The 89,407-nt window shown below is 57.5% G+C and carries 93 protein-coding genes, 6 tRNA genes and 1 pseudogene (1 of these 100 running past the window's edge); 66 read left to right on the plus strand and 34 right to left on the minus strand.

Annotated elements, in window-relative coordinates:
- Together G392_RS0104130 and eda are read left to right on the plus strand one after the other, a co-directional pair.
- On the plus strand, positions 1-440 hold the 3' portion of the coding sequence (locus tag G392_RS0104130; RefSeq protein ID WP_051255570.1) for a substrate-binding periplasmic protein. 364 nt of this gene lie to the left of the window's left edge; 440 of the gene's 804 nt are visible here — the last part of the coding sequence; its start codon lies beyond the left edge, outside the window; it ends in the stop codon at positions 438-440.
- Positions 441-453: 13 nt separating this feature from the next.
- The gene (gene eda / locus G392_RS0104135; RefSeq protein WP_027009211.1) at positions 454-1,089 is read left to right on the plus strand and encodes a bifunctional 4-hydroxy-2-oxoglutarate aldolase/2-dehydro-3-deoxy-phosphogluconate aldolase; all 636 of its coding nucleotides are present in this window, start codon (positions 454-456) and stop codon (positions 1,087-1,089) included.
- A gap of 290 nt (positions 1,090-1,379) precedes the next feature.
- Here the strand turns inward: eda and G392_RS0104140 are convergent, their stop codons facing one another.
- The 10 genes from G392_RS0104140 to prmC form a co-directional block, all read right to left on the minus strand.
- Complete coding sequence (locus G392_RS0104140) at positions 1,380-2,171, minus strand: 1-acylglycerol-3-phosphate O-acyltransferase (RefSeq protein ID WP_027009212.1); 792 nt, start codon at positions 2,169-2,171, stop codon at positions 1,380-1,382.
- Positions 2,172-2,472: 301 nt separating this feature from the next.
- Positions 2,473-2,946 carry a ribonuclease E activity regulator RraA gene (gene rraA, locus G392_RS0104150; protein ID WP_027009213.1) on the minus strand — a complete coding sequence of 158 codons (474 nt, stop codon included), beginning with the start codon at positions 2,944-2,946 and terminating at the stop codon, positions 2,473-2,475.
- 48 nt (positions 2,947-2,994) lie between these two features.
- Positions 2,995-3,825 (minus strand): NAD-dependent epimerase/dehydratase family protein, encoded by an 831-nt coding sequence (locus tag G392_RS0104155; RefSeq protein ID WP_027009214.1) that lies wholly within the window; start codon positions 3,823-3,825, stop codon positions 2,995-2,997.
- A 10-nt stretch (positions 3,826-3,835) separates the two neighbouring features.
- Positions 3,836-4,246 (minus strand): thiol-disulfide oxidoreductase DCC family protein, encoded by a 411-nt coding sequence (locus G392_RS0104160; RefSeq protein WP_027009215.1) that lies wholly within the window; start codon positions 4,244-4,246, stop codon positions 3,836-3,838.
- Positions 4,247-4,266: 20 nt separating this feature from the next.
- The gene (locus tag G392_RS0104165; RefSeq protein ID WP_034334431.1) at positions 4,267-4,740 is read right to left on the minus strand and encodes a DUF2269 family protein; all 474 of its coding nucleotides are present in this window, start codon (positions 4,738-4,740) and stop codon (positions 4,267-4,269) included.
- Positions 4,740-5,117 (minus strand): DoxX-like family protein, encoded by a 378-nt coding sequence (locus tag G392_RS0104170; protein ID WP_027009217.1) that lies wholly within the window; start codon positions 5,115-5,117, stop codon positions 4,740-4,742. Before G392_RS0104170 ends, G392_RS0104165 begins: the two co-directional genes overlap by 1 nt.
- Positions 5,118-5,313: 196 nt before the next feature.
- On the minus strand, positions 5,314-5,832 hold the full coding sequence (locus G392_RS0104175) for a GbsR/MarR family transcriptional regulator (protein ID WP_027009218.1): 519 nt from the start codon (positions 5,830-5,832) through the stop codon (positions 5,314-5,316).
- A 96-nt stretch (positions 5,833-5,928) separates the two neighbouring features.
- The gene (locus G392_RS0104180) at positions 5,929-6,873 is read right to left on the minus strand and encodes an SPFH domain-containing protein (RefSeq protein WP_027009219.1); all 945 of its coding nucleotides are present in this window, start codon (positions 6,871-6,873) and stop codon (positions 5,929-5,931) included.
- A 36-nt stretch (positions 6,874-6,909) separates the two neighbouring features.
- Complete coding sequence (locus G392_RS0104185) at positions 6,910-7,323, minus strand: NfeD family protein (protein WP_027009220.1); 414 nt, start codon at positions 7,321-7,323, stop codon at positions 6,910-6,912.
- A gap of 204 nt (positions 7,324-7,527) precedes the next feature.
- Entirely contained in the window at positions 7,528-8,352 is an 825-nt protein-coding gene (gene prmC / locus G392_RS0104190) for a peptide chain release factor N(5)-glutamine methyltransferase (protein ID WP_034334402.1), read from the minus strand.
- A 133-nt stretch (positions 8,353-8,485) separates the two neighbouring features.
- On the opposite strand from prmC, the gene G392_RS0104195 reads away from it, so the two are divergent.
- Positions 8,486-8,815: a hypothetical protein gene (locus G392_RS0104195; RefSeq protein WP_027009222.1), complete on the plus strand. Its 330-nt coding sequence runs from the start codon at positions 8,486-8,488 to the stop codon at positions 8,813-8,815.
- Here G392_RS0104195 and ampD read toward each other — a convergent pair.
- Complete coding sequence (ampD, locus tag G392_RS0104200; protein WP_027009223.1) at positions 8,777-9,334, minus strand: 1,6-anhydro-N-acetylmuramyl-L-alanine amidase AmpD; 558 nt, start codon at positions 9,332-9,334, stop codon at positions 8,777-8,779. The genes G392_RS0104195 and ampD overlap by 39 nt on opposite strands.
- A gap of 145 nt (positions 9,335-9,479) precedes the next feature.
- On the opposite strand from ampD, the gene G392_RS0104210 reads away from it, so the two are divergent.
- Positions 9,480-9,572 (plus strand) — tRNA-Ser (locus G392_RS0104210).
- 272 nt (positions 9,573-9,844) lie between these two features.
- On the opposite strand, the gene G392_RS0104220 is transcribed toward G392_RS0104210, so the two are convergent.
- Positions 9,845-10,795 carry a tetratricopeptide repeat protein gene (locus G392_RS0104220; RefSeq protein ID WP_027009224.1) on the minus strand — a complete coding sequence of 317 codons (951 nt, stop codon included), beginning with the start codon at positions 10,793-10,795 and terminating at the stop codon, positions 9,845-9,847.
- 300 nt (positions 10,796-11,095) lie between these two features.
- On the opposite strand from G392_RS0104220, the gene G392_RS0104225 reads away from it, so the two are divergent.
- The 4 genes from G392_RS0104225 (at position 11,096) to infB (ending at position 16,365) form a co-directional block, all read left to right on the plus strand.
- A tRNA-Glu gene (locus G392_RS0104225) sits at positions 11,096-11,171 on the plus strand.
- Between the two features lie 226 nt (positions 11,172-11,397).
- On the plus strand, positions 11,398-11,829 hold the full coding sequence (gene rimP / locus G392_RS0104230) for a ribosome maturation factor RimP (RefSeq protein WP_027009225.1): 432 nt from the start codon (positions 11,398-11,400) through the stop codon (positions 11,827-11,829).
- Between the two features lie 18 nt (positions 11,830-11,847).
- Positions 11,848-13,371, plus strand: coding sequence for a transcription termination factor NusA (nusA, locus tag G392_RS0104235; RefSeq protein WP_027009226.1), 1,524 nt, complete (start codon positions 11,848-11,850; stop codon positions 13,369-13,371).
- A gap of 12 nt (positions 13,372-13,383) precedes the next feature.
- On the plus strand, positions 13,384-16,365 hold the full coding sequence (infB, locus tag G392_RS0104240) for a translation initiation factor IF-2 (RefSeq protein ID WP_027009227.1): 2,982 nt from the start codon (positions 13,384-13,386) through the stop codon (positions 16,363-16,365).
- Positions 16,366-16,429: 64 nt separating this feature from the next.
- Here the strand turns inward: infB and G392_RS0104245 are convergent, their stop codons facing one another.
- On the minus strand, positions 16,430-16,705 hold the full coding sequence (locus G392_RS0104245) for a type II toxin-antitoxin system RelE/ParE family toxin (RefSeq protein ID WP_027009228.1): 276 nt from the start codon (positions 16,703-16,705) through the stop codon (positions 16,430-16,432).
- Positions 16,692-16,895 carry a type II toxin-antitoxin system RelB family antitoxin gene (gene relB / locus G392_RS0104250; RefSeq protein ID WP_027009229.1) on the minus strand — a complete coding sequence of 68 codons (204 nt, stop codon included), beginning with the start codon at positions 16,893-16,895 and terminating at the stop codon, positions 16,692-16,694. Before relB ends, G392_RS0104245 begins: the two co-directional genes overlap by 14 nt.
- A 338-nt stretch (positions 16,896-17,233) precedes the next feature.
- Between relB and G392_RS12075 the strand changes: the two are divergent.
- Positions 17,234-18,364, plus strand: a pseudogene (locus G392_RS12075) (ABC transporter substrate-binding protein); the annotation flags it as partial.
- 590 nt (positions 18,365-18,954) lie between these two features.
- Here the strand turns inward: G392_RS12075 and G392_RS0104260 are convergent.
- The 4 genes from G392_RS0104260 to bioH all read right to left on the minus strand — a co-directional run bounded on the left by G392_RS0104260 (position 18,955) and on the right by bioH (position 20,524).
- Positions 18,955-19,030: transfer RNA gene (locus G392_RS0104260), tRNA-Thr, on the minus strand.
- Positions 19,031-19,166: 136 nt separating this feature from the next.
- Positions 19,167-19,322 (minus strand): 50S ribosomal protein L33, encoded by a 156-nt coding sequence (gene rpmG / locus G392_RS0104265; RefSeq protein WP_027009230.1) that lies wholly within the window; start codon positions 19,320-19,322, stop codon positions 19,167-19,169.
- Positions 19,323-19,351: 29 nt separating this feature from the next.
- Entirely contained in the window at positions 19,352-19,588 is a 237-nt protein-coding gene (rpmB, locus tag G392_RS0104270) for a 50S ribosomal protein L28 (protein ID WP_027009231.1), read from the minus strand.
- 156 nt (positions 19,589-19,744) lie between these two features.
- Entirely contained in the window at positions 19,745-20,524 is a 780-nt protein-coding gene (bioH, locus tag G392_RS0104275) for a pimeloyl-ACP methyl ester esterase BioH (RefSeq protein ID WP_027009232.1), read from the minus strand.
- Between bioH and G392_RS0104280 the strand changes: the two genes are divergently transcribed.
- From G392_RS0104280 to G392_RS0104300, 4 genes are all read left to right on the plus strand, one after another.
- A complete protein-coding gene (locus tag G392_RS0104280; RefSeq protein WP_027009233.1) occupies positions 20,523-21,206 on the plus strand; it encodes a ComF family protein in 684 nt (227 codons plus the stop codon). The genes bioH and G392_RS0104280 overlap by 2 nt on opposite strands.
- Positions 21,207-21,671: 465 nt before the next feature.
- On the plus strand, positions 21,672-22,136 hold the full coding sequence (trmL, locus tag G392_RS0104290) for a tRNA (uridine(34)/cytosine(34)/5-carboxymethylaminomethyluridine(34)-2'-O)-methyltransferase TrmL (protein WP_027009234.1): 465 nt from the start codon (positions 21,672-21,674) through the stop codon (positions 22,134-22,136).
- Positions 22,137-22,187: 51 nt separating this feature from the next.
- Positions 22,188-22,928: a septal ring lytic transglycosylase RlpA family protein gene (locus tag G392_RS12080; protein ID WP_245571922.1), complete on the plus strand. Its 741-nt coding sequence runs from the start codon at positions 22,188-22,190 to the stop codon at positions 22,926-22,928.
- A 193-nt stretch (positions 22,929-23,121) separates the two neighbouring features.
- Positions 23,122-23,466 (plus strand): hypothetical protein, encoded by a 345-nt coding sequence (locus G392_RS0104300; protein WP_027009235.1) that lies wholly within the window; start codon positions 23,122-23,124, stop codon positions 23,464-23,466.
- Positions 23,467-23,796: 330 nt separating this feature from the next.
- Here G392_RS0104300 and tmk read toward each other — a convergent pair whose 3' ends face one another.
- Complete coding sequence (tmk, locus tag G392_RS0104305; RefSeq protein WP_034334407.1) at positions 23,797-24,429, minus strand: dTMP kinase; 633 nt, start codon at positions 24,427-24,429, stop codon at positions 23,797-23,799.
- Positions 24,430-24,524: 95 nt separating this feature from the next.
- On the opposite strand from tmk, the gene G392_RS0104315 reads away from it, so the two are divergent.
- The 12 genes from G392_RS0104315 to pcnB all read left to right on the plus strand — a co-directional run bounded on the left by G392_RS0104315 (position 24,525) and on the right by pcnB (position 34,335).
- A complete protein-coding gene (locus G392_RS0104315) occupies positions 24,525-25,145 on the plus strand; it encodes an L-threonylcarbamoyladenylate synthase (RefSeq protein WP_027009238.1) in 621 nt (206 codons plus the stop codon).
- Between the two features lie 62 nt (positions 25,146-25,207).
- Complete coding sequence (locus G392_RS0104320) at positions 25,208-25,696, plus strand: copper chaperone PCu(A)C (RefSeq protein WP_034334409.1); 489 nt, start codon at positions 25,208-25,210, stop codon at positions 25,694-25,696.
- A 366-nt stretch (positions 25,697-26,062) separates the two neighbouring features.
- The gene (locus tag G392_RS0104325; RefSeq protein ID WP_027009240.1) at positions 26,063-27,730 is read left to right on the plus strand and encodes an ABC transporter substrate-binding protein; all 1,668 of its coding nucleotides are present in this window, start codon (positions 26,063-26,065) and stop codon (positions 27,728-27,730) included.
- 208 nt (positions 27,731-27,938) lie between these two features.
- Positions 27,939-28,859, plus strand: a complete 921-nt coding sequence (oppB, locus tag G392_RS0104330) for an oligopeptide ABC transporter permease OppB (protein ID WP_027009241.1) — start codon at positions 27,939-27,941, stop codon at positions 28,857-28,859.
- Between the two features lie 11 nt (positions 28,860-28,870).
- Complete coding sequence (locus G392_RS0104335; RefSeq protein WP_245571923.1) at positions 28,871-30,274, plus strand: M16 family metallopeptidase; 1,404 nt, start codon at positions 28,871-28,873, stop codon at positions 30,272-30,274.
- A 134-nt stretch (positions 30,275-30,408) separates the two neighbouring features.
- Positions 30,409-30,963 (plus strand): CreA family protein, encoded by a 555-nt coding sequence (locus G392_RS0104340; RefSeq protein ID WP_027009243.1) that lies wholly within the window; start codon positions 30,409-30,411, stop codon positions 30,961-30,963.
- The gene (gene hisI / locus G392_RS0104345; protein WP_027009244.1) at positions 30,960-31,343 is read left to right on the plus strand and encodes a phosphoribosyl-AMP cyclohydrolase; all 384 of its coding nucleotides are present in this window, start codon (positions 30,960-30,962) and stop codon (positions 31,341-31,343) included. The genes G392_RS0104340 and hisI overlap by 4 nt, the downstream gene beginning before the upstream one ends.
- Positions 31,340-31,660: a phosphoribosyl-ATP diphosphatase gene (locus G392_RS0104350; protein ID WP_027009245.1), complete on the plus strand. Its 321-nt coding sequence runs from the start codon at positions 31,340-31,342 to the stop codon at positions 31,658-31,660. Before hisI ends, G392_RS0104350 begins: the two co-directional genes overlap by 4 nt.
- Positions 31,660-31,842 (plus strand): hypothetical protein, encoded by a 183-nt coding sequence (locus tag G392_RS0104355; RefSeq protein WP_027009246.1) that lies wholly within the window; start codon positions 31,660-31,662, stop codon positions 31,840-31,842. The genes G392_RS0104350 and G392_RS0104355 overlap by 1 nt, the downstream gene beginning before the upstream one ends.
- Positions 31,839-32,603: a glycosyltransferase family 2 protein gene (locus tag G392_RS12085; RefSeq protein WP_034334412.1), complete on the plus strand. Its 765-nt coding sequence runs from the start codon at positions 31,839-31,841 to the stop codon at positions 32,601-32,603. Before G392_RS0104355 ends, G392_RS12085 begins: the two co-directional genes overlap by 4 nt.
- Positions 32,604-32,691: 88 nt before the next feature.
- Entirely contained in the window at positions 32,692-32,925 is a 234-nt protein-coding gene (locus G392_RS0104365; protein ID WP_027009247.1) for an HP1242/YdcH family protein, read from the plus strand.
- A gap of 93 nt (positions 32,926-33,018) precedes the next feature.
- Complete coding sequence (pcnB, locus tag G392_RS0104370; RefSeq protein WP_027009248.1) at positions 33,019-34,335, plus strand: polynucleotide adenylyltransferase PcnB; 1,317 nt, start codon at positions 33,019-33,021, stop codon at positions 34,333-34,335.
- 52 nt (positions 34,336-34,387) lie between these two features.
- Here the strand turns inward: pcnB and ppk2 are convergent, their stop codons facing one another.
- Positions 34,388-35,302: a polyphosphate kinase 2 gene (gene ppk2 / locus G392_RS0104375; RefSeq protein ID WP_027009249.1), complete on the minus strand. Its 915-nt coding sequence runs from the start codon at positions 35,300-35,302 to the stop codon at positions 34,388-34,390.
- A 266-nt stretch (positions 35,303-35,568) separates the two neighbouring features.
- Between ppk2 and G392_RS0104380 the strand changes: the two genes are divergently transcribed.
- Positions 35,569-37,353, plus strand: coding sequence for a bifunctional chorismate-binding protein/class IV aminotransferase (locus tag G392_RS0104380; protein WP_027009250.1), 1,785 nt, complete (start codon positions 35,569-35,571; stop codon positions 37,351-37,353).
- 170 nt (positions 37,354-37,523) lie between these two features.
- Entirely contained in the window at positions 37,524-38,261 is a 738-nt protein-coding gene (locus tag G392_RS0104385; protein WP_051255572.1) for a hypothetical protein, read from the plus strand.
- 68 nt (positions 38,262-38,329) lie between these two features.
- On the opposite strand, the gene G392_RS12090 is transcribed toward G392_RS0104385, so the two are convergent.
- Together G392_RS12090 and G392_RS0104395 are read right to left on the minus strand one after the other, a co-directional pair.
- Positions 38,330-39,697 (minus strand): mechanosensitive ion channel family protein, encoded by a 1,368-nt coding sequence (locus G392_RS12090; protein ID WP_051255573.1) that lies wholly within the window; start codon positions 39,695-39,697, stop codon positions 38,330-38,332.
- A gap of 237 nt (positions 39,698-39,934) precedes the next feature.
- Positions 39,935-40,010 (minus strand) — tRNA-Phe (locus G392_RS0104395).
- A 246-nt stretch (positions 40,011-40,256) separates the two neighbouring features.
- On the opposite strand from G392_RS0104395, the gene G392_RS13530 reads away from it, so the two are divergent.
- From G392_RS13530 to G392_RS0104425, 5 genes are all read left to right on the plus strand, one after another.
- Positions 40,257-40,631, plus strand: coding sequence for a VanZ family protein (locus G392_RS13530; RefSeq protein ID WP_027009252.1), 375 nt, complete (start codon positions 40,257-40,259; stop codon positions 40,629-40,631).
- A 195-nt stretch (positions 40,632-40,826) separates the two neighbouring features.
- A complete protein-coding gene (locus G392_RS0104405; RefSeq protein WP_245571924.1) occupies positions 40,827-41,030 on the plus strand; it encodes a hypothetical protein in 204 nt (67 codons plus the stop codon).
- A gap of 248 nt (positions 41,031-41,278) precedes the next feature.
- Positions 41,279-41,914, plus strand: a complete 636-nt coding sequence (locus tag G392_RS0104415) for a riboflavin synthase (protein ID WP_027009254.1) — start codon at positions 41,279-41,281, stop codon at positions 41,912-41,914.
- A gap of 133 nt (positions 41,915-42,047) precedes the next feature.
- Positions 42,048-42,124 (plus strand) — tRNA-Arg (locus tag G392_RS0104420).
- A 13-nt stretch (positions 42,125-42,137) separates the two neighbouring features.
- A tRNA-Glu gene (locus tag G392_RS0104425) sits at positions 42,138-42,212 on the plus strand.
- A 312-nt stretch (positions 42,213-42,524) separates the two neighbouring features.
- On the opposite strand, the gene G392_RS0104430 is transcribed toward G392_RS0104425, so the two are convergent.
- From G392_RS0104430 to G392_RS12095, 5 genes are all read right to left on the minus strand, one after another.
- A complete protein-coding gene (locus tag G392_RS0104430) occupies positions 42,525-43,214 on the minus strand; it encodes a YggS family pyridoxal phosphate-dependent enzyme (protein WP_027009255.1) in 690 nt (229 codons plus the stop codon).
- Positions 43,215-43,523: 309 nt separating this feature from the next.
- On the minus strand, positions 43,524-44,696 hold the full coding sequence (locus G392_RS0104435; RefSeq protein WP_027009256.1) for a porin: 1,173 nt from the start codon (positions 44,694-44,696) through the stop codon (positions 43,524-43,526).
- 662 nt (positions 44,697-45,358) lie between these two features.
- Positions 45,359-47,185, minus strand: coding sequence for a DNA mismatch repair endonuclease MutL (gene mutL / locus G392_RS0104445; protein ID WP_027009258.1), 1,827 nt, complete (start codon positions 47,183-47,185; stop codon positions 45,359-45,361).
- Positions 47,186-47,600: 415 nt separating this feature from the next.
- Positions 47,601-48,545: a TraB/GumN family protein gene (locus G392_RS0104455; RefSeq protein ID WP_169718740.1), complete on the minus strand. Its 945-nt coding sequence runs from the start codon at positions 48,543-48,545 to the stop codon at positions 47,601-47,603.
- A gap of 277 nt (positions 48,546-48,822) precedes the next feature.
- Complete coding sequence (locus G392_RS12095; protein WP_084165919.1) at positions 48,823-49,977, minus strand: elongation factor P maturation arginine rhamnosyltransferase EarP; 1,155 nt, start codon at positions 49,975-49,977, stop codon at positions 48,823-48,825.
- Between G392_RS12095 and G392_RS13535 the strand changes: the two genes are divergently transcribed.
- The 4 genes from G392_RS13535 (at position 49,943) to G392_RS0104480 (ending at position 53,013) form a co-directional block, all read left to right on the plus strand.
- Positions 49,943-50,239 carry a hypothetical protein gene (locus G392_RS13535; RefSeq protein ID WP_156900797.1) on the plus strand — a complete coding sequence of 99 codons (297 nt, stop codon included), beginning with the start codon at positions 49,943-49,945 and terminating at the stop codon, positions 50,237-50,239. The two genes, G392_RS12095 and G392_RS13535, sit on opposite strands and share 35 nt — an antisense overlap.
- Positions 50,240-50,577: 338 nt before the next feature.
- The gene (locus G392_RS0104470; protein ID WP_027009260.1) at positions 50,578-51,972 is read left to right on the plus strand and encodes a dihydrolipoyl dehydrogenase; all 1,395 of its coding nucleotides are present in this window, start codon (positions 50,578-50,580) and stop codon (positions 51,970-51,972) included.
- 198 nt (positions 51,973-52,170) lie between these two features.
- Positions 52,171-52,548: an ACP-like domain-containing protein gene (locus G392_RS0104475; RefSeq protein WP_034334414.1), complete on the plus strand. Its 378-nt coding sequence runs from the start codon at positions 52,171-52,173 to the stop codon at positions 52,546-52,548.
- Between the two features lie 84 nt (positions 52,549-52,632).
- Positions 52,633-53,013, plus strand: coding sequence for an ACP-like domain-containing protein (locus G392_RS0104480; RefSeq protein WP_027009262.1), 381 nt, complete (start codon positions 52,633-52,635; stop codon positions 53,011-53,013).
- A 60-nt stretch (positions 53,014-53,073) separates the two neighbouring features.
- On the opposite strand, the gene hutG is transcribed toward G392_RS0104480, so the two are convergent.
- Both hutG and G392_RS0104490 read right to left on the minus strand, forming a co-directional pair.
- Positions 53,074-54,027, minus strand: a complete 954-nt coding sequence (hutG, locus tag G392_RS0104485; RefSeq protein WP_245571925.1) for a formimidoylglutamase — start codon at positions 54,025-54,027, stop codon at positions 53,074-53,076.
- Between the two features lie 123 nt (positions 54,028-54,150).
- Positions 54,151-54,474, minus strand: coding sequence for a DUF4258 domain-containing protein (locus G392_RS0104490; protein WP_084165920.1), 324 nt, complete (start codon positions 54,472-54,474; stop codon positions 54,151-54,153).
- Between G392_RS0104490 and G392_RS13540 the strand changes: the two genes are divergently transcribed.
- On the plus strand, positions 54,473-54,640 hold the full coding sequence (locus G392_RS13540; protein WP_156900798.1) for a hypothetical protein: 168 nt from the start codon (positions 54,473-54,475) through the stop codon (positions 54,638-54,640). The genes G392_RS0104490 and G392_RS13540 overlap by 2 nt on opposite strands.
- Positions 54,641-54,659: 19 nt before the next feature.
- Here G392_RS13540 and G392_RS12100 read toward each other — a convergent pair whose 3' ends face one another.
- Together G392_RS12100 and hutI are read right to left on the minus strand one after the other, a co-directional pair.
- A complete protein-coding gene (locus tag G392_RS12100) occupies positions 54,660-54,998 on the minus strand; it encodes a hypothetical protein (RefSeq protein ID WP_051255575.1) in 339 nt (112 codons plus the stop codon).
- Position 54,999: 1 nt separating this feature from the next.
- Positions 55,000-56,208, minus strand: coding sequence for an imidazolonepropionase (gene hutI, locus G392_RS0104500; RefSeq protein WP_027009265.1), 1,209 nt, complete (start codon positions 56,206-56,208; stop codon positions 55,000-55,002).
- Between hutI and G392_RS13545 the strand changes: the two genes are divergently transcribed.
- On the plus strand, positions 56,207-56,443 hold the full coding sequence (locus G392_RS13545) for a hypothetical protein (protein ID WP_156900799.1): 237 nt from the start codon (positions 56,207-56,209) through the stop codon (positions 56,441-56,443). The two genes, hutI and G392_RS13545, sit on opposite strands and share 2 nt — an antisense overlap.
- Before the next feature lie 33 nt (positions 56,444-56,476).
- Here the strand turns inward: G392_RS13545 and G392_RS0104510 are convergent, their stop codons facing one another.
- Positions 56,477-57,490, minus strand: coding sequence for a PTS sugar transporter subunit IIC (locus G392_RS0104510; protein WP_027009266.1), 1,014 nt, complete (start codon positions 57,488-57,490; stop codon positions 56,477-56,479).
- Positions 57,491-57,653: 163 nt separating this feature from the next.
- Between G392_RS0104510 and hutU the strand changes: the two genes are divergently transcribed.
- From hutU to hutC, 14 genes are all read left to right on the plus strand, one after another.
- Positions 57,654-59,318, plus strand: a complete 1,665-nt coding sequence (hutU, locus tag G392_RS0104515) for a urocanate hydratase (protein ID WP_027009267.1) — start codon at positions 57,654-57,656, stop codon at positions 59,316-59,318.
- Positions 59,319-59,402: 84 nt separating this feature from the next.
- Complete coding sequence (locus G392_RS0104520; RefSeq protein ID WP_027009268.1) at positions 59,403-60,263, plus strand: ABC transporter six-transmembrane domain-containing protein; 861 nt, start codon at positions 59,403-59,405, stop codon at positions 60,261-60,263.
- 114 nt (positions 60,264-60,377) lie between these two features.
- Positions 60,378-61,691, plus strand: a complete 1,314-nt coding sequence (locus G392_RS0104530) for a YjiH family protein (protein WP_027009269.1) — start codon at positions 60,378-60,380, stop codon at positions 61,689-61,691.
- A gap of 238 nt (positions 61,692-61,929) precedes the next feature.
- Positions 61,930-62,682 (plus strand): SDR family oxidoreductase, encoded by a 753-nt coding sequence (locus G392_RS0104535; protein ID WP_027009270.1) that lies wholly within the window; start codon positions 61,930-61,932, stop codon positions 62,680-62,682.
- A 17-nt stretch (positions 62,683-62,699) separates the two neighbouring features.
- Positions 62,700-63,542 (plus strand): fumarylacetoacetate hydrolase family protein, encoded by an 843-nt coding sequence (locus G392_RS0104540; protein ID WP_027009271.1) that lies wholly within the window; start codon positions 62,700-62,702, stop codon positions 63,540-63,542.
- A 19-nt stretch (positions 63,543-63,561) separates the two neighbouring features.
- Positions 63,562-64,842 (plus strand): L-fuconate dehydratase, encoded by a 1,281-nt coding sequence (locus G392_RS0104545; protein WP_034334417.1) that lies wholly within the window; start codon positions 63,562-63,564, stop codon positions 64,840-64,842.
- Positions 64,843-64,858: 16 nt separating this feature from the next.
- Positions 64,859-65,689, plus strand: a complete 831-nt coding sequence (locus tag G392_RS0104550; protein ID WP_027009273.1) for an amidohydrolase family protein — start codon at positions 64,859-64,861, stop codon at positions 65,687-65,689.
- A 3-nt stretch (positions 65,690-65,692) separates the two neighbouring features.
- Positions 65,693-66,469: an SDR family oxidoreductase gene (locus tag G392_RS0104555; RefSeq protein WP_027009274.1), complete on the plus strand. Its 777-nt coding sequence runs from the start codon at positions 65,693-65,695 to the stop codon at positions 66,467-66,469.
- Between the two features lie 34 nt (positions 66,470-66,503).
- Positions 66,504-67,595 (plus strand): sugar ABC transporter substrate-binding protein, encoded by a 1,092-nt coding sequence (locus G392_RS12105; protein ID WP_084165921.1) that lies wholly within the window; start codon positions 66,504-66,506, stop codon positions 67,593-67,595.
- A 66-nt stretch (positions 67,596-67,661) separates the two neighbouring features.
- Positions 67,662-69,212, plus strand: a complete 1,551-nt coding sequence (locus tag G392_RS12110) for a sugar ABC transporter ATP-binding protein (protein ID WP_051255576.1) — start codon at positions 67,662-67,664, stop codon at positions 69,210-69,212.
- On the plus strand, positions 69,209-70,207 hold the full coding sequence (locus tag G392_RS0104570) for an ABC transporter permease (protein ID WP_051255577.1): 999 nt from the start codon (positions 69,209-69,211) through the stop codon (positions 70,205-70,207). The genes G392_RS12110 and G392_RS0104570 overlap by 4 nt, the downstream gene beginning before the upstream one ends.
- Before the next feature lie 44 nt (positions 70,208-70,251).
- A complete protein-coding gene (locus G392_RS0104575) occupies positions 70,252-70,590 on the plus strand; it encodes an L-rhamnose mutarotase (RefSeq protein ID WP_027009276.1) in 339 nt (112 codons plus the stop codon).
- A 30-nt stretch (positions 70,591-70,620) separates the two neighbouring features.
- Positions 70,621-72,168 carry a histidine ammonia-lyase gene (gene hutH, locus G392_RS0104580; protein ID WP_027009277.1) on the plus strand — a complete coding sequence of 516 codons (1,548 nt, stop codon included), beginning with the start codon at positions 70,621-70,623 and terminating at the stop codon, positions 72,166-72,168.
- On the plus strand, positions 72,165-73,016 hold the full coding sequence (hutC, locus tag G392_RS0104585) for a histidine utilization transcriptional repressor HutC (protein ID WP_245571926.1): 852 nt from the start codon (positions 72,165-72,167) through the stop codon (positions 73,014-73,016). The genes hutH and hutC overlap by 4 nt, the downstream gene beginning before the upstream one ends.
- An 82-nt stretch (positions 73,017-73,098) precedes the next feature.
- Here the strand turns inward: hutC and G392_RS0104590 are convergent, their stop codons facing one another.
- Positions 73,099-74,628, minus strand: coding sequence for an alanine/glycine:cation symporter family protein (locus tag G392_RS0104590; RefSeq protein WP_027009279.1), 1,530 nt, complete (start codon positions 74,626-74,628; stop codon positions 73,099-73,101).
- A 360-nt stretch (positions 74,629-74,988) separates the two neighbouring features.
- On the minus strand, positions 74,989-75,633 hold the full coding sequence (locus G392_RS12115; RefSeq protein ID WP_027009281.1) for a hypothetical protein: 645 nt from the start codon (positions 75,631-75,633) through the stop codon (positions 74,989-74,991).
- Positions 75,634-75,998: 365 nt separating this feature from the next.
- Here G392_RS12115 and G392_RS0104605 point away from each other — a divergent pair, with 365 nt between their 5' ends.
- The 14 genes from G392_RS0104605 (at position 75,999) to G392_RS0104670 (ending at position 89,362) form a co-directional block, all read left to right on the plus strand.
- Positions 75,999-77,624 (plus strand): electron transfer flavoprotein-ubiquinone oxidoreductase, encoded by a 1,626-nt coding sequence (locus G392_RS0104605; RefSeq protein ID WP_027009282.1) that lies wholly within the window; start codon positions 75,999-76,001, stop codon positions 77,622-77,624.
- A gap of 179 nt (positions 77,625-77,803) precedes the next feature.
- The gene (locus G392_RS0104610) at positions 77,804-79,600 is read left to right on the plus strand and encodes a hypothetical protein (RefSeq protein WP_027009283.1); all 1,797 of its coding nucleotides are present in this window, start codon (positions 77,804-77,806) and stop codon (positions 79,598-79,600) included.
- A gap of 46 nt (positions 79,601-79,646) precedes the next feature.
- Positions 79,647-80,750 carry a DNA polymerase III subunit beta gene (dnaN, locus tag G392_RS0104615; protein WP_027009284.1) on the plus strand — a complete coding sequence of 368 codons (1,104 nt, stop codon included), beginning with the start codon at positions 79,647-79,649 and terminating at the stop codon, positions 80,748-80,750.
- 111 nt (positions 80,751-80,861) lie between these two features.
- On the plus strand, positions 80,862-81,671 hold the full coding sequence (locus G392_RS0104620) for an ABC transporter ATP-binding protein (protein ID WP_034334420.1): 810 nt from the start codon (positions 80,862-80,864) through the stop codon (positions 81,669-81,671).
- Between the two features lie 25 nt (positions 81,672-81,696).
- Entirely contained in the window at positions 81,697-82,473 is a 777-nt protein-coding gene (gene mlaE, locus G392_RS0104625; protein WP_027009286.1) for a lipid asymmetry maintenance ABC transporter permease subunit MlaE, read from the plus strand.
- Positions 82,474-82,492: 19 nt separating this feature from the next.
- A complete protein-coding gene (mlaD, locus tag G392_RS0104630; protein WP_027009287.1) occupies positions 82,493-82,987 on the plus strand; it encodes an outer membrane lipid asymmetry maintenance protein MlaD in 495 nt (164 codons plus the stop codon).
- Positions 82,988-83,024: 37 nt separating this feature from the next.
- Positions 83,025-83,657 carry an MlaC/ttg2D family ABC transporter substrate-binding protein gene (locus G392_RS12120; protein WP_034334422.1) on the plus strand — a complete coding sequence of 211 codons (633 nt, stop codon included), beginning with the start codon at positions 83,025-83,027 and terminating at the stop codon, positions 83,655-83,657.
- Positions 83,657-83,962 carry an STAS domain-containing protein gene (locus G392_RS0104640; protein ID WP_027009288.1) on the plus strand — a complete coding sequence of 102 codons (306 nt, stop codon included), beginning with the start codon at positions 83,657-83,659 and terminating at the stop codon, positions 83,960-83,962. The genes G392_RS12120 and G392_RS0104640 overlap by 1 nt, the downstream gene beginning before the upstream one ends.
- A complete protein-coding gene (locus tag G392_RS12125) occupies positions 83,962-84,909 on the plus strand; it encodes an MlaA family lipoprotein (protein WP_084165922.1) in 948 nt (315 codons plus the stop codon). The genes G392_RS0104640 and G392_RS12125 overlap by 1 nt, the downstream gene beginning before the upstream one ends.
- Positions 84,902-85,264 carry a hypothetical protein gene (locus tag G392_RS0104650; RefSeq protein ID WP_027009289.1) on the plus strand — a complete coding sequence of 121 codons (363 nt, stop codon included), beginning with the start codon at positions 84,902-84,904 and terminating at the stop codon, positions 85,262-85,264. The genes G392_RS12125 and G392_RS0104650 overlap by 8 nt, the downstream gene beginning before the upstream one ends.
- A complete protein-coding gene (locus tag G392_RS0104655; RefSeq protein WP_245571927.1) occupies positions 85,221-85,664 on the plus strand; it encodes an acyl-CoA thioesterase in 444 nt (147 codons plus the stop codon). Before G392_RS0104650 ends, G392_RS0104655 begins: the two co-directional genes overlap by 44 nt.
- A gap of 5 nt (positions 85,665-85,669) precedes the next feature.
- A complete protein-coding gene (locus G392_RS0104660; protein WP_027009291.1) occupies positions 85,670-86,164 on the plus strand; it encodes a TlpA family protein disulfide reductase in 495 nt (164 codons plus the stop codon).
- A 245-nt stretch (positions 86,165-86,409) separates the two neighbouring features.
- Positions 86,410-88,752 (plus strand): hypothetical protein, encoded by a 2,343-nt coding sequence (locus G392_RS0104665; RefSeq protein WP_027009292.1) that lies wholly within the window; start codon positions 86,410-86,412, stop codon positions 88,750-88,752.
- Positions 88,753-88,957: 205 nt separating this feature from the next.
- A complete protein-coding gene (locus G392_RS0104670; RefSeq protein WP_027009293.1) occupies positions 88,958-89,362 on the plus strand; it encodes a hypothetical protein in 405 nt (134 codons plus the stop codon).
- Positions 89,363-89,407: the final 45 nt, after the last annotated feature.

The following is an 89,407-nucleotide window of genomic DNA, read 5'->3' on the forward strand; positions in this document are numbered from 1 at the left end:
AGCACGACAGCAAAGTCATCTATTTGCTCGACAACGAAAAAAACCGCAGCATCAAAACGCCCCAAGATTTTCACGGCAAAACGCTGGCGGTGGGCAAATTCAGCGAAAACCCCGCCGAGCTGGCGGCGCGGCTGACCGGTTCGCACGATAAAGTATTGGTTACCGACTCCTACCACGTGTCGATGAAAGCAGTGTACTCGGGGCGGGCAGACGGCGCCTTGGACAACGGCTATGTACTTGCCTACGCCGCCAAGCAACAGCCTGATTTCAAAATGCGCCGCATCGTGGTGGAAAACGAGCAAAAAGATTTCGCCTTTGCGGTGAAAAAGGGCAATACCGCCGTGTTGGACAAGCTGAACAAAGGCTTGGAGGCGATACGGGCAGACGGCACCTACGACCGTTTGTTTGAAAAATGGTTCGGCAAAGAAGCGGAAAAATAAGAAAGGCATGCTGATGGACGCGCAGCAAATTTTGTCCCTGTCGCCGGTGATGCCGGTGGTTGCCCTGCATGATGCGGAAGCGGCGGTGGATTTGGCACATGCTTTGCACGCGGGCGGCATCGGCGTGTTGGAAATCACCCTGCGCACCCCGTCCGCGCTGACCGCCATCGCCAACATCCGCCGCGCCCTGCCCGATGTGCTGGTGGGCGCGGGAACGGTGTTGGACGCGGCACAACTGGCGGCGGCGGCGGACGCGGGGGCGCAGTTCGCCATCAGTCCGGGCATCAATCCCGCGTTTGCCGAAGCGTGCGCCCGTGCGCCCGTGCCCGTCATTCCCGGCGTGGCAACGGCGGGCGAAGTGATGTTGGCATCGGCGCACGGCTTTGGCGTGTGCAAGCTGTTTCCCGCCGAAGCGGCGGGCGGACGCGCCCTGCTCAAGGCGTGGCACGCGCCGTTTGCCCACATGCGTTTTTGCCCGACGGGGGGGATTTCGCCCGACAATGCGGCGGATTATCTGCGTTTGCCCAATGTGTTGTGCGTGGGCGGCTCGTGGCTGACCCCGCCCGATGTGTTGGCGCGGCGCGATTGGCATACCGTTACCGCTTTGGCGCGGCAGGCGGCGGCGTGGCGGTCGGAGCAGGGGGGTTAGGGCGTGCCATCAATTAAAATTTTTGCTATAAATCAGCATAATATAAAAACGCCGTCATGCCCGCGAATGCGGGAAGCCACCGTCCGATGCTTGGCAAGCCATGTTTTATCAAGGTTTCTCGTGCTTCGACTTGGATTCCTGTCTGCGCGGGCATGACGGAATTTTTATATTGCAATGATTTAATTGTAAAAAAATAATTTGATGATACGCTGTAGGGCGTGTCGCCCATTGAATGAAACACCACTGCGCCGTCATTTTCATCTGTGTGGGAATGACGGCGTGGTGCGTATTCAGCGTTCGCCCTGCCCGGGCAACACGCGTTCGGGTGCGGGGCTGTCCGACAACACCTGCCGCCGCAAAAAATCTTCCACCTGCGTTTTTACGGCAAAACGGTCGGCGGCAAAGGCAATGGCTTCGGCAAAATCCGCCCGCACCACAATGCGCGGCATTCGCAAAATCCGCCACAGCGACACGGGCAAAGACGCATCGGCAAAAGACACGGCTTCGCTGCGCCGTCCGTGTGCATCGTAGTAGCGCAAGGCGATTGCCTGCACGGGGGCGCGTGCCAGCAGGGCGGATTCAAACAAAGCGGCTTTCAAGGGCAAAACGCCGTTGCCCAACGATGTCCGCGCTTCGGGAAAAAAACAGATGTTGCCGCCCTGTTGCAAGGTTTGGGCGATGGCGGTATTGATGGGGTCGATGTCTTTGCGGCTGCTGCGGTTGATGAACACCGCGCCCGCATTGCCAATCATCTTGCCGATAAACGGCCAACTTTGCAGCTCGCGCATGGCAATGAAGCTGCACGGCTGTAGCGACACCAATACGAAAATATCCAGCCAAGACACATGGTTTGCCGCCAACAGCGTGCCGTTGGCGGGGGGCGGGGCGTTGTGCGTGCGTACTTCTGCCGCCAATATCCGCAAACATTCCGCCCCCATTTGTTGCAAAATGTGTTGGCGGGTTTCAAGGTCGGCGTGTTCCAAACGGCGCAGCCGCACGGCGGTGCGCGCCAGCCAAGCCAGCAAACGCACGAAACGGCAGATAACGGTGAATAAAGGGGTTTTGGGCGGAGGTGCGTGCATGGTCGTTCCGGCAAAAAGGGCGATTTAAGCACAAGAAATGCGCTTAACGCACCGTTTTTGCAGAAGTTTGCACAAACCTGCGCTGTTTTGGCAGAGCGGTGGCGGTTTGGAGCGTGTCATCAATTGACCGAAAAATCTTTGCATCGTCATTCCCGCGCAGGCGGGAATCCAAATCGAAGCACGACAAACCTTGATAAAACATGGCTTGCCAAATCTCGTGCAGTGGATTCCCGCCTGCGCGGGAATGACGGTGTTTTTGTATTATGCTGATTTTCAGTAAAAACTTAATTGATGACACGCGCTAGGGCAGGGGTTCGGGCGAGACGACAATGCCGTCTTCGTCGCTATACAAATAATGCCCCGCGACAAATTCCACATTGCCGAACGACACGGGCACATCGGTTTCGCCCGCGCCGTCTTTCGCGCTTTTGCGCGGGTTGGTGCCCAAAGCCTTGATGCCGAAATCCATGTCGTTGATGGCGGCGCTGTCGCGAATCACGCCGAAAATCACCGCGCCCGCCCAGCCGTTGCGGGCGGCGGCGGCGGCAATCATGTCGCCCATCAGCGCGGAAGCGCGGCTGCCGCCGCCGTCCACCACCAGCACTTCGCCGCTTGACGGCGTGTTGGCAAGGGCTTTGACGATGCCGTTATCGCGGTGGCAGCGCACGGTGCGGATACGCCCTTGAAAACGCAGGCGTTGTCCGTAGCTTTTGAAATCGGTTTCGCAGGAGGGCAAATCGGGGGCGAGGTCAATCAAATCGGCGGTGGCGGTCATGGCGCGTTCTCCACAAAGTTGCAAAACGGCGATTGTAGCAGAAGGTAATCAGTTTTGCGCGGCAAATTGCGCGGGCGCAAGCGGGGTTCGTGCCAGCAGTTCGGCGAAACCTTCGGAATCGGCGCACGAACCGGCTTCCAGCAGGGCGATGCTGTCGGGCGACAAAAAGCCGTTGCTGACGATTTTGGCAAGCGGCAGCACGGGGCGCAGCAAGGGCAGGGGCAACGGCCACACGGCGGCGGCGGGTTTGCCGTGCAGGGTGTGGCGCAAGGTGTTGAGATAGTGCGCCAAAGTCATGGCTTGTGCGCCGACCGCATTGACCGTGTCGGCGGATTGTTGCTCGCACAGGTTTGCCAAACCGTCTGCCACGTCCGCCACATGCACGGGCTGCAGCATAAAATTGCCGCCATTTGGCAGCACCAGCACAGGCAGCCGCGCCAGTTTGATAAACAGTTCGCAACTCGCGCCGCCGCGTCCGTACACCACAGACGGGCGCAGAACGGCGGTGTTCAGGCAGCCTGCAACGGCGGCATCGCCGCGCCCTTTGCTGCCTACAAAATCAACGGCATGGCTTGCGTCCGCGCCCAGCGCGGAAAGCTGTACCCAGTGTTTGACCCCCGCATCACGCGCCGCTTGCGCCAAGCGTTTGGGCGTGTGGTGATGCACGGTTTCCAGCACGGCGGCGTGGCGGCTCATCACGCCGACCGTGTTCACCACCGCATCGCAGCCCGCAAAACAGCTCATTGCCGCCGCCGTGTCAGGGCGCAGAAAATCCACTTCGCGGCGGGACGGCGTGCGCACTTTGTGTCCGCGTTCGCGCAACACCCGCACCAGCCGCGCACCGATAAAGCCCGTTCCGCCCAAAACCGTAATCTTCATGATGTTTCTCCTATTTATTTGAATGTTTTGACATTTGGCACGCGCCGTTTTCGCAACGCGGGCGCGGCAGCAGCCATGCGGGAAAACGGTTGCGGTGTCGCGCAAAATGCGGATACAGCCAATCGCACAAGGGGCGCAGCACGGGCAAGCCCGTCAAACGGAGCAGCCAAAAACCGTCCGTCAAACGGTGCATCAGCCGCAACGCCGCCATGCCGCGCACGGTTTCTCCGGCGGGCGTACGCAGATGCAGTTCGCGCATCGCATCGGCGCGGTTGATGCCGTATTGCGCCAACAGCATTTCGTTGCCCTGAATCGGTACGGCGGCGATATGCGCGGCTTTCGGCCGTGCCAGCAGCAGCGCGATTTCGCGGGCGCAGACGGGGCAGTCGGCATCGTAGAAAATTTGATGTTTGTCGTTCATAGCTTTTCCTTTTTAAACAATCAACTCGGTTTCATCACCATCAGAAAATACACCGCCACCATCGCGCAAAACGCGGGATAACCCAAATATTCCCAATAACGCGCATAGCGGTAATACACGGGCGGTAAAGCGGTTTTGCCTGCTTGGTGCGCCTGTGCCGCCAGTTTTGCCATGCGGATTTGCAACCACACCACCGGCAGCCAGTACGCCCCCGCCAGCGCGTACAGCAGCAGTGTCAGCCAAATCCACGTTGCCGACCACGCCACGCCCAAATAGTTTGCCAACCATAATCCCGAAAGCGGCTGGAAAACCACCGCCGGTGTGGTAAACCACCAATCCGCCTTGATGACCCAGCGCGACACCACCGCTTGCGCCGCCACCGAGCCGCTACGGTTGGCGCAAAACAGATAAAACGCCGTGCCGAAGCCCGTCCCCACCATCAGCACGGACGACAGAATATGCAGGGTTTTGACCAACAAGAATGTGTTTGCCATCATGATTCCTTTCCGGTTTCGCGAAACAAAAACAGCATCAGCGCCGCAATCGGCAGATTTTTCAACAAAGGCGCAAACGGGTGCAGCGCGTATTCGGGTAAACGCAGCGCCATCACCGCGCTGTATGCTGCCACCGTTGCCGCTTGCGCCAGCCAAAACATCGGACAACGGCGCAGCTTGCCCAAACACAAGATGCCCAACAACATATCCAAGCCCGCCGCCGCGTACAGCAAGGGTTCGCGCCATGCCGCCGCCACGCCCGTTTCCGCCAACAATGCCAGCGAGATGTGCGGCGACACCCACAGCGACACCGCGCCGCTCCACAGCCACAACAGCCCCACACTGGCGGGAAGATAGAACGGAATATCGCGTTTCATGTTTTTATTCTAATAATGTTATTTCTGTAAAAACAGAAATAAAGAGTCAAAAAAATAGGCATTTTTTCAAGCTGCCTGAAATTCGGGCAGTAAGGCAAGCAAATACCGTTATTCCTGAATCCACCGCCCGATGCTTTATCAAGCTTTGTTCCTGTTTTCATTTGGATTCCCGCATTCGCGGGAATGACGGCTGAAACTAACGCAATAATTTCTGAATCCCCGCACCCAGCTTCAACACCTTCGCCATTACCGGCACGGGCAGGCGCAGCATTTCATTTGTCCACGCCGTCAGCGTACCGATAAAATCGCGGGTTTGGCTGATGCGCTGCTTGGCGGTGTCGTTTTCCTGCGCGAATTCGGGGCTGTTCATCAGCTCTTGCAAAAAATGCAGGGTCGGCTCGATTTCGCGGCGTTGGCGCACTTCCACAATGGTGCGGAACAGCGTCCAAATATCGGCGCAGGTGCTGAAATGGTCGCGGCGGTCGCCGAGAAGATGCACGGTCTGCACCAGTTGCAGATTATGCAACTCTTTGATGCTGTTGGAAACGTGAGAACGCGCCACGCCCAGCGTTTCCACGATTTCATCGGCAGGCATCGGACGACCGATAATGTAGAGCAACGCGTGGATTTGCGCCACGGTGCGGTTGACGCCCCATTTCGCGCCCATTTCGCCCCAATGCAGGATAAATTTTTCGGTAACGGGATTGAGTTTCATGGCGGTATGGTAGTTTTGATTTTTATTTCTGTCAAGAGTGAAACTTTATTGTGGGGGAAAAGCTGCCCGAAACGTTTTCAGGCAGCTCGTCGGGTTTTACTGATTTTTCTGCGCCTTGACAATGCTCATGCCCGCCGACACCAGCCCGCCCAAGTCCGCCACATTCGCGGGCATAATCAAGGTATTGTTTTCTTTGGCGAGTTTGGCAAAGGCTTCCACATATTGTTCCGCCACTTTCAAATTCACCGCTTCGCTGCCGCCCGGTTCCTGAATGGCGGCGGCGATGGTGCGAATCGCGTCCGCGCTCGCCTGCGCCACCAAACGCAAGGCTTGCGCTTCGCCTTCGGCGCGGTTGATTTGCGCCACTTTTTCGCCTTGCGAGGCATTGACGGCGGCTTGCGCCTCGCCTTCGGATTTTTTGATTTCGGCTTCGCGCTCGCCCGTTGCCAAGTTGATTTGTTCAATCTTCAAACCTTCGGATTGGGCGATGCGGGCGCGTTTGTCGCGCTCGGCGGTGATTTGCGCTTGCATCGCGCGCAAAATTTCCTGCGGCGGTACAAGGTCTTTGATTTCGTAACGCAACACTTTCACGCCCCACGACACCGCCGCTTCGTCCAGCGCGGCCACCACGGTGCGGTTGATGTCGTCCCGTTCTTCAAAGGTTTTGTCCAGCTCCATGCGCCCGATAACGGAACGCAGGGTGGTTTGCGCCAGTTGGGTGATGGCGAGAATGTAGTTGCTGGAGCCGTAGGAGGCGCGTTTGGGGTCGGTTACTTGGAAATAGAGAATGCCGTCCACCGTCAGTTGGGTGTTGTCGCGGGTGATGCACACTTGACTGGGAACATCAAGCGGGATTTCTTTCAGGGAATGGCGGTAGGCAACGCGGTCAAGAAAGGGAACGAGAATGTTCAAGCCGGGCTTCAGAACGGAATGAAAACGTCCCAAGCGTTCCACGATGTAGGCTTCCTGCTGCGGCACGACTTTGAACGCCTGAAAGCCGAAAAACACGACAACGGCAAAAATCACCAATGACAAATACATAGATGTTCTCCTTAAAAAACAAGGGTTGGAAAGATTTCAGGCAGCTTTCAACAGCAACACAATGCCGTCTTTGCCGCAAATCACGGCGTGGCGCGTGTCGGGCGCGGCTTCGGCGGGGTCGGCGAAACGGGCTTCCCATTGCGTGCCGCGATACGACACGCGCCACAAGCCGCCGCCCAATTCGGTTTCTAGTACAACGGTTTGCCCGATGTCCAAATCGTTGTCGGCGGCGGGCGGCGGTGCGGCGCGGCGGCGCATGCCGTACACTTTCGCCACGCCGGCCAGCGACAGCAGCGATGCCGCCAGCCAAGGCGCGGCGGTGTCCGCGCCGAAGAAAAATGCCGCCACGCTCGCGCCCGCCAACGCCGCCGACAGCACCAGCAGGTACACCGTTCCCAAAAACATTTCCACGGCGAAGACGATTGCCGCCGCAGCCAGCCAGTAGCTCATCAAAATTCCTTTTCGGTTTGAAACCCCGCCATTTGCGGCGGTAAAATTAAGCTTCGTTCGGGCGGGGCATAAGCCTGTCCGAATCAGGGCAACGTGCAGCCCTGCGAGTTGAAACGAATGTACTGGAAACGCGCTCTTTTGACAAGGAAAAGCGGGTGTTTGGCGGGCTGCCTGAAAACAGTGTTGCCTTTCTCTCTCCCCCGCTTACGGGGGAGGGAATAGTTGCCCCAAAGTCAAACGCTCATGCCCCGCCCAATCGCGCTCGGTGGCAATGTTGTCAAAACCGTGCTGCCTGAAAATCCCGCGCACCGCTTCGCCTTGATTGTAGCCGTGTTCCACCAGCAGCCAGCCGCCCGTTTTCAGGCAGCGCGGCGCATCGGCGGCAAGGCGGCGGTAGGCGGTCAAACCGTCCGCAAAATCCGTCAGCGCGTGCGGCGGTTCAAAACGCAAATCGCCTTCGCGCAAATGCGGGTCGTCCGCTTCAATATAGGGCGGATTGGACACCAACACATCACACGGCGGCGGCACGGGCTGCACGTCCGACCACGCGCCTTGCGCCCACGCGATGTCCGCGCCGAGACGGGCAGCGTTTTGCTTGGCAACCGCCAGCGCGTGCGGACAAATATCGCTGGCAAACACGCGGGCATCGGCGCGTTCCAATTTGGCAGACACCGCAATAATGCCGCTCCCCGTACCGATGTCCCACAACACACCGTTTGCGGGCAAACGGCTTAACGCCGCTTCCAACAAATGTTCCGTTTCCGGACGCGGAATCAGCACGGCGGGCGACACGGCAAAATCGCGCCCGTAAAACGCACGCGTCCCCAGAATATACGCCATCGGCTCGCCCGCCAAACGCCGTTGCAAGGCATCTGCCAGCCACGCCTGTTGCGGCGGCGACAAGCCTTCGCCGTCGCGCACCACCAATTGCGCGTGTGTCCGCCCCGTGATGTGCGACAGCAACATCCGCGTTTCCAAACGCCCGAGCGGGCAGGCATTTGCCCATTCTGCCACAGTAAGGGCTTGCATCCATATTCCTTTCCCAAGGGGTGTCACGGTTTCAATTTTGTGGTCGGATGACGACACGCCCCATGCGTTGAAACATTAAGAAAAAACGGTATAATCAAACGGATATTGTAACGCATTGCCAACGGAATACCGCATGATTTTTCAAGGTGCTTTGTCTGAAACCCCGCCCGCCGGTGCGCTGACGGCGCATTTTCCGTGCCACGAAGGCGCCGTTGCCCCCTATCAGGGCGCATGTTCCGGTTGGCACGCCGCACCGGACGGGCAGCACCATACCGGCACGGAACCCGTCCGTACCGATAAAAACCCGCCCGAACACACACCGCCGCACCGCCCCGGCAAGAACGAAACCGCAGCACAACCGCATTGCCGCAACGTGTGTTGGGGCATCGCCTACTACTATTGCCGCAGCCGCAACGGCTACCGCCTACACGTCCCGTTTGACGGGCATACCCCAATCTTCTAAACGCTGCCAGTCAAAAAAATGACCGGGGTCGGTTTTGCGCTGCGGCGCGATGTCCTGATGACCGCACACCGCCGTAATCGGATATGCCGCGCATAAAGCCTGCAACAAAGCCCGCAAAGCCGCATACTGCGCCGGTGCAAACGGCTCGAAATCACAGCCTTCCAACTCAATGCCCACCGAAAACGCATTGCACCGCTCACGCCCGCAAAAACGCGACACCCCCGCATGGTAAGCCATGTCATCACACGAAACAAACTGCAACGTCCGTCCGCACCGCGTAATCACAAAATGCGCCGACACCCGCACATCTGCCAACTGCGCGAAAAACGGGTCGGCAGCCGTGTCCAAAGTATTGGCAAACAAACGCGCCGCCGCACCGCTGCCGTAAACAAACGGCGGCAGCGAAATATTGTGCAGCACCACCAAAAACACCCTTTCCCCATCGGGGCGGGGGCAAAAATTGGGCGAAACCCACTGTTCGGCGGCAGACCACCTGCCCCGATGCCATTGTGCCGTCATGAAAACCGTCCGAAAAAACGCGATTATAGCCCGCCGCCTTGCCCGTGCAAAAAAATGTTTTGGAAAAACAAAAACAGAACATCTTGATGCTTGACACATCTGCAACAAACCATTAAAGTTCGCGTTTTACCGATTGCCCGAAAACGGAGTAATGGCTGAGAGGCTGAAGGCACTTCCCTGCTAAGGAAGCATGTGGGGTCAACCTGCATCGAGGGTTCGAATCCCTCTTACTCCGCCAATTGAAAAACACTTGTGTAAGTGTTTGACCATGAAAAAACAGGCTGACCCGATGCCCAGGTCAGCCTGTTTTGGTTTTGTCGGACATCAACAAGGCTTGTCATCAATTAAATCTTGTTTCCGAAAAGTCAGTCGTCATTTCCGCAAATGTGGGAATCCAAGTCGAAGCACAATAAACTGTGATAAAACATCGTTTGCCAAGCATCGTGCAAAGGATTTCCGCCTGCGCGGGCATGACGGCGCGGTATTTTTTCGGTCAATTGGTGGCATGCCCTAATCCAAATTTTTCAGCTTTTCTTCGGCGGGGCGGTAGCCGCCCGCCAGTGCGCGTGCATACCATGCCCGTGCAAGGCTTTTGGCAGCAGGGTCCTTGGGCGGCAGGACGCTTTTGCCGGTTTCATGCATTTCACCCAATGCGTATGCCGCAGCAGGCGTAATGGGGTGTTGGGAACAGGTTGTTGCCTGTGCGAGCCAGTAATGTGCTTTGGCATAAGCATAATTTTGCCCGCCGTTTGGCGGCAAAAGCTCGCCGGCATACGCATAGTGAATCCCAAGCGCAAATTGGGCGGCTGCCGAACCCTGTGCCGCCGCCAACAAACGCCACTGCTGTTCCTTTTGTGGACGGCACCCCAAAGGGCAGTCACCGGCATCGGATAAATCTTTGCCGTATAGTTTGCTGATTTCAAAAGAAACATCGCCGTCTTGGTGTTGGAGTGCCCGATTCAGCCAATACACGGCTTTTTCGCCGTCTCGCGGTGCGCCCGTTCCGTGCAGATACATTCGTGCCAGATAAACCTGTGCCACGCCGTGATTTTGCGCTGCCGCTTTGGCAAACCACCGGTAGGCTTGATGCCGGTCGGATTCGGGTGTGGAACCGTCCGTTCTGTTCCGCCAATAACGTTTGCCCATCCATGTTTGCAATTCCCTGTCGCCTTGTTCCGCCATTTTTTCTGCTTCGGCCTGTATCAGGCGGGCGGCTTTGCCGGAATATCGGGTGTTGTGGCGTAGCGCCCTGTGCAGGTCTGCGTGGTTTTTGTCGGCGTATCGGGAAACATCGCACCACTCATCTGAGCCCTTATCCGAATTTGGCATGGCAAGCACATAGGGCTTGCTGTAAGACGGGTCGGACAGGGTAACGCAGTTCGGTTTGCCGTAAGCAAAATCGGGCAGCACGGCAGCGCACAAGCACGCCCCGACAAACAACGGGTAAAACGTTTGTTTCATCAAAATTCCTTTTCGGCTTGAAACCCCGCCGTTTACGGCGGCAAAATGGTTTTTTATTCGGGCGGGGCGCAAGCCCGTCCGAATCAGGTCAAGGCATGGGGCGGTGCTTTGTGTGCAGCCCTGTGGGTGGAAACATTGATTTTGGTATTTTTAATTGTAATGCGATGTTTGCCGGTGTCAAGAATCGGCAAGCATTCTGTTTCGGGATTTGAGGGCAGACGGCTTTGTACCGCCATTCGGGCGCGCGCCGTGCATCGGGCTTGACGGTACACGCTGCCGCCGTATAATACGCCCCTGCACGCGCCCATCGTCTAGAGGCCTAGGACACTGCCCTTTCACGGCGGCAACCGGGGTTCGAATCCCCGTGGGCGTGCCAGTTTTCCGCCTTCTTTAAACTGCTGTTGCATCAGCAGAAAAGAAGGCATTTTGTTTGCGCGGCGGCGGAAAATTTAACCTGTTTTTACCCGCGCTGTTTGTTTTGTGCAAAAATCCCCTTGCTTTTTTGGCAAAAGTCTTTATAATAATTGAAATTTTTCACGCAAATGAGAAATGGCCTCCGGCCATTTTTTTGTTTTCAGAAACCGTAAATGCCAAGAAAAACAATGGATATTCAAACAATTTTGGAAAAAACCCTGCCGGGGCTGGGCTACGAACCGGTGGATTTCGAACTGACCGCGCAGGGCACGCTGCGGGTGTTCATCGATAAAGAAGGCGGCATCACCGTGGAAGACTGCGCCACCGCCAGCAACCATTTGAGCCGCGTGTTTGCGGTGGAAGACGTGGATTACAAAAACTTGGAAGTTTCCAGCCCCGGTTTGGACCGCGCCTTGAAAAAGCCCGCCGATTTCGTGCGCTTTTGCGGCAGCTTGGCGAAAGTCAAAACCCGCCTGCCGGTGGACGGGCAGAAAAACTTTGTCGGACGCATCACGGCGTTTGAAAACGGCGTGTTGTCGCTCGATTGCGAAGGCAAAGCGGCGCAGATTGATTTCGACAACATCGACAAAGCGCGTATCAAGCCCGAATTTCAGTTTTAATCGAGAGGAAAATCAAAAGTGAGCCGCGAAATTTTGCTGCTTGCCGAAGCGTTGGCAAGCGAGAAAAACGTAGAACCCGATGTGGTGTTTGCCGCGATTGAAACCGCCTTGGGCATCGCCGCCAAGAAAAAAGCCGACCGCGAACACATGGATTTGGAAGTGCGCATCAACCGCGAAACGGGCGAATCGCGCACCGTGCGCCGTTGGCTGATTGTGCAGGACGAAGATTATACTTATCCCGAGTTGGAAAAAACCATCGAGCAGATTCAGGAAGAAATTCCGGGCATCGACATCGAAGTGGGTGATTATTACGAAGAAGACCTGCCCAACGAAATTTTCGGACGGCAGGCGGCGCAAACGGCAAAGCAGATTATTTTGCAGCGCATCCGCGATGCCGAGCGCGAGCAGATTCTCAACTCGTTTTTGGCAACGCGGGACGACATCGTTACCGGCACGGTCAAGCGGGTGGAGCGCAACGGCGTGATTGTGGAGCTTGCGCCCAAGCTGGACGCGCTGCTGCCGCGCAGCGAAATGCTGCCGCGCGAAAACTATCGCGGCGGCGACCGCATCCGCGCCCTGTTTGTGAAAGTGGACGAGCTGAAAAACGAGCGCAAACAAATCATCTTGAGCCGCGCCGCGCCCGAGTTTCTCTACAAGCTGTTTGAGCAGGAAGTGCCGGAAATCGCAGACGGGCTTCTCGAAATCAAAGAAGTGGCGCGCGACCCCGGACACCGTGCCAAAATCGCCGTCAAATCCAACGACCAGCGCATCGACCCGCAAGGCACGTGCATCGGCGTGCGCGGTTCGCGGGTGAATGCCGTGTCGAACGAACTGGGCGGCGAGCGCATCGACGTGGTGCTGTGGTCGTCCGAAACGGCGCAGTTCGTCATCAACGCGCTCTCGCCCGCCAACGTCAGCCGCATCGTGATTAACGAATTGGACGGCGGCGGCGCTTCGGTGGACGTGATTGTGGCGGAAGACCAGCTTGCTTTGGCAATTGGCAGAAGCGGGCAGAACGTGCGTTTGGCGGCGGAGCTGACGGGCAAAGAATTGAACATCATGACGGTGGGCGAAGCCGAAGCGCGGCACGCCGCCGAAGACGAGCAAATCCGCCAGTTGTTCGTTGCCCATTTGCAAACCGATGAAGAAACGGCAAACATTCTGGTGCAGGAAGGTTTTGCGTCTTTGGAAGAAGTGGCATACGTGCCGGTGGCGGAGCTGTTGGAAATCGAGGGCTTCGACCAAGAAACGGTGGACACGCTGCGCAACCGCGCCCGCGATGCGATTTTGACGCTGGCGATTGCGGCGGAAGAAAAGCTGGACGATTTGGACGAAAACCTGAAAAATCTGGAAGGCATCGACCAAGACATGTTGCGCGATTTGGCAGACGCGGGCATCAGCAGCCGCGACGGTTTGGCGGAGTTGGCGATTGACGAGCTGATTGAAATCACGGGTGTCAGCACCGAAGAAGCCGAGCAAATCATCATGGCGGCGCGGGCGCATTGGTTTGCCGAAGACGAAACCGCCGCCGCGAATGAGTGAGGGGAATGAACGATGAGTAATACGACTGTGGAACAATTGGCGGCCGAAGTCGGCCGCACGGTGGAGGTGCTGCTCAAGCAGCTCAACGAAGCGGGCATCCGCAAAACATCGGGCAGCGACAGCGTGTCGATTGACGAAAAAAGCCTGTATTTGGCGCACCGTCAGGAAAGCCACGACACCCAGAGCCGCACGGTAACGGTGTCGCGCATCAAAACGGAAGTGAAGCGGGTGGGCAATGTGGAGGTGGCAACGCGCAAAAGCCGCAAGGTAACCGTGCCGCCGAATGAAGACGTGTTGGCAGAAGCCAAAGCCAAGCTGGAAGCGGAGCGTGCTGCCAAAGCCGCGCAAGCCGCCGCCGTGTCTGCCGCGCCGTCTGCCGACAACACGGCGGACGGGCGCGCCGAAGCCGAACGCGCCGCCAAAAAAGCGGCAGCCGAAGCGGAGTTGGCAAAAATCAAAGCGGCACGGGCGAAAAAAGCCGCGCCCAAAGCCGCCGCAAGCAGCGCACCCGAAGCAGGGCAGAGCAGCGAAACCGCGCCCCTTGCCGATGCCGCGCCGTCCGAACCCGCCGAAGCCAAAGTGCTTGCCGAAGCCGCCAACGCCGCTTCAGGCAAGGCTGCGGAAGCCAAACCCGCCGACAGCCCCGAAAGCAAAGACGGCGAAGCCAAAGAAGGTGCGTCCAAACGCCGCCGCAGCCGCCGCAAAAAAGACAAAGCCCCCGAACCGCCGCCGCAGCCCGTTGAAGTGGTGAGCGCGGAAGAGCAGCAACGCCGCGATGAAGAAGAACGCCGCGCCGCCGCTTTCCGCGAGCATCAGGAAAAACTCCAGCGCGAAAAACAAGAGCGTTTGGAACGCCAAGCCCGCCGCGAAGCCGCGAAAAAACAGGCGCAGGAAGAAGCCAAAGCCGCCGCCGCCAAAAAAGACGGTCAAGGCCAGCGCAGCGCCAAGCCCGGCGAAAGCAAATCCGTCAAAACCGAAGACAAAAAACCCGCCAAAGCCGCGCCCGCCAAGCCCGCCGACAGCAAACCCGCTTCCGGCGGCGGCGACAATCCCAGTAGCGGCAGCCGCAAAAAAGGCGACCGCCGCCGCGATGACGATGCGCCCAAAGGCAAAAAAGGCGGCAAAGGCAAAGATGCACGCGGCGGACGCGATGACGAGCGCGTGCGCGGCGGCAAAAAAGGCAAGAAACTCAAGCTCGAGCCGAACCAACACGCCTTCCAAGCGCCGACCGAACCTGTGGTTCACGAAGTTTTGGTGCCCGAAACCATTACCGTTGCCGAGTTGGCGCACAAAATGGCGGTGAAAGGCGTGGAAGTCGTCAAAACCCTGATGAAAATGGGCATGATGGTAACCATCAACCAATCGCTCGACCAAGAAACCGCCCTGATTGTGGTGGAAGAAATGGGACACATCGGCAAACCCGCCGCCGCAGACGACCCCGAAGCCTTTTTGGACGACGGTGCGGAACACGTTGCCGCCGAGCGTCTGCCGCGCCCGCCGGTGGTAACCGTGATGGGACACGTCGACCACGGTAAAACCTCGCTGCTGGACTACATCCGCCGCACCAAAGTGGTGGCGGGCGAGGCGGGCGGCATTACCCAACACATCGGCGCGTATCACGTGGAAACGCCCAAAGGCGTGATTACCTTCTTGGACACGCCCGGCCACGAAGCGTTTACCGCCATGCGCGCACGCGGTGCGAAGTCCACCGACATCGTGATTTTGGTGGTCGCCGCCGATGACGGCGTGATGCCGCAAACGGTGGAAGCGATTGCCCATGCCAAAGCGGCGGGCGTGCCGATTGTGGTGGCGGTGAACAAAATTGACAAAGACGCCGCCAATCCCGAGCGTATCCGCCAAGAGCTGACCCAACACGAGGTGATTTCCGAAGAATGGGGCGGTGCGCACCAATTTGTTGATGTGTCGGCAAAAAAAGGTTTGAACATTGACAAACTGCTGGAAGCGGTGTTGCTGGAAGCGGAAGTGTTGGAACTGACCGCGCCGGTGGACGCGCCCGCCAAAGGCATCATCGTGGAATCGCGTTTGGACAAAGGTCGCGGCGCGGTGGCGACTTTGCTGGTGCAAAGCGGCACGCTGAAAGTCGGCGATATGGTGTTGGCGGGTACGGCGTTCGGTAAAGTCCGCGCCATGATGGACGAAAACGGCAAGGCGATTCAGGCAGCCGGCCCGTCCATTCCCGTGGAAATTTTGGGCTTGTCGGACGTGCCGGCGGCGGGCGAGGACGTGCTGGTGTTGGCGGACGAGCGCAAAGCCCGCGAAGTGGCCTTGTTCCGTCAGGGCAAGTACCGCGACGTGCGCCTTGCCAAGCAACAGGCCGCCAAGCTGGAAAACATGTTCAACAATATGAGCGAAGGTCAGGCGCAGAATTTGTCGGTCATCATCAAGGCGGACGTTCAAGGTTCTTACGAGGCTTTGGCAGGCAGCCTGCAAAAGCTGTCCAATGCCGAAGTGAAGGTGAACGTGCTGCACAGCGGCGTGGGCGGCATCAGCGAAAGCGATGTGAACTTGGCGATTGCTTCGGGCGCGTTGATTATCGCGTTCAACGTCCGTGCCGACAATTCCGCCCGCAAACTGGCGGAAAACGAGGGCGTGGACATCCGTTACTACAGCATTATTTACGATGCGATTGACGAAGTGAAAGCGGCGATGAGCGGCATGCTTGCCCCCGAAGAGAAAGAGCAAATCACCGGCACGGTGGAAATCCGCCAAGTGATTACCGTTTCCAAAGTGGGCAACATCGCCGGCTGTATGGTAACGGACGGCGTGGTAAAACGCGACAGCCATATCCGCCTGATTCGCAACAACGTTGTCGTGCATACCGGCACGCTGGAATCGCTCAAACGCTTCAAAGACGATGTGAAAGAAGTGCGCATGGGCTTTGAGTGCGGCTTGATGCTCAAAGGTTTCAACGAAATTGCCGAAGGCGATGTGTTGGAATGCTTTGATGTGGTGGAAGTGGCGCGGACGCTGTAAAACCGCGTTTCAGGCTGCCTGAAAACCCAAACACCGTTTGTTTCGGCAAACGGTGTTTTGTACGTTACGGATAAGATTGGCGGGTGTGTAACACGGCAATGATTTCAATTTTGCGCGGCTTGATGCGGTACACCAACAGATAATTCGGGTGGATAATCAGTTCGCGCGTTCCCGCCACGCGACCAATCCGCCCAATCATCGGCAAAGTCATCAGATTTTCGGCGGATTTGAACGCCAATTCCTGAAGATTGATGGCGGCAACGGGATTGCGTTCAAATACATAGTCCACAATATCCGCCAAATTTTTTTCCGCACGCGGCAACCATTTAATCTGCTTCATCTTGTATTTTCCATGCGGTCATTTTCCGTTCCAAACGCGCCCGCGCCCGTGCCACCACTTCATCATGCGGCAGAGCGGGTCGCGGGTCGTTCAAGGCTGCCTGAACTTTCGCTCGAAACCAAACATCATAAGCATCGGCTTCTTCACGGGTGGCGAATTCGGAAATACGCGGGTCAAGCGCGGCGTGCATCGGTTTCCCCCTTGTCATTGAAAACCATGATTGTACCACCTTTTTTCCGCGCTCCGTCTTGACAAATCGCCGCGTTTTCCCAAAGATGCCCGTTTTCCCGTCTTGAAAGGCACACACCATGAACACCACCGTACGCACCCTTTCCCTCGCCTTGCTGTTGGCAGGTTTAAGTGCTTGTAGTGAAAAACAAAATACCCCCCCCCGCAGCCGAAACTGCCGCCGCCCCGAGTGCCGCGCCCGCCGCAAAAAACAACGTCATCATTGACATCGGTGCCGAGCCGTCTTCTTTAGACCCGCACAAAGCCTCCGATTCGGGCGCGTTTGACGTGATGCGGCAAATGCTGCTGGGCTTGGTGGCGGCAGACGGCGAAGGTAAAACCGTTCCCGCGTTGGCGGAAAAATGGGAAAGCGCCGACAACAAAGTGTGGACGTTCCATCTGCGCGATGCCAAATGGAACAACGGCGACCCCGTTACCGCCGATGATTTCGTGTTCAGCCTGCGCCGCTTGACAGACCCCGCCACCGGTTCGCCCTACGGAGGATATCTTGTTGATGCCAAAGTGGAAAACGCCGCCGCCGTCAATCAGGGCAAAGCCAAACCGGAAACGCTGGGCGTGAAAGCCCTTGACGCGAAAACCCTGCAAATCACCTTGAGCGAAGCCGTGCCGTATTTCCCCGACATGATGCTGCTGCCCGTTACCTACGCCGTCCACGCCAAAACCGTGCAGCAGCACGGCGACAAATGGACGCAGCCCGAACACTACGTTGCCAACGCCGCCTACAAGCTCAAAGAATGGACGGTAAACAGCCAAATCGTTTTGGAGCGCAATCCCGATTTTTACGACAACGCCCAAACCGACATCAACGAAATCGTGTTCCTGCCGATTACCGATGCGTCCGCCTCGCTGAACCGCTACCGTGCGGGCGAACTGGATTTCGCCGCCGTGCCGCCCGCCCAGTTCCAGCAGGTGAAGGACGATGCCGTACTCGGCAAGGAAATGCGCGTGCGCCCGCGTCTTTGCACCTTCTACTACGAGCCGAACATCAAACAGCCCAAATTCGCCGATGCCAAAGTGCGCCGCGCCCTGATGCTGTCGCTTGACCGCGAAACCATTGCCGGAAAAGTATTGGGTCGCGGCGAAACGCCCGCTTACCAGTTCACGCCGCCGTCCATCAACGACATGGGCGATGCCGCAATGGATTGGCGCGGTTGGGACAAAGCCAAACGCATTGAAGAAGCGAAAAAATTGCTCGCCGAAGCAGGCTACGGCGCGGGCAAACCTTTGCGTTTTGAAATTCTCTACAACACCAGCGATGTCAGCAAGCAACTGGTTTCAGCCAGCATGGCGTTGTGGAAAGAGGCTTTGGGCGCGGATTGGGTGGATATTCAGGCGGTCAATCAGGAATGGAAAACCTTTTTGGACACCAAACGCGCGGGCAAATTTGACGTGGGCTTTTCGGGCTGGTGCGCCGATTACAACGAGCCGTCCAGCTTCCTGAACATGATGCGTACCGGCAACGGCAACAACAGCAATGCCTACGCCAACCCCGAATTTGACGCGCTGTTGGACAAAACGCTGTCTGCGCCCGATGCGGCGGCGCGGCAGAAACTGTATCACGATGCCGAGCGCGTGCTGATTGACCAAGACGCGGGCATGGTGCCGGTGTTCCACCGCGTGAGCGTGAGCGTGTTGAAACCGTATGTGCTTGGTTTTTCGGGCAACGACCCGATGGGCAATTACCAAATTAAAGATTGGGAGTTGAGCCGTTGAGCGGGCTGCCCCGCTTGCGGGGCGGTTTGGGCAAACCGCACGGGGCAGGGCATGCCATTGTTAAAATTTTTATGATGAAAAACAATGAAATAAAAAAATCGTCATGCCCGCGAATGCGGGAATCCGCCGCACGATGAACTTGAGCAATATTTTATCAAGGTTTGTTGTGTTTCGATTTGGATTCCCGCCTGTGCGGGAATGACGGTGCGGCATTTTTTCAGACAATTGATGACACGCCGCCATGCAGATATGAAAAAACAGCCCTTTTGGGGCTGTTTTTTTGAGTGTGGTGCCGGCGGCAGGAATCGAACTCGCGACCCCCTGATTACAAGTCAGGTGCTCTACCAACTGAGCTACACCGGCAAGAAAGAGCGTATTGTGGCACAGTCTGCGCCGTTTGGCAAGCAGTCGGGCGGAAATTTTTTTATCATTATGATTAAAAATAAAAAATCCCCGTGTGAAAGCGGGGATTGCGATAAGCGGGCGAAACCGGAACGGATTATTTCAGCTTGGTTTCTTTGTACAAAACGTGTTTGCGGGCAACGGGGTCGAATTTTTTGATTTCCAGTTTGCCGGGCATGGTGCGTTTGTTTTTGGTGGTGGTGTAGAAATGGCCGGTGCCTGCGGTGGATTCCAATTTGATTTTATCGCGCATGATGTTGATTCCTTAAAATAATTTTCTGATTAAACCGCTTCGCCGCGTGCGCGCAGCTCTGCCAGTACGGCGTCGATGCCGTTTTTGTCGATGGTGCGCAGGGCGGCGTTGGACACGCGCAGACGCACCCAACGGTTTTCGCTTTCCACCCAGAAGCGGCGGGATTGCAGGTTGGGCAGGAAGCGGCGTTTGGTTTTGTTGTTGGCGTGGGAAACGTTGTTGCCCGACATCGGGCGTTTGCCCGTGATTTTGCAAACTCGTGCCATAGTTGTTGCTCCAAATTTAAAAAACAGAAACGGCGGTTTATACCACAAAACTGCTTGTGCGGGCAAATTTTGTTGCGGCGGCGGTTCAGGGTGCGGGGGACTGCTCCGTGTGCTGCGCCGTTTGGGGCGGAAGGTGCGCCAAAACTTGGTAAAAACTTATTTCCCCGCAGGTAAGGGTGTGGTTTGGGGCTGAAAAGAAGTCTTGATGAAACCGCATACGGTTTGGGCGGTTTCGGCGGGGTGGCTCAAGAACGGGGCATGGGCGGCGCGGGCAAGGGTGTGCAGACGGGCATCGGGCAGGTGGCGCAGCAGGTAGTCGCCCATGCGCGGCGGGGTAACGGTATCGCGTCCGCCCCACAGCAGCAGGGCGGGGGCGCGAATGTGTGCCAGCAGGGGGCGGGCATCGGCTTGACGTACGGCGTGCAGGGCATCGTCTAGGGCTTGCGGGGTGCCGTGCCGCAGCATGTCGGGCAGGACGGCGTTGAGTACGGCTTCGCTGTCGGGGCTGTGCAGCAGTTGCAATTGCAGAAATTGGCGCATGTGTTTGGGGTAGTCGTGTTGGAACAGGGCGAGCATTTTGTCCAATACGCTTTGCCGTACGCCTTCGGGGTAGTCGGTGTCGGCATCGAAGCGGGCAAAGGTGTTGCACAGTATCAGTCCTTTGACTTTATGCGGGTGCCGTGCTGCCAGATACAGTGAAACCAGTCCGCCCAGCGACCAGCCGAACAGGTAGGCACCTTCATCGGGCAGGCTACGGGCGATTTGGTCGGCTGCGGCGCTTACGCTAAAATGCGGGTGCATCGGCGCGGTACCGCCGTGTCCGGGCAGATGCGGCGCAACGGTGCGCCAATTTGCGGGAAAGTGGTGCAGAAGCGGTTTGAAAATCAAGCCGTTTGCGGCCCAGCCGTGTATCAGGCAAATGTAAGGGGATTGCATGTCGTTGTTTCGTTTGTTTCAATCGCGAATTTGTGCATTATGCCACGACCCTGCCGAATCGGGCAGTTTGTGTGCGGTGTGCGAACGTCATTTGCTGGGGCTGCACGGGCGTACCGATTGTTTGTGTCCGCGCTGTTTTGCCTACAGTGCGGGCGGCAGCGTCTGCCCCGACTGCGAAAGCGAGCCGCCACCGCTTGAAGCCGTATGGGCGGGCATGCGCTACGAAGCGCCTGTTCCTGCCATGTTGCACCGGTGGAAGCATTTGGGCAACGGTGCGATGGCGCGCGCGTTTTGGCAAATCATGCGGCAAACGCCGCCGCCGTGGTTGGCGGAATGCGATGCGGTGCTGGCGATGCCCGTCAGCCGCGTGCGCCGTTTGGAACGCGGTTTCAACCAGTGCGATGAGCTTGCCGCGCTGATTGCCGCCGAATACGGGCTGGAGCGTTTGCCACACGATGCGGTTTTGCGCCAACACCGTCCGCCGCAAAGCACCTTGAACCGCGCCGAACGCGCCCGCAACATCCGCCGCGTGTTCCGTCTGAACGCGCACCTTGCCGGCAAGCGCATTGTGCTGGTGGACGATGTGATGACCACCGGCAGCACGCTGTACGCGTTGGCGCACACCCTCAATCGCGGCGGGGCGCACACGCGGGTGTGGGTGTTGGCGAAAAATCAAAATTAGCCGTAGGGCGTGAAATCAATTGAACTTTTCTGATTTAAATCAGCATAATGAAAAAATCCGTCATGCCTGCGAATGCGGGAATCCACTACACGATGCTTGGCAAACGATGTTTTATCACAGTTTATTGTGCTTCAACTTGGATTCCCGCTTGCGCGGGAATGACGGCACAGAGATTTTTCGGTTAATTGATGACACGACTTAAAGAAAAGGGCAGGGGCGGAAATTTGCCGAATGTGTCAAAACGGGCAAAGAATCCTTGACAAAACGCCAAATCTTTACATTTGCAAAGATTTGGTTTTATTTTTATGTAAAACAGTGTGTTGAAAATAATGCCTTGCCCATTTGCCGAAAAAATCCCCGAAAAAAATTGACTGCTCAAGAAAAATGCGTTTATAGTCGCCGCTTCGCTGTTTCATTGTTGCTTCAAAACAACAAGGTAAACGGCGTTATTTTTGGATTAATCCCATGTTCAGCATTGTGCTTCACCGGCCGGAAATTCCCCCCAACACCGGCAACATTATCCGCTTGTGCGCCAATACCGGCTGCGATTTGCATTTGGTCAAGCCCTTGGGCTTTCCGCTCGACAGCGCGAAAATGCGCCGTGCCGGTTTGGACTACCGCGAGTTTGCCGATGTGGCGGTGCACGAGAGCTTTGCCGATTGTTTGCGCCACTTGGCGGGCAGACGGCTGTTCGCGCTCACCACCAAAGGCACGGCGCGTCCCGACCAAGCCGCTTTTCAGGCGGGTGATGTGTTTGTGTTCGGCTCGGAGTCGTGCGGCTTGCCTGCCGAGATTCTCGACAGCCTGCCGCCGGAGCGCAAAATCCGTTTGCCGATGCGGGCAAACAGCCGCAGCATGAATTTGTCCAACACCGTTGCCGTCGTCGTGTTTGAAGCGTGGCGGCAATCGGGCTATCGCGGCGGTGTTTGAGTCCGCGCAGCCTGTTCCGTTTCACCGACAACTCAAGAATTGGATGACCCCTTGTCTAAAAAACAGGATATTTTCTTTATCGCCATTATTGTGTTGATGCTGATTGGCACGGCCGCCATCAACAAAGCCCAAGCCGCACCCCGCACCGGAGCGCCCGCCGGCATCAAAGCAAAAGCGAAACCCGCGCCCAAAGCCAAAAAAGCCAAGCGCGCGCCCAAAGCCACCCAACGCAGCTATGTAATTAAAGGCGTGCGTTACCACCCGCTTGCCAGCGCCAAAAATTTTGTGCAAACGGGCAAAGCCTCATGGTACGGGCCCGGATTTCACGGCAAAAAAACCAGCAACGGCGAACGCTACAACATGCACGCACTCACCGCCGCCCACAAAACCCTGCCTTTGGGCACTGTGGTGCGCGTACGCAACCTCGACAACGGCAAAAGCGTGATTGTGCGGGTAAACGACCGGGGGCCGTTTCACGGCAAGCGCGTGATTGACCTTTCCAAAGCCGCCGCCGCCCGCTTGGGCTTCGTGCGACAGGGCATGGCAAAAGTCCGCGTGGAAACCCTCGACCGCGCCCCCCTGCTGAAAACGGCAGCCGAAGACACCCCCGCCTCCGCTTTGCAGAAAACATCGGCACTGCCCGTGCCGGAAAGCCCGTTTGTACGCCTCAGGCGGGACGGCTTGCCAGAAACACCGCCGCCCCCCGCACAACAAGGTGCGGCGCATACGGCAAGCGAACCGCCCGCAAGCGCACCGCCGCCCGCCGCCGCACAAGCACACAACATCATTTGATAATGCCTTCCCCGCCCGTCTGCCGTTTCCCTGCGGCAGACGGTTTTTTTTGCAGACACCGTGCCAACGTTATAGCCTAATCCATTATGCTATATCAAAACAAAAATTAAATTAAATCAAAAAGTTATTGACAAGATGACGGCGCATTGGCACAATGGGTGCTTTCTCAAACACACTTGATTCGGAGCGCATCATGAGCCAATGTCAAACCCATGTCGACCACCAACACACTCACGGCGAAGGCTGCGGACACACCGCCATCCGCCACAACGGCCACATCGATTACCTGCACGACGGACATCTGCACCACCCGCACGCAGGGCATTACGATGAACACCGTTTGGACGTGAACGATACCAATCCGGACGGCTGCCGTCCCGTACACGATTGCGCGGGACACGTACACGGCGAAGGCTGCGGACACGAAGCCGTACCGCACGGCGACCACATCGATTACATCGTAAACGGACGCCTGCACCATCAGCACGGCGACCATTGCGATGACCACGGTCCTGTTGAAATTGTCGCGACCAAATAATATTAAAAAGCCCGAAGCAGTTTGATGCTTCGGGCTGTGTTTTATTTGAATTTTTACAATGAGAATCATCGTGATATAGAAATTCCGTCATTCCCGCGAATGCGGGAATCCAACAATAAACTCAAGCAAATCTTGATAAAGCATCGCTTGCCAAGCATTGCATGGTGGATTCCCGCATTCGCGGGAATGACGGCATATTTTTATATTACACTGATTTTAAGTGGAAAAATACAAACGATGACACGCCCTAATGTATCGTAAAAGTGTTGGTCTGTTATAATCCAACATCTTTGTAGTTATGGGTTGGCGTTGTGCTGCCCAAAACCTTTTTCAGGCAGCACGCATTGCCACCCGTTCCGCCAAAATGCTTTCAATCTGTGCTTTAACGGTTTCTTTGCTTTGGCTGCTGTCAATCACCACGCAACGTTGCGGCTCGGCGGCGGCGCGTTGGCGGTAAACCTCGCGCACGCGGGCGAAAAAATCCGCTTCTTCCCGCTCAAAACGGTCTTTGTCGCGCCCCGCATCCAGCCTCGCCAGCGCGGTGTTCAAAGGCACGTCCAACACCAGCGTCAAATCGGGCTGCAAGCCCTGCTGAACCCATTGTTCCAACATGGCAATTTTTTCTGTCGCCACGCCACGCCCGCCGCCCTGATAGGCGTAAGTGGCATCGGTAAAACGGTCGCACACCACGTTCACGCCCGCCGCCAATGCGGGGCGCACCACGTCTTCCAAATGCTGTTGCCGCGCGGCGAACATCAGCAGCGTTTCGGTGTGCAGCGAGATTTGTCCTTTTAATTCAGGGTTGAGCAGCAGTTGGCGCAGGTTTTCGCCAAGCGGCGTGCCGCCCGGCTCGCGGCTAAACAATACGGGCAGATTGCGTTCGGCAAACCATTGGCGGATAACATCAAGCTGTGTGGTTTTGCCCGCGCCGTCCATGCCGTCCAAAGTGATGAAAAGTGCCATGTTTTTCGCTCCCAAAATCGGGGATTTTAACGTTTTCAGGCTGCCTGAAAACGTTTTCTTTGCTAGGATAGCGGTTTTTTTGCAAGGAACTGACGATGGCACAGCTTTTCGCCGTCCACCCCGACAATCCGCAGGAACGTTTAATCAAGCAGGCGGCGCAAATGATCCGTCAAGGCGGGGTGGCGGTTTACCCCACCGATTCGTGTTACGCGCTGGGCTGCCATTTGGGGGACAAAGCCGCGATGGAACGGATTTTGCAAATCCGCCGCATTGATTTGAAACACCATCTCACGCTGATGTGCGCCAATCTCGCCGAACTGGGCACTTACGCCAAAGTGGACAACAGCCAATTCCGCCTGCTCAAAGCCGCCACGCCGGGCAGCTACACCTTTATCCTGCCCGCCACCAAAGAAGTCCCCAACCGCACCCTGCACCCGAAACGCAAAACCATCGGCTTGCGCGTTCCCGACAATGCGGTGGCGTTGGCACTGCTGCGCGAATTGGGCGAACCGATGCTCTCCTGCACGCTGATGCTGCCCGAAGACGATGAACCGCTTACCGACCCCTACGAAATCCGCGACCGCCTGCAACACGCGGTGGACGTGGTAATAGACGGCGGCTGGTGCGGCAGCGAACCCACCACCGTGATTGACATGACGGACGGTGTGGCATTAATACGCGCAGGCAAAGGCGATACGGGCGTATTCGGACTGTGATTTGTGCGCTACAATAAGCCCCGCCGATTTTGGCGGTTTGTATCAAGAAAGGACGAATAAACATGCTCAAACAAGCATTGTTGGCATTGGCACTGTGCGCATCGGTGGGCGCGTGGGCGTGCGAAGCGCACGGCGGCAAAGACGGCGGCGCCTACGCCCGCCCCACCGTTGCCGGACAAAAACAAGGCGGCGCGTTTCTCACCCTGCGTAATCCCGATGCCCAACCGAAAACACTGGTGTCGGCGCACACCGACATCGCCGCCCGCACCGAGCTGCACACCCACGTTCACGAAAACGGCGTAATGAAAATGCGCGAAGTCAAAGGCGGCATCACCATTCCCGCCAAAGGCAGCGTGGAGTTGAAACCGGGCGGATTGCACATCATGTTTTTTGATTTGAAACAGCCGCTTGAAGCGGGCAAAACCTTTCCGCTCACGCTCAAATACGACAACGGCAGCAGCGAAACCGTTACCGTAAACGTGAAAACAATGCGCGGCACCCGCAAACACGGGCATCACCGGCACGGACACAAACACGAGCATAACCACTAGGGCGTGTCATCATTTAAATTTTCCTACTGAAAATCAGTGGAATATTATAAAAACTGACGTCATTCCCGCGAATGCGGAAAGCCAAATTGCTCTTAAACAAGTGCTGGTAAAACAACAAATTGCGAAGTCAAGCAATGGATTCCCGCCTGCGCGGGCATGACGGCGCAGTATTTTTGCAGTTAATTGATGACGCAAAGTATTTTTGCAGTTAATTGATGACGCAAACGAAACACCGCACCGCGCTCTGCCAACGGGGTTGCCAAAAATGATTGGCGACCCCGCTTTTTGTAAACCCGCTTGACACAAGCGTTAAATTTTTTAAAGATACGGACTGTTTTCAGCACACATTTCACGAAGGACACCACCATGCAACACTTCCCGCAAACCGCCAAACCCCTGTTGTTCGCCCTTGCGCTCGCATTCGGACTGGGCGCGTGCGGCGGCGGCGAGCAAAACGCCAAAGCCCCCGCCCCCGCTTCCGGCAACGCCGCCGATGCCAAACCCGCCGACAAACAGGAAATCACCATCAACAACAGCGCCGAACCCGAATCGCTTGACCCGCACAAAGTGTCCGGCGTACCCGAATCCAACCTGCTGCGGCAAATCTTGGTCGGCTTGACCAGCACCGACAACGACGGCAACACCGTTGCCGGCATCGCCGAAAAATGGGAAAGCAGCGACAACAAAGTTTGGACATTCCATCTGCGCGATGCCAAATGGAGCAACGGCGACCCCGTTACCGCCGAAGATTTCGTTTACTCCATGCGCCGCCTGACCGACCCCGCCACCGCCTCGCCCTATGCCAGCTATCTGGCGGACGTGGGCGTGGTGAACGCGCAGGAAGTCATGGACGGCAAAGCCAAACCCGACACGCTCGGCGTGAAAGCCATTGATGCCAAAACCTTGGAAATCACCCTGAAAGAACCCGCGCCTTTCTTCCCCGACACCCTGATTCACTCGTCCGTGAAACCCGTCCACAAAGCCACCGTGGAAAAACACGGCGAAAAATGGACGCAGCCTGAAAACTTTGTCGGCAACGGCGCGTATCTGCCCAAAGAATGGACGGTAAACGACAAAATCGTCTTGGAACGCAATCCGCAGTATTTTGATGATGCGAATACCAAAATCAACCGCGTAACCTTCTTGGTTATCGGGCAGGCGACCACCGACATGGACCGTTTCCGTGCGGGCGAAGTGGACGTTACCTACAACGATATTCCCAACCAGCAATTCAAACAAATCAAGCAGGAAATGGGCGAGCAAATGAAAATCGCGCCGTCCCTTTGCACCTATTATTACGAATTTAACCACACCAAAGCACCGTTTGACGATGCGCGTGTACGCAAAGCCCTGTCGCTGGCGTTTGACCGCGAATTGTTTGCCGAAAAAGTGGTCGGTCGCGGCGAAACGCCCGCTTACCAGTACACGCCCACCGCCACGCAGGGCATGAAAAACTACGAACCCGAATGGAAATCGTGGGACAAAGCCAAGCGCATTGAAGAAGCGAAAAAACTGTTGGCGGAAGCGGGTTACAGCGAAAGCAAGCCTTTGAAATTCGAGCTGTTGTACAACACCAGCGAAAACCACAAAACCAATGCGGTTGCCGCCGCGCAAATGTGGAAAGAGGCTTTGGGCTTTGTGGACGTAACCCTGAACAATCAGGAATGGAAAACCTATTTGGACACCCGCCGCAACCAAAAACACCAAATGTCGCGCGGCGGCTGGTGCGCCGACTACAACGAAGCGTCCACGTTCCTGAATACGTTTAAATCCAACAGTTCCAGCAATTACGGCAAATACCAAAGCGCGGAATTTGACGGTTTGCTGGCGAAAACGCTGGGCGGCGACGTTTCCCCCGAACAGCGCGGCGAGCTGTACCGTCAGGCGGAAGCGGTGTTGGACAAAGATGCGGCGACGATTTTTGCTTACCACTATATTTCGCCGCGTTTGGTGAAACCGTATGTGGTCGGCTATTCGGGCAAAGACCCGATGGACAATTACCAAGTGAAAAACTGGTCGATTGCCGCGCACTAATCCGTTTCAGGCAGCTTGAGATGGTGTAAACACCATCTCGCGCCGTCATTCCCGCGCAGGCGGGAATCCATGTGTCGGCTTGGCAAGTCTTGGCTTAAACAATGATTGCTGGCAGTCCGATTTGGATTCCCGCCTGCGCGGGAATGACGGTTGTTTGGGTTTTCAGGCTGCCTGAAACGTAAAACCATGATATCTCAAAGGGATTTTTATGCTGAAACTGATTTTGCGGCGGCTGTTGGAAGCCGTGCCGACTTTGCTGGTGCTGATTACCGTATCGTTTTTCATGATGCGGCTGGCGCCGGGCAGCCCGTTTACCGGCGAGCGCAACCTGCCGCCGGCGGTGTTGGCGAACATTGAAGCCAAATACCATCTGAACGACCCGATGTGGTTGCAATATCTGAATTATCTCAAGCAATTAGCAATGGGCGATTTCGGGCCTTCGTTCAAATACAAAGACCACAGCGTAAACGAACTGTTGGCGCAAGCCCTGCCCGTGTCGGTGGAAATCGGGCTGTATGCCTTTGTGATTGCGCTGGTGTTGGGGGTAACGCTGGGCGTGATTGCCGCCTTGAAGCAAAACTCCGCCACCGATTACACGCTGATGACGCTGGCGATGACGGGCGTGGTCGTGCCCAGTTTTGTGAAAGCGCCTTTGATGGTGCTGCTGTTTGCGGTTACGCTGAAATGGTTTCCCGCCGGCGGCTGGAACAACGGCGCATTGATGAATTTGGTTTTGCCGGTGAGTGCTTTATCCATGGCGTATGTGGCGAGCATTTCGCGGATTATGCGCGGCTCGATGATTGAAGTGATGAACAGTCCTTTTGTGCGCACCGCCCGCGCCAAAGGTTTGTCCACGCGCTATATCGTGTTGAAACACGCGCTGCGTCCCGCTCTGCTGCCGGTGATTTCGTATTTGGGGCCGGCGTTTGTCGGCATCATTACCGGTTCCATCGTGATTGAAACCATTTTCGGCCTGCCCGGTATCGGACAATTATTTGTCAATGGTGCGTTGAACCGCGATTACGGCATGGTGTTGAGCCTGACCATTTTGGTGGGCGTGCTGACGATTGTGTTTAATGCGGTGGTGGATATTTTGTATGCCGTGATTGACCCGAAAATCCGTTATTAAGCTGTCTTTATTTGGCTGACAATCCCGCTTCGGCGGGATTTTTGTTATACTCGCTCGCTTGTCTGACCGTGTTGCGGAGAAATGCCGTGCGCCCGATTGCGTTGAAAAAATGGTTTGTTTTGGTTTGGCTGTGCGCGGTGTCTGCTGCCCATGCCCTTGACGTGCAGCGTTGGCGCACCGCAGACGGGGCGCAGGTGCTGCTGGTGGAGCGGCGCGAATTGCCGATGGTGGATGTGGCGGTGCTGTTTCAGGGCGCGGGTTCGGCTGCCGACCCCGAAGGCAAAGACAACACCGCGTCTGCCGCCGCATCGATGCTGCTGCTGGGCAACCGCGAGTGGGACGAGGAGCAGATTTCAGAGAAAATCAATGATTTGGGTGCGAATATGTCGGGGGGCGCAACCACCGAATACGCACTGTTCGGCTTCCGCAGCCTGAGCAAACCCGAAGTTTTGACCGCCGCCGGCGAAGTGTTCAAACGCTCGCTTGCCGCGCCGCGCTACGATGCGAAAGTGCTGCAACGCGTGAAAGACCGCGCCGCCCTGTCTTTGCAGCAAAGCGAAAGCTATCCGGGCTTTCTTGCCGACCGCGCTTTGACACGCCTGAACTATCCCGACCACCCCTACGGCAAAGCCGCACGGCAAACGGTGGCGAAAATCCAAGCGGTACAAACCGATGACCTGCACCGTTTCCACCGCAGCCATTACGCCCGCAACAACGCGGTGGTGGCGGTGGTGGGCGACATCGGGCGTGAAGACGCGGCGCGGTTGGCAGACGGCATTTTGGCGGTGCTGCCCGCCCGCGCCGCCCAAGACGGCAGCATCGCCCCCGTGCGCGTAAAAGGCGGACAATTCAAGCACATTCCCTTTCCGCACAACCAACAAGCCCTGATTCACATCGGCTTGCCCGTGCTGAAAGCAGACGACCCCGATTATTTCGCCATGCTGGTGGGCAACTACATTCTCGGCGGCGGCGGCTTCGACAGCCGCCTGATGAAAGTGCTGCGCGACCGGCACGGCTACACCTACGGCGCGGGCAGCACCTTGTCGGCAAAACGGCAGGCAGGGCCGTTTGAAATCGCCTTTGCCACCGAGCGCAAAAACGGACGTGCCGCATTGGCGGCGGCGCAGCAAGTATTGCGCGACTTTGTTGCCAACGGCCCCGATGTGGACGAACTGACCCAAGCCAAAGCCTACATCACCGGCAGCTTTCCCCTGCGTTTCGACACCAACGGCAAACTGATTGCCAACCTGATTGCCGCCGCCTACTACAACCGTCCCGATGACTGGTTCGACACCTACAACCAAAAAATCAACGCCCTCACCGCCGCCGACATCAAACGCGCTTGGCAAAAACACATCCGCCCCGAACAAATGAACGTGGTGGTGGTGGGCGGTGAAAAAGCGGGCGAATTTTAAATTTCAACGCACAGGGCTGCACATCAAGCACAGCCCCATGCCTTGCCCCGATTCGGACGGGCTTGCGCCCCACCCGAAGCAACAACGATTTTACCGCCGTAAACGGCGGGGCTTCAAACCGAAAAGAAATTTTGATGACAAATACCATGAAAAACAGCATGATTTGTGCGGGCTTTGCCCTGCTGCTCGCCGCTTGCGGCAAAAACACCGACACCATCGGCAAAGCCGACACCGTATTCAACCTGCTGGGCAAAAACGATCGCATCGAAATCGAAGCCTTTGACGACCCCGATGTCAAAGGCGTGGCGTGCTACCTTTCCTATGCCAAAAAAGGCGGCTTGAAAGAAACCGTAAACTTGGAAGAAGACGTCAGCGACTTTTCCGTGTCCTGCACCCAAACCACCCCCCACATCGAATACAACGAAAAAACCGTTGCCAAACCCGCCAAAGTATTCAAGCGCAGCGCCAGCTTTGCCTTCAAAACCATGCAGATTATCCGCTACTACGATGACAAGCGCAAAGTATTCAGCTACTTGGTGTACAGCGACCGCATCATTCAAGGCTCGCCGAAAAACTCCGTCAGCGCCGTTTCCTGCCACGAAGGCGTACCCGCCGACGCACGCGCCGCCGAAGGGCGCACCGGCGTCAAAATCATCGGCAGTTGCGTGATTGAAGGAGCGGCACCATGACGGCACTCACCGACGCGGTCAAATGGAATGCGGACGGCTTGGTGTGTGCCGTTGCCCAAGACCACATCAGCAAACAGGTTTTGATGGTGGCGTGGATGAATGCCGAAGCCCTGCGCCGCACCGTGGAAACGGGTTTTGCCCACTACTACAGCCGTTCCCGTCAAACGCAGTGGAAAAAAGGCGAACAATCCGGACACCTGCAAAAAGTCCGCGCCCTGCATTTGGACTGCGACGGCGATGCGCTGGTGCTGCTGATTGAACAAAGCGGCGGCATCGCCTGCCACACCGGACGCGCCACCTGCTTTTACCGCGAATGGGACGGCACGGCATGGCAAACCCGTTTGCCCGTGTTGAAAACCGAACAGGAAATCTACCGATGAACGACATTCTGCCCGCCTTGGCGGACATGCTGGAACAGCGCCGCAGCGCCGATGCCGCCACTTCCTACACCGCCAAGCTGCTGCAAGGCGACACCGAAAAAATCCTGAAAAAAATCATCGAAGAAGCGGGCGAAGTGCTGATGGCGGCGAAAGACGGCGACCGCGAACATTTGGTGTACGAAACCGCCGATTTGTGGTTTCACAGCATGATATTGCTGGCACAACAAGGCATTCGCGTGGAAAACGTGCTGGCGGAGCTGGCGCGGCGGCAGGGCGTATCGGGTTTGGCGGAAAAAGCGGCGCGGCAACCAAGCTGATGCTGCTGAAAATCCTGTTTTTTTCCGCATTGGCGGCGGGCGTGTGCGCCATTGTCCGCCAAGCGCGTTGGCGCGGCGGTTTGCAGCGACTGCACCAAAACGTGCGTACCCTTGCCCGAACCTTGCTGCTGCTGGCGTTGTGCCTGCTGGTTTACCGCCTGTTTTTTGGAGAATCGCCATGAGCCGAGCCGCTTTGCCCGTCAGTGCCACCGTTTTGACCAAAAACGCCGAACGCCATTTGGCGCGTTGCTTGGACGCGCTGCGCGGCATCGACCAAGTCGTCGTGTTGGACAACGGCTCGCACGATGCCACCCTCGCCATTGCCCGACAATATGCCAACGTCGTGATTGTCGAGCATGAATTTGTCGGCTTTGGCGCACTGAAAAACTTGGCGGCACAACACGCCCGCCACGATTGGATTCTCAACATCGACAGCGACGAAGTCATTTCTGATGCGCTGGCACAATCGTTGGCACGGGCGGATTTTGCCGACCCTGCCGCCGTGTACGGCGTGTGCCGTTTGAATCATTATCGCGGTCGCGCCATTCGCGGCTGCGGCTGGTATCCCGACATCGTGCCGCGCCTGTACCACCGCCGCCACACCGCATTCAGCGATGCCGCCGTCCACGAACGCATCATCATGCGCCCCGACAGCCGCAGCGTGGTGCTGGCGGGCGATTTGCTGCATTATTCCTACGAAGGCGGCGCGGCGGAGCTGATTGCCAAAATGCAGTTTTACACCGATTTGTACGCCCGCGAACACGCCGGCAAAAAATCCGCCACCACCGCCCAAGCCGCAGCACACGGGCTGTTTGCCTTTATCAAGAGCTATGTTTTCAAAAAAGGTTTTCTGTATGGCGGCGACGGCTGGGTGATTGCCACTTCCATTGCCGCCAATTCCTATTACAAATACATCAAGCTCAAAGAAGCCAACAAACCATAATCGCGGAAAAAGCTGGCACTTTGCACGGGGTTTCGATACAATAACGGTATGGATTTTTCCCTGTTCAGCTTAATGAAAGGCTTTTGATATGTTTCCCGAATACCGTCATTTGATTACCGAATTGAAAAACAAAGACGCGCATTTCACCCGCTTGTTCAACGAGCATAACGAATTGGACGACCAAATCACCCGTTTGGAAAAAGACCCCGTTACCGGCTCTTCTGCCGAATCGGAAATTCATGAATTGAAAGTAAAAAAACTGGCGTTAAAAGACGAATTGTATGTGATTTTGAAACGCGCTGCCGATGAGGCAGAACAATAAGCCGTTGTTTAAACGCAAATGCGAACACCCGCCCATGTCGAACGGCGGGTGTTTCGCTTGATTAACGGCATATGAAAGCATGTGAAAGGAATTATGTTAGGAAAATGGTTGAAAAAACGGGTGCGCGGCGGGGACGTGCCGCGCCGTCATGCGGTGGTGTTGGACGTGTCGGCAACGGCGGCGGACGGGATTATCCGCAAGCTGGTCAAAGCAGGCTATGAGGCGTATTTGGTCGGCGGGGCGGTGCGCGATTTGCTGCTGGGCGTGCGCCCGAAGGATTTTGACGTGGCCACCAATGCCACGCCCGAGCAGGTGCGCGCCGTGTTCCGCCGCAGCCGCATTGTCGGACGGCGCTTCCCGATTGTGCATGTGCCTGTGGGCGGCGAAACGGTGGAAGTCAGCACTTTCCGCAGTGGCGACGTGCGCCACAATGCTTCGGGGCGGATTGTGCGCGACAATGCCTACGGCACTTTGGCGCAAGATGCTTCGCGCCGCGATTTTACCTGCAATGCGCTGTATTATGATGTGATTGGCGGGGAGGTGATTGATTTTCACGGGGGCATGCGCGACATCGCCGCCAAGCGTTTGGTGATGATTGGCGATGCGGCAGAGCGTTATTGCGAAGACCCCGTGCGGATTTTGCGGGCGGTGCGTTTGTCGGGCAAGCTGGGCTTTGCGGTGGACAAGCACACTGCCGCGCCGATTGCGCGTCATGTTCACCGCTTGGCGGGCGAGCCGGTGTCGCGCCTGTTTGACGAGCTGATGAAGATTCTGTTTTGCGGACAGGCGGAAGCGTGTTTGCGGCAATTGCGCCTGTTGGGGGCGGACGGGGGCGTGCATCCGTTTTTGTCGGCATTGCAGCAGGGCTTGGATGCCGGTGCGGGCGTGGTGGTGGCGGCACTGCGTTCGACCGATGCGCGGGTGCGCGAACACCGCCCCGTGTCGGCGGGATTTGTGTTGGCGGCGCTGTTGTGGCCGCAGGTGCGCGTGTTGTGGCAGCAGGGCATGGACGGCGGACAGTCGGCGGCGGCGGCGATGAACGATGCGGTGATGCAGATACGCGGCACGTTTGAGCGCGATTGGGGCTTGCCGCAACGCTATTCGGCGGTGATGCGCGAGATTTGGCTGATGCAGCCGCAGCTTGCCAACCGGCGCGGCGCACGTGCGTTCAGGCTGTTGGCACAGGCGCGGTTTCGCGCCGCCTATGATTTTCTGCTGATTCGTGCCGAATGCGGCGAAGCGGCGGGCGATTTGGCACAATGGTGGACGGCGTTCCAGTCGGCGGACGATGCGGGCAAACGCCGTTTGACGGATGCGCTTGCCGCCGCACCGTCTGCCGGTGCCCAGCCCAAGAAAAAACGCCGCCGCAGACGCAAAAAAACCGCCGCCGCGCCGGTTGCGGAAGCGTAAAAACACCGTCATGCCGGCGCGGGCATGACGGCGGTTCGGTTGGCACGCCCAATCAGCCGCGTTCTTGGGCAACCTTGTTCATATCGGGGTGGCTCACCAGCAGCGAATCCACTTCGCCGATTGCCTCATGGTCTTTGTCGGGATAATCCAGCTTGCTCAAGAAATAACGGATGCAGTTCAAACGGGCGCGTTTTTTGTCATCGGATTTGATGATGACCCAAGGCGCGTCTTGCGTGTGGGTGTGGAAAAACATGGCGTTTTTCGCTTCGGTGTAGTCGTTCCAACGGTTGAGCGACTGCACGTCCACGGGCGAGAGTTTCCAATGTTTGAGCGGGTCGTGGGCGCGTGAAGAAAAGCGGCGGAACTGCTCTTCCCGCGACACCGAAAACCAGAATTTGAACAGATGAATGCCGCTTGCCACCAGCATGCGTTCAAATTCGGGGGTTTGGCGCATGAACAGCAGGTATTCGTGCGGCTCGCAAAAGCCCATCACGCGTTCCACACCGGCGCGGTTGTACCACGAACGGTCGAAAAACACGATTTCGCCGGCTGTGGGCAGGTTTTGGATATAGCGTTGGAAATACCATTGTCCTTTTTCGGTTTCGGTGGGTTTTTCCAATGCCACCACGCGCGCGCCGCGCGGGTTCAGGTGTTCCATATAGCGTTTGATGGTACCGCCTTTGCCTGCCGCATCGCGCCCTTCAAATAAACCGACGATTTTCTGACCTTCCCCTTTCACCCAGCTTTGCACTTTGAGCAATTCGATTTGCAGCCGTTTTTTTTCTTTTTCGTAGGTGCGGCGGTTCATGCGCTTGGTATAGGGATAATCGGCGGGCAGGGGCGCGTTGGGGCTGTCTTCCTGTGCGGCTTGGTGTTCCTGCACCGCCTGTTTGAACGCGGTCATGATTTCGTCCTGACTGTTACCGAAATCGATTTTTTCAAAAGGGTGGAGTTGCTTTTCGGTCATGGTCGCATACCTTTCTGCGGCAAAACGTTGGAAAATATTTTCACCCCGATATTTTAACATGTTTCAACGCACAGGGCTGCACATAAAGCACGGCCCCATGCCTTGCCCCGATTCGGACGGGCTTGCGCCCCGCCCGAATAAACGAGGTTTTTACCGCCGCAAACGGCGGGGTTTCAAACCGAAAAGGCATTTTGATAAATGAACCCTGTTCGGCGGGATTTTCGCGGGGTCGGGTATAATCGCCCTTTTTTGCGGAAGGGGCGGCGATGCGTCCGTTTATGCTGTTTGACGATGCCTTGAGCGGGCAGGCGTTGTTGTTGCACGATTTTGAATACGAAGACGTTTTGCCCGACACGGCAGATGTTGATGCCTGTTTGCGGCGCGGTTGGGCGCGGGGGCTGCACGCGGGCGTGGTGGCGGAATACGGATTCGGTGCGGGACTGATGCGCACGCGCACGGCAGAAACGGGCGTGTTGCGCCTGTTGTGGTTTGCCCGCAAAAGTGCGCCCGCCGATGTGCGGGCGTGGCTGGCGGCGCAGGGCGCGGCAGAGGGTGTGGCGGGCATTTCGCGCCCGCAGCCCGACACGGACGGCTCAAGCTATGCCCGCACGGTGGCGGACATTCACGCCGCCATTGCGCGGGGCGACACCTACCAAATCAATTACACCCACCGTTTGCACTTGTCTGCCTACGGCCCGCCCGTGCGCCTGTACGCCCGTTTGCGCCAAGCCGTGCCGTATGGTGCGCTGCTGCGTTTGCCCGAACGCGCCGGCGGCGATGATTGGGTATTGTGCTTTTCGCCCGAGCTGTTTTTGCGGGTAGGCGCGGACGGCACGGTTTGCACCGAGCCGATGAAGGGCACGGCACCGCGTTTGGGCGACGACGGGGACGCAGCCCGCGCCGCCGCTTTGCGTGCCGACCCGAAAAACCGTGCCGAAAACACCATGATTGTCGATTTGCTGCGCAACGACTTGGGCAAAATCGCCCAAACGGGCAGCGTGTGCGTGCCCGAGCCGTTTAAGGTATCGCCTTTCGGCGCGGTGTGGCAGATGACCAGCACCGTGTGCGCCCGTATGCGCGAAGGCACATCGTTTGCCGCGCTGCTGGAAGCGGCGTTTCCCTGCGGCAGCATCACCGGTGCGCCCAAACGCAAAAGCATGGACATCATCGCCGAACGGGAAACGTCGCCGCGCGGGCTGTACACGGGCAGCATCGGTTTTTTGACGCACGACCCGCAGGCCGCTTTGGGCTTTACCGCCTGTTTGAACGTGGTCATCCGCACCCTGTGTCTGCGCCGCAGCGCGGATTCGCCCGCACCGTGGCGGGGCGTGTACGGCGTGGGGAGCGGGATTGTCGCCGATGCCTGCGCCGCAGACGAATACCAAGAATGCGCGTGGAAAGCGCGTTTGCTCACCGGTTTGCGCCCCGAATGCGGCATTTTTGAAACCATGCGCGTGGAAAACGGCACGGTGGCGGCGTGGGCGGCGCATCGGGCGCGCTTGGCGGAAAGTGCCGGTGCCCTGAACATTCCGCTTGACCTTCAGGCGGCGGAACACGCCGTGCAACAGGCATCGGCGGTCTTGCCCGCAGGCGTGTGGCGTTTGCGCTTGGACGTGTCCCCCGAAGGCGCGGCGGCGTGCCGTACCGCCCCGCTTGTTTCGCCCGCCGCCGCACGGGCATACGTCAGCGACACCGTTTTGCCCGACCGCGACCCCGTGCGCCGCCACAAAACCACACGGCGCGAAGTGTTTGATGCCGTTTGGCGCGAAGCGGAAGCGCAGGGCGCATTCGATGCCCTGCTGTTTAATCGGAGCGGTTGGCTGCTCGAGGGCGGGCGCAGCAGCGTGATGATTGAATATCGGGGCGAAAAACTGATTCCTGCCGCCGATCTGGACGTATTGCACGGCATCGCCCGCCGCAGCCTGCCCGACCATGTCCGTCAAGCCCGCATCAGCCGCAGCATGCTGGCACAGGCAGATGCCGTGTATCTGGGCAATGCCCTGCACGGCTGGTTTCCCGTCAAATTGATGTGGAAACGCGACAAGCCATAGCTTTTTTTTGCGTTGGCTTAAAAAAAGGCGACTTTTTCGCACACGCCGCGCCGATTCCGACTACAATTAAACCACCTGCCGAACACAGGCAGGGGGATTTTCCGGACAGGGCAGGGCGAGCGGCTCTGCACGAACGGCACGTTTTTGTTTTTCCTTAAGGAGTTTGCAGTATGAAAAAAATTGTTTTGGGTTTGTTGGCATGGGCGGGCATCGCCGGCAGCGCGCTGGCAGACGACAACCACCGTTTTGAAGCCTACGGCAAAGCGGGCTTGCCCAACATCGCCGGCGGCGTTGCCTACGGCATCAACGACAAAGTAACCGTGCGCGGCGACATCGGTTTGTTCGGCATTTCGCGTGATTTTGACGAAGGCGATGTGAAATACACCGCCAAAGTCCGCAACCACAAAGCCAATGTGTATGCCGACTACTTCCCGATGAGCAACGGCTTCCGCCTGACCGGCGGCGCGGCATTGGGACGCACCACCATCGAAGCCAACGGCACGGCACAAGTGACCCAAGAGCAAACCTTCAAATTGGGCGGCGAAAAATACACCGTGCAAATTGACGGCAACGACAAAGTCAAAGCTTCGGTTAAATACCCCGCGTTTTCACCCTATCTGGGCATCGGCTGGGGTCATAACGTCAAAACCGGCAAAGGCGCGTGGGGCTTCAACGCCGATTTGGGCGTGTTCATCGGCTCGCCCAAAACCACCGTCAGCTTGAGCAACGAATTGAACGACAAGCTGGTTGCCGCAGCAGCCAAAGGCGGTGCGACACCTGCAGAAATTGCCAAAGGTCAAGCCGAAATCAACAGCCGTCTGGACGAAGAGAAAAAGAAAATCCAAGACAATGTCGGCAAAGTCAAAGCCCTGCCGATGGTTTCCGTTGGCGTGAGCTACCGTTTCTAAGCGTGCATTTGCGTGAACCGCGCCCCGACAATCAATGATGATTGTCGGGGCGTTTGGTTTTCACATCATCAGGCAGATGGTGGCACGTCTGCGGACGGCGCATTGTCCGCAGCACCTTCAATCGCTGGCAAAGACTCATTCAAAATCCGCACTTCGCGCTGCGGGAAGGGAAACTCAATGCCTTCCTCATTAAAACGCCGCCACACCGTCAGCATAATATCGGAAAACAGCCCCATAAAACCGTTTTCGGGGTCGTCCACCCAAAAGCCCACCCGCAAATCGATGCCGTTGTCGCCAAAGCCGGTCAAAAACGCATTGGGCGCGGGGTTTTTGGCAACACGCGCCTGCGCCGCCGCCGACTCAATCAAAATCGCCAGTGCCTTCGGCACATCGGTTTCGTATGCCACTTGCACGTCCAAGCTCTGCCACAACGCTTTGCCCGTGTATGACTCGTTAATCACCGTTGAGGTAACAAAGGTTTCGTTCGGAATCAGGGCTTCTTGCCCGTCAATGCTGCGCAACACCACAAAACGCGAGGTGATTTTGCTGACATAGCCCGTAAAGCCGTTGACATTCAAACGGTCGCCGGGGCGCACCGAACGGTCGGCAAGAATGATGAAGCCCGACACATAATTGCTGGCGATTTTCTGCAAGCCGAAACCCAAGCCCACACCCAAAGCACCGCCAAACACCGACAGCACGGTCAGGTCGATGCCCACCAAGGGCAGCGCAATCAGCACCGACAGCACCATAAACAGGGTTTTGACCACTTTCGACAGCACAATGCGCAGATTCATGTCGAGCCTGCGGGTGTTCATCAACTGCTCGTCAATCCAGCGTGCCAGCCACATCATCAGCATCATGACGATGCCGACCCACAGCAAGCCCGTCAATACCGTGTACAGGCTCAATTTGTTGCTGCCCACCGCAAAGCTGAGCGATTTCATCCAATCGGTAATGATTTTGTCGATGCCCGACACCCACAGCAAAAAGCAGCCCCACAGCAGCCCCGACAAACGGCGTTCCCATTGCACGGTAAAGCGTCCTGCGGGCAATGCCAAGTGCAAAACCGCCAACACCAAACGAATGCCCAACATCCAGTTTGCCGCCATCGCCAGCAATTGCGGCCAAACCACAGGATAAGCCGCCATTTTTGCTGCCAACTGTATCAAGGAAGCGGCGGCGAACATCAGCAGGGGCCAGAAAATCCGTTCGGCGATGTGGCGCACGGGGTGCCAACGCCAAGATTGAATGCGTTTGCGAACCAAATCGTGTTCGGCAATGTACAGACACAGCCAGCCCACCGCCAGCGTCAGCAGCAGCTCGACCCAACCGGCGGGCGTTTTCAGGCTTTGTGCCAGCATGGGTGCGGTAAAGCCGTGCCCTGCGGTTAAGTCTTGTGAAAAATCGTTGAAAAATTGGGAAAAATCGTTCATTTGATGCCTTGTTGTCGTGTGAATGTGTGTGCGTGCCGTTGTTCGCAACGGCAAGATTGGACGGTGCTATGGTTGATGCGGTTTATTTTTCAGACAAGGCGGGACAACGCCGTATGAAAATTAAAGAACATGAACCCACACCTTGTTGGGCTTGCCGGCAACGCCAATGTGCGTACCGACAGCATGGGTTGATTATACAGAAAACAACAGCCCGAATAAAATTCGGGCTGGGAAAGATGGTGGCCAGAGGCAGGATCGAACTGCCGACACACGGATTTTCAGTCCGTTGCTCTACCGACTGAGCTATCTGGCCTTGCAAAGACGGCTATTAAACCACAAACCGCATTGTCAGGCAAGTTTTTTGCGGAAATTTTTTGGCAAATGTGGTATGTTTGCTGCCGAAGCGTGTCGTGATTGGGCTTTTTCCGGAAAAATAAACGGCATATCAAAATGCCGTTATGCCTGCACGGCGGCCTGGCAAGCAATTGATGACGGGCTTGGTTTTGCGGAATGTTTTGTGGTGATTGGCACAATGGGTGTGAGAGACAAATATCCTTTTTTGAATAAGTGGTTGATTTTATCCATGCTGTGGTGGTGCGGCGGGGTGTACGCGCTGGTGTGGCGCGAGGGCGGGGGCGTGCCTGTGCCGCCGTTTCCGCATTTTGACAAGGTGGCGCATTTTGCCCTGTTTTTCGCACAAACATGGCTGCTTGCCAAAGCGTGGTTGTGTGTGCGCCGCCCCGTGCCGGTGTGGGGATTGGCGGTGTTTGCGCTGTGTAATGCGGTGGCAAGCGAGTGGGCGCAAGCGGCGTTTACCGTGTCGCGTCAGGCAGACGTGTGGGACGGGCTGGCAGACATGGCGGGTGCGGGCGCGGCGCTGTATGCGGCACGGGTGTTGGAAAACATTCGGGCGCGGCGCGGCGGGCGCGGTTGAGCCGGCGCGCGGGCGGGAAAACGCGCCGGTGTGGCAGAATTCGGCTGGACAGATTGGCAATACACAGGCAAAATCATATTTTCCAAGCGAAACGCGCTGCCGTTGGGGCGGTTGGTGTCGTAAAATCCGTTGTATCGTACCGCTTGGTTTGAAAATGGCTGGTTTTTTGTTAATTTTTTATCAAATAGGAGTTTGATGATGGCTCAATCCAAAATTACGGTGGGCGGCTTGAAAGACAAGGGCGATGCGGACAAACTGGTATCGCAAACGGAGCAGGTGGCGGGCGTGCGCTGGGTAAACGCCAATTGGGAGCAGGGCTATGTGGTGGTAACGCATAGCGATGCCTTTGACGAAACCGCATTCAAAGCCGCCGTGCAAGCTGCCGGCTTTTCGGCATAAAGCCTACACCTGTTTTTTGCCATGCCCCTGCGCTTGCGGGGGTATTGTTTTGACGGACGGCAAGGCAGTGCCGCATGCCAAACAAAGTGCATTGAAAAATGAAATCATGACCCACCCTGCGGGCGTGTCGTCATTTCAACCATATTTGCCCCAAAGGGCGTAAAAATGCCACCCAAACGCCACAACACGAAGATTGCGCCCGATGACATTCTGCGTGTTGCCACAAACAGACATACATGGGAGTTTTGATGTTTACCGGAATTGTTCAAGGCTTGGGCGAAATCACCGCCATCGACCGCCCCGCCGCCGATTTTTGCACCCTGACCGTCCGTTTGCCCGCAGGCATGGGCGCGGATTTGGCGGTCGGCGCATCGGTGGCGCACAACGGCTGCTGCCTGACCGCAACTGCCGTTGCAGGCGACACCGCCCGTTTCGACCTGATGGCGGAAACACTGGCAAAAACCAATTTGGGCGCATTGCACATCGGCAGCCGCGTCAATATCGAACGTGCCGCCCGCATCGGCGACGAAATCGGCGGACACCTGATGAGCGGACACATTTGGGGGCAAACCGTCATCACAGCCATCACACAAAGCCAACACAACCGCACCCTGTGGCTGTCACTGCCCGCCGCCGTGCGCCCCTATGTGCTGCCCAAAGGCTTTATCGGGCTGGACGGCTGCAGCCTGACGGTGGGCGACGTGCGCGAAGAAACATTTTGCGTACACCTGATTCCCGAAACCCTGCGGCGCACCCTGTTTGGCACGCGCCAAGTCGGCGAACGGATTAACATGGAAATCGACCCGCACACCCAAGCCGTTGCCGACACCGTTGCCCGCATCTTGGCGGCGCGTGGCGAAAGCACGACACCTTGCCCGATGTGAAAAAATATTTTTCATTAAAAATAAAACTCTTGAGCAATATTGCGGAAAAATCCGCATAAACATTTTGACAAAATGCCGGCAGCTTGGCATAATACGTTCTTTCTTGATTGCGGCTGTATTCGCAGCGAGACACGCACCCGTAGCTCAGTTGGATAGAGTATCTGGCTACGAACCAGAGGGTCGGGCGTTCGAATCGCTCCGGGTGCGCCATCAAGAATCATACGCGCCCATCGTCTAGCGGTTAGGACATCGCCCTTTCACGGCGGTAACCGGGGTTCGATTCCCCGTGGGCGTGCCAATTTCCTACCCCTGTTTCCCAAGCGGAAACAGGGGTATTTCAATGGCATGGAAAATCCACATTAGGGCGTGTCATCAATTGACCAAGTAAACCCCGCACCTCCATTTCCGCGCAGGTGTAGCTTGGGTTGGAGCGAAGCGCAAACCCAACAAAATCCATAAATTTTCGGAAAAATGTTGGGTTTTCACTTCGTCTTAACCCAAGCTATGCTTGTTTCACAAACATCAGGCAGTGGATTCCTGCATTCGCGGGAATGACGGCGTTTTGGTATTGTAATGATTTATAGTAGAAAATTTTAATTGATGACACGCCCTAGCGTTTGCCGAAAATCGCGCTGCCTATCCGCACCATGGTTGACCCATGCGCCACCGCTTCCACCAAATCGCCGCTCATGCCCATCGACAAAGTGTCTGCTTGCGGGAAATCCTGCTGCAAACGGGCGAACAGCCTTGCCATTTCTTGAAACTGCGCCCGCACAAACTTGGGCGGATGCGCGGAAGGCACGCACATCAATCCGCGCAAATGCAGATTCGGCAGTGTTGCCACTTCGTGTGCCAAGGGCAACATATCATCGGGTGCAATGCCGTGTTTGGCGGGGTTGCCACTGATGTTGATTTCCAAGCACACTTGCAGGGGCAGCAAATCGGGTGGGCGTTGTTCGTTCAGGCGGCGGGCGGTTTTGGCGCGGTCGAGCGTGTGCAGCCATGCCGCACCTTCGGCGACGGCGCGGGTTTTGTTGGATTGCACATGCCCGATGATGTGCCACACCAAATCGGGGCAGGGGCTGTGTAATGCCTGTGCTTTGTCTTGCCACTCGCGCACATAATTTTCGCCGAAATCGCGCTGACCGGCGCGGTAGAGTGTTTCAATATCCTGAGCGGGAAAAGTTTTTCCAACTGCCAACAGTGCCACGCTGCCGGTTTTGCGCTCGGCTTCGTGTTCTGCGGAACGGATTTGTGCCAATATATTGCGCCAGTTTTGTGCCAAAGGGTTTTGATTCATCGGTTTATTTTTTGGTGTTGGGCTTTTGCATCGGGGGTATCAATTGGCGATAAAGCCACTGTGCCGTCATTCCCGCGCAAGCGGGAATCCAAAACAGATTCCAACAAACGTTGATAAAATATCGCTTGCCAAGCATCAGGTAGTGGATTCCCGCATTCCCGGGAATGACGGCTTTTATATTACACTGATTTTCAGTATAAAAATTTAATTGATGATACGCCCAAACAAAAAGGTCTGCAACCGTGATGATTGCAGACCTTTGTTTTCTAATGCAGACGGCGCAGGATTGCGCGGTCAGGCATCAGGTGTTTAGAAGCGGTGTTTCAGACCCACGCCGACAGTACCCACACCAGTACGGCTTTCTTTTTCCTTACCAAACTGAACGTAGCCGATTTGGCTGTTCAGCTCGGTACGTTTGGAGAGATGGTAATCTGCACCGATAACACCTTGAATGTATTTGGCATTGTCGTCTTTTACAATTTTCAGCTCATCGTTATAGCCTTTGGCATTGAAACCGTAGGCTGCGCTGCCTTTCAGGGTTACCGCATCGTTGATGGTGTACGCGGCGGAAGCGGCAACTTCTTGGAAGCGTACCAAGCCTGCATCAACATTTTGTGCGTGTTGGTATGCCAAGCCTGCGGTTACGGTGTCGTTGCTGAAGCCTGCTTGTGCCACAGCTTGATAGCCGTATTTGTGTTTGGCACTAACTTTTTCGCCCTTTGCTGTGCGTACTGCATATTCGGCATTATTGGCACCGCGTTTTACCGCAGTGGCTGCCACATCGGCGAAGAAGCCGCCTCCCGGTTGTTGGAAGCTTGCGCCAACACCGTAAACAGGACGGTCAATGCGTTTGTTGCCTTTGTCGCCATCGGCATCGTTGGCATCGCTGCCGCCCATGCGGTTGTTGTCGCTGGGGGATACATAGGCTTTGGCAGTGAAACCGCCCATATCAGGCGTGGTGTAACCAACGGCTACGCGGCGTTTGGTAACGTCATTAGAACGAGTGAACATGCCCAAGCCCGCAGCGCCGCTGTCGTATTCCCATTGGTCGAGTTTGCCGTTTACTTCGGTAACGGGGTTGTGAAAATAACCTGCTTTCACTTGACCGAAAGCGCCTTCCAAGCCGATGAAAGAATCGCGAGTGCCGAAACCTTTGGATTCATTCACTTTGCCCATGATAGGCTCAAATTCGCCAGTGGCGGGGTTTTTCTTCATACCGACCACAACATCTTTAGCTGTGCGACCACCGGCAATATCAACACCTTGTTCCAATTTCCAAATGGCTTTCAAGCCTTCGCTCAATTGCTCTTGACCTTTGAAACCAATGCGCGAACCGTAGTCCACGATGTTGGTTACGGTGCCTTTGGTGTTTTTCTCTTTGCTCACTTCCACACCGCCTTTGATTTGGCCGTACAGAACCACTTCGGCCATAGAAGCGACAGGCAGGGCTGCCAAAGTGAGGGCAATCAGGGTTTTTTTCATTTCTGTCATTCCTTAAATTTAGAAACAAAACAACGAATGTGCATGGAATGCAATCCGCATCGGTTTTTAAAACGCCCCAACCCGCCGGTTGAAACGCCTCAATTCAGGTAACAATATAAAGGTTTCGCCCGAAAAAAACAAATCAATTTTTGCGTTTTGGCGGATTTTTTCGCGGTTTCTGCCTTGCCCGAGTGCGGGAAAGGTGGCGGAAACTTTTGGAAAATCAGGAAAATTCGCAAAAAATCAATCGTCAAAACCCCATGTTGCGCCAACGGGGGTGTTGTGTGTTTCATACAACTTGTGCCGTTGGTGCTGATGCCACCCAAACTGTATCACGGGGTATTCTAGCATATTTTTTGGGCGGCGGCAGGTTTTTTGCTGTTTTTCGGTGTACGGGGCGTGGCTTGTCTGCTTGTGCCGTAAGGCTTTGTCCTTCAGGTTGGGGATATAAGGGGCGTACTGCGAAACAGTCCTTCCTAGAGTGTGTCATAATTTAAATTCTTGAATTAAAAATAAATATATTAAAAAATTGCCGTCATTCCCGCGAATGCGGGAATCCACTGCCCGATGTTTGGCAAGTGATGTTTTATCACGGTTTGTTGTGCTTTGACTTGGATTCCCGCCTGTGTGGGCATGACGGTGTGGTGGTTTTTCGGTTGATGTCATTGTCCGCGCAGAAACAGTTTGTCCAAGTCGTCCAAGCTGAGTTTGACCCATGTGGGGCGTCCGTGGTTGCATTGGTTGCTGCGGGGGGTGTGTTCCATGTCGCGCAGCAGGGCGTTCATTTCGGGCAGGGTGAGTTGCCGCCCCGCACGGACGGAGTGGTGGCACGCCATGGTGCCGAGCAGTCGGTTTTCGTGTGCTTCCATCAGGGTGCTGCTGCCGATTTCGTCCAGTTCGCGCAGCATTTGCCGCAGCAGGTCGGGGGCGTGGCGGTGGGCGAGCATGGGGGGCAGGGCGTATAGGGCGATGTGGTCATCGGGGGTGTGGCGGGCGTCCAAGCCGAAGCTTGCCAAGGTGTCGCGGTGTTCGGTCAGGGTGGCGCATTCGGTGCGGGTGGCGGGAAATTCGATGGGAATGAGCAGTTTTTGGGTGTCGATGCGCCCGTTGTCGCGGCGTTGGCGTTTCATTTGTTCGTAGCGGACGCGTTCGGCGGCGGCGTGCATGTCGACCAAGATTAATCCGTCTGCGGCTTGGGCGAGAATGTAGGTGCCGGAAAGTTGGGCAAGGGCGAAGCCGAGCGGGGGGGTGTCGGCTGCGGTGGCGGGGGGCGGGGTGGCGGCAGACGGTGCGGGGTCGGGGCGGTACAGTTCGGTGTAGTGTTGCAGGGCGTTGCGGTTTTCGTTCAGGCGCGGGGCTGGGTGTCGGGTGGCGGGGGCGTAGGGGGCGGGCGTGTGTTTGGCGCGGTGTTCGGTGTTCGGCATGGCGGGCGTGCCGGCTTGGGGGGCGGTGGGCGCAGGCAGCCGTTCGGCAGGCGCGGCAACGCTTTCGGTGAGTGCGGCGCGGGTTTGGGCAAGGGCTTTGTTCAGGCTGTGGAAGATGAGTTGGTGGACGGCTTGGCTGTCGCGGAAGCGCACTTCGGTTTTGGTGGGGTGGACGTTGACATCGACCATTTCCGGCGGCAGGGTGAGAAACAGCACGTAGGCGGGGGAAAATTGTTGGTGCAGCACGTCGCGGTAGGCTTGTTTGACGGCGTGGCTCATGACTTTGTCGCGCACAAAACGGCGATTGACGAACAAAAATTGGTTGTCGCTTTTACCTTTGGCGAAGGTGGGTTTGGCAATCATGCCGTGCAGGTGCATGTCGCCCGCCGTTTCGTCCACCGCCAGCGCGGCGGCGGCGAAATCTTCGCCTGCAACGGCAGCAATGCGTTGGGCGTGGCTTTGCGGCGGGTGGCGGAAGATGTTTTTGCCATTGTGGCGCAGTGCAAACGCCACTTCGGGATACGCCAGCGACAGGCGTTCGGCGGCGGCGGCGCAATGGGCGTATTCGGTGGCTTCCGATTTGAGAAATTTGCGGCGGGCGGGGGTGTTGAAAAACAGTTCGGCGATTTCTACTGTGGTGCCGACGGGGTGGGCGGCGGCGGTAACTTTGCTGATGCAGCCGTCTTCGGCGCGGATTTGTGCGGCGTGTGCGTCTGATGCGCGGCGGCTGGTCAGCGTCAGCCGCGACACGGCGGCGATGCTTGCCAAGCCTTCGCCGCGAAAACCCAAGCTGCCCACCCGTTCCAAATCGTCCAGCGAGCGGATTTTGCTGGTGGCGTGGCGCGACAGCGCGAGCGGCAATTCGGCGGCGGCGATGCCCGCGCCGTTGTCGCACACGCGCATCAGCCTGATGCCCCCGCCGCCCAGCTCCACCGCGATTTCGCCCGCGCCCGCGTCCAAGCTGTTTTCCAATAATTCTTTCAGGGCATTGGCGGGGCGTTCGACCACTTCGCCGGCGGCAATTTGGTTAATCAGATGGTCGGGCAGGGGCGCGATGGCGGGCATGGCGGGAATACTCGGAAGGGCAAAGGCGTACTTGTACCACGTCCGCACGCCGGTGGCAACCTGCCTTACGGCGTGTTGTTGGATAAATTTTCTGTAGAAAATCAGATTGATATAAAAATGATGTTATTTCTGCGTAGGTGGGAAGCCACTGCACGATGCTTGACAAGTGATGTTTCATCAACGCTTTTTTAAATTTTTTTGGATTCCCGCCTGCGCGGGAATGACGGTATTTTTATACTGAAAATCAGTGGTAGTTTGGGTTGGAACGAAGTGAAAACCCAACGATTTCATGATAAAACAATGTATTGTTTGGTTTGCACTACGCTTCAACCCAAGCTACACCTGCTTCGATTTGGATTCCCGCATTCGCGGGAATGACGGTGCAGAGATTTTTCGGTCAACTGATGACACGCCCTTAGTGCTTGGCGGGCAGCACGGGTTCGACCCGATAACCTTTTTCGCGCAACAGCTTAATCAAGCCTTGCTCGCCGAACAGGTGCGCCGCACCCACTGCCACCGTGTTGGCTTGTTTGTCCAGCATGGCGGTGAGCTTGGGCAGCCATTGGCGGTTGCGCCGCACCAGCAGCACATCGTTGCCGAATGTGCGCCACAAGGCGCGGTCGGCGGGCGGATAGGGCAGATACTGTTTTTCGTCTTCCATCTGGCGCCACAGTGCGGAAACCTGTCCGGTTTCGTACAGCTTCAGCAGGTTTTGTGCTTCCGCCACCTGATTTTGCGGACGTTTCAGCACCACATCGATGGCGCGAAGTACCGCATCTTCGGGCAAATCCTGAAAGATTTTCATTGCTTCCACACCTTCCAATTCCGTTACTTCCTTGTTTTGCACCCGTGCTGCTTTTATCAGCAATGCATCGATGCCGTATTTTTCGTTATAACCTTTCGGCAATATCGCAAAATCCAAGCTCATCTTCACAAACCAAGGCTGCCAGCGTTGTTCGGGTTGAAACATGGCACGGATTCCGGCGTCTGCCACATGGCGGCGCAACACTTGCTGGAAACGTGCGTTGCGTTTTTCACCCAGTGATTCGCGCAGGGTGTGCGGTGATTGTGCCATGTTCATCATCAGCATGGCACGTTCCATGCCTGCTTTGCTTTGGAAAAACGCTTCGTCAATTTGTGTTTCCACCACCAAGCGCGGGGTTTGCGCCAATGCCTGACGGTAGGCTGTGGGCAGGGTGTTGCCCTGTTTGCCGACATGCACCGTGCCAATCAGGTAGCTGGTGGGGGTGTGGTCTTTGCTGATGCGCCAAATAAAGGTTTCGGCTTCGGGCGCAAGGGCGGCGCACCACGCCGACAGGGTCATCAGCAGGGCGCAAAATACGTTTTTCATCATTTTCATCAAAATTCCTTTTTGATTGGAAACCCCGCCGTTTACGGCGGTAAAATTGTTTTTTATTCGGGGGAGCGGGCGTGTCATTATTTAAATTTTTATACTGAAAATTCAGTGAAGTATAAAAAATCCGTCATTCCCGCGAATGCGGGAATCCACTGCCCGATGTTTGGCAAGCGGTGTTTTATCAAAGTTTGTCGTGCTTCGATTTGGATTCCCGCCTGCGCGGGAATGACGATGCCGTGTTTTTTCAGTCAATTGATGACACGCCCTAAACCTGTCCGCATCAGGGCAGGGCATAGGGCGGTGCTTTATGTGCAGCTCTGTGCGTTGAAGCATACCATTGCGCCAAGCGCGATACGGCATCGCTTTGCCCGAACAGGAAGTGCTGCCATTGCCGTGCCGACTGCTGCCATGCGCTTTGGTGGTCGAGCAGGGTGTGCCACGCTTGGGTGCGGACGGTGTCGTTCAGGCGTCGTCCGCCGTTCAGTTCGGCGGAAAGGACGTGGTGTGCGGATTGGAGTTTGGCGGGCAGGGCGGCGGTGGGGTAGTAGTGTTGCCAGAAGGCGTTGAGTTTGGCGGTGTGGGCGGATTCGGCTTGCGGGTAGATGTGCCACAGCATGGGTTTGCCCGCCAGTTGCGCCCGCACGAAGCTGTCTTCGCCGCGTATCAGCAAGATGTCTGCCGACCACAGGATTTTGTCGAAATCGGCTTGGGCGACAAAGGGCAGCAGGTGGCAGTTGTCGGGCAGAACGCCGTTGTGGCGCAGGCTTTCGGCGCTGGGTTCGCCCGCCAGCCACAAGCGTGTGTGCCGTCCGCTTTTGGCGAGGGTGCGCCACCATGTTTGTAAAACGGGGGTTTTGTAGCCGAAGATGAAGATGTCGGTGCAGTCGCGGCTGCGGTCGGGCAGGCCCAGTTGGCGGCGCAGGTTGAATTCGTCGGCGTGGTCGAAGCTTTTTTGCCGCACGGCGTAGTCGGCTTCGCGCAGCAAACCGCCGCTTTCGGGCAAAAAGCCCATTTGCCAGAAGTATTTTTGCAGGTGGTTGGCTTGGAGCGATTTCATCAGGTGGGTGCGCAATGCCCAGTCTTCGGCGCTCAAGTATTCCCAGTTCAGGCAAACGGCGTTGTTGTCGATGATGATGTTTTGCACCTGCTCGGGCAGCCGGCAGGCGAAGGCTTCGATGGCGATGTCGGGCGGGGGGACGTGGCTCAAATCGGCGTATTGACCTTCCTGCCAGTGGCGCAGGTAGATGCCGTCGTGGTGGAGCGGCAAGACTTCGGGCAGGGACGGGACGATGGCGCGAAGTGCCGCCGCGTCGTCCACCCACAGGTACACGCTCCAGCCCAAACGCTGTGTCAGCTCCCGCGCCAAGCGCCATGAAACGCCGATGTCGCCGAAGTTGTCGATGACGGTGCAAAAAAGCCAGCATTTGGTTTTCACAAAAAGTCCTTTTTATGGTGGTTGTGGTCGGGTGGGGCAGACGCCCCTGCCGATTGTGGCACGTTGGCACGGTGGCGGGCAAGCTGAGGCGCGTGCCGCCGTGTGTTTGCGGCGGGTGCGGCGGCGGTGCGTGGTTTGCTTAAGTATTTTCAAACAAAAGATTTTTTGTATTTTGAAAATTTATGGTTCGGATTTTGATAATAAATTGCGCGATGGGGGAATTTTGGTCAAAATAAAAACGCCATTTGCTACAAGGTGCTGACCCGTATCGGGCAGGAAGCTTGCGGCGGGTGCCAAAGTGTTGCCATTTTGCATCTGTGCGGGCAATGGATTTCTCGGGTGCGGCGGTTTTCTCCTCCTTTTCCGCCGTACCCCCTGATTAACCTGAGGGTTATTCAGGCAAAACGGTTGTGTTTCAGCCTTTTTGCCTGAGTAACCCTTTTTTACCGGTAACGGAATGGGTATGTTTCAACGCATGGGGCTGCACATAAAGCGCAGCCCCGTGCCTTGCCCCGATTCGGACGGGTTTGCGCCTCGACCGAATAATCAAGCGATTTTACCGCCGTGAACGGCGGGGTTTCCAACCGAAAAGGAATTTTGATGAAGATTTTGCATGCGGATGTGGCGGTTTTGGGCGGCGGCAGTGCGGGAATGAATGCGTTCCGCAATGCCCGACAGTTTACCGACAATGTGTATCTGATTGAGGGCGCACAGTTCGGCACCACCTGCGCCCGTGTGGGCTGTATGCCGTCCAAGCTGCTGATTGCGGCTGCCGATGCCCGCCACCATGCTTTGCACACCGCGCCCTTTGGCGTGCGGGTGGACGAAGGCGCGGTGCGGGTGGACGGCAGGGCGGTGATGGCGCGGGTGAAAAGCGAGCGCGACCGTTTTGTCGGCTTTGTGCTGGAAGATGTGGAAGCGTGGCCGCAGGAGCGGCGCATCATGGGTCATGCCCGTTTTGTGGACGAACACACGGTGCAGGTGGGCGACCACACCCGCATTCACGCCGAACGCATTGTGATTGCCACCGGTTCGCGCCCGACCGTGCTGCCGCAGTGGCAGGCGTTGGGCGACAAATTGATTGTCAATGACGATGTGTTTGCGTGGGACACGCTGCCGCAGCGCGTGGCGGTGTTCGGCACGGGCGTGATTGGCTTGGAGCTGGGACAGGCGTTGAGCCGCTTGGGGGTGGAAGTGGCGGTGTTCGGGCGCAGCGCGTCCGTTGGCGGCATCAGCGACCCGCAAGTGCGCGCCGAAGCGGAACAGATTTTTGCGCAGGAATTCCCCCTGTATCTGAACACGCAAACCGAAGCATCGTTGCAAGACGGCGGCGTGCGCGTGGATTGGCGGCGCGAGGACGGCGAAAGCGGCACGTTTGCCGCCGATTATGTGCTGGCGGCGGCGGGGCGCACCCCCAATACCGACAACATCGGCTTGGAAAACCTCAACATCGCCACCGATGCGCGCGGCGTACCGCTTGCCGACCCGCACACCATGCAAACCTCCCTGCCGCACATCTTCATTGCCGGCGACGCGTCCGACCAAATCCCCCTGCTGCACGAAGCCTCCGACCAAGGCAAAATCGCCGGCACCAACGCGGGCGCGTATCCCGACATTCGTGCGGGCTTGCGGCGCAGCCTGATTGGCGTGGTGTTCAGCGACCCGCAAATCATGGTGGCGGGGGCGCGTTTTGCCCGATTGCAGGCGCAGTTTGGCGACAACATGGTGAGCGGCACGGTGTCGTTTGCCAATCAGGGGCGCAGCCGCGTGATGCGCGTCAATCGCGGACGTTTGCACGTTTATGCCGAACGCGGGACGGGGCGTTTTCTGGGTGCGGAAATGGTCGGGCCTGCCGCCGAACACATCGCCCACCTGCTCGCATGGGCGCACCAGCAGCACATGACCGTGCCGCAAATGCTCGACATGCCGTTTTACCACCCCGTGATTGAAGAAGGCTTGCGTACCGCCCTGCGCGATGCGGCGGCGAAATTGTGAAATTAGCCCGTCCGATTGTTGGCATCGGGCGGGGCGCGGATAACATAATCCCGTCTTGCGTCAAGCCTTGTAAAGTTCCGAAAGGCTGCTGGACGCGGGCAGGGCGGGCGCGTAATATCCGCATCAGCCGAACGGGACGGCAAGCACTTTCCCGCACAACAAACCCAACCCTTTTTACTTTTTGATAAGGAATATGTGATGAAAGCCCTGAAAATTTTTTCCGCCGTTGCCCTGTCTGCCGGTTTGATTGCCTCTGCCAACGCTGCCGTTGACGCCAACAAAATCACCAAGCGTGCCACCGTAAGCTACACCTGCCAAGGCGGCAAACACCTGAACGTAAACTACGGCTTCAACGCCGCCGGCGTACCCGTTACCGCCACCGCCCGCATCGACGGTCAAAACCGCGTGATGCGCTACGACCTGAACCGCTCCGACCGTGTGGAAACTTCCTTCAAAGACGCGCGCGGTTACACCTTGAGCGGCAACGAAATCAACAGCCGCAACTACCGCAAAGCCGGCGTGATGGTTACTTCGCCGCGCAACCAAGTCGTATTCAAATCCTGCGCCGCCAACTGATGACGCGGCACGGACGCGCCCGTGAAAGCGGGCGCAAGCCCCGCCAATCTTTTAAAAAACCAAAACCCTTGAATTAAGGAAAAGATGATGAAAGCCCTGAAAATTTTCTCTGCCGTTGCCCTGTCTGCCGGTCTGATTGCTTCTGCCAACGCCGCCATCGATGCCAACAAAATCACCAAGCGCGGCACGGTGAACTACAGTTGCCAAGGCGGCAAACGCGTTACCGTAAACTACGGCTTCAACGCTGCGGGCGTTCCCGTTACCGCTACGGCGCGTGTGGACGGCAAAAACCGTGTGATGCGTTACGACTTGGGACGTTCCGACCGTGTGAGCGCGTTCTTTAAAGACGCACGCGGTTACCGCTTGGGTGCGGGCGAGCTGACCAGCCGCAATTTCCGCAAATCCAGCGTGATGATTACTTCGCCGCGCAATCAAATTTTGTTCAAAAGCTGCATGCCGCGTTAATTGATGAACGCGTAACCGCGCCCGCCGTTGTTGTTTGACGGCGGGCGTTTTTGTTTGGTTTCAGCGCCAATCCTGCCAAAGCTGCCACAACAGCCGCGCCGCCGTCCGCGCCGCGTTTCCTGCATCATCGTATTGCGGATTGAATTCCACCACATCGGCGGCGCAGGTTTTGCCGCTCTGCACAATCGGGCGCAACAGGTGCAGCAGCAGCTCGAGCGGTATCCCCAGCGCGGCGGGCGCGGACACGGCGGGCATTTGCGCGGCAGGCAGCACGTCCAAATCAATCGTCAAATAAATCAAATCGCTGTCGGCACAAAGTTGCGCCAAGCGTGCCGTTAAAGCGGCGGCGTTGCCCCAATGCACGTCCGTGTCCCAAATCATCTCCACGCCCAAAGCGGCGGCATCGTCCAGCAACGCGGCGGTGTTGGCGGCGCGGCTGACGCCGATGCAGGTGTAGGCAAATTCGCGCCCTTGCGCCCGCGCCAATGCCGCCAGTTGCGCGAACGGCGTGCCGGAAGTGGCGCGGTCGGCGCGGCGCAAATCCAAATGCGGGTCAAAATTGATGATGCGGATGCGGCGGTGCGGGAATGCGTCAAACAGCCCCTTGCCGTGCGCGAACGCCGTTTCGTGTCCGCCGCCGAGTACCAAAGTGCGCCCGCCGTGGCGGTGGATTTCGGTAACGGCGGCGGCGAAACCGTTTTGACCTTGTTCCAAATCATTGCCCGAATAGGAAAAATCGCCGCCGTCCAATAAGGGTCGCGGCGCGGCATGGGCGGCGGTGTTTGCCAAGGCGCGGCGCAACACGGGCGGCGCGGCGGCCGCACCGGTGCGCCCCTGATTGCGGCGTACGCCTTCATCGCTGCAAAAACCGAGCAGCACGGTTTTCCCGTCCGCGTGTTCGGGCTGCCACGCGTTCAGGCATTCAATCGTTTGAAACAGGCGCAGCGCGGACGGGCTTTCGCAGCGGTCATCGCGCCCTTGCCACACATCACCGGCAACAGCATGCCACATCATCATTCCTTTTTGAAATAAAAAAATCATCGCCGGCAATGCCTGTGGTGCTGCCGGCAGCGCATCGATTCGCGCCCGTTCGGGCAACGGCAACTGAAAATGCCGTTTTTATGTTTGATGACGCCATCAGTGGAAATTTTTGCGGGTTTTATGGCTGTCGTACTGGTAGCAGGTGATGATGGTATTTTCGCACTCGACCACCACTAAGCCGCCTTTATCCAAAATCTGCTTCAATATTTTCAAGTCTTGTTGCAAAACGTGTATTTCGGCATGGGCGGCGGTTTTGGCAAGGGCTTTGTGGCAATCGTCAATGATTCTGTTCAGCATGCGCTTGTTGAGAAAGTAATAATCGTGGCGGACATCGCCGTATTTCAACACCATTTCAATTTGACGCTGGGTGATGCCGCGCTGGTTCATTCTTTGATTGGCATGGAAAGATAGGGTTTGCATGATTGGCTCTGATGTTCTTCCAAAGCCGGAAATTGTATTGATGATGCCCGATGGTGTCAAATTTAATCGTTATTGTTTTCAATGGATTGATGTGTTGCTTGGTGCGGGTAAGCACTTATGTGCGGGCGCATTGCCAATTGCCTGCAAAACCACTGTGCGGGCATGACGGTGCAAAGGTTTTTCGGTTAATTGATGACGCACCCTATAAGATGGGCTTGAAACTCGGCGCAATCGATGATTTGGTGGGGGAAATGTTTTTGGAAATCCTGATAAGTCAGGTGGTTGTCCGTCCAATAGCCGTAGTTTCGCGCATCGGGGGTTTTGATGATGACCCGTCCCGCCGCGTCCAAGCCGATTTCGCGCACGGGGGCTTGGTCGGCGGCTTCAAAGGCGAGCAGCCATGTGCAAACCAAGTGGATTTGCGGTTCAAAATCGGGATTGGCGCATGGCAGCAGGCGCAGCAACAGGCGTTGCCACCACGCATCGGGCGGGGCGGGTTCGGTGCGGATTTTTAAGTAGAGCATTTCAGGCAGCCTGAATGTTGCCGTGCAGCACCCGTTCGCGCAGCAGGGGGCGGAACGGTTCGTAAACAATATCCACAGGCGTGTCGGTGTCCCAAATATTGAAATGCGCGGGTTTGCCCGCCGCCAGTGTGCCGAAGTCATGTTCGCGGCGCAGGGCGCGGGCGGCGTGGACGGTTACGCCCTGCCATGCTTCCAATGGGGTCAGCCCGAATTGCACGCACGCCATGTTCATCGCCAAACGCAGCGAAGCAAACGGGCCGGTACCCGGATTGAAGTCGGTGGCGACCGCCATCGGTACGCGGTATTCGCGCAGCAGCGACACGGGCGGCTTTTGCGTTTCGCGCAGAAAATAATACGCGCCGGGCAGCAACACCGCCACCGTTCCTGCCCGCGCCATCGCCGCCACGCCCGCTTCGTCCAAATATTCAATGTGGTCGGCCGACCAGCCGCCGTAACGCGCCACCAATGCGCTGCCGCCCTGCAAACTCAATTGTTCGGTATGCCCTTTGACGGGAATGTTCAAAGCGCGGGCTGCCTGAAACAGTTTTTCGGTTTGCGCGGCGGTGAAGCCCACCGTTTCGCAAAACACGTCCACGCACTCAAACAAGCCTTGTGCCCACAGTTCCGGCATGATTTTATCAATCACCACATCAAGATAATCATCACCGCGCCCCGCATATTCGGGCGGAACGGCGTGGGCGGCGAGCAGGGTGGCGCTGACTTCCGCCGCGCCGCTTGCCTTGATGCGTTGCGCCACGCGCAGCATTTTCGCTTCGCTGTCCAAATCCAAGCCGTAGCCGGATTTGATTTCCACCAAGCCTACGCCGTCCGCCAGCAGGGTGGTGAGGCGTTGCGCCGCCAAGCGGTAGAGTTCGTCTTCGCCGGTGGCGCGGGTGGCGCGGACGGTGTGGTTGATGCCGCCGCCTTCGGCGCTGATTTGCTGGTAGGACACGCCGTTTTGACGGCGTTCCCATTCGGCGGCGCGGCTGCCGCCGAATACGAGATGGGTGTGGCAGTCAATCAGGCTGGGGGTGAGCAGTGCGCCGTGCAGTTCGCGCACGCGTTTGGCGTGCAGCGTGCCGGTGGGGGCGATGGCGGTGATGCGGCCGTTTTCGGTGAGTACGTCGTGGGCGGGCAGCAGGCCGTAGGGATTGTCGGGGGCGGATTGCAGGGTGGCAACGGCGGCGTTGCGCCAAAGGGTTTGCGGCATGGCGGGACTTTCTGCGGCGGTTGGAAAACAGTGGCGTATTATAGGGGAAAAACGGCGCGGGTGTGGGCTTGCCGGGGCGCGCCGTCAATTAGCCGAAAAACCTTTGCACCGTCATTTCCGTGCAGACGGGAAGCCAAAACAAGTTCAAATAAACCTTGAAAAAATATTGCGTGCAGGTTGTCGGACGGTGGATTCCCGCCTGCGCGGGCATAACGGTATTTTTGTATTATGCTGATTTTCAGCGTAAAAGTTTAAATGATGACGCACCCTAGCTTCGCAGTGTCAAGTCGCCTTCGCGTATCCAGCCGATGCGGCGCAGGGGCGCGGCAATCAGCAAGGTCAGCGCGGCGGGCAGGACGAAGTGCAGCAGTATGACGGCAAACCACACGGCAGGGGCGTTGCCCATGGCGGCGAAGGTGCCGATTTGTCCGACCAGTCCGCTTGTGCCCATGCCGGCGCCGGCGGGAATGTTGCTCATGTTGAAGCCGAGTACCGCCACCGGTCCGAGTATCGCGCCCGTCAGGGTCGGCGGCAGCCAGATGCGCGGGTTGTTGATGATGTTGGGCATTTGCAGCATGCTGGTGCCCAAGCCCTGACCGAGCAGCCCGCCCCAGCCGTTTTCGCGAAAACCCATCACGGCAAAACCGACCATTTGGGCGCAACAGCCGACCGTTGCCGCACCCGCCGCCGCGCCGTCCAGCGACAGGGCAATCGCCAATGCCGCACTGGAAACGGGCAGGGTGAGCAGCATGCCCATCAGCACCGCCACCGCCATGCCCATCAGCAGGGGCTGCCACGCTACGGCCGCAGTAATCAGTGTGCCCAGTTGGGTCATCAGCGCGGCGGTGAGCGGCCCGACAAATTGGGCGGCTGCCGTTCCCGCCACCAGCGTGACGGCGGGGGTAACGATGATGTCGGCGGGCGTGGTTTTGCTCACGAGTTTGCCCGCTTCCGCGCCCGCCGCCGCCGCCACAAACGCCCCCACCGGCCCGCCCAATGCCGCGCCCGCCGTTCCCGTAACCGCGCCGGCAAGCCACACCGCAGGCGGTGCTTTCAAGGCAAACGCCACCCCCGTGCCAATCGCCGCACCCATTGCCGATTGCGCCTGCCTGCCCGTTTCCGCCAGCCAAGGCAAATGCAGCCATTCGCCCGCCCCTTTCAAAATCAGCCCGCAAATCAGCGAGCCGAACAAACCCAATGCCATAAAATTCACAGCATCGATGCCGTAACGGCGCACACTGAACACAATATCGCGTTCGGCAAGAAAACGGCGCAACGTCATAAAACCTCCAGTTCGGGTCAAGCGTCAGAGCCTGCCAGTTTAATCGAATTTTTGCACTATTGGGAAGCGGTTTGCCCGAAAAAGCACAAGCCAAGCCTTGTCGGCAGGCAAAATTTGCATTATATTGTCTAGACAAGTTCAACCCCGTTTCAGGAAAATCCAAATGAACCAGCGTTACCGCGACACCGAAATCCGCGCCCCGCGCGGCAACACCCTCAACGCCAAATCATGGCTTACAGAAGCCCCCTTGCGCATGCTGATGAACAATCTCGACCCCGATGTGGCGGAAAACCCCAAAGAACTGGTGGTGTACGGCGGCATTGGCCGCGCCGCCCGCAACTGGGAATGCTACGACAAAATCGTAGAAACCTTAAAAAACCTGAATGACGATGAGACCCTGCTGGTGCAGTCGGGCAAACCGGTCGGCGTGTTCAAAACCCACAAAGACGCGCCGCGCGTATTGATTGCCAATTCCAACCTTGTTCCGCATTGGGCAAACTGGCAGCATTTCAACGAATTGGACGCCAAAGGCTTGGCAATGTACGGTCAGATGACGGCGGGAAGCTGGATTTACATCGGCTCGCAAGGCATTGTGCAAGGCACCTACGAAACCTTTGTGGAAGCGGGACGGCAGCACTACAACGGCGATTTGAAAGGGCGTTGGATTCTCACGGCAGGCTTGGGCGGCATGGGCGGCGCACAACCTTTGGCGGCATCGTTGGCGGGCGCGTGTTCGCTGAACATCGAGTGCCAGCAAAGCAGCATTGATTTCCGTCTGCGTACCCGTTATCTGGACGAACAGGCACACGATTTGGACGATGCCCTCGCCCGCATTCAGCGTTACACCGCCGAAGGACGCGCCGTGTCCGTCGGCTTGTGCGCCAACGCCGCAGACGTGCTGCCTGAATTGGTGCGGCGCGGCGTGCGCCCCGACATAGTTACCGACCAAACCAGCGCCCACGACCCTTTGAACGGCTATCTGCCGCAGGGCATGACGTGGACACAATACCGCGAAGCCGCCAAGCGCGACCCCGAAAGCACGGTGCGAGCCGCCAAACAGTCCATGGCGAACCACGTCCGCGCCATGTTGGATTTTCAGAAAATGGGCGTGCCGACTTTTGACTACGGCAACAACATCCGCCAAATGGCATTGGAAGCGGGCGTGGACAATGCCTTTGATTTTCCCGGATTTGTGCCTGCCTATATCCGTCCCCTGTTTTGTCGCGGCATCGGGCCGTTCCGTTGGGCGGCACTGTCGGGCGACCCCGAAGACATTTACAAAACCGATGCCAAAGTCAAAGAATTAATCCCCGATGACGCGCATTTGCACCGTTGGTTGGACATGGCGCGCGAACGCATCAGCTTTCAGGGTCTGCCTGCGCGGATTTGCTGGGTGGGACTGGGTTTGCGGGCAAAATTGGGCTTGGCGTTCAACGAGATGGTGCGCACGGGCGAACTGTCCGCCCCCGTTGTGATTGGGCGCGACCATTTGGATTCGGGTTCGGTGGCCAGCCCCAACCGCGAAACCGAAGCGATGCGGGACGGCTCGGACGCGGTGTCGGACTGGCCTTTGCTCAATGCGCTGCTGAACACGGCAAGCGGCGCGACTTGGGTGTCGCTGCACCACGGCGGCGGCGTGGGCATGGGCTTTTCGCAGCATTCGGGCGTGGTGATTGTGTGCGACGGTACGGACGAAGCGGCGGCGCGGATTGCCCGCGTGCTGACCAACGACCCCGCCACAGGCGTGATGCGCCATGCCGATGCCGGTTATCAAATTGCGATTGACTGCGCCAAAGAGCAGGGTTTGCAACTGCCGATGGTGAAATAAACGGCGCAAGGCTGCCTGAAACGGGGAAAACGTTTTCAGGCAGCTTGGTTTTGCTATCATACCGCGCTTTTGCGGAAACCAAGCATATGGACGATTTTAAAAAACATCGCATGGCAACACCGCCGCAAACTGGTGCTGACGTTCAGCGTGGTGGCGGCGGAAAATTTATTGTTTCTGGCCTATCCCGTGTTCGGCGGCTGGGCGGTGGACGCGGTGATGCACGGCAATGTGTGGCAAGCCTTGAGTTACGCGCTGCTGGTTTGGCTGATGTGGTTTGTCGGCGCGGTGCGGCGCAGTGCGGACACGCGCGTATTCGCACGGATTTACAGCGAATTGGCGGTACCCGTGATTGTGGAACAGCGCGTGCGCGGGCAAAGCCCGTCCGCGATTGCCGCACGGGTGGCCTTGTCGCGGGAATTTGTCAATTTTTTTGAAGAACACCTGCCTACCGCGCTGACATCGATGGTATCGGTATTCGGTGCCAGCCTGATGCTGCTGGTATTGGCGTTTTGGTCGGGCGTGTTGAGCGTGGTGATTTTGCTGGTGTTTGCGCTGCTGCTGCCGCGTTTTTCCCGCATCGGCGAAACCCTTTACCGCCGTTTGAACAACCGTTTGGAGCGCGATGTGGACATGATACGCCATGCCGGCGAGCCGCTTTTGCACAAACATTACGGCTTGATTGCGCGGTTGCGGATTTTGATTTCCAACCGCGAAGCGGCGGGCTATTTGGCGGTGGGAACGGCGATGGCGGTCTTGTTCGGCTTTACTTTGGCGTGGCTGACCCTGAACGGCTACGGCAGCGCGGGGCATGTTTATTCGCTGACGACTTATTTGTGGATGTTTGCCATGAGCTTGGACGATGTGCCGCGTTTGGTGGAAAGCTACACCAATTTGAAAGACATCGCGCAACGCATTGATTGCCGTTCGGCGGAGCAGGGCGCATGAACGGCGTATCGGACAACCGCGAACGCGTGCGTTTCGGTTGGGTGGCTGCTGAAACGGGAAAAACGGTTTTCAGGCAGCTTTGATTTTATCCGCAACCATGATGGGGGAAATGTGATGGAAACGACTGTGTCGCGCCACCGTGCGGTAACGCAAATGCTGGTGTTCGGCATTTTGGGCTTGTTGATGTTTTTCGTGCCGGTGGAGTTGGGCGGCAAACGCACCATTTTGTTTGACCACGCCGCCACCTATCTGGTCAAACAATGGCGCCGTCCCGCCGAATGGGCGATGCTCGCCATGATGGCATACGGCGCGTTTGCGCCCGTGTGGCGCGGCAGTTGGCGCAAGGGCTTGACCGAAAAAATCCTGACTGCTTTCAAAATCGGCGGTTTTGCCGTTACGCTGTGTTATGTGTCGGGGCTGGCGCCTGCCGCTTTGACGGATAAGGCGATGCTGCCGTTTTTGTATGACAAGCTCGGTTTGCCCTTGGCGATGATTATTCCCATCGGTGCATTGGTGCTGGCGTGTTTGGTCGGTTTCGGGCTGATGGAGCTGATTGGCGTGCTGATGGAGCCGGTGATGCGGCGCATTTGGAAAACACCGGGCTATTCGGCGGTGGACGCGGTGGCATCGTTTGTTGGCAGTTATTCGGTGGGCTTGCTGCTGACCGACCAAATGTACCGCAACGGCCGTTATACCGCCCGCGAAGCGGCGATTGTGGCAACGGGGTTTTCCACCGTGTCGGCGGCGTTTATGGTGGTGGTGGCGAAAACCTTGAACCTGATGGGGTCGTGGGGCTTTTATTTTTGGAGCTGTTTTGCGATTACCTTTGCCGTTACCGCCGTGTGCGCCCGCATTCCGCCCATCTGCCGCATGGACGACACCGGCAGCGCGGCAGAAACGCCGGTGCCTTTCCGTCAAAGGCTGTCTGCCGCATGGGAAAAAGGCGTGTCGGCATCGGCGCGCGCCGACAAGCCCGCACGGATTTTGGCGGAACACTTTGCTGCCGGCATCAATATGGCGGCGGCGATTCTGCCTGCCATTATGGCGATTGGTTTGGCGGGCTTGCTGCTGGAAAAACACACGCCCATGTTTGACGCCTTGGGTGTATTGCTGTGGCCGTTTGCCCTGCTGGGCGGCTTGGCAGAACCGTTGCTTGCCGCCAAAGGCATGGCGGCGGGGCTGGCGGAAATGTTTTTGCCGGCGATTTTGCTGAAAGATGCCGATGTGCTGACCCGCTATGTGGCGGCGGTGGTGTCGGTGAGCAGCATTATTTTCTTTTCCGCCCTGATACCGTGTATTTTGGCGACCAAAATCCCCTTAAGCGTGCCGAAAATGCTGTTGATTTGGCTGCAACGCACCGCTTTGAGCATGGTTTTGGCAGCATGGGTGGGGCGTTTGGCATTGGCGTTGGGCTGGCTGGCATCATGAATGCGCCGCGTACCGCAGGTTTGTCGGGTGTATCGGCGGCGCAACGGTGGGCATAAGCCGTAACGGGCGCAATGGCGCGGTGTTTTTCGGGCTGCCTGAAGCGGATACGCATTATCTTTGCCGATAAACCTTATCAGTTGTTTTGTGTTTTCCCTTGCCGCAACGGCTTTGTGCTTGTGGCAAGGGTTAAATTCTGTTATGGTTTGTATCGTTTTGTATCGTAAGGAGACACGGCGCAATGCGGTTGAAAGACAAAATCTGCGTGGTAACGGCGGCGGGGCAGGGCATCGGCCGTGCGTCCGCGCTGGCGTATGCCCGCGAAGGGGCGCACGTTTGGGCGTTGGACATCAACGAAGCGGCGGTAAACGGCTTGGCGGCGGAGTCGGAGCGTATCCGCCCGTATGCGCTGGATTTGTTGGACACCGAAGCCTTAACCGCTTTTTTGGCGGGCTTGGCGCGGGTGGACGTGCTGTTCAACTGCGCGGGCTGGGTGGCGGCGGGCGACATACTCGCTTGCAGCAGCACCGATATGCAGCGTTCTTGGGATTTGAACGTGATGACCATGTTCCACACCGTGCAAACCGTGTTGCCGAAAATGCTGGCACAGGGCGGCGGCTCGATTATCAATATGTCGTCTGCCGCCTCCAGCGTGAAAGGCGTACCCAACCGCTTTGCCTACAGCGTCAGCAAGGCGGCGGTGGTGGGGCTGACCAAATCCGTTGCCGCCGATTACGTCACGCGCGGCATCCGTTGCAACGCCATTTGTCCGGGCACGGTGGAATCGCCGTCGCTGCACGAGCGCATCGCCGAACAAGCCCGCGTGCAGGGCAAAAGCACCGAAGAAGTCTATGCCGATTTTGTCGCCCGCCAACCGATGGGGCGCATCGGCAAAGACGAAGAAATCGCCGCATTGGCGGTGTATCTGGCTGCCGATGAATCGGCGTTTACCACCGGCACCTGCCACATCATCGATGGCGGCTGGTCAAACTGATTATTAAGGACAACTCTGTGAAATTACTGCGTTTTGGCGAAAAGGGGCGCGAAAAGCCCGGCATTGTGGACGACAAAGGCACCATTCGTGATTTGTCGGCGGTGGTGGCCGACATCAACGGCTTCGTGTTGGAACACGAATTGGACAAAATCCGCCAAGCCGATTGGTCGGCGCTGCCTGCGGTGGCGGCAGACGTGCGCTTGGGCGCGTGTGTGGGCAATGTCGGCAAATTCATCTGCATCGGCTTGAACTATTCCGACCACGCCGCCGAAACCGGCTCGCCCGTGCCGAAAGAGCCGGTGATTTTCAACAAATGGACCAGTGCCATCGGCGGTGCCAATGACAACATCGAACTGCCGCGCGGTTCGCAGAAAACCGACTGGGAAATCGAGCTGGGCGTGGTCATCGGCAAAAGCGGACGCTACATCAGCGAAGACGATGCCATGAACCACGTTGCCGGCTATTGCGTGATTAACGACGTTTCCGAGCGCGAATTCCAACTGGAGCGCGGCGGAACATGGGACAAAGGCAAAGGCTGCGATACCTTCGGCCCGATGGGGCCTTGGCTGGTTACCCGCGATGAAATCGCCGACCCGCACAATCTGGCGATGTGGCTGGAAGTGGACGGCAAACGTTATCAAGACGGCAACAGCCGCACCATGATTTTCAAAATTCCCCAAATCATCAGCTATTTGAGCCGTTTCATGAGCTTACAGGCGGGCGATGTGGTGTCCACCGGCACCCCGCCCGGCGTGGGCTTGGGACAAACCCCCCCCGTTTACCTGCGTGCCGGACAAACCGTGCGCTTGGGCATCGAAGGCTTGGGCGAACAATGTCAAAAAGTGGTTCAGGCAGCCTGAATTTTGCGGAAACAACATCATGTATGATTTAACCGTTACCGATATGGAAGTGCTGGACGTGCGCTTCCCCACTTCGCAGTCCTTGGACGGCTCGGACGCGATGAACCCCGACCCCGACTATTCCGCCGCCTATGTGATTTTGAAAACCAACGGCAGCCACCAAGGACACGGGCTGACCTTCACCATCGGGCGCGGCAACGAAATTTGCTGCGCCGCCATTGAAGCCATGCGCCATTTGGTGGTGGGCTTGCGTTTGGACGACGTGGCCGCCGCGCCCGCCCGCTTCTGGCGCAACATCACCGGCGACAGCCAACTGCGCTGGGTCGGGCCCGACAAAGGCGCGATGCACTTGGCGGCGGGCGCGGTGGTGAATGCCGTGTGGGACTTGTGGGCGAAAGCGGCGGGCAAACCCGTGTGGCGTTTGGTGGCGGATATGTCGCCCGAACAACTGGCAGACTGCATCGATTTCCGCTACCTGACCGACTGCATCGACCGTGCCGAAGCGGTGGATTTGCTCACCCGCGCCGCCGAGGGCAAGGAAGCGCGTGTGCACACCCTGTTGCGCGAAGGCTATCCCTGCTACACCACTTCCGCCGGCTGGCTCGGTTACAGCGATGAAAAACTGGCGCGTTTGTGCCAAGAAGCGGTGGACGCGGGTTTCCGCTACATCAAATTGAAAGTCGGGCAAAATCTGGAAGACGACCAACGCCGCGTCGCCATCGCCCGCCGCATCATCGGGCCGGAACGCCGCCTGATGATTGATGCCAATCAGGTGTGGGAGCGCCAACAGGCGATTGATTGGGTGAAAGCGCTGTCGTTTGCCGAGCCTTGGTTTATCGAAGAGCCGACCAGCCCCGATGATGTGGAAGCGCACCGCGCCATCCGCCAAGCCGTTGCGCCCGTACAGGTGGCAACGGGCGAAATGTGCCAAAACCGCATTATGTTCAAGCAGTTCATCATGCGCGAAGCAATTGATGTGGTGCAGATTGACGCGTGCCGCATGGGTGGGGTAAACGAAGTGTTGTCGGTGTTGCTGATGGCGGCGAAGTACGGCTTGAAGGTGTGTCCGCATGCGGGCGGGGTGGGCTTGTGCGAATATGTCCAGCATTTGTCGATGATTGATTATTTGTGTTTTTCCGGCAAAAAAGACGACCGTGTAACCGAGTATGTGGACCATTTGCACGAGCATTTTGTCGAGCCGTGCGTGGTGGAAAACGCGGCGTATCTGCCGCCGAAGCTGCCCGGCTTTTCCATTGAAATGAAAGCCGAATCGCTGCGGCAATACCGTTTCGGCGCTTGAGCGGAAGGAAGGCGCGATGATTGACGCACACGTCCATTTTTGGCACTACCGTGCCGAAGATTATGCTTGGATTGGCAGTGAGATGCTGCCGTTGCGCCAAGACCGTCTGCCTGAAGATTTGGCGGCGTGCCTGCGCGGGCAGGGCGTGTCGGCGGCGGTGGCGGTGCAGGCGCGTTGCGATGAGGCGGAAAACACGCTGCTGTTGGATTTGGCGGCGCGGCACGATTGGATTGCGGGCGTGGTGGGCTGGCTGGATTTGCGCGGCGCGGATGTGGCGGCGCGTTTGGACGGGTATGCGGACGCGGTACGGCTGAAGGGTTTCCGCCACATTGTGCAGGACGAACCCGACCCCGCCGCTTATTGGCGCGATGCGGCATTTTTGCGCGGGGTCGGGCTGTTGCACCAACGGGGCTACAGCTATGATTTGCTGGCGCATCAGCGCGATTTGGCGGCGGTGGCGGATTTTTGCGCCCGTGCGGACGGCGGCACGCTGATTCTCGACCATTTGGGCAAGCCCGAATTTGCTTCGGCTGCCGCGTTTGACGACTGGCGGGCGCAGATGCGCCGTTTGGCGGCGATGCCGCATGTGGCGGTCAAAATTTCGGGTTTGGTAACGGAATGCGGCGCAGGCTGCACCGCCGCCGATGTGCGCCCCTATGTCCACACCGCGTTTGAGCTGTTCGGCAGCGACAGGGTGTTGTTCGGCTCGGATTGGCCGGTTTGCACGCTCACGCACGATTATGCCGATGTATGCCGTCATTGGCGCGAATGCGCCGCCGTGTTGGGTGATGCGGAACGCGAAGCCGCCGAAAGCGGCAATGCCCGCCGTCTTTACCGTTTGGATTGAGCGATGGATTTGTATCTGAAAGACAAAGTGTTTTTGATAAGCGGCGGCGGCGCGGGCATCGGCGCGGCGGTGTCGCGGACATTGGCGGAAGAAGGCGCGGTGCCGGTGGTGTTGGGGCGTTCGCAGCCCGATGCGGATTTTTGGCGCGAACTGTGCCGTTTGCAGCCGCGCAGCCGTTTTGTTTGTACCGAATTGACGGACGAAGCTGCCTGCACCGCCGCCGTAGCCGATGCCGTGTCCGCATACGGGCGCATTGACGGCTTGGTCAATAATGCGGGGGTGAACGACAATGTCGGTTTGGACGGCAGCACCGCCGCTTTCCGCCAATCTCTGGAAAAAAACCTGATTCATTATTTCGTGCTGATGCGCGAATGCCTGCCGCATCTGCGCGAAACGGGCGGCGCGGTGGTCAATATCGGCTCGAAAACCGCCGTTACCGGACAAGGGCAAACCAGTGCCTATGCCGCCGCCAACGGTGCGCGTATGGCACTGACCCGCGAATGGGCGGCGGCGTTGTCGGCGGACGGCATCCGCGTCAATGCCGTGATTCCTGCCGAAGTGATGACCCCGCTTTACCGCCGTTGGATAGAAAGCTTTGACGCACCGCAACAAAAACTGGCGGCGATTACCGCCAAAATCCCTTTGGGCAAACGCATGACCACCCCGCAGGAAATCGCCGATACCACCGTATTTTTGCTGTCGCCGCGCGCCGCGCACACCACAGGGCAATGCCTGTTTGTCGATGGCGGCTACACCCATCTCGACCGCGCTTTGACCTGATTTCGCAACCACCACCAACAAGAGGAGTTTGACCATGAAGCCTGACCGTTTGTTCCGCATTCTGCCGCTCGCCCTGCTGCTTGCCGCCTGTTCCGGCGGCGGCAACGAAAGCCAAGTGCAGCAGAAAAACGATGCCCCGCCGCAAGCCGCCGCGTCCGAACATGCCCCCAAAGGCCCCCTAATCGGCATCGACCAGCCGCGCATGGACACCGATTTTTGGACGATGTACGCCAACTACGTTCCCGTGAAAGGCGCGGAACACGATGTGCCCCTGTTCCAAACTTCGTCCAACAACGACGCGCAAAAAATGATTGCCAACGTGCAGCAAATGCTGCAATCGGACGTGAAAGCCGTCGTCATCGCGCCGCAGGACACCGCCGCCACCAAAACCGCGCTGGACGCTGCCAAAGCCAAAAACATTCCGGTGGTATCGGTGGACACCCGTCCCGATGCGGGCGATGTCTTTATGGTGGTACGCGCCGACAACCGCGCCTACGGCACCAGTGCCTGCGTGGTGTTGGGCGAAAAGCTGAAAGGGCAGGGGCGCGTGGTGGAATTTCAGGGCGCACTCAATTCCATCAACGGGCGCGACCGTTCGGAAGCCTTTGCCGAGTGCATGAAAACCAAATATCCCAAAATCGAAGTGGTGGAAATCCCCACCGAGTGGAAAAAAGAACCCGCCATCGCCGGTTTGCAAACCGCCTTGTCCAAAGGCAAGGTAAACGGCATCTACATGCAGGCGGGCGGCGTGTATCTGGAGCCGACATTGGCGTTTTTGTCGCAAAACAAACTGCTCAAACCCGCAGGCGACCCCGAACACATCGTGATTGTTTCCAACGACGGCATCAAGAGCGAATTGGAAGCGATTCGGCGCGGCGACATCGATGCCACCGTGTCGCAACCTGCCGATGATTACGCGCATTGGGCATTGTTCTACGCCCGCGCCGCCGCCGAAGGCAAAACCTTCCAAACCGGCGCCACCGACCACGGCTCGCAAATCGTCCAACCGCGTGAAGGCTTGCTCGAAGACCAGATTGTCGCGCCGGTGGTTACCGCAGACGGTGCGACTTATGGCGATTTAAAAACGGTCAAAGCCGACAATCCCGATTTGTGGGGCAACAAATAAAACAACCGGCCGCCCGTGTTCCGTATGCGTTTGGGACAACAGTGGCGGCCGTTTTTTGGAGAAGCGATGATGCAAGAGCCAACGGCAGCACCGCCCCTGTTGGAAGCGGTCGGGCTGGTCAAACGCTACGGCAGCAACACCGCGCTGGACGGTGTGAATCTTACCGTTCACACAGGGCGCACCCACGCATTGGTGGGGCGCAACGGCGCGGGCAAATCCACGCTGGTGTCGCTGATTACCGGGCTGAACGCCGCCGATGAAGGGCAAATCCGCTTCAACGGTCAGGACGCGCCCGCGCCGGGCAATTTGCACGAATGGCGCAAACACGTTGCCTGCGTGTATCAGAAATCCACCATTGTCCCGTCTTTGAGCGTGGCGGAAAACCTGTTGATTAACCGTCAGGATTTCGGCAATGGCTGGATTGACTGGCAGCGCGTGTACCGCACCGCGCAAGACATTTTGGACGAATGGGACATTCCCGTTGATGTGCGTGCCGAAGCAGGCAGCCTCGATGTGGAAAACCGCCAACTGATGGAAATCGCCCGTTCTTTAAGCTACGGAGCACGTTTCATCATCTTGGACGAACCCACCGCCATGTTGGACGGCCGTGCCATCAAACGCCTGTTTGCCCGCATGGAAAAGCTGCACGAACAGGGGGTAACGTTTTTGTTCATCTCGCACCACCTTTCCGAAGTGTACGACATCTGCCAAGACGTTACCGTTTACCGCGATGCGCGGCACATCATCACCGCACCGGTGGCGGAGTTGGACAAGCGCGGTTTGATTGAAGCGATGACCGGCGAAAAATACGCCGAGCGCGAATACCACCCGCGCAAATTGGACGGCGAAACCACCCTGCAAGTCAATCAGTTGAACCGCAACGGCGCATACCACAACGTTTCGTTTGCCGTGCGGCGCGGCGAAATGGTCGGGCTGGCGGGCGGCGGCGGTTGCGGCAAAATCGCCGTTGCCGAAACGCTGGTGGGCTTGCAAACGGCAGACGCGGGCGAAATCCTGCTCAAAGGCAAACCCTATCCCGCAGGCAGCGTGAAAGCGGCATTGGCGGCGGGCATCGGTTTTGTGCCGCAAGACCGCCACCACGAAGGTTTCGTTCCCGACATGAGCATTGCCGAAAACGCCACCTTGAGCATACTCGAACGCTTGAGCCGTTGGGGATTCATCAGCCGCAAACGCCAAAACAAGCTGGCGCAGCAGTGGTTTGACGCTTTGGACATCAAGGCATACGGCATCGACCAGCCCGTGTCGGGCTTGTCCGGCGGCAACCAGCAAAAAGTCGTACAGGCGCGGGCAATGGCCAACAACCCCGATTTGCTGGTCATGATGTCGCCGACTGCGGGCGTGGACATCAAAAGCAAAGAAACCTTGCTGGACTATGTTGCCAAAAGCAGCGAAAACGGCACGTCGGTGCTGATTGTTTCGGACGAACCCGATGATTTGCGTGCCTGCGACCGCGTTTTGGTGATGTATCACGGACGCATCACCCACGAATTTCCCATCGGCTGGCAAGACCAACAACTGATTGCCGCAATGGAGGGCTTGACCGAAGCGCAGCCTGCCTTTGCCGCCACCACCGCACCAGAGGAGCATACACCATGAGCAACACCACCCCCCCCGTCCGCAGCGCCCCCGCCTTCCGTTGGGCGAGTTTGCGCGACTGGGTGCTGATTCCGCCGATTATTCTGATTCTCATCATCGGGCATGTGCTGACGGGCAATTTTTTGAGCTGGGACATTTTGAAAATCCCGATTGAGCAGTCCACCCAAATCGGTATTTTGGTGTTGGCGGAGGCTTTGATTTTGATTATCGGGCGCATGGATTTGTCGTTGGAGTCCGTGTTCGGACTCGCACCTGCGGTGGCGGTGTGGGCGGTGGTCGGCGCAACCATGACGGGCACGGGCGGTTTTCTGAACGGCGAATTTGCCTTATTGGCGGGTTTGTTGGTGGGGCTGGCGGCGGGCGCACTCAATGCGCTGATGATTGTCAAATTCCGGCTCAACGGTTTTATCGTTACGCTGGGCATGCTGACGGCGTTGCGCGGTTTGCAAACCTTTCTCACCGGCGGTGCCAGCCTCTACCAACTGCCCAAGCAGTTTCAAGCCTTGGCACAATTTGGTTTTCTGGGCATGTCGTTGAGTTTTTGGGTGTTTGTGCTGACCGCGCTGGTGTTGGTGCTGATGATGCGCTTTACCCGTTTGGGGCGTTCGCTGTATGCCATCGGCGGCAATGCCGATGCGGCGCGGGCGGCAGGCATTCGGGTGGACGCGATTGTGGCGGGCGTGTTGGCGGCGGCGGGGCTGTTGGCGGCGTTGGCGGGGATTTTGTACACCGCCCAATACGCATCGGTGGGGCAAACGCAGGGTTCGGGCTATATTTTTACCGTTTTTGCCGCGTGCGTGATTGGCGGCGTGTCGCTCAACGGCGGACGCGGTTCGGTGTTCGGCGCACTCACCGGCATTTTGCTGCTGAAATTTATCGACCAGCTTTTGCGCTCGCTGCAAGTGCCCGGCACCGTGATTGAACTGATTACCGGCACGTTTATTCTGGTGGCGCTGATTATTTCGCGCATCGCATCGGGCAAACCGCAGGATTGAGCCGCACGGCTTTCAGGCTGCCTGAAAAACGGTTGGAGAACAACATGCAATATGCACTCATGCTGGATTTGCAAGACGACGAACAAAAAATTGCCGAATACGAAGCCCACCACCGCGCCGTGTGGCCGCAAGTGCTGGCACACATCCGCGCCAACGGCGTGCGCCAAATGCGGATTTACCGTTTGGGCACGCGCATGGTGATGCTGATGGACACCGATGACACCTTCAGCTTTGAGCGCATGGCGCAAAGTGCCGCGCAAAACGAAGCCGTGCAGCGTTGGGAAACACTGATGTGGCAATATCAGCAAGTTACCCCGTGGACGGACGCGGGCGCGAAATGGCAGCCGATGCGGGAAGTCTTTTGTTTGGAAAGCGATATATAATCGCTGCTTTTGACACCTGACGGACAAATTATGTACGAACTGAACCTGATTCCCGGCACGCTCACCCTGCCGCAACTGCGCCGCGCCTATGCCGAGCCCTGCCGTTTGCGTTTGGACGAAGGCGCGTGGGCGGCAGTGGACGACAGCGTGAACTGCGTAAACCGCATTGTGGACGAAAACCGCACCGTGTACGGCATCAACACCGGTTTCGGGCTGCTGGCGTCCACCCGCATCGCCCGCGAAGATTTGGAAAAACTGCAACGTTCCATCGTGTTGAGCCACGCGGCGGGCGTGGGCGAAGCGGTGGACGATGCCACCGTGCGCCTGATTATGTTGTTGAAAATCAACAGCTTGGCGCGTGGATTTTCCGGCGTGCGCCGCGTGGTGCTTCAGCATTTGATTGCCTTGCTCAACGCCGAAGTTTATCCGCACATTCCCCTGAAAGGCTCGGTGGGCGCATCGGGCGACCTTGCCCCGCTCGCACACATGAGCCTGTTGCTGCTCGGCGAAGGCAAGGCGCGTTATCGCGGCGAGTGGCTGAACGCGGCGGACGCCTTGGCGCAAGCGGGCATTCCCGCGATGGAATTGGCGGCGAAAGAAGGCTTGGCATTGCTCAACGGCACGCAGGTTTCCACCGCCTTTGCCTTGCGCGGACTGTTTGAAGCGGAAGACGTGTTTGCGGCGGCCTGCGTTTCAGGCAGCCTGAGCGTGGAAGCCGCGCTCGGTTCGCGCACGCCGTTTGATGCGCGGATTCACGCCGTGCGCGGGCAGCAGGGGCAGAAGGACGTGGCCGCCGCCTACCGTCATCTGCTGGACGACGACAGCGAAATCGGTCAATCGCACCAAGATTGCGGCAAAGTGCAAGACCCGTATTGCCTGCGCTGTCAACCGCAAGTGATGGGCGCGGCACTCGCGCAACTGCGCCACGCCGCCGCCGTGCTGGCAACCGAAGCCAACGCCGTTTCCGACAATCCTTTGGTGTTCGCCGCCGATGACGAGATTTTGTCGGGCGGCAACTTCCACGCCGAACCGGTGGCGATGGCGGCGGACAACATCGCACTGGCGTTGGCGGAAACCGGCTCCATCGCCGAGCGGCGCGTGTCCATGCTGATGGACAAACACATGTCGCAACTGCCGCCGTTTTTGGTGAACAACGGCGGGGTGAATTCCGGCTTTATGATTGCCCAAGTTACCGCCGCCGCCTTGTGCAGCGAAAACAAAGCCTTGGCGTTCCCGAGCAGCGTGGACAGCATTCCCACTTCCGCCAATCAGGAAGACCATGTTTCCATGGCGCCGCGTGCGGGGGCGCGTTTGTGGGAAATGGCGGCGAATGTGCGCCATATTGTCGCGATTGAATGGCTGGCGGCGTGTCAGGGCATGGACTTGCGCGAAAACGGTTTGAAAACCTCGCCGCCTTTGGAACGGGCGCGGGCGGTGCTGCGCGAAGCCGTGCCGTTTTACGCGGAAGACCGTTTTTTCGCGCCCGACATTGAAACGGCGGCGCAGTTGTTGGCGCAAGGGCGTTTGACGGAATTGCTGCCGCAGGGTTTGCTGCCCAGCATCGCGAAACACGGTTGAAAAATGACCCGTGCAGTGCCGTTGCCCGCATCGGACGGGCAGCAGATGGCGGCAAACAGGCAATAACGCCGCCGCAAAACCCCTTTGCCCGCACCTGCGGAAAGGATATAATTTTCGGTTTTGCCCCTGATTCTGCCATGTCCGACACCCCGCAACCGCTTTATCTGCAAGTGAAACATTATCTGCTGGCGCAAATCCAAAGCGGCGCGTGGCGGGTGCATGAGCGTTTGCCGTCCGAACACGCACTGACGGCGCAATTCGGCGTGTCGCGCATGACGGTAAACCGTGCCGTGCGCGAATTGGCGGACGAAGGGCGGCTGGTGCGTTTGCAAGGCGTGGGAACGTTTGTCGCGCCGCCGAAAGCGCAGTCGGCTTTGTTTGAAGTGCGCGGCATTGCCGAAGAAATCGCGCGGCGCGGCGGCACGCACAGTTGCCGCGTGCTGCTGCTGGCGCGTGCCGAAGCCGATGCGCCGACCGCGCTGGCATTGAACCTGCCGCAGGGTGCGGCGGTGTTCCGCAGCATCATCGCGCATTCGGAAAACGGCGTGCCGATTCAGTATGAAGACCGTTGGGTGAATCCCGCCGCCGCGCCCGATTATTTGGCGCAGGATTTCACCCGCACCACGCCGCACGATTATTTGAGCGCGGCAGCGCCGTTCAGCGAGGGCGAGCATATTGTCGAAGCGGCGTTGCCGCCCAAGGCGGTGGCGGCGGCATTGGCGATGGCGCGGGGCGAGCCGTGTTTGGTGGTGGAACGGCGCACATGGAGCGGCAGCGTGGCGGTAACGCGGGTGCGGCTGTGGTTTGCGGCGGGACGATACCGTTTGCAGGGGCGGTTTGCGGCTTGATGTGCCGTTTGTTTTTCCGACAACAAAACACCCGTGTTTCCGACCGTATGGAAACACGGGTGTTGTTTGCTATGATGCGTCTTTATTTTCCATTTTCCGCATCGGCTTGCGGCTGCTGCTGGCGCAAACGTTCTTCCCAGAAAGTCGCGCCCTTGATGCCCAGCTTTTGCGGGTCGAAGGTAAAATGCTTCACGCCCGCTTTTTGCTGGTCTTCGTAGTCTTTCAGCGCGGTCAGTGTCGGTTTCGCCATAAAGAAAATTACGATGATGCCGACAATGTTCAGCCACGCGGTCAAGCCCACGCCGATGTCGCCGATGTCCCAAATATAGCCCGCGCTGCCCACTGCACCGTATGCCACCGCCAGCATAATCACCACTTTAATCACAAACAGGCTGCCGGTGGTTTTAAACGAGCGCGTCAGATACGCCACATTGGTTTCGGCAATGTAGTAATACGCCAAAATGGTGGTAAAGGCAAAGAAGAACAGCGCAATGCCCACAAACACCTGCCCGAAGCTGCCAAACATGCTGGACACTGCCAACTGCGTGAATGCCGGTGCGCTGATGGGGGTGTCGGGCGCGATGTTTTGCACCAGAAATTGACCTTCCGGCAACGCGCCCTGAATATTGTATTGTCCGGTAATCAAAATCATAAACGCGGTGGCGGAGCAAACGAACAGCGTGTCCACATACACCGAAAACGCCTGCACCATGCCTTGCTGTGCGGGGTGTTCCACTTCGGCGGCGGCGGCGGCGTGCGGGCCGGTGCCTTGTCCGGCTTCGTTGGAGTACACGCCGCGCTTCACGCCCCAGCCGATTGCCGCGCCGAAGCCTGCTTGCGGGGTAAAGGCATCACTCAAAATCATGCCGACAATCGCGGGCAACTGACCGATGTTCATCAGAATAATCAGCAGCGACATAATAATGTAGCCCAATGCCATAAACGGCACGATGTATTGGGTAACGTTGGCGATGCGCTTGATGCCGCCGAAAATAATCAAACCCAAAACAACCAAAATAAACAGCAGTGCAATCAGTTTGTTGCTGCCCACTTCGCCGAAAGAGGTCTGCACCATATTGCCTTCGCCGAAAATGGTGGTTACCGCGTTCGCCACACCGTTTGCCTGTACGCCCGGCAAAAACAGCCCGCAGGAAACAATCAGCGACACCGCCAGCAAGATGCCGTAAGCCTTGCCCGCCGTGCCGCCGAAGAATTTTTCAAAATAATAAGCGGGGCCGCCGCGATATTCGCCGTGGTCGCGTTCTTTATAAATTTGCGCCAGCGTGGATTCCACATAGGCGGTACTCGCGCCCAAAAACGCCACTACCCACATCCAAAACACCGCACCGGGTCCGCCAAAACCGATGGCCGCCGCCACGCCCGCAATGTTGCCCGTGCCGACCCGACCCGACAACGCCACCGCCAAAGCCTGAAACGAGCTGATGCCTTCGGGCGAAGTGTTGGGTCTGGCGAGCAGACGCAGCATTTCCTTGAAATGGCGCACCTGCATAAAGCGGGTCAGCACCGAAAAAAACAGCCCCGCGCCCAAGCACAGGTAAATCAAGGCGGGGCTCCACACCCAGCCGTTGATGTCGTTGATGAGTTCTTGCATGATTTTCTCCGAATATCGAGTCTGAATGCCTTTTAATCTCTTTCATGCCGAAATCGTGGCAAATCAAGGGCCTTCAACGATACCGCAACGGCGGTATGGCTGGATGAAAAGGCGGGACGACAGCATGCCGTGCTGTATCTTTTGCCATTATATTATGGTTTTGGTTTTTGCAGAATTGCCCGCAGACGGCGGCGCGGCAGGAGATGCGGAAAGCATTTGTTTTTATATTGTTGTTTTGTATCGGATAAAACCAATGCTGATGCGGGCGTTCGGAAAAAACGATGATGCGGCACTGTTGCGCCGCCAAGACGTTGCACAAACGGCAAGACCTTGACGGTGCAGGGTCTTGCCGGTACGGGTTTATTCGGCACGCATGATGTTGTAGACGCTGCTCAAATCGTACACTTTGTAGCGTGCGGGGTCTTTGCGCCCTTCGCCCGCGTAGCTCAAGGTCAGCCCCAAGCGGCGCTCTTTATCGACCCAGCCGATAAACATGCCACTGTGCTGGATGTTTTTGTAGCTGTGGTTGATGTGGTAAATCCAGTCGCCCACGCGCAATTGGTCGGGGTGGGCATAGGGGCCTTGCGAGGCGTGTCCTTTGTATACGGTTTTGCGGGCTTGGCGCGGCACGCCGGCGCGGGTGAATACGGTGTCCAGATAATCCCAGCAGCCGCCGCGCACCACTTCTTTGTGAAACAGTGCCATCACGCGCCCTTGTGTCAGCACGTTGCGGGCTTTGCCCACCGCATAACGCTCGGCAGCCAATACCAAAGGCATGTGGTCGGGGTGGACGCCGTTGCCTTTGGCGGACGCTCGGGACGAGCGTACTTGGGGGGCGTACACGGTGGTGCGGGCGTGGTTGCTGTTGAGAATGTCGGCGGCGCGGCGGCCGTCGGCCTCATCGCGTGCGGACGGGTTTTGCGGGGGCGTGGAATAGGGGGGCAGCAGTGAACAGGCAGACAACCACACGCTTGCCAACGCGCATACGGTAAGATACTTCTTCATAACAATTCCTTTTCGGTTTGAAACCCCGCCATTGCCGGCGGTAAGATAAACTTGGATGCGGGCGGGGCAGTCCCGTCCGCATCGGGGCGGCACGCGGGTTGGTGCCGGCGTGCGCCCCCGTGCTTTGAAATGCGGGTAACCCGATTGTTTCAATGCACAAAATACCGCCCGAATCCCAAACGGCGGTTATGTCTCACTCTATCAGTAAGGCTGCGTGGCGACAAGGTTTTATCGGAATAATTTTCGCCAAACGGGGCGGTGCGGGCAAGGCTGCGGGGGCGTATGTGTGCCGTTGTGTAAAAATAGTGTTAAAATCCACAGTTTTATTCTCAAGCTGCCGCAAAGCGCAGCGCACAACACAGACCATGAATCCATCTCAAAAACGCGACACTGTGCAATACGATGTGGTGGTTGTCGGGGCGGGGCCTGCGGGCTTGGCCGCCGCCATCCGCTTGAAACAACTTGATGAAAACCTGAATGTCTGTGTCTTGGAAAAGGGCAGCGAAGTGGGGGCGCACATTTTGTCGGGCGCGGTGTTCGACCCGATTGCGCTGACGGAGCTGTTGCCCGATTGGCGCGAACGCGGCGCGCCGCTCGATTGCGCGGTGCGCGAAGACCGTTTGTGGTTTTTGGGCAAGCAGCGCCAATTCAATTTGCCCGTGCCGCCGGGTTTTCATAATCAGGGCAATTACATTATCAGCTTGGGGCGTTTGTGCCGTTGGCTGGCGGAGCAGGCGGAAGGCTTGGGAGTGGAAATCTACGCGGGTTTTGCCGCCACAGAAGTGCTGTATGACGCGCAAGGCGCGGTGATGGGGGTGGCAACGGGCGACATGGGCATCGGCAGAAACGGCGAAGCCACCGCCAACCACCAGCCCGGCATCGAGCTGCACGCCCGCCAAACCCTGTTTGCCGAAGGGGCGCGCGGGTCGTTGAGCAAACAGGTCATTGCCCGTTTCGCACTCGACCGCGATGCCTGTCCGCCCACTTACGGCTTGGGCATCAAGGAAATTTGGGAAGTGCCGCCACAGCAGCATCAGGAGAGTTTGGCGGTGCATACGCTGGGCTGGCCACTCGACAGCCGCACCTACGGCGGCGGTTTTATCTACCACGCCGCACAAAACCGCATCGCCATCGGGCTGATTGTCGGGCTGGACTACCGCAATCCGTATTTGTCGCCGTTTGAAGAGATGCAGCGCTTCAAAACCCACCCCGCCGTGCGCCCGATGCTGCAAAACGGACGGCGCATCGCCTACGGTGCGCGGGTCATCAGCGAGGGCGGTTTGCAAAGCCTGCCGCAACTGTGCTTTGACGGCGGCGCACTCATCGGCGATGCCGCAGGCTTTTTGAACATGTCCCGCCTCAAAGGCTCACACACCGCCATCAAATCGGGCATGCTGGCGGCGGAAGCCGTGTGCGAAGCCCTGTCGCGCCAAAGCGTCCGTGCCGAAACCTACCCGCACGCCTTTGCACAAAGCTGGCTCTACCGCGAATTGCACGCCGCACGCAATATTCGTCCCGCCTTCCGTTGCGGACTGTATCTGGGCAGCGCCTACGCCGCATTGGAGCAATACCTGCTCAAAGGGCGCGCCCCATGGACGTTCCGCCACCACCGCAGCGATGCCCGCAGCCTGAACAAAGCCGCCGACAGCCGTCCCATCGCCTACCCCCCCGCAGACGGCACACTCACCTTCAACCGCAGCGACAGCGTGTTTCTTGCCAACCTTGCCCACGAAGAAAACCAGCCCGTTCACCTTGTTTTGGGCAACCCCCTGCTGGCAACCGAAGTCAATGCCCCCGAATACGCCTCGCCCGAAACACGCTATTGTCCGGCGGGCGTGTACGAAATCATCGAACAAGAAGGCAAAAAACAACTGCACATCAACGCCGCCAACTGCATTCACTGCAAAACCTGCGACATCAAAGACCCCACCGGCAACATCACATGGACGTGTCCCGAAGGCGCGAGCGGGCCCAACTACGGCGCAATGTAGCGGCAAAAATACGGTACAATCCCCTACGGCACGGCAATCGGGGCGTTTGCAAAAACCACACTTTTGCCGCCCCGCCGCAAAAAATCCCCGCCGCCATGCCCAAATTCAGTAAAATAACGCGATTTTGGCCGCCGTTTCCGTAAACGCACACACCGCATGCCGCATTGTCGAGAACAAGCATGGACATACCCACGCCGCAGATAACGGTACCGGACGACTACATCCCGTACCCCATCCGCACCCAAATCAACCAAATCGACCCGCGTTTGGATGTATTTTGGCAGGATTATCTGATAGAGATTTTCAAAAACCTGCGCGACCACGACCGCAAAAACGTGGCCGTTCAGCTTCTTGCGCCCAAAAAAATCTTTTGGAACAACGAAAAAAAAGCCTTTGTCTACCATCCGGACGGCAGCGAAGACAACTTGAGCAGCGTTTTGGCAGACATTCCCCCCAATGCCCGCCACCTCAAAGCCTTTGCCGTCAGTGCCGTGCGCCATCTGGACAGCCTGCGTACCTACGAACACATCGAAGAAATCGCCGATTTTTTGGAAAACGTGTTGGACAAAATCCAAAATCTCGACATCGAAAACAATTTGGGGCAGCAAGTCCTCAAGCAAAGGCTTTATGCGGCGTTTATTTACGCGGCAGGACACATCATCCGCAACAAAAAAAACCTGCTGTTGCCGCAAAACCACCGCAACCTCAATCCGGGCATGATTATCACCTTCATCAACGAAGTGTATTTGAAATACCAATTGCTCGGCTACTGGTTCAAAACCTTGAGCAACCGCCAATTGGCGGCGATGCCCGAACCGTTGATGCACGATTTTTTGTGCCGCGAACAAAAAACCCGCCAATTGCAAATCGTGCGCACGTCCAAATACCTGTTTGCCATCGCCCCCACCATCGAAATCGGACACAACCCGTTTACCATACGGCGTTTTTTGCAGGAAGAAGCCCTGTATTCGCACGAGCGCATTATTTTTAACGGCGTTGCCATCAATTTGGCGATGCTTGCCGAAAATCCGCCCGAATACGAGCAGCGTTTCAAGCAGCAAACCGATTACGAAGCGCGTTTCCGCCACCAAATCGAACACATCATCACGCTCGAATCCAATGTGAATCCGGAGATTTTCGAGTTTTTGTATGAGTTGGAGCATTATCACGAAGATACTTTGCTGCCGATGCTGTTTGCGCCGATGCCCGCAGATGTGCCGCTTAACAAAGCCGTGCCTTCGCGCCTGTTGCAATATGAAAAGCTTTTGACCAGTAATGTGTTGGTGCCGTTTCACCGCATTTTGCGCAAGGTGGTGAGCAATAATGACGAACAGGAGGTGATTTACATCGGTATCCGCCAATTGTTCGGCAATATTTTGAGCGCGTTTAAGGATTTTTTGCTGCTGCCCGCGCTGTTGCTGAACGAGCAGGCAGACATGCTGTTTGGAAGGCTGCTTGCTTATACGCTGTTTTTGGAAAAACGCCACGACAGTGTGTTTCGCATGCACACGCCCGCCGAGTGGGACGAGCAGCACGAGGCTTCGCAGGAGGCGTTGCAGTTTATCGAGGATTTGATGGCGCAAAAGATGGAGCGCCACAGCCGTTTGGTCAGCCAAATCAATAATCAGCAAACGGCGGTGGATTCGCCCGGATTGTTGGGGCGTTTGCTCAAGCGCGGCGAGCGGGACGAGAACCGTTTGGGCAATTTGAAACGTCAGTCGCAGCAGACGCAGTGGGAGGTGTTTCAGGAGTTGTTGCAGTTGCCCAAGCATTTTCCCGACAGGGTGGTGCATTTGGAGTTTGATTCGCTGATGTTGAGCAAGCAGGCGATTCGTCATTATGCGTTTCCGGCGGGCAATAACGGGATTACGCGGCTGCCTTTGGTGTTGGCGGTGCCCGACAGTGTAACGCAGTTTGATTTGGCGGCGTTTGATAAGGACATGCAGTTGAAAATCCGTCAGGGCGGGGGCGGGTAGGGCGTGTCAGGTATTTTTTAAGTTGTTGATAAAGGAATTTTTGTTCATGCTGATTTTGCAAACCGACCGCGATGCCCTGCTCAAGCCTTTGCAGGCGGTCATCGGTATTGTGGAACGCCGGCACACTTTGCCGATTCTTGCCAATATTTTGATTGAGTGCCGCAACGGTCAAACCATGCTGTTTGCCACCGATTTGGAAATCCAAATCCACACCAACGGCCCGGAAAGCGATGCGGGCGATTTCCGTATTACCACCAATGCCAAAAAGCTGCACGATATTTTGCGGGCGCTGCCCGATGGTGCGCTGGTGCGTTTGGAGCAGTCCGACAACCGTTTGACGCTGACGGCGGGTAAGTCGCGTTTCAATTTGCAAACGCTGCCTGCCGATGAGTTTCCGACCATGAATGTTGCCGAACCGGTGGGCAGCCGTTTCCGCTTGGCGCAGGCGCGGCTGCGGGACATGATTTCGCAGGTGCAGTACAGCATGGCGGTTCAGGACATTCGTTTTTATCTCAACGGCTTGCTGATGGAAACGGCGGGCAGCGAGCTGCGTTTGATTGCCACAGACGCGCACCGTTTGGCGTATTGCCGTACCGACATCGATGCGCAGTTGCCCGATGCCGAAGTGATTTTGCCGCGCAAAACGGTGATTGAGTTGGGCAAGCTGCTCAACCGTCCCGATGATGAGGTGGAAATCGAGTTGTTGGACAATCAGGTGCGTTTCAATTGCAACGGCACGGTGATTGTCAGCAAAATCATCGATGGCAAGTTTCCCGATTACAACCGTGTGATTCCTTTGGATAACGATAAGATTTTTCTGATTGGGCGCACGCAGTTGCTGGCGGCGCTGGAGCGTTCGGCGATTCTTGCCAATGAGAAGTTTCGCGGGGTGCGTTTGCAGTTGCTGCCGGGGATTTTGCGGGTGTCGTGCAGCAACAACGAGCAGGAAGAGGCGCAAGAAGAGTTGGAAATCGCCTATCAGGGCGGAGAGCTGGAAACGGCGTTCAACATCAGCTATTTGATGGACGTTTTGCGCAATATCCACAGTGAGGACATGCAGCTTGCGTTTGGCGATGCCAACCGTTCCACGCTGTTTACCGCGCCGGACAAGCCCGATTTCAAGTATATTGTGATGCCGATGCGGATTTAAAACCACGCTGATGCTCGGTCAAGTGCAAGATTTGGTTAAATTTTGCTGCCGCGCTTGCGTAAAACCGTGCCGCCGCCTAATATGGCGGCATTTTGTTTGCCCTGTTTGCTCATGAACCTTTCCGCCCCGTTTATCGAATGCCGCGACTTGGCGTTTGCCTACACCGACCGCCCGATTTTGCAAAACGTGAATTTCACCGTGCAAACAGGGCGTTTTGCCGCGATTATGGGCGGTTCGGGGAGCGGCAAAACCACGCTGCTGCGCCTGATAACGGGACAACTGCGCCCGACATCGGGGCAGGTGTTGGTGCAGGGGCGCGATTTGGCGGCGTTTTCCACCGCCGAGCTGACCGCCCACCGCCGCCGCATGGGGGTGTTGTTCCAACACGGCGCGTTGTTTACCGATTTGTCGGTGTACGACAACATCGCTTTTCCGATGCGCGAACTGACCAAGCTGCCTGAAGAAGTGATACGCGATTTGGTGCTGCTGAAGCTGCACGCGGTGGGCTTGCGCGGCACGGAACAACTGATGCCCGCCGAACTGTCCGGCGGCATGGCGCGGCGGGTGGCGTTGGCGCGAACCATCGCGCTCGACCCCGAACTGATGCTGTTTGACGAACCGTTTACCGGACTCGACCCGATTTCGCTGGGCGTGATTGCCGACTTAATCCACCGCATAAACAAGGCATTGCGTTCCACCAGCCTGATGGTAACGCACGATATCGAGCAATCGCTTAAAATTGTCGACCAAGTGGTGTTTTTGGCACACGGCGAAGTGGTGTTTTCTGGCACGCCCGATGAGATGCGCCAAACCGATTCGGAATGGGTGCGCCAGTTTGTCGGCGGACTGCCGAACGGGCCGGTGGCGTTCCGCTATCCCGCCGCCACCACTTTGAAAGACGATTTGTTGCAGGCTGCCTGAAAAACTTTATCATACAGAAAACCTTATGAATTTTATCCAAACCACCGGCCGCAAAACGCTTGCCTTTGTCCGCATTTTGGGGGCGCACACGCTGTTTTTGCTGCGGATTGTTTCGCTGCTGCCGCAATCGCTGCTGCGCCTGCGCCTGACCGTGCGGCAGGTGTATTTTGCCGGTGTGCTGTCGGTGCTGATTATTGCCGTGTCGGGTTTGTTTGTCGGCATGGTGCTGGGTTTGCAGGGCTACACGCAGTTGGCGAAATTCAAATCCGCCGATGTGTTGGGCTTTATGGTGGCGGCTTCGCTGTTGCGCGAGTTAGGGCCGGTGTTGGCGGCGATTTTGTTTGCCAGCAGCGCGGGCGGGGCGATGACCAGCGAAATCGGTTTGATGAAAACCACCGAGCAGCTTGAAGCGATGAACGTGATGGCGGTTGACCCCGTTGCCCGCGTGGTCGCGCCGCGTTTTTGGGCGGGGGTGCTGTCCATGCCTTTGCTGGCGAGCATTTTCAATGTGGCGGGGATTTACGGCGCGTATCTTATCGGCGTGCGCTGGCTGGGTTTGGACGCGGGTATTTTTTGGTCGCACATGCAAAACAACATCACTTTCGGCTACGATGTGTTGAACGGTTTAATCAAATCGGCGTGTTTCGGCACGGCGGTGGCTTTGATTGCCGTGTATCAGGGTTTTCACTGCACGCCCACCGCCGAAGGGATTTTACGCGCCAGCACGCGCACGGTGGTGTCGTCCGCGCTGACGGTGCTGGCTTTGGATTTTATTTTGACGGCGTTTATGTTTACCGCTTGATTTTGGCAAGGAATGATTTATGAAAAAAAGCGTTTTGGAATTTTGGGTGGGGCTGTTTGTGCTGCTGGGCATTGCCGCTTTGGGCGTATTGTCGTTTCAAGTGGCGGGCGGCAAAGGTTTTTCAGGCAGCCGCGCCACCTACGCCGTCCACGCCGAGTTTTCCGACATCGGCGGTTTGAAAGTGAATGCGCCGGTAAAAACGGCGGGCGTGCTGGTGGGGCGCGTGGGCGGCATCACGCTCGACCCGAAAACCTATCAGGCGAAAGTTACCCTCAATTTGGACGCGCAATATCCGTTCAGCACCGATGCCAACGCGCAAATCCTGACTTCGGGTTTGCTTGGCGAACAGTACATCGGGCTGTTGCAGGGCATGGACGAAACCATGCTCAAAGACGGCGAACACATCACTTCGACCGATTCGGCATTGGTGTTGGAAAAGCTCATCGGCAAGTTTATGACGGGCATGACCGAAAAAGCCGCCGAAGCGGTTTCCGCCGAAAGCAAGGGCGAATAAACCATTACCAACCACACTGTACAGAAAGGATACGGACATGAAAAAAATCCCGTTTGTGAATGCTTTGGGCATCGGTATGCTCAGCATCGGTTTGGCGTTTGCCGACCCCGCCGCCATTGCCCAAGTGCGCGAAAACGCGGTGCAGATGCTCAACATCGTCAATAAGGCAAACGGCAAAAACGATGCGCAAATCCGCAAACAGGCGGAAGATTATGCCACGCCGTATTTTGATTTCAAACGCATCACGGCGATGGCGGTGGGCACGGCGATTTGGAAAAACGCCACGCCGCAGCAGCAACAGGCGTTGATTGACGGCTTCAAACACAAAATCCGTTCGCAATATGCAGGCACGATGATGGCGTTTAAAAATGCCAAAGTGCAGGTACACGAACAGCCCGTGTCGGTAAAAGGCAATCAGGTGGAGGTGAAAACCACGCTGGCGTTGAGCAACGGCAAAAAAGCCGATGTGGTGTTTGCCACTTACAAAAGCGGCAAGCTCTACCGTGTGTATGACATCAAGGCGGAAGGCTTGAGCATTGTGCGCCCGTTCCAAAGCCAGTTTCAAAAAACCGTCAATGAGCAGGGCAAAAGCCCCAAAGGGGTGGATTACAAAAAGGGCATTGATGCGCTGATTGCCGAGCTCAACGGCAGCAACGGCGGTAAAAGATAATGCACGTCAGCCTGCATGAGGGGTGTCTGTTTTTGCACGGCACGGCAACGGTGCATACCGTTACCGCTTCGGCGTACCGGCAGTTTGCGGCACTCTGCGCCCGAAGCGGGGTGGCGGCGGTGGATTTCGGCGGTTTGCAGCAGGCGGATTCCGCTTGTGTGGCGCTGCTGTTGGCGGCGTTGCGCCGTTGTCCGGCGCCGCTTGCCGTACGCGGTTTGCCGCACGGTTTGCGCGAGTTGGTGCATTTGTACGAATTGCAGGATTTTGCCGGCGTGCCCCCTGCCGCCGAACCGGAGAAAATTTGATGAACCGTCCGTTGATTCCGCCGCGCCGTTTGGCGGTATTGTTGGTGTGGTGCTGCGCGGTGTCTGCCGCGCACGCTGCGGAAACCGCCGACCCGTATGAGCGTTACAACCGCGCCATGTTCCGTTTTAACGAAGCTGCCGACCGTTATGTGATGCAGCCGGTGGCGCGTACTTATCAGAAAGTCGCGCCCCAACCCGTACGTAGCGCGGTGGGCAATTTTTTTGACAATCTGCGCGACATCGTCAGCTTCGGCAGCAATGTGCTGCGCGGCAATGTGGAAAAGGCAAGCACCGATTTCATGCGCGTGTCGGTGAACACCACCTTTGGCTTGGGCGGACTCATCAACATTGCCGATGCCGCCAAAATGCCCAACAACAAAAACAACTTGGGCGACACCTTCGCATCGTGGGGCTGGAAAAACAGCCATTATCTGGTGATGCCCCTGACCGGCCCGTCCACCGTGCGCGACAGCTTGGGCAATGCCATTGTCGAAGTGTATTCGCCCGAAAGCGTGCTGTTTCCCAAGCGGGCGGTGCGCGGCAGCTTGGGCGCCTTGCGCGGCGTGAGCAAACGCGAATCGCTGTTGCCGTTTACGGACGGCTTTGCCCACATCGAGGGCGACAAATACGCCTATACCCGTGATTTGTATATGCGTTTGCGTAACCGCCAAGTAGGCAACACCGCAGCCCTGCCCAACGAAGACATCGATATCGACGATTTGGTCGCGCCCGATGAGGGCGATGTGGAGGCTGCACCGCAGGGCGAAACCGCCGCGCCCGCAGACGCAACGGCAGACACCCCGTCCACAGACGACACCGCCCTGCCGTCCGATGCCGCACCCGACACGCCGCAGCAAGATGCCCCCGTTGTGCCGCAGCCCGCACCCGCAGACGGCGCGGCTGCCGAATTTCCCAACCACCCCATCGAAGGAGCGGAACATGTATGAAGTAAACCGCAGCGTCTTTATGCTGATTCCCCTGCAACCTTTTTGGAACTGGCTCAACAGCCTGCCCGACAGTCAGTTGGACGGCATCACCTTGGAGGGTTTGCAGGCAGATGCCAATGCCTATCTGGTTCCCGCCTGTGAAAACGCCGAACAGGTATGGGAAGAAATCCAATCGCGCATTGAAGAAATTTTCGCTGCCGAGCTTGCCGACTGGTGCGAAGACCAAAGCCAGTGGCCCGACCTGCACCCCGATATTTTCGGCGAATGGTTTGCGGTGGAGCTGTCGAGCATCGTGATGGACTTGAGCAGCGATGCGCTTGCGCGTGATGTGTTTGAGCCTGTGCATGCCGACTGATGCCCACCGTATTGTGGTCGGCAACTACCATTTGGACGGCTACGGTCATGTCAATAACGCCCGCTATCTGGAGTTTTTGGAAGCGGCGCGTTGGGCATGGTTTGCGCAGCACGGGCTGACGGCGGCGGCGCGGCAAACGCGGCTGGTGGTGTTGCACATCAACATCCGCTACCGCCGTGCCGCCGTGTTGGACGACGTGCTGACGGTACACAGCCGCTTGTGCGAAGTCAAATCGCGTCTGTTGCGCCTGACGCAAACGGTGCGGCGCGGCAGCGACACGGTGGCGGAAGCCGAAGTCGCCATCGCGCCCACCGATGCGGCAGGCAATGTGGTGCGTCTGCCCGATGCCTTGCGCGGCGTGCTGGCGGAATTGTTGGCTGCCGGAGATTCGGAAGTTTGAATATGTTGAAAAAAATCTTTTTGGCGGCGGCGGGCTTGGTGCTTGCCGCCTTGTTTGCCTTTGTGCTGCTCGCGCCCGACCGCCATCCCGCACCGTCTTTCCAAATTAGCGATTTGTCGGGGCAAACCCTTGCCAACGAGCAGCTAAAGGGCAAGGTTACGCTATTGAATTTTTGGTTTCCGTCTTGTCCGGGCTGTGTGAGCGAGATGCCGAAGCTGATTCAAACGGCGCAGGATTATCGCGGCAAGGACGTGCAAATCATCGGCATTGCCGTGCCGGTGGACCCGATTGAAAGCGTGCGCGAATATGCCCGCAGCCGCGCTTTGCCGTTTGCGGTGGCGTTTGACGGCGACAAAGCCGTTACCCGCGCTTTTGTGCAAACCGAGCTGTATCCGACCAGCGTGTTAATCGACAAGCAGGGCAATATTGTGCAAACCTTTGTCGGCGAACCGGATTTTGCCAAACTGTATCGGCAGATAGACACCGAGCTGGCAAAATAGCGCCTGCCTTTTGCGAAGCGGTCATGGCGGCGGAAAATCGGTTATAATCCGTTCCGTACCGTATTTTTAATCAAAATTCCTTTCCGGTTTGAAGCCCCGCCGCTTCGGCGGTAAAACAGGCTTTATTCGGGCAGGGTGTCTGCCCGTCCGAATCGGGGCAACACATGGGGCTGCGCTTTATGTGCAGCCCTGTGAATTGAAACAAACTTAATTTGGATACGTTTGATACGACCGAAAGCCCGCTTATGTCCGCCCACGATTTCCTGCTGCACAATCAACCCACTGCGTCCACTGTCCGTGTTTTGTGGTATTTGCACACGTTTTTCCAAGAAAAAATGTGGCAGGACGGTTTGGCGTTCGAGCGGGAGCTGCGCGCTTGCCGTTTGGATTATTCGCCCGAAAGTTTGTGCCGCATCGATGATTTGCTGCGCGGTTTGCGCGAGTCGGGGCGGGTGGCGGACGCTGATGCTTTTTTCGGCGAGATGGCGAATCAGAATTTTTTGTCGCTGTTGGCGTTTTATTGCGGGGAGTTGGTGGGGCGCACGCGCCGTCAGGCGGCGGTGTGGCTGTCGTATGACGCGCTGGCGGGCAGCGACCCTGAAGCGGCGGCGGCGTATCCGCCCGCGTTGTGGACGGATTTTCTGGCGGAGTTCCGCAATTATGACGGCAGCCGCACGCTGTATTTTCCGCTCAAAAGTTTGTGCGGGGCGTTGTTCGGCAATACGGACGAAACCGATGTGCTGCGTGCCGCCGCCGCGCTGATGCCGCCCGATGCGCCCGCGCAAACGCCCGCCGCCGATGTGCCGCCGCAGTCTTTGGATTTCAGTATCCGCCACGCGCTTTCCGCCACCGATGCGGCGCATTTGCCGTATTTGCAGATGCTTGCGCCCTGCGGCTCTGCCAACGAGCCTTTGTCTTTGCAGCTTGATGCGCTGGGCACGCTGTACCGTCAGGGCAGGGTGGTGTGGGCGGCGGCGGTGGAAGCCGCGCCGTCTTTGGCAGAATCGGGCAACACCCGTTCGGCGGCGGTGGAGGTGGTGTACGACCCGTCCGGCCGTACCGATACGGAAACCCTGCGCCAAGCGGCGCGGAGTTTGGCGGTACTCAAACACGCCGATGACGAAGCGGAAGAAGGTGCGGACGATGCGGCTGATGCGGCTGATGCGGACGGCGCAAGCCCTGCCGCACCGCGCCCGCGCACCAGCCCTTTCCACCGCATACCGTCTATGGTCAGCCACATGCCTTTGCAAACGGCCACCCTGTTCGTGTGGCTGCCGCATCTGCCGGACGGCGTGTTGCGCCTGCCCGTGTTTCCGATTCTGATTGACGAAAGCACCCGTGCCGTTACCCTGCTGCCCGCCCGTTATTGGGCGCACACGCAGCACTACCGCGACTGGCTGGAATGTGCCGACCCGAAAGTCCCCGCCGAAACCGCCCCCGCTTTTGCCGCGCTGTTGGCGGACGAACCTGATTTTTGGCGGGATTATCCCGAGTTGGTGCGTCCTTTGCGCGAAGAAGTGCCGGATTTGGGGCAATTTCCCGAACCCTACGCCGCCGCCGACAGCAAACTCGGCCGCCGTTTGGTCAAAAACTACCGCACCGCCGCCCAAAGCACCTATCCGCGTTTTGCCGAAGACCTGCCCGCCGAAAGCGACATCGCCGCCTGCGCCGCCCAACTGCACAACGGCGAAGCCAACACCTTTCCCGAACGCATTGAAAAATATGCCCGTTTGCGCTTGGCGGATTTCGGTGCCACCCTGATGGAGCTTGCCGACCCCGCCGCCAACCGCCTGCTCAACCGCCAAGCACTGCCCCACGCCGCCGAAATGCTCAAGCGCGACCCGCCGCCCGATGCCTACCAATGCGCCCGTTTCGTGCACGGACTGATGCGCCAAAGCCAAACCAACAGCACCGCCGCCGTTTACCTTGCCTACCTGTACGCGGTCGGGCGTTTCGTACCGCAATCGCTGTGCGAAGCCGCCGCATGGGCGCATCAGGCAGCCGATGCGGGCGACTGGCGCGCCACCAAACTGCTTGCCGACATCCTGCTTGCCGCCCCCCATGCCGCACCCGAACTCTATTACGAAACCGTCAGCAACGACACCTACGTGATTTTGTCCGACCTCAAAGAAGCCGGCTTAAGCACCAAAGAAATCGAACAACAGAAAAAAGCCTTTCTCGGCAACCGCCAAGCCGTCATGGAAACCGTGCGCCGCCAACTGCTCCGCGCCGGCGAGCAGGGCGACCCCACCGCCCAAGTGCGTTTGCAACAACTGATTGACACCGAAGCCATGCCCGCCGAAGCCGCCGACGCCCGCTACACCGGCATCAAAAATTGGCTGGCGATTTACGCCGAGCGCAGCGACCAGCCCGACCCCGCCCCCCTTGTAGACAGCAGCACCCTGCTCAAAAAACCCTCCGCCGACAACACCGCCGACCTTGCCCCGCCCCGCCGCAAACTGCGCCGCCTGCTGCTGTTGCTTGCACTGCTGGCAAGCCTGCTGTGGTGGGCATCGTTGCAGCAAGGCTGGAATCTCCACCACATCAAACAACACCTGCTCGGGCTGTGGCAAAGCCTGCCGAAATAAGCGCGTCATCACCATACCCGTTGCGCACGGTGCGTCTTGAAAAAACACCGTGCCGAACACACAATATGGCTGATGTGATTTGTTGTTCGGACAAAGCAACCGACACCGCATAACAAGCAAAGCACATCAACCGTTGCACGCACCGGCACGGCAGCGCGGCAACCGCTTGCCGTGCCGTCCGCACACATCAAAACAAGGAACACCGATGAATTTGGAACAAGTTTGTCAAACCGTCTACACCGAAGTACCCGGCGCACTTGCCGTAGCCGTTGTCGATTTGCACATCGGCGCACCGATTTACGTTTACCACACCGTCAGCCATTTCAACCAAGACTACGTAGACTTGGTTTCCGCCGCCGCCGTAGACTTGTTTCGCGGACGCACCGTCCGCATGATTGAAAACAAACTGACCGGCACACGCGGACGCTCCGCCCGCCACGCCATCAAAGAAGTGCAAATGACCACCGACCACACCCTGCACTTCATGATGATTCTGCCCGAGAAAAACAACATATTGGCACTGCTGGTAACCAACCGTTCCGCCAGCATCGGCATGGGCTGGGCATCGCTGCGCCGCGCCATTCCCAAACTCACCCGCTATTGCCCCTAGAGCGTGTCATCAATTAAAATTTTCTACTATAAATCAGTATAATAA

It is taken from the genome of Conchiformibius kuhniae DSM 17694 (assembly GCF_000428785.1).
GTDB lineage: Bacteria > Pseudomonadota > Gammaproteobacteria > Burkholderiales > Neisseriaceae > Conchiformibius > Conchiformibius kuhniae.

Bases quoted from the DNA above. Each gene is read 5' to 3' on its own strand.
- eda (WP_027009211.1), top strand. From the start codon at position 454: ATGGACGCGCAGCAAATTTTGTCCCTGTCGCCGGTGATGCCGGTGGTT.
- G392_RS0104140 (WP_027009212.1), bottom strand. From the start codon at position 2,171: ATGCACGCACCTCCGCCCAAAACCCCTTTATTCACCGTTATCTGCCGT.
- rraA (WP_027009213.1), bottom strand. From the start codon at position 2,946: ATGACCGCCACCGCCGATTTGATTGACCTCGCCCCCGATTTGCCCTCC.
- G392_RS0104155 (WP_027009214.1), bottom strand. From the start codon at position 3,825: ATGAAGATTACGGTTTTGGGCGGAACGGGCTTTATCGGTGCGCGGCTG.
- G392_RS0104160 (WP_027009215.1), bottom strand. From the start codon at position 4,246: ATGAACGACAAACATCAAATTTTCTACGATGCCGACTGCCCCGTCTGC.
- G392_RS0104165 (WP_034334431.1), bottom strand. From the start codon at position 4,740: ATGGCAAACACATTCTTGTTGGTCAAAACCCTGCATATTCTGTCGTCC.
- G392_RS0104170 (WP_027009217.1), bottom strand. From the start codon at position 5,117: ATGAAACGCGATATTCCGTTCTATCTTCCCGCCAGTGTGGGGCTGTTG.
- G392_RS0104175 (WP_027009218.1), bottom strand. From the start codon at position 5,832: ATGAAACTCAATCCCGTTACCGAAAAATTTATCCTGCATTGGGGCGAA.
- G392_RS0104180 (WP_027009219.1), bottom strand. From the start codon at position 6,873: ATGTATTTGTCATTGGTGATTTTTGCCGTTGTCGTGTTTTTCGGCTTT.
- G392_RS0104185 (WP_027009220.1), bottom strand. From the start codon at position 7,323: ATGAGCTACTGGCTGGCTGCGGCGGCAATCGTCTTCGCCGTGGAAATG.
- prmC (WP_034334402.1), bottom strand. From the start codon at position 8,352: ATGCAAGCCCTTACTGTGGCAGAATGGGCAAATGCCTGCCCGCTCGGG.
- G392_RS0104195 (WP_027009222.1), top strand. From the start codon at position 8,486: ATGATTTTTCAAGGTGCTTTGTCTGAAACCCCGCCCGCCGGTGCGCTG.
- ampD (WP_027009223.1), bottom strand. From the start codon at position 9,334: ATGACGGCACAATGGCATCGGGGCAGGTGGTCTGCCGCCGAACAGTGG.
- G392_RS0104220 (WP_027009224.1), bottom strand. From the start codon at position 10,795: ATGAAACAAACGTTTTACCCGTTGTTTGTCGGGGCGTGCTTGTGCGCT.
- rimP (WP_027009225.1), top strand. From the start codon at position 11,398: ATGGATATTCAAACAATTTTGGAAAAAACCCTGCCGGGGCTGGGCTAC.
- infB (WP_027009227.1), top strand. From the start codon at position 13,384: ATGAGTAATACGACTGTGGAACAATTGGCGGCCGAAGTCGGCCGCACG.
- G392_RS0104245 (WP_027009228.1), bottom strand. From the start codon at position 16,705: ATGAAGCAGATTAAATGGTTGCCGCGTGCGGAAAAAAATTTGGCGGAT.
- relB (WP_027009229.1), bottom strand. From the start codon at position 16,895: ATGCACGCCGCGCTTGACCCGCGTATTTCCGAATTCGCCACCCGTGAA.
- rpmG (WP_027009230.1), bottom strand. From the start codon at position 19,322: ATGCGCGATAAAATCAAATTGGAATCCACCGCAGGCACCGGCCATTTC.
- rpmB (WP_027009231.1), bottom strand. From the start codon at position 19,588: ATGGCACGAGTTTGCAAAATCACGGGCAAACGCCCGATGTCGGGCAAC.
- G392_RS0104280 (WP_027009233.1), top strand. From the start codon at position 20,523: ATGTCGTTGTTTCGTTTGTTTCAATCGCGAATTTGTGCATTATGCCAC.
- bioH (WP_027009232.1), bottom strand. From the start codon at position 20,524: ATGCAATCCCCTTACATTTGCCTGATACACGGCTGGGCCGCAAACGGC.
- trmL (WP_027009234.1), top strand. From the start codon at position 21,672: ATGTTCAGCATTGTGCTTCACCGGCCGGAAATTCCCCCCAACACCGGC.
- G392_RS0104300 (WP_027009235.1), top strand. From the start codon at position 23,122: ATGAGCCAATGTCAAACCCATGTCGACCACCAACACACTCACGGCGAA.
- tmk (WP_034334407.1), bottom strand. From the start codon at position 24,429: ATGGCACTTTTCATCACTTTGGACGGCATGGACGGCGCGGGCAAAACC.
- G392_RS0104315 (WP_027009238.1), top strand. From the start codon at position 24,525: ATGGCACAGCTTTTCGCCGTCCACCCCGACAATCCGCAGGAACGTTTA.
- G392_RS0104320 (WP_034334409.1), top strand. From the start codon at position 25,208: ATGCTCAAACAAGCATTGTTGGCATTGGCACTGTGCGCATCGGTGGGC.
- G392_RS0104325 (WP_027009240.1), top strand. From the start codon at position 26,063: ATGCAACACTTCCCGCAAACCGCCAAACCCCTGTTGTTCGCCCTTGCG.
- oppB (WP_027009241.1), top strand. From the start codon at position 27,939: ATGCTGAAACTGATTTTGCGGCGGCTGTTGGAAGCCGTGCCGACTTTG.
- G392_RS0104340 (WP_027009243.1), top strand. From the start codon at position 30,409: ATGACAAATACCATGAAAAACAGCATGATTTGTGCGGGCTTTGCCCTG.
- hisI (WP_027009244.1), top strand. From the start codon at position 30,960: ATGACGGCACTCACCGACGCGGTCAAATGGAATGCGGACGGCTTGGTG.
- G392_RS0104350 (WP_027009245.1), top strand. From the start codon at position 31,340: ATGAACGACATTCTGCCCGCCTTGGCGGACATGCTGGAACAGCGCCGC.
- G392_RS0104355 (WP_027009246.1), top strand. From the start codon at position 31,660: ATGCTGCTGAAAATCCTGTTTTTTTCCGCATTGGCGGCGGGCGTGTGC.
- G392_RS12085 (WP_034334412.1), top strand. From the start codon at position 31,839: ATGAGCCGAGCCGCTTTGCCCGTCAGTGCCACCGTTTTGACCAAAAAC.
- G392_RS0104365 (WP_027009247.1), top strand. From the start codon at position 32,692: ATGTTTCCCGAATACCGTCATTTGATTACCGAATTGAAAAACAAAGAC.
- pcnB (WP_027009248.1), top strand. From the start codon at position 33,019: ATGTTAGGAAAATGGTTGAAAAAACGGGTGCGCGGCGGGGACGTGCCG.
- ppk2 (WP_027009249.1), bottom strand. From the start codon at position 35,302: ATGACCGAAAAGCAACTCCACCCTTTTGAAAAAATCGATTTCGGTAAC.
- G392_RS0104380 (WP_027009250.1), top strand. From the start codon at position 35,569: ATGCGTCCGTTTATGCTGTTTGACGATGCCTTGAGCGGGCAGGCGTTG.
- G392_RS0104385 (WP_051255572.1), top strand. From the start codon at position 37,524: ATGAAAAAAATTGTTTTGGGTTTGTTGGCATGGGCGGGCATCGCCGGC.
- G392_RS12090 (WP_051255573.1), bottom strand. From the start codon at position 39,697: ATGAACGATTTTTCCCAATTTTTCAACGATTTTTCACAAGACTTAACC.
- G392_RS0104405 (WP_245571924.1), top strand. From the start codon at position 40,827: ATGATGGCTCAATCCAAAATTACGGTGGGCGGCTTGAAAGACAAGGGC.
- G392_RS0104415 (WP_027009254.1), top strand. From the start codon at position 41,279: ATGTTTACCGGAATTGTTCAAGGCTTGGGCGAAATCACCGCCATCGAC.
- G392_RS0104430 (WP_027009255.1), bottom strand. From the start codon at position 43,214: ATGAATCAAAACCCTTTGGCACAAAACTGGCGCAATATATTGGCACAA.
- G392_RS0104435 (WP_027009256.1), bottom strand. From the start codon at position 44,696: ATGAAAAAAACCCTGATTGCCCTCACTTTGGCAGCCCTGCCTGTCGCT.
- mutL (WP_027009258.1), bottom strand. From the start codon at position 47,185: ATGCCCGCCATCGCGCCCCTGCCCGACCATCTGATTAACCAAATTGCC.
- G392_RS0104455 (WP_169718740.1), bottom strand. From the start codon at position 48,545: ATGAAAATGATGAAAAACGTATTTTGCGCCCTGCTGATGACCCTGTCG.
- G392_RS13535 (WP_156900797.1), top strand. From the start codon at position 49,943: ATGACGGTGCAAAAAAGCCAGCATTTGGTTTTCACAAAAAGTCCTTTT.
- G392_RS0104470 (WP_027009260.1), top strand. From the start codon at position 50,578: ATGAAGATTTTGCATGCGGATGTGGCGGTTTTGGGCGGCGGCAGTGCG.
- G392_RS0104475 (WP_034334414.1), top strand. From the start codon at position 52,171: ATGAAAGCCCTGAAAATTTTTTCCGCCGTTGCCCTGTCTGCCGGTTTG.
- G392_RS0104480 (WP_027009262.1), top strand. From the start codon at position 52,633: ATGATGAAAGCCCTGAAAATTTTCTCTGCCGTTGCCCTGTCTGCCGGT.
- hutG (WP_245571925.1), bottom strand. From the start codon at position 54,027: ATGATGTGGCATGCTGTTGCCGGTGATGTGTGGCAAGGGCGCGATGAC.
- G392_RS13540 (WP_156900798.1), top strand. From the start codon at position 54,473: ATGATTGGCTCTGATGTTCTTCCAAAGCCGGAAATTGTATTGATGATG.
- G392_RS0104490 (WP_084165920.1), bottom strand. From the start codon at position 54,474: ATGCAAACCCTATCTTTCCATGCCAATCAAAGAATGAACCAGCGCGGC.
- G392_RS12100 (WP_051255575.1), bottom strand. From the start codon at position 54,998: ATGCTCTACTTAAAAATCCGCACCGAACCCGCCCCGCCCGATGCGTGG.
- G392_RS13545 (WP_156900799.1), top strand. From the start codon at position 56,207: ATGGCGGGACTTTCTGCGGCGGTTGGAAAACAGTGGCGTATTATAGGG.
- hutI (WP_027009265.1), bottom strand. From the start codon at position 56,208: ATGCCGCAAACCCTTTGGCGCAACGCCGCCGTTGCCACCCTGCAATCC.
- G392_RS0104510 (WP_027009266.1), bottom strand. From the start codon at position 57,490: ATGACGTTGCGCCGTTTTCTTGCCGAACGCGATATTGTGTTCAGTGTG.
- hutU (WP_027009267.1), top strand. From the start codon at position 57,654: ATGAACCAGCGTTACCGCGACACCGAAATCCGCGCCCCGCGCGGCAAC.
- G392_RS0104530 (WP_027009269.1), top strand. From the start codon at position 60,378: ATGGAAACGACTGTGTCGCGCCACCGTGCGGTAACGCAAATGCTGGTG.
- G392_RS0104535 (WP_027009270.1), top strand. From the start codon at position 61,930: ATGCGGTTGAAAGACAAAATCTGCGTGGTAACGGCGGCGGGGCAGGGC.
- G392_RS0104545 (WP_034334417.1), top strand. From the start codon at position 63,562: ATGTATGATTTAACCGTTACCGATATGGAAGTGCTGGACGTGCGCTTC.
- G392_RS0104550 (WP_027009273.1), top strand. From the start codon at position 64,859: ATGATTGACGCACACGTCCATTTTTGGCACTACCGTGCCGAAGATTAT.
- G392_RS0104555 (WP_027009274.1), top strand. From the start codon at position 65,693: ATGGATTTGTATCTGAAAGACAAAGTGTTTTTGATAAGCGGCGGCGGC.
- G392_RS12105 (WP_084165921.1), top strand. From the start codon at position 66,504: ATGAAGCCTGACCGTTTGTTCCGCATTCTGCCGCTCGCCCTGCTGCTT.
- G392_RS12110 (WP_051255576.1), top strand. From the start codon at position 67,662: ATGATGCAAGAGCCAACGGCAGCACCGCCCCTGTTGGAAGCGGTCGGG.
- G392_RS0104570 (WP_051255577.1), top strand. From the start codon at position 69,209: ATGAGCAACACCACCCCCCCCGTCCGCAGCGCCCCCGCCTTCCGTTGG.
- G392_RS0104575 (WP_027009276.1), top strand. From the start codon at position 70,252: ATGCAATATGCACTCATGCTGGATTTGCAAGACGACGAACAAAAAATT.
- hutH (WP_027009277.1), top strand. From the start codon at position 70,621: ATGTACGAACTGAACCTGATTCCCGGCACGCTCACCCTGCCGCAACTG.
- G392_RS0104590 (WP_027009279.1), bottom strand. From the start codon at position 74,628: ATGCAAGAACTCATCAACGACATCAACGGCTGGGTGTGGAGCCCCGCC.
- G392_RS12115 (WP_027009281.1), bottom strand. From the start codon at position 75,633: ATGAAGAAGTATCTTACCGTATGCGCGTTGGCAAGCGTGTGGTTGTCT.
- G392_RS0104605 (WP_027009282.1), top strand. From the start codon at position 75,999: ATGAATCCATCTCAAAAACGCGACACTGTGCAATACGATGTGGTGGTT.
- G392_RS0104610 (WP_027009283.1), top strand. From the start codon at position 77,804: ATGGACATACCCACGCCGCAGATAACGGTACCGGACGACTACATCCCG.
- dnaN (WP_027009284.1), top strand. From the start codon at position 79,647: ATGCTGATTTTGCAAACCGACCGCGATGCCCTGCTCAAGCCTTTGCAG.
- G392_RS0104620 (WP_034334420.1), top strand. From the start codon at position 80,862: ATGAACCTTTCCGCCCCGTTTATCGAATGCCGCGACTTGGCGTTTGCC.
- mlaE (WP_027009286.1), top strand. From the start codon at position 81,697: ATGAATTTTATCCAAACCACCGGCCGCAAAACGCTTGCCTTTGTCCGC.
- mlaD (WP_027009287.1), top strand. From the start codon at position 82,493: ATGAAAAAAAGCGTTTTGGAATTTTGGGTGGGGCTGTTTGTGCTGCTG.
- G392_RS12120 (WP_034334422.1), top strand. From the start codon at position 83,025: ATGAAAAAAATCCCGTTTGTGAATGCTTTGGGCATCGGTATGCTCAGC.
- G392_RS0104640 (WP_027009288.1), top strand. From the start codon at position 83,657: ATGCACGTCAGCCTGCATGAGGGGTGTCTGTTTTTGCACGGCACGGCA.
- G392_RS12125 (WP_084165922.1), top strand. From the start codon at position 83,962: ATGAACCGTCCGTTGATTCCGCCGCGCCGTTTGGCGGTATTGTTGGTG.
- G392_RS0104650 (WP_027009289.1), top strand. From the start codon at position 84,902: ATGTATGAAGTAAACCGCAGCGTCTTTATGCTGATTCCCCTGCAACCT.
- G392_RS0104655 (WP_245571927.1), top strand. From the start codon at position 85,221: ATGCGCTTGCGCGTGATGTGTTTGAGCCTGTGCATGCCGACTGATGCC.
- G392_RS0104665 (WP_027009292.1), top strand. From the start codon at position 86,410: ATGTCCGCCCACGATTTCCTGCTGCACAATCAACCCACTGCGTCCACT.
- G392_RS0104670 (WP_027009293.1), top strand. From the start codon at position 88,958: ATGAATTTGGAACAAGTTTGTCAAACCGTCTACACCGAAGTACCCGGC.